The 114,228-nt window shown below is 70.8% G+C and carries 103 protein-coding genes and 3 rRNA genes (2 of these 106 running past the window's edge); 70 read left to right on the plus strand and 36 right to left on the minus strand.

The genetic code is table 11. From position 1 onward, the window contains the following. The 3 genes from B0675_RS10755 to B0675_RS10765 form a co-directional block, all read left to right on the plus strand. A protein-coding gene (locus B0675_RS10755; protein ID WP_081221716.1) for a metalloregulator ArsR/SmtB family transcription factor crosses the window boundary here: on the plus strand, positions 1-222 show its 3' portion. Its footprint begins 96 nt before the window's first position; only the last 222 of its 318 coding nucleotides appear in the window; its start codon lies beyond the left edge, outside the window; the stop codon is at positions 220-222. Continuing rightward, positions 219-737 (plus strand): SRPBCC domain-containing protein, encoded by a 519-nt coding sequence (locus tag B0675_RS10760; RefSeq protein WP_081218589.1) that lies wholly within the window; start codon positions 219-221, stop codon positions 735-737. The genes B0675_RS10755 and B0675_RS10760 overlap by 4 nt, the downstream gene beginning before the upstream one ends. Positions 738-928: 191 nt before the next feature. Beyond that, positions 929-1,171 (plus strand): DUF397 domain-containing protein, encoded by a 243-nt coding sequence (locus B0675_RS10765; RefSeq protein WP_179165394.1) that lies wholly within the window; start codon positions 929-931, stop codon positions 1,169-1,171. Between the two features lie 126 nt (positions 1,172-1,297). On the opposite strand, the gene B0675_RS10770 is transcribed toward B0675_RS10765, so the two are convergent. Further along, positions 1,298-1,816 (minus strand): ATP-binding protein, encoded by a 519-nt coding sequence (locus B0675_RS10770; protein ID WP_081221717.1) that lies wholly within the window; start codon positions 1,814-1,816, stop codon positions 1,298-1,300. A gap of 337 nt (positions 1,817-2,153) precedes the next feature. On the opposite strand from B0675_RS10770, the gene B0675_RS10775 reads away from it, so the two are divergent. The 4 genes from B0675_RS10775 to B0675_RS10790 all read left to right on the plus strand — a co-directional run bounded on the left by B0675_RS10775 (position 2,154) and on the right by B0675_RS10790 (position 5,979). Continuing rightward, complete coding sequence (locus B0675_RS10775; protein ID WP_081218591.1) at positions 2,154-2,978, plus strand: helix-turn-helix transcriptional regulator; 825 nt, start codon at positions 2,154-2,156, stop codon at positions 2,976-2,978. Between the two features lie 135 nt (positions 2,979-3,113). Continuing rightward, a complete protein-coding gene (locus B0675_RS10780) occupies positions 3,114-4,574 on the plus strand; it encodes an aldehyde dehydrogenase family protein (RefSeq protein WP_081218592.1) in 1,461 nt (486 codons plus the stop codon). A 192-nt stretch (positions 4,575-4,766) separates the two neighbouring features. Beyond that, positions 4,767-5,315: a DinB family protein gene (locus tag B0675_RS10785; RefSeq protein ID WP_081218593.1), complete on the plus strand. Its 549-nt coding sequence runs from the start codon at positions 4,767-4,769 to the stop codon at positions 5,313-5,315. Positions 5,316-5,337: 22 nt separating this feature from the next. Then, a complete protein-coding gene (locus tag B0675_RS10790; RefSeq protein WP_081218594.1) occupies positions 5,338-5,979 on the plus strand; it encodes a PadR family transcriptional regulator in 642 nt (213 codons plus the stop codon). 52 nt (positions 5,980-6,031) lie between these two features. On the opposite strand, the gene B0675_RS10795 is transcribed toward B0675_RS10790, so the two are convergent. Then, positions 6,032-7,438, minus strand: coding sequence for a glutamate decarboxylase (locus B0675_RS10795; RefSeq protein WP_081218595.1), 1,407 nt, complete (start codon positions 7,436-7,438; stop codon positions 6,032-6,034). Between the two features lie 81 nt (positions 7,439-7,519). Next, positions 7,520-8,761, minus strand: a complete 1,242-nt coding sequence (locus B0675_RS10800) for an ion channel protein (RefSeq protein WP_081218596.1) — start codon at positions 8,759-8,761, stop codon at positions 7,520-7,522. A 212-nt stretch (positions 8,762-8,973) separates the two neighbouring features. Here B0675_RS10800 and B0675_RS10805 point away from each other — a divergent pair, with 212 nt between their 5' ends. Next, positions 8,974-9,744: a MerR family transcriptional regulator gene (locus tag B0675_RS10805; RefSeq protein WP_081218597.1), complete on the plus strand. Its 771-nt coding sequence runs from the start codon at positions 8,974-8,976 to the stop codon at positions 9,742-9,744. A 108-nt stretch (positions 9,745-9,852) separates the two neighbouring features. Here B0675_RS10805 and B0675_RS10810 read toward each other — a convergent pair whose 3' ends face one another. After that, positions 9,853-10,218, minus strand: a complete 366-nt coding sequence (locus B0675_RS10810; RefSeq protein WP_081218598.1) for a YbjQ family protein — start codon at positions 10,216-10,218, stop codon at positions 9,853-9,855. Between the two features lie 140 nt (positions 10,219-10,358). On the opposite strand from B0675_RS10810, the gene B0675_RS10815 reads away from it, so the two are divergent. Then, positions 10,359-11,531, plus strand: a complete 1,173-nt coding sequence (locus tag B0675_RS10815; protein WP_081218599.1) for a VTT domain-containing protein — start codon at positions 10,359-10,361, stop codon at positions 11,529-11,531. 34 nt (positions 11,532-11,565) lie between these two features. Here the strand turns inward: B0675_RS10815 and B0675_RS10820 are convergent, their stop codons facing one another. Both B0675_RS10820 and B0675_RS10825 read right to left on the minus strand, forming a co-directional pair. Further along, on the minus strand, positions 11,566-13,293 hold the full coding sequence (locus B0675_RS10820) for a threonine/serine exporter family protein (RefSeq protein ID WP_081218600.1): 1,728 nt from the start codon (positions 13,291-13,293) through the stop codon (positions 11,566-11,568). A 152-nt stretch (positions 13,294-13,445) separates the two neighbouring features. Continuing rightward, positions 13,446-13,937, minus strand: a complete 492-nt coding sequence (locus tag B0675_RS10825; RefSeq protein WP_081218601.1) for an inorganic diphosphatase — start codon at positions 13,935-13,937, stop codon at positions 13,446-13,448. A gap of 79 nt (positions 13,938-14,016) precedes the next feature. Here B0675_RS10825 and dacB point away from each other — a divergent pair, with 79 nt between their 5' ends. The 6 genes from dacB (at position 14,017) to folE (ending at position 21,940) form a co-directional block, all read left to right on the plus strand. Beyond that, a complete protein-coding gene (dacB, locus tag B0675_RS10830; RefSeq protein WP_081218602.1) occupies positions 14,017-15,573 on the plus strand; it encodes a D-alanyl-D-alanine carboxypeptidase/D-alanyl-D-alanine-endopeptidase in 1,557 nt (518 codons plus the stop codon). Positions 15,574-15,777: 204 nt separating this feature from the next. Beyond that, entirely contained in the window at positions 15,778-16,926 is a 1,149-nt protein-coding gene (locus B0675_RS10835; RefSeq protein WP_081218603.1) for a zinc-dependent metalloprotease, read from the plus strand. A 192-nt stretch (positions 16,927-17,118) separates the two neighbouring features. Next, positions 17,119-18,285, plus strand: a complete 1,167-nt coding sequence (tilS, locus tag B0675_RS10840) for a tRNA lysidine(34) synthetase TilS (RefSeq protein ID WP_081218604.1) — start codon at positions 17,119-17,121, stop codon at positions 18,283-18,285. Between the two features lie 115 nt (positions 18,286-18,400). Then, positions 18,401-18,961 carry a hypoxanthine phosphoribosyltransferase gene (hpt, locus tag B0675_RS10845; protein WP_081218605.1) on the plus strand — a complete coding sequence of 187 codons (561 nt, stop codon included), beginning with the start codon at positions 18,401-18,403 and terminating at the stop codon, positions 18,959-18,961. A gap of 199 nt (positions 18,962-19,160) precedes the next feature. Next, positions 19,161-21,188 (plus strand): ATP-dependent zinc metalloprotease FtsH, encoded by a 2,028-nt coding sequence (gene ftsH / locus B0675_RS10850; RefSeq protein ID WP_081218606.1) that lies wholly within the window; start codon positions 19,161-19,163, stop codon positions 21,186-21,188. 146 nt (positions 21,189-21,334) lie between these two features. After that, on the plus strand, positions 21,335-21,940 hold the full coding sequence (gene folE, locus B0675_RS10855; protein WP_081218607.1) for a GTP cyclohydrolase I FolE: 606 nt from the start codon (positions 21,335-21,337) through the stop codon (positions 21,938-21,940). 167 nt (positions 21,941-22,107) lie between these two features. Here the strand turns inward: folE and B0675_RS10860 are convergent, their stop codons facing one another. From B0675_RS10860 to B0675_RS10885, 6 genes are all read right to left on the minus strand, one after another. Then, positions 22,108-22,596, minus strand: a complete 489-nt coding sequence (locus tag B0675_RS10860) for a DUF3180 domain-containing protein (RefSeq protein WP_081218608.1) — start codon at positions 22,594-22,596, stop codon at positions 22,108-22,110. A 71-nt stretch (positions 22,597-22,667) separates the two neighbouring features. Then, positions 22,668-23,282 (minus strand): 2-amino-4-hydroxy-6-hydroxymethyldihydropteridine diphosphokinase, encoded by a 615-nt coding sequence (gene folK, locus B0675_RS10865; RefSeq protein ID WP_081218609.1) that lies wholly within the window; start codon positions 23,280-23,282, stop codon positions 22,668-22,670. Then, on the minus strand, positions 23,279-23,638 hold the full coding sequence (gene folB, locus B0675_RS10870; RefSeq protein ID WP_081218610.1) for a dihydroneopterin aldolase: 360 nt from the start codon (positions 23,636-23,638) through the stop codon (positions 23,279-23,281). Before folB ends, folK begins: the two co-directional genes overlap by 4 nt. Before the next feature lie 247 nt (positions 23,639-23,885). Continuing rightward, positions 23,886-24,380 carry a nuclear transport factor 2 family protein gene (locus tag B0675_RS10875; protein WP_081218611.1) on the minus strand — a complete coding sequence of 165 codons (495 nt, stop codon included), beginning with the start codon at positions 24,378-24,380 and terminating at the stop codon, positions 23,886-23,888. Continuing rightward, on the minus strand, positions 24,377-25,288 hold the full coding sequence (gene folP, locus B0675_RS10880) for a dihydropteroate synthase (RefSeq protein ID WP_081218612.1): 912 nt from the start codon (positions 25,286-25,288) through the stop codon (positions 24,377-24,379). Before folP ends, B0675_RS10875 begins: the two co-directional genes overlap by 4 nt. 99 nt (positions 25,289-25,387) lie before the next feature. Then, positions 25,388-27,160 carry a phosphatidylglycerol lysyltransferase domain-containing protein gene (locus B0675_RS10885; protein WP_241539752.1) on the minus strand — a complete coding sequence of 591 codons (1,773 nt, stop codon included), beginning with the start codon at positions 27,158-27,160 and terminating at the stop codon, positions 25,388-25,390. A 256-nt stretch (positions 27,161-27,416) separates the two neighbouring features. Between B0675_RS10885 and B0675_RS10890 the strand changes: the two genes are divergently transcribed. Next, positions 27,417-28,544: an alpha/beta hydrolase-fold protein gene (locus tag B0675_RS10890; protein ID WP_081218614.1), complete on the plus strand. Its 1,128-nt coding sequence runs from the start codon at positions 27,417-27,419 to the stop codon at positions 28,542-28,544. Positions 28,545-28,904: 360 nt separating this feature from the next. After that, entirely contained in the window at positions 28,905-30,755 is a 1,851-nt protein-coding gene (locus tag B0675_RS41345; RefSeq protein WP_179165279.1) for a hypothetical protein, read from the plus strand. Positions 30,756-30,968: 213 nt separating this feature from the next. On the opposite strand, the gene B0675_RS10900 is transcribed toward B0675_RS41345, so the two are convergent. After that, positions 30,969-32,288, minus strand: coding sequence for a PH domain-containing protein (locus B0675_RS10900; RefSeq protein ID WP_241539924.1), 1,320 nt, complete (start codon positions 32,286-32,288; stop codon positions 30,969-30,971). A 68-nt stretch (positions 32,289-32,356) separates the two neighbouring features. Next, positions 32,357-32,860, minus strand: a complete 504-nt coding sequence (locus tag B0675_RS10905) for a PH domain-containing protein (protein ID WP_081218615.1) — start codon at positions 32,858-32,860, stop codon at positions 32,357-32,359. Between the two features lie 31 nt (positions 32,861-32,891). On the opposite strand from B0675_RS10905, the gene B0675_RS10910 reads away from it, so the two are divergent. Continuing rightward, positions 32,892-34,043 carry an NADH-quinone oxidoreductase subunit D gene (locus tag B0675_RS10910; protein WP_081218616.1) on the plus strand — a complete coding sequence of 384 codons (1,152 nt, stop codon included), beginning with the start codon at positions 32,892-32,894 and terminating at the stop codon, positions 34,041-34,043. Here the strand turns inward: B0675_RS10910 and B0675_RS10915 are convergent. Further along, entirely contained in the window at positions 34,008-35,084 is a 1,077-nt protein-coding gene (locus B0675_RS10915) for an SAM-dependent methyltransferase (protein ID WP_081218617.1), read from the minus strand. The genes B0675_RS10910 and B0675_RS10915 overlap by 36 nt on opposite strands. Before the next feature lie 118 nt (positions 35,085-35,202). Here B0675_RS10915 and B0675_RS10920 point away from each other — a divergent pair, with 118 nt between their 5' ends. The 3 genes from B0675_RS10920 to B0675_RS10930 all read left to right on the plus strand — a co-directional run bounded on the left by B0675_RS10920 (position 35,203) and on the right by B0675_RS10930 (position 37,844). Beyond that, entirely contained in the window at positions 35,203-36,408 is a 1,206-nt protein-coding gene (locus B0675_RS10920; RefSeq protein ID WP_081218618.1) for a sensor histidine kinase, read from the plus strand. Positions 36,409-36,475: 67 nt separating this feature from the next. After that, positions 36,476-37,147 carry a response regulator transcription factor gene (locus B0675_RS10925; RefSeq protein WP_081218619.1) on the plus strand — a complete coding sequence of 224 codons (672 nt, stop codon included), beginning with the start codon at positions 36,476-36,478 and terminating at the stop codon, positions 37,145-37,147. Positions 37,148-37,211: 64 nt separating this feature from the next. Then, entirely contained in the window at positions 37,212-37,844 is a 633-nt protein-coding gene (locus tag B0675_RS10930; RefSeq protein WP_081218620.1) for an AAA family ATPase, read from the plus strand. A 52-nt stretch (positions 37,845-37,896) separates the two neighbouring features. On the opposite strand, the gene B0675_RS10935 is transcribed toward B0675_RS10930, so the two are convergent. Next, on the minus strand, positions 37,897-39,003 hold the full coding sequence (locus tag B0675_RS10935; RefSeq protein WP_081218621.1) for a DUF5937 family protein: 1,107 nt from the start codon (positions 39,001-39,003) through the stop codon (positions 37,897-37,899). Between the two features lie 157 nt (positions 39,004-39,160). Here B0675_RS10935 and B0675_RS10940 point away from each other — a divergent pair, with 157 nt between their 5' ends. After that, positions 39,161-39,379 carry a hypothetical protein gene (locus tag B0675_RS10940; RefSeq protein WP_081218622.1) on the plus strand — a complete coding sequence of 73 codons (219 nt, stop codon included), beginning with the start codon at positions 39,161-39,163 and terminating at the stop codon, positions 39,377-39,379. 94 nt (positions 39,380-39,473) lie between these two features. On the opposite strand, the gene B0675_RS10945 is transcribed toward B0675_RS10940, so the two are convergent. Then, on the minus strand, positions 39,474-40,679 hold the full coding sequence (locus B0675_RS10945) for a beta-eliminating lyase-related protein (RefSeq protein WP_107482605.1): 1,206 nt from the start codon (positions 40,677-40,679) through the stop codon (positions 39,474-39,476). A gap of 221 nt (positions 40,680-40,900) precedes the next feature. Between B0675_RS10945 and B0675_RS10950 the strand changes: the two genes are divergently transcribed. The 10 genes from B0675_RS10950 to B0675_RS10995 all read left to right on the plus strand — a co-directional run bounded on the left by B0675_RS10950 (position 40,901) and on the right by B0675_RS10995 (position 49,373). Then, positions 40,901-41,839 (plus strand): DUF2520 domain-containing protein, encoded by a 939-nt coding sequence (locus B0675_RS10950; protein WP_081218624.1) that lies wholly within the window; start codon positions 40,901-40,903, stop codon positions 41,837-41,839. Beyond that, positions 41,836-42,828: a pantoate--beta-alanine ligase gene (panC, locus tag B0675_RS10955; RefSeq protein ID WP_081218625.1), complete on the plus strand. Its 993-nt coding sequence runs from the start codon at positions 41,836-41,838 to the stop codon at positions 42,826-42,828. The genes B0675_RS10950 and panC overlap by 4 nt, the downstream gene beginning before the upstream one ends. Beyond that, the gene (locus tag B0675_RS10960; RefSeq protein WP_081218626.1) at positions 42,825-44,594 is read left to right on the plus strand and encodes an L-aspartate oxidase; all 1,770 of its coding nucleotides are present in this window, start codon (positions 42,825-42,827) and stop codon (positions 44,592-44,594) included. Before panC ends, B0675_RS10960 begins: the two co-directional genes overlap by 4 nt. Before the next feature lie 5 nt (positions 44,595-44,599). Next, positions 44,600-45,577: a carboxylating nicotinate-nucleotide diphosphorylase gene (gene nadC / locus B0675_RS10965; protein WP_081221719.1), complete on the plus strand. Its 978-nt coding sequence runs from the start codon at positions 44,600-44,602 to the stop codon at positions 45,575-45,577. 8 nt (positions 45,578-45,585) lie between these two features. Beyond that, positions 45,586-46,383, plus strand: a complete 798-nt coding sequence (locus tag B0675_RS10970; RefSeq protein ID WP_081218627.1) for a type III pantothenate kinase — start codon at positions 45,586-45,588, stop codon at positions 46,381-46,383. A gap of 336 nt (positions 46,384-46,719) precedes the next feature. Next, entirely contained in the window at positions 46,720-47,355 is a 636-nt protein-coding gene (locus tag B0675_RS10975) for a hypothetical protein (protein WP_241539753.1), read from the plus strand. Positions 47,356-47,410: 55 nt separating this feature from the next. Further along, complete coding sequence (locus B0675_RS10980; RefSeq protein ID WP_081218629.1) at positions 47,411-47,596, plus strand: hypothetical protein; 186 nt, start codon at positions 47,411-47,413, stop codon at positions 47,594-47,596. Positions 47,597-47,780: 184 nt separating this feature from the next. Then, on the plus strand, positions 47,781-48,230 hold the full coding sequence (locus tag B0675_RS10985; RefSeq protein WP_347109727.1) for a BlaI/MecI/CopY family transcriptional regulator: 450 nt from the start codon (positions 47,781-47,783) through the stop codon (positions 48,228-48,230). Positions 48,231-48,239: 9 nt separating this feature from the next. Beyond that, a complete protein-coding gene (locus tag B0675_RS10990) occupies positions 48,240-48,809 on the plus strand; it encodes an amino-acid N-acetyltransferase (protein ID WP_081218631.1) in 570 nt (189 codons plus the stop codon). Between the two features lie 228 nt (positions 48,810-49,037). Further along, a complete protein-coding gene (locus tag B0675_RS10995; protein ID WP_081218632.1) occupies positions 49,038-49,373 on the plus strand; it encodes an Lsr2 family protein in 336 nt (111 codons plus the stop codon). Here B0675_RS10995 and B0675_RS11000 read toward each other — a convergent pair. Continuing rightward, a complete protein-coding gene (locus tag B0675_RS11000; RefSeq protein WP_081218633.1) occupies positions 49,304-49,963 on the minus strand; it encodes an SCO3374 family protein in 660 nt (219 codons plus the stop codon). The two genes, B0675_RS10995 and B0675_RS11000, sit on opposite strands and share 70 nt — an antisense overlap. Positions 49,964-50,393: 430 nt before the next feature. Here B0675_RS11000 and B0675_RS11010 point away from each other — a divergent pair, with 430 nt between their 5' ends. Both B0675_RS11010 and B0675_RS11015 read left to right on the plus strand, forming a co-directional pair. After that, the gene (locus B0675_RS11010) at positions 50,394-52,919 is read left to right on the plus strand and encodes an ATP-dependent Clp protease ATP-binding subunit (protein ID WP_081218635.1); all 2,526 of its coding nucleotides are present in this window, start codon (positions 50,394-50,396) and stop codon (positions 52,917-52,919) included. Between the two features lie 1,567 nt (positions 52,920-54,486). Then, positions 54,487-55,194, plus strand: a complete 708-nt coding sequence (locus B0675_RS11015; RefSeq protein WP_081218636.1) for a M23 family metallopeptidase — start codon at positions 54,487-54,489, stop codon at positions 55,192-55,194. Positions 55,195-55,397: 203 nt separating this feature from the next. On the opposite strand, the gene B0675_RS11020 is transcribed toward B0675_RS11015, so the two are convergent. Then, positions 55,398-55,991, minus strand: a complete 594-nt coding sequence (locus B0675_RS11020; protein ID WP_081218637.1) for a TetR/AcrR family transcriptional regulator — start codon at positions 55,989-55,991, stop codon at positions 55,398-55,400. A gap of 171 nt (positions 55,992-56,162) precedes the next feature. On the opposite strand from B0675_RS11020, the gene B0675_RS11025 reads away from it, so the two are divergent. The 3 genes from B0675_RS11025 (at position 56,163) to B0675_RS11035 (ending at position 58,869) form a co-directional block, all read left to right on the plus strand. Beyond that, entirely contained in the window at positions 56,163-57,773 is a 1,611-nt protein-coding gene (locus B0675_RS11025) for an MDR family MFS transporter (RefSeq protein ID WP_081218638.1), read from the plus strand. A gap of 120 nt (positions 57,774-57,893) precedes the next feature. Further along, the gene (locus tag B0675_RS11030) at positions 57,894-58,346 is read left to right on the plus strand and encodes a helix-turn-helix transcriptional regulator (protein WP_081218639.1); all 453 of its coding nucleotides are present in this window, start codon (positions 57,894-57,896) and stop codon (positions 58,344-58,346) included. A 79-nt stretch (positions 58,347-58,425) separates the two neighbouring features. Further along, positions 58,426-58,869 (plus strand): VOC family protein, encoded by a 444-nt coding sequence (locus tag B0675_RS11035; RefSeq protein ID WP_081218640.1) that lies wholly within the window; start codon positions 58,426-58,428, stop codon positions 58,867-58,869. A gap of 28 nt (positions 58,870-58,897) precedes the next feature. Here B0675_RS11035 and cseC read toward each other — a convergent pair whose 3' ends face one another. From cseC to B0675_RS11060, 5 genes are all read right to left on the minus strand, one after another. Further along, positions 58,898-60,406 (minus strand): two-component system sensor histidine kinase CseC, encoded by a 1,509-nt coding sequence (gene cseC / locus B0675_RS11040; protein WP_081218641.1) that lies wholly within the window; start codon positions 60,404-60,406, stop codon positions 58,898-58,900. 8 nt (positions 60,407-60,414) lie between these two features. After that, positions 60,415-61,122, minus strand: coding sequence for a two-component system response regulator CseB (gene cseB, locus B0675_RS11045; RefSeq protein ID WP_081218642.1), 708 nt, complete (start codon positions 61,120-61,122; stop codon positions 60,415-60,417). Between the two features lie 19 nt (positions 61,123-61,141). Next, positions 61,142-61,738 (minus strand): hypothetical protein, encoded by a 597-nt coding sequence (locus tag B0675_RS11050; protein WP_081218643.1) that lies wholly within the window; start codon positions 61,736-61,738, stop codon positions 61,142-61,144. A 41-nt stretch (positions 61,739-61,779) separates the two neighbouring features. Further along, a complete protein-coding gene (locus tag B0675_RS11055; RefSeq protein WP_081218644.1) occupies positions 61,780-62,331 on the minus strand; it encodes a SigE family RNA polymerase sigma factor in 552 nt (183 codons plus the stop codon). A 261-nt stretch (positions 62,332-62,592) separates the two neighbouring features. Continuing rightward, on the minus strand, positions 62,593-63,510 hold the full coding sequence (locus B0675_RS11060; RefSeq protein WP_081218645.1) for an A/G-specific adenine glycosylase: 918 nt from the start codon (positions 63,508-63,510) through the stop codon (positions 62,593-62,595). Between the two features lie 191 nt (positions 63,511-63,701). On the opposite strand from B0675_RS11060, the gene B0675_RS11065 reads away from it, so the two are divergent. After that, positions 63,702-64,535, plus strand: a complete 834-nt coding sequence (locus B0675_RS11065; RefSeq protein WP_081218646.1) for a hypothetical protein — start codon at positions 63,702-63,704, stop codon at positions 64,533-64,535. Between the two features lie 99 nt (positions 64,536-64,634). Here B0675_RS11065 and disA read toward each other — a convergent pair whose 3' ends face one another. Then, positions 64,635-65,759 carry a DNA integrity scanning diadenylate cyclase DisA gene (gene disA, locus B0675_RS11070; protein ID WP_081218647.1) on the minus strand — a complete coding sequence of 375 codons (1,125 nt, stop codon included), beginning with the start codon at positions 65,757-65,759 and terminating at the stop codon, positions 64,635-64,637. Positions 65,760-65,827: 68 nt separating this feature from the next. Continuing rightward, positions 65,828-67,237: a DNA repair protein RadA gene (gene radA / locus B0675_RS11075; RefSeq protein WP_081218648.1), complete on the minus strand. Its 1,410-nt coding sequence runs from the start codon at positions 67,235-67,237 to the stop codon at positions 65,828-65,830. 311 nt (positions 67,238-67,548) lie between these two features. On the opposite strand from radA, the gene B0675_RS11080 reads away from it, so the two are divergent. Further along, a complete protein-coding gene (locus B0675_RS11080; RefSeq protein ID WP_081221720.1) occupies positions 67,549-69,396 on the plus strand; it encodes a hypothetical protein in 1,848 nt (615 codons plus the stop codon). A 53-nt stretch (positions 69,397-69,449) separates the two neighbouring features. On the opposite strand, the gene B0675_RS11085 is transcribed toward B0675_RS11080, so the two are convergent. Further along, positions 69,450-70,205, minus strand: coding sequence for a hypothetical protein (locus B0675_RS11085; protein ID WP_241539925.1), 756 nt, complete (start codon positions 70,203-70,205; stop codon positions 69,450-69,452). A 209-nt stretch (positions 70,206-70,414) separates the two neighbouring features. Between B0675_RS11085 and B0675_RS11090 the strand changes: the two genes are divergently transcribed. The 4 genes from B0675_RS11090 (at position 70,415) to ilvD (ending at position 75,306) form a co-directional block, all read left to right on the plus strand. Beyond that, complete coding sequence (locus B0675_RS11090; RefSeq protein ID WP_081218650.1) at positions 70,415-71,347, plus strand: Ppx/GppA phosphatase family protein; 933 nt, start codon at positions 70,415-70,417, stop codon at positions 71,345-71,347. A 456-nt stretch (positions 71,348-71,803) separates the two neighbouring features. Beyond that, positions 71,804-72,628, plus strand: a complete 825-nt coding sequence (locus B0675_RS11095; protein ID WP_081218651.1) for a sugar phosphate isomerase/epimerase — start codon at positions 71,804-71,806, stop codon at positions 72,626-72,628. Between the two features lie 13 nt (positions 72,629-72,641). Further along, on the plus strand, positions 72,642-73,259 hold the full coding sequence (locus tag B0675_RS11100) for a TetR family transcriptional regulator (protein WP_081218652.1): 618 nt from the start codon (positions 72,642-72,644) through the stop codon (positions 73,257-73,259). 193 nt (positions 73,260-73,452) lie between these two features. Further along, entirely contained in the window at positions 73,453-75,306 is a 1,854-nt protein-coding gene (ilvD, locus tag B0675_RS11105; RefSeq protein WP_081218653.1) for a dihydroxy-acid dehydratase, read from the plus strand. A 70-nt stretch (positions 75,307-75,376) separates the two neighbouring features. Here ilvD and B0675_RS11110 read toward each other — a convergent pair whose 3' ends face one another. Continuing rightward, positions 75,377-77,539 (minus strand): serine/threonine-protein kinase, encoded by a 2,163-nt coding sequence (locus B0675_RS11110; protein WP_081218654.1) that lies wholly within the window; start codon positions 77,537-77,539, stop codon positions 75,377-75,379. Between the two features lie 134 nt (positions 77,540-77,673). On the opposite strand from B0675_RS11110, the gene B0675_RS11115 reads away from it, so the two are divergent. From B0675_RS11115 to proC, 7 genes are all read left to right on the plus strand, one after another. Further along, positions 77,674-77,994 (plus strand): peptidase, encoded by a 321-nt coding sequence (locus tag B0675_RS11115; RefSeq protein ID WP_081218655.1) that lies wholly within the window; start codon positions 77,674-77,676, stop codon positions 77,992-77,994. Positions 77,995-78,091: 97 nt separating this feature from the next. After that, positions 78,092-78,361, plus strand: a complete 270-nt coding sequence (locus B0675_RS11120) for an SH3 domain-containing protein (RefSeq protein WP_241539926.1) — start codon at positions 78,092-78,094, stop codon at positions 78,359-78,361. A gap of 81 nt (positions 78,362-78,442) precedes the next feature. Then, positions 78,443-78,955 (plus strand): hypothetical protein, encoded by a 513-nt coding sequence (locus B0675_RS11125; RefSeq protein ID WP_081218656.1) that lies wholly within the window; start codon positions 78,443-78,445, stop codon positions 78,953-78,955. 67 nt (positions 78,956-79,022) lie between these two features. Then, positions 79,023-79,835, plus strand: coding sequence for a class I SAM-dependent methyltransferase (locus B0675_RS11130; protein WP_081218657.1), 813 nt, complete (start codon positions 79,023-79,025; stop codon positions 79,833-79,835). A gap of 421 nt (positions 79,836-80,256) precedes the next feature. Further along, positions 80,257-81,030, plus strand: coding sequence for an ABC transporter ATP-binding protein (locus B0675_RS11135; RefSeq protein WP_241539754.1), 774 nt, complete (start codon positions 80,257-80,259; stop codon positions 81,028-81,030). Next, positions 81,027-81,866: an ABC transporter permease gene (locus tag B0675_RS11140; RefSeq protein ID WP_081218658.1), complete on the plus strand. Its 840-nt coding sequence runs from the start codon at positions 81,027-81,029 to the stop codon at positions 81,864-81,866. Before B0675_RS11135 ends, B0675_RS11140 begins: the two co-directional genes overlap by 4 nt. Positions 81,867-81,987: 121 nt before the next feature. Further along, positions 81,988-82,797, plus strand: coding sequence for a pyrroline-5-carboxylate reductase (gene proC / locus B0675_RS11145; protein ID WP_081218659.1), 810 nt, complete (start codon positions 81,988-81,990; stop codon positions 82,795-82,797). A 59-nt stretch (positions 82,798-82,856) separates the two neighbouring features. On the opposite strand, the gene trpS is transcribed toward proC, so the two are convergent. Then, on the minus strand, positions 82,857-83,858 hold the full coding sequence (gene trpS, locus B0675_RS11150) for a tryptophan--tRNA ligase (RefSeq protein ID WP_081218660.1): 1,002 nt from the start codon (positions 83,856-83,858) through the stop codon (positions 82,857-82,859). An 837-nt stretch (positions 83,859-84,695) separates the two neighbouring features. On the opposite strand from trpS, the gene B0675_RS11160 reads away from it, so the two are divergent. The 12 genes from B0675_RS11160 to B0675_RS11215 all read left to right on the plus strand — a co-directional run bounded on the left by B0675_RS11160 (position 84,696) and on the right by B0675_RS11215 (position 97,920). Then, positions 84,696-86,221, plus strand: a 16S ribosomal RNA gene (locus tag B0675_RS11160). Between the two features lie 315 nt (positions 86,222-86,536). Then, positions 86,537-89,660, plus strand: a 23S ribosomal RNA gene (locus B0675_RS11165). A gap of 86 nt (positions 89,661-89,746) precedes the next feature. Next, a 5S ribosomal RNA gene (gene rrf / locus B0675_RS11170) occupies positions 89,747-89,863 on the plus strand. The 16S, 23S and 5S rRNA genes sit together here, the layout of an rRNA operon. Before the next feature lie 62 nt (positions 89,864-89,925). After that, a complete protein-coding gene (locus tag B0675_RS11175; protein ID WP_081218661.1) occupies positions 89,926-90,570 on the plus strand; it encodes an HAD family hydrolase in 645 nt (214 codons plus the stop codon). A gap of 146 nt (positions 90,571-90,716) precedes the next feature. Continuing rightward, a complete protein-coding gene (locus tag B0675_RS11180; protein WP_241539755.1) occupies positions 90,717-91,460 on the plus strand; it encodes a VC0807 family protein in 744 nt (247 codons plus the stop codon). 95 nt (positions 91,461-91,555) lie between these two features. Then, positions 91,556-92,785, plus strand: a complete 1,230-nt coding sequence (locus tag B0675_RS11185) for an MFS transporter (protein WP_081218662.1) — start codon at positions 91,556-91,558, stop codon at positions 92,783-92,785. Then, positions 92,736-93,908 carry an acetoin utilization protein AcuC gene (locus B0675_RS11190; protein WP_081218663.1) on the plus strand — a complete coding sequence of 391 codons (1,173 nt, stop codon included), beginning with the start codon at positions 92,736-92,738 and terminating at the stop codon, positions 93,906-93,908. Before B0675_RS11185 ends, B0675_RS11190 begins: the two co-directional genes overlap by 50 nt. A gap of 112 nt (positions 93,909-94,020) precedes the next feature. Continuing rightward, the gene (locus B0675_RS11195; RefSeq protein WP_081218664.1) at positions 94,021-94,836 is read left to right on the plus strand and encodes a phosphatase; all 816 of its coding nucleotides are present in this window, start codon (positions 94,021-94,023) and stop codon (positions 94,834-94,836) included. 129 nt (positions 94,837-94,965) lie between these two features. Beyond that, positions 94,966-95,175, plus strand: coding sequence for a helix-turn-helix domain-containing protein (locus tag B0675_RS11200; RefSeq protein ID WP_093781815.1), 210 nt, complete (start codon positions 94,966-94,968; stop codon positions 95,173-95,175). Positions 95,176-95,317: 142 nt separating this feature from the next. Next, positions 95,318-95,416, plus strand: a complete 99-nt coding sequence (locus B0675_RS11205; protein ID WP_003948845.1) for an AURKAIP1/COX24 domain-containing protein — start codon at positions 95,318-95,320, stop codon at positions 95,414-95,416. A 378-nt stretch (positions 95,417-95,794) separates the two neighbouring features. Then, positions 95,795-96,853, plus strand: a complete 1,059-nt coding sequence (locus tag B0675_RS11210; protein WP_081218666.1) for an NAD-dependent epimerase/dehydratase family protein — start codon at positions 95,795-95,797, stop codon at positions 96,851-96,853. A 14-nt stretch (positions 96,854-96,867) separates the two neighbouring features. Next, positions 96,868-97,920 (plus strand): lysophospholipid acyltransferase family protein, encoded by a 1,053-nt coding sequence (locus B0675_RS11215; protein WP_081218667.1) that lies wholly within the window; start codon positions 96,868-96,870, stop codon positions 97,918-97,920. A 117-nt stretch (positions 97,921-98,037) separates the two neighbouring features. On the opposite strand, the gene B0675_RS11220 is transcribed toward B0675_RS11215, so the two are convergent. From B0675_RS11220 to B0675_RS11230, 3 genes are all read right to left on the minus strand, one after another. After that, positions 98,038-99,276: a DUF5667 domain-containing protein gene (locus tag B0675_RS11220; protein ID WP_081218668.1), complete on the minus strand. Its 1,239-nt coding sequence runs from the start codon at positions 99,274-99,276 to the stop codon at positions 98,038-98,040. 254 nt (positions 99,277-99,530) lie between these two features. Beyond that, positions 99,531-100,301, minus strand: a complete 771-nt coding sequence (locus B0675_RS11225) for an ECF subfamily RNA polymerase sigma factor, BldN family (protein WP_081218669.1) — start codon at positions 100,299-100,301, stop codon at positions 99,531-99,533. Positions 100,302-100,757: 456 nt separating this feature from the next. Next, positions 100,758-101,690, minus strand: coding sequence for an HAD-IB family hydrolase (locus B0675_RS11230; RefSeq protein ID WP_081218670.1), 933 nt, complete (start codon positions 101,688-101,690; stop codon positions 100,758-100,760). A gap of 185 nt (positions 101,691-101,875) precedes the next feature. On the opposite strand from B0675_RS11230, the gene B0675_RS11235 reads away from it, so the two are divergent. From B0675_RS11235 to hemB, 6 genes are all read left to right on the plus strand, one after another. Beyond that, the gene (locus B0675_RS11235) at positions 101,876-102,175 is read left to right on the plus strand and encodes a glutaredoxin family protein (protein ID WP_081218671.1); all 300 of its coding nucleotides are present in this window, start codon (positions 101,876-101,878) and stop codon (positions 102,173-102,175) included. A 342-nt stretch (positions 102,176-102,517) separates the two neighbouring features. Continuing rightward, the gene (locus B0675_RS11240; protein ID WP_081218672.1) at positions 102,518-103,276 is read left to right on the plus strand and encodes a redox-sensing transcriptional repressor Rex; all 759 of its coding nucleotides are present in this window, start codon (positions 102,518-102,520) and stop codon (positions 103,274-103,276) included. Next, entirely contained in the window at positions 103,273-104,976 is a 1,704-nt protein-coding gene (locus tag B0675_RS11245) for a glutamyl-tRNA reductase (RefSeq protein ID WP_081218673.1), read from the plus strand. The genes B0675_RS11240 and B0675_RS11245 overlap by 4 nt, the downstream gene beginning before the upstream one ends. After that, a complete protein-coding gene (gene hemC, locus B0675_RS11250; protein WP_081218674.1) occupies positions 104,973-105,932 on the plus strand; it encodes a hydroxymethylbilane synthase in 960 nt (319 codons plus the stop codon). The genes B0675_RS11245 and hemC overlap by 4 nt, the downstream gene beginning before the upstream one ends. Then, positions 105,929-107,632 (plus strand): bifunctional uroporphyrinogen-III C-methyltransferase/uroporphyrinogen-III synthase, encoded by a 1,704-nt coding sequence (locus B0675_RS11255; RefSeq protein ID WP_081218675.1) that lies wholly within the window; start codon positions 105,929-105,931, stop codon positions 107,630-107,632. Before hemC ends, B0675_RS11255 begins: the two co-directional genes overlap by 4 nt. 174 nt (positions 107,633-107,806) lie before the next feature. After that, positions 107,807-108,799, plus strand: a complete 993-nt coding sequence (gene hemB / locus B0675_RS11260; RefSeq protein ID WP_081218676.1) for a porphobilinogen synthase — start codon at positions 107,807-107,809, stop codon at positions 108,797-108,799. Positions 108,800-108,822: 23 nt separating this feature from the next. Here hemB and B0675_RS11265 read toward each other — a convergent pair whose 3' ends face one another. The 4 genes from B0675_RS11265 to B0675_RS11280 all read right to left on the minus strand — a co-directional run bounded on the left by B0675_RS11265 (position 108,823) and on the right by B0675_RS11280 (position 111,811). Next, a complete protein-coding gene (locus B0675_RS11265) occupies positions 108,823-109,215 on the minus strand; it encodes a hypothetical protein (RefSeq protein WP_081218677.1) in 393 nt (130 codons plus the stop codon). Next, positions 109,208-110,050: a heavy metal-binding domain-containing protein gene (locus B0675_RS11270; protein ID WP_206602718.1), complete on the minus strand. Its 843-nt coding sequence runs from the start codon at positions 110,048-110,050 to the stop codon at positions 109,208-109,210. Before B0675_RS11270 ends, B0675_RS11265 begins: the two co-directional genes overlap by 8 nt. 1 nt (position 110,051) lies before the next feature. Beyond that, positions 110,052-110,939 carry a hypothetical protein gene (locus tag B0675_RS11275; RefSeq protein WP_081218678.1) on the minus strand — a complete coding sequence of 296 codons (888 nt, stop codon included), beginning with the start codon at positions 110,937-110,939 and terminating at the stop codon, positions 110,052-110,054. A 155-nt stretch (positions 110,940-111,094) separates the two neighbouring features. Next, positions 111,095-111,811, minus strand: a complete 717-nt coding sequence (locus tag B0675_RS11280; protein ID WP_081218679.1) for a DUF4232 domain-containing protein — start codon at positions 111,809-111,811, stop codon at positions 111,095-111,097. Positions 111,812-111,973: 162 nt separating this feature from the next. Here B0675_RS11280 and B0675_RS11285 point away from each other — a divergent pair, with 162 nt between their 5' ends. Both B0675_RS11285 and B0675_RS11290 read left to right on the plus strand, forming a co-directional pair. Beyond that, on the plus strand, positions 111,974-113,377 hold the full coding sequence (locus B0675_RS11285; protein ID WP_081218680.1) for a helix-turn-helix transcriptional regulator: 1,404 nt from the start codon (positions 111,974-111,976) through the stop codon (positions 113,375-113,377). Positions 113,378-113,450: 73 nt separating this feature from the next. Then, positions 113,451-114,228, plus strand: the 5' portion of a protein-coding gene (locus B0675_RS11290; RefSeq protein ID WP_081218681.1) for an SAM-dependent methyltransferase. It continues 125 nt past the right edge of the window; only the first 778 of its 903 coding nucleotides appear in the window; the start codon lies at positions 113,451-113,453; its stop codon lies beyond the right edge, outside the window.

Raw genomic sequence — 114,228 nt, forward strand, 5'->3', positions numbered from 1 at the left:
TTCGCCATGCGGCGCCCGAGCCTCTCGGAGCACCTCCGGGTACTCCGGGAGGCCGGCCTCGTCTCCGAGGAGCGCGCGGGCCGGCAGCGCATCTACCGCCTGGAGGCCGCCCCGCTGGCCGACGTCCAGGACTGGCTCCATCCGTACGAGCGGTTCTGGCGCGACAGGCTCAAGGGCCTCGGCGATCTCCTGGACCGCATGAGCGACGATGCCGGGACATGAACCCCGTTCCGGATGATGACCTCACGACGATCCGCGTCGACCAGTTCCTGCCGCATCCGCCGGCCAAGGTCTGGCGCGCCCTCACCGAGCCCGAACTGCTGGCGGGTTGGCAGATGCCGGGCTCCGAGGACTTCCGGCTCGAAGTCGGCCACCGGTACACGCTGACGTCCGTCCCGCGCCCCAACACGGACTTCTCCGGCAGCGTCGACGTGCGTGTTCTCGCCTTCGAGCCGGAGCGGATGCTGAGCGTCCGGTGGGCCGACGCGGACGGCTCCGGCTCTGTCCACTGGACCATCACATGGACACTGGAACAGGAAGGGCGCGGCACGCGTCTCTTCCTAGTACACGAGGGATTCGATCCGGACGATCCCGCACAGATGATGGCGCGCAAGATCATGGACGGGGGCTGGAGGTCGCACGTGATGCGGGCTCTGGGGAACGCGCTGGACCGCATGGAGCGCGGGTCGGCGCACGGGCGCACTGCAGGGCGTAGCACCGGGAACAACGGTCGGTAGTCAAAAACCGGTTGAAGCTGTAACCGCAGGAACACCCCCCGTGCACGTGCATCTGCCCATGCATCTGCACATGAACAGAGCTATGATCCGAGTCAGTTGACCACTGCATCTATGGCCACCTCAGCCACTGCACGACCGGGGAGCGACCTGTGGACCACGACGTGTTCGACCTGGATGACGTGTACAAGGGCATGGCTGACGACGTGTACAACGGCATGGCCGCGACCGAACTCGACGGCGTGGCCTGGCAGAAGAGCCGGCACAGCAACTCGCAGGGTTCCTGCGTGGAGTTCGCGCGGCTGCCCGGCGGCGAGGTCGCGGTGCGGAACTCGCGGTTCCCCGAGGGGCCCGCACTCGTCTACACCCGTGCCGAGATAGAGGCGATGCTCCTGGGCATCAAGGACGGCGAGTTCGACCATCTGATCGCCGGATGACGGATGTGATCGCGGGACGTACGGCAGGGGCCGGCCGCGGGAGGGTCGGCATCGACTGAGGGTAGTCGTCACTCAGCGTTCCGTGACGCGCGTAGAAACCGCGGCGCCGAAGGGCGCCGCGGTTCTTCATGCGCAGGGGGGAGCGGTCGGCGCCGGTTGCGGCGGCAGCCGGAACAGCGCCCACACCACCTTGCCGCTGAGTGTTCCGGCGAGCGGGTGCCAGCCCCAGCCGTCGGCGAAGGAGTCGACGAGGAAGAGGCCGCGGCCGGACTCGGCGGAGAAGTCGTCCGAGTCGCCGGCGGCCGGACTCTCGTGGCTCGGGTCCCGCACCGCGCACACCAGTCGTGAGGTCCAGCGCATCAAGTGCAGCCGCACGGGCGGCCCTTGGTCGTCCCGCGGGGTGTCCGAGGGCAGCGCGTGCCGCAGTGCGTTGGTGACGAGTTCGGAGACGACCAGGCAGACGTCGTCGAACCGCTCGCCGATGTCCCACTGGTCCAGTGTCCTGCGGGTGAACTGCCGCGCCTCACGGACCGCCTCGAAACGGGCGGGCAGGGCGCACGAGGCGGCGCTGCACACGGCCGCGGGATCGAGAGGCGGAAGTCCCTGCCGTAAGGGTTCGAGCATGGTCGATCCATTCGTCCCCATGCGAGGCACTCCCGGGTGTTCGCGGTCGTTGCGATGCAGCGGTGGCGCGGGGACCATGGTTCCGAATGCGTACAGCAGATGCAAGGGCAGATGCACGTGCACGCGACCGGATTGGACCTTCCTCTCCTGATTCCTACGCATTTATTCTGGCGAGATATTCCCGTTGTTGACGGTCTGTTGATCTGTTACTGCGCGCCTCCTTTGGCTCCTTTCCGTTTCCGTAACCGAACGAGTACTGCTTGAAGTGTTTTAGTGGCAGACTGCGGCGTCTGGAAGACGGTTGGGGAGGCGGACGAACGTGAGCGCTGGTGAGTCGAGCGGCTCGGTGGTGCGGCGCATGCTGCTGGGGTCACATCTGCGGCGCCTGCGTGAGGCGCGTGGCATCACCCGCGAAGCGGCCGGCTACTCGATCCGCGCCTCCGAATCGAAGATCAGCCGCATGGAGTTGGGACGGGTGAGCTTCAAGACGCGCGACGTCGAGGATCTGCTGACGCTCTACGGCATCACCGACGAGGCGGAGCGCACCTCCCTGGTCTCGCTCGCCAAGGAGGCCAACGTCGCGGGCTGGTGGCACAGTTACTCCGACGTCCTGCCGAGCTGGTTCCCCACCTATGTGGGCCTCGAAGGCGCCGCCCACCTGATCCGTGTCTACGAAGTCCAGTTCGTGCACGGCCTGTTGCAGACCGAGGCGTACGCCCACGCGGTGGTCCGGCGGGGCATGAAGGGCGCCTCCGCCGCCGACGTCGACCGTCGTGTCGCGCTGCGTCTGGAGCGGCAGAAGTACCTCCTCGCCGCGAACGCCCCGGAGTTCCACATCGTCCTCGACGAGGCCGCGCTGCGCCGTCCGTACGGTGACCGCGAGGTGATGCGCGGACAGCTCCAGCACCTGATCGACGTGTCGGAACAGCCCAACGTCCGGCTCCAGGTGATGCCGTTCAGCTTCGGCGGGCACTCCGGCGAGAGCGGCTCCTTCACCCTCCTCAGCTTCCCGGAGTCCGACCTCTCGGACGTGGTCTATCTGGAGCAGCTGACCAGCGCGCTCTACCTGGACAAGCGCGAGGACGTCACGCAGTACGAGAGCGCGCTCAAGGAGCTCCAGCAGGACAGCCCCGGGCCGTCCGAGAGCCGTGACCTGCTCCGGGGTCTCCTCCAGCTCTCCTGATCGCTGCCCGGACTTGCCAGGTCACCTTCAACTCCCTTGAAACACAAGTACGATGACGTGTGATCAGACCGTGATCGGATGTCCGCTGCCCCGGGCCAGGAGCCTGCCTCGGCAGCACAGGGATTGAGGGAGCGCATGTCGTCCTACTTCACCGACCTGGCCCAGCAGTACATCGACGGCGAGTGGCGCCCGGGCACCGGCTCCTGGGACATCATCGACTTCAACCCGTACGACGGCGAGAAGCTGGCCTCGATCACCATCGCCACGGTGGAGGAGGTGGACGACGCCTACCGTGCCGCCGAACGCGCCCAGAAGGAATGGGGCGCCACCAACCCGTACGCGCGCCGTGCCGTCTTCGAGAAGGCCCTCGCCCTCATCGACGAGCGTGAGGCCGAGATCACCGAGGTGATCATCGCGGAACTGGGCGGCACCCGTCTCAAGGCCGCGTTCGAGCTGCACCTCGTCCGGGAGTTCCTGCGCGAGTCGGTCCAGTTGGCGCTGCGTCCCGAGGGGAAGATCATCCCCTCGCCGGTCGACGGCAAGGAGAACCGCCTCTACCGTGTCCCGGTCGGCGTCGTGGGTGTCATCAGCCCCTTCAACTTCCCCTTCCTGCTGTCGGTCAAGTCCGTCGCCCCCGCCCTCGCGCTCGGCAACGGCGTGGTCCTCAAGCCGCACCAGAACACGCCGATCGTCGGCGGCTCCCTGGTCGCGAAGATCTTCGAGGACGCGGGGCTGCCGGGAGGTCTGCTGAACGTCGTCATCACCGACATAGCCGAGATAGGCGACGCCTTCATCGAGCACCCGGTGCCGAAGGTCATCTCCTTCACGGGCTCCGACAAGGTCGGCCGGCACGTCGCCACGGTCTGCGCCGCGCACTTCAAGCGCTCGGTCCTCGAACTGGGCGGCAACAGCGCCCTGGTGGTGCTGGACGACGCGGACGTCGACTACGCGGTCGACGCCGCCGTCTTCAGCCGTTACGTCCACCAGGGCCAGGTGTGCATGGCCGCGAACCGTGTCCTCGTGGACCGCTCCGTCGAGGCGGAGTTCACCGAGAAGTTCGTCGCCAAGGTACGGACGCTGAAGGCCGGTGACCCCGGCGACCCGCAGACGGTGATCGGCCCCGTCATCAACTCCTCGCAGGCGGACTCCCTTTCGGCCACCGTCGAGCAGGCGATCGCCGAGGGCGCCACCGCCCTGGTGCACGGCACGACCACCGACAACCTGGTCGAGCCCTCCGTCCTGACCGGCCTGCCCGCCGACTCCGCCCTGCTCCGCCAGGAGGTCTTCGGGCCGGTCGTCTTCCTCGTTCCCTTCGACGGCGAGGAGGAGGCCGTCCGCCTCGTCAACGACACCCCCTACGGACTGTCCGGCGCCGTGCACACCGCCGACGTCGAGCGCGGCGTGAACTTCGCCAAGCAGATCGACACCGGCATGTTCCACGTGAACGACGGCACCGTCCACGACGAGCCCCTCGTCCCGTTCGGCGGCGAGAAGCACTCCGGCATCGGCCGCCTGAACGGCGAGACGACGGTCGACGCGTTCACCACCACGAAGTGGATCTCCGTGCAGCACGGTCGCAGCCGCTTCCCCTTCTGACGGCTCCTGACGCCTTCCGGCGGCTTCCGACGGCCTTCGGCAGCCGGACCGGAACGTCCCCTCGCGACCGCCGAGACGGTCCCCGCCCCCTTCTCGCGCACCCGGGCCCTTGCGGACAGAACCTGACCGCAAGGGCCCGTAGCGTCCATCGGTGTCAGGCAGAAGGACCCGACGGGACGAGAGGGGCCGTTCATGGTCACGCACGTGGGAGCCGAGGAACGGGGCGACGAGCGCGGTGCGCTGCTCGCCTTCATCGAGGAGCAGCGGGGCGGTGTCCGCCGGGCGCTGCTCGGACTCACCGAGGAGCAGGCCGCGAGCCGGCCGAGCGCGAGCGAACTGTCCCTGTCCGGGCTGCTCAAGCACGTCGCCGAGGTCGAGCAGGGGTGGATCGCCCGTGCCCGGGGCGAGGCGCCCGCCGTGCGGCGGGACGAGTCGAACTGGCACGAGTGCTTCGTGCTGGTCGAGGGCGAGACCGTGGCCTCCCAGCTCGCGTACTGGGAGAAGGTCGCCGCCGAGACCGACGCGTTCCTGCGCTCGGTGCCGAGCCTCGACGAGACCTTCGCCCTCCCGGCCGACCCCTGGTTCCCGCCCGAGGGGCGGGTGTCGATGCGCTGGGTGGCCCTCCACCTGATCCGCGAGACGGCCCGGCACGCGGGCCACGCCGACATCATCCGCGAGTCGCTGGACGGGAAGACGGCCTTCGAACTGGTCGCACAGGAACGGGGCACCTCCTGGGGCTGACACCGCGCCTAGGCTGGGCGGCATGTCAGCGATCCGTCTCCTCGTGCTCGGCGCGGTACGCCAGCACGGGCGGGCACACGGCTATCAGGTGCGCAACGACCTGGAGTACTGGGGCGCGCACGAGTGGTCCAACGCCAAGCCCGGCTCGATCTACCACGCGCTCAAGCAGATGGCCAAGCAGGGCTTGCTGCACGCCCACGAGATCGCGCCGTCCACGGCCGGCGGCCCGCCCCGCACCGAGTACGAGATCACGGACAGCGGCACCGCGGAGTTCCTGGCGCTGCTGCGGGCGTCCCTGACGGCGTACGACCAGAAGATGGACGTGCGGTCGGCGGGAATCGGCTTCATGGTCGACCTCCCGCGCGAGGAGGCCCTGTCCCTCCTGAAGGAGCGGATCGGCAAGATCGAGGAGTGGCGGGCGGCGGTGACCGGGCACTACGTGCCCGAGGACGGCCCGGAACAGCTCGGCCACATCGGCGAGATCATGAACCTGTGGGTCCACTCCGCCGATGCCGACGCGGCGTGGACCCGCGGCCTGATCTCCCGCGTCGAGGCCGGCGCGTACACCTTCGCCGGGGAGGGCGCGCCGTTCGTCGGGGTCCTCGCGGAGGGCGAGGAGAACCCGTACGCGACGGGCGAGCGGCACCCGGAGGACACCCGCTGACCCGTCACGACCGCGCCACCGGGTGAGCGCGGTCGGCGCGGACGTGTCCGCTCTAGTGGTGGAAGCTGGTCGCCGCGCTCTTGTCCCGGGTCAACGGGGCGGACTGGGCGCGCAGTTCGGGCAGCAGCCGCTTCAGGTCGTCGATGAACAGCTCGGCCAGGTCGGAGGTGAAGCCGTTGCGGCACACCACCCGCAGCACCGACAGGTCCTGCCGGTTCTCGGGGAACGTGTACGCCGGGATCAGCCAGCCGCTCTCGCGCATCCGCCGGGACACGTCGAACACGTCGTACGAGGTGATGTCCGGCGTCGTCGTGAAGGCGAACACCGGCAGTTCGTCGCCCCGGGTGATGAGCCGGAAGTCGCCCAGGCAGTCGACCCGTTCGGCCAGACCTCGTGCCACGTCACGGGTCGTCTGCTGCACCGTCCGGAACCCCTCGCGGCCCAGCCGCAGGAACGTGTAGTACTGCGCGGCGACCTGCGCTCCGGGGCGCGAGAAGTTGAGCGCGAAGGTCGGCATGTCGCCACCCAGGTAGTTCACCCGGAACACCAGCTCCTCGGGCAGGTCCTCGGGGGTCCGCCAGAGCGCCCAGCCGACGCCCGGGTACACCAGGCCGTACTTGTGGCCCGAGGTGTTGATCGACGCCACCCGCGGCAGCCGGAAGTCCCATACGAGGTCCTCGTCGATGAAGGGCGCCACCATCGCGCCGGACGCGCCGTCGACATGGACGGGGATGTCGAGGCCCGTGCGCTCCTGGAGGGCGTCCAGCGCCTCGCACAGCTCCTGGATCGGCTCGTACGACCCGTCGAAGGTGGAGCCGAGGATGCCGACGACCCCGATGGTGTTCTCGTCGCACAGCTCGGCCGCCGCCTGGGGGTCGAGATGGAACCGGTCGCCCTCCATGGGGACCTGCCGGGCCTCGACCTCCCAGAAGTTGCAGAACTTGTCCCAGCAGACCTGGACGTTCACCCCCATCACCAGGTTGGGCCGCGCGCCGGGGTAGCGGTCGGCGTTGCGCTGCGTCCAGCGCCGCTTCAGCGCCATGCCGGCGAGCATGCACGCCTCGCTCGACCCGGTCGTCGAACAGCCGACCGTCGCCGAGGGGTCCGGCGCGTGCCACAGCTCGGCGAGCATCGCCACACAACGCCGCTCCAGCTCGGCCGTGCGCGGGTACTCGTCCTTGTCGATCATGTTCTTGTCGCGGCACTCCGCCATCAGCATCCCCGCCTGCGGTTCCATCCAGGTGGTGACGAAGGTGGCGAGGTTCAGCCGGGAGTTCCCGTCCAGCATCAGCTCGTCGTGCACGATCTGGAGTGCCGTGGTGGGCGGCAGCGGGCCGTCCGGGAGGCGGTGCTTCGGCGGCGCCTCGACCATGCCGCTGACCGGGTTGGTCTCCCCGTAGAACGGGTTGACGGACATCGGGCTCTCTTCGTGTGCCTGGTGGCCCTTGTGGAGCGCCATGGGTCTTCTCCCATCGGTCTGCGGGACGGAGTGTCCCCTTCGTTCATCGGATGCGGGCACTCCCGCGGTTCACGGATCGGGTCATCGGATCGCGGTCCCGTCCTCGCGCAGCTGCATCTGGGGCCGGCCCGTCACCAGCAGCCAGGCCGGCAGGGAGGCGATGCACAGGAGGGCGATGATCGAGGGAGAGGACACCAGGACGGCGGCGGTGAACAGGCTCACCCAGCCCTGCCGGGTGATCGCGAGGAGCGTGCCCAGGACTCCGGCGGCCAGTCCCAGTGAGGCCGGGACCGATGGCACGAGTGCGTGGGCGCACAGACCGAACGCGGCGCCGGCGAAGACGGCCGGGAAGATGCGGCCGCCGCGGAAGCCGCAGGACGCCGCGATCACCAGCGCGGCCAGCTTCACCACGGTCATCAGCGCGAGCCGGCCCGCCGAGTAGCCGTCGGGGTTCCTGGCCAGCTCGGCGACCTGGTCCAGGCCCTTGAACAGCGTCAGGGAGCCGCCCAGACAGCCGAGCAGGCCGAGGACGAGCCCGCCGACGGGAAGCGCCACCATGGGGTGACGCAGACGCGAGAAGACCTTGTGGACGTAGGGGAAGACGTAGACCGCGGCCATGCCCAGCACGGCCGCCGCGGAGGCGATCACCAGCGCGGACAGGACGTCGGCCCAGCCCGGATCGCCGAGCGGGGGCAGATCGAGGTCGAAGCTCGAATGGCCGAGCAGCGCCGTGGTCATCGACCCCACCGAAGCCGCCGTCAGCGGGGCGAAGAGGTTGTCCCACAGCCTGCCCCTCACCTGGCGCCCGGCGAGCGCCTCGGAGATGACCAGCGCCGCCGCCACCGGCGTACCGAACAGGGCGCCGATGGTCGCGGCCTCGGCCAGGGTCACCCACACCTCGCCGGGGGCGGCGGGCGCGAACCTGCGGCCCGCCCAGAACGCCAGTGCCACGTTGACCGCGATGATCGGGTTCTCGGGGCCGAGGCTCGGACCGCCGGCCAGCATCAGCGCGGTCGCCACGAGGAGCCCCGGGAGGATCACGAGGGCCATCGGCGAGGCCTGGAGCCCCAGGGTGGCCGGGTCGGGGCCCGCGTGTCCCGGCGCCTTCCACACCACCAGACCGACCAGGACACCGGTGGCGGTGAGCATGACGACCATCCACAGGGAGGAGTAGCCGCCGATGCCGAGCGCGTCCGGGAGAGTGGTCCACAGCACGTCCTTGAGCTGTTCGGCCAGCTCGCTCACGCCGATGAAGAGGAGGCTGGCGACCGCGCCGACGACCACGGCAGGAAGAAACAGCGGCAGCAGGGTCCGTGCGCGCATCGCCCCGGAGGGGGCCGGCCCCGGCGGAGCCGCTTCGTCGGTCACGGGCTCACCCTAAGTGTGCGAAACGGACATAACATCCCGAGCGGCCGCCGGAGTCCGGCGGGGGAGAGGCCGCGCGGGGACGTCCCGGGCCGGACGGCGGGCCGGGACTTGCACCTCACGTGGCGTGAGGACCCATCGTGAAGCGCGTACCGAGGAAGGAGCGGACGTTGAGCTACTCAGTGGGTCAGGTCGCCGGTTTCGCCGGGATCACGGTGCGCACGCTGCACCACTACGACGAGATCGGCCTGCTCGCACCCGGCGGGCGCAGCCACGCGGGGCACCGGCGCTACGACGACGCCGACCTCGACCGGCTGCAGCAGATCCTGTTCTACCGCGAGCTCGGCTTCCCGCTCGACGAGGTCGCCGCCCTGCTCGACGACCAGGCGACCGGGAAGGCCGACCCGCGCACACACCTGCGCCGTCAGCACGACCTGCTCACCGCCCGGATCGAGAAACTGCAGAAGATGGCGGCGGCCGTGGAGCACGCCATGGAGGCACGCACGATGGGCATCAACCTCACGCCCGAGGAGAAGTTCGAGGTCTTCGGGGACAAGGACCCCGAGGCACACGCGGAGGAGGCCGAACGCCGCTGGGGAGGGACGGACACCTACGCCGAGTCGCAGCGCCGTGCGGCCCGCTACACCAAGGACGACTGGAAGCGGATGCAGGCGGAGGCGGCGTCGTGGGGCGAGCGGTACGCCGCCCTCATGGAGGCCGGTGACCCGCCGGACGGCGAGCGGGCCATGGACCTGGCCGAGGAGCACCGGCAGCACATCACCCGGTGGTTCTACGACTGCACCCACGCGATCCACCGAGGACTCGGCGACATGTACGTCGCCGACGAGCGGTTCAAGGAGTTCTACGACTCCATGCGGCCGGGACTGGCCGAACACCTGAGGGACGCGATCGCGGCGAACGCGGCCCGGGCCGGCGCGTGAGGACCGGCCGCCCACCCACGGGCGCTCACCGGCCGTAGACAGAGGAGTAAGGGGCGTCCGCCCATGGCGGCCGCCCCTTACCGTGCCGGCCCGCACGGGCCGTTCGCGCTACTCCTTCACGAGGACCACGGCCGTCCCGTACGCGCACACCTCCGTGCCGACGTCCGCCGCCTCGCTCACGTCGAAGCGGAACATCAGGACGCCGTTGCCGCCACGCGTGCGTGCCTGCTCGACGAGCCGTTCCATGGCCTGGTTCCTCGTCTCGACCAGCGTCTTGGTGAGCCCCTTGAGCTCACCGCCGATCATCGACTTCAGACCCGCGCCGATCTGGCTGCCCAGATGACGCGAGCGCACGGTGAGGCCGAACACCTCACCGATGACCCGCTCGACGCGGTATCCGGGTACGTCGTTCGTCGTCACGACCAGAACGTCCGACTGCGGACCCTGGCCGCCTCCGTATTCTTCGATGCCCATGGCTCACAGCTTTGTCCCAGTCGGCCCACAGTGCATCCTGGAGCCACGGGTGGAACCTGGGGTGGACCCATTGCGTTGATAGCTTTGGTCGGCCGAACAGGACCGCCGCACCTCCCTTCACCCCTCAGGAGCCCGGAACCGTGACGACGCTTGCCCTCGGTCCAAGCTGGCTGGATCCGAACACGCTCCTGGACAACTTCGGCATCTGGGGCCTGCTGCTCATCGTCTTCGCCGAGTCCGGTCTGCTCATCGGCTTCTTCCTGCCGGGCGACTCGCTGCTGTTCACCTGCGGTCTGCTGATCACGGCGGGCACCCTGGACTTCCCGCTGTGGGCGGCGATCCTGCTGATCTGCGTCGCGGCGATCCTCGGCGACCAGGCGGGCTACCTGTTCGGCAAGAAGGTCGGCCCCTCCCTGTTCACCCGCCCGGACTCCCGCCTGTTCAAGCAGGAGAACGTGGTGAAGGCCCACGAGTTCTTCGAGAAGTACGGGCCCAAGTCCCTGGTGCTGGCCCGTTTCGTGCCCATCGTGCGCACGTTCACGCCGATCATCGCCGGCGTCAGCGGCATGAGGTACCGCTCCTTCATCACGTTCAACATCATCGGCGGCGTCCTGTGGGGAGCGGGCGTCACCCTGCTCGGTTCCTGGCTCGGCAACATCGAGTTCGTGCACAAGAACATCGAGGCGATCCTGATCCTGATCGTCCTCGTGTCGGTCGTCCCGATCGCCATCGAGTTCCTGCGCGCCCGGTCCAAGGCCAAGAAGAACCCGCAGCCGCCGGCCCAGGACCTGCCCCCGGCCGCCCACACCCGCCCCGCCGCGCCCGTCATGGACGACGCGACCCGTCCGCTGCGCGTGCCGCCGGTCCAGGAGGGCCAGGACCCGTACGGCTACCAGGGCCACGGCCAGGCGTACGGGAACAGCGGCCACGACGGTTCGTACGGCCACCAGGGTCAGCACCAGAACCAGGGCCACGACCCGTACGGCCACCAGGGCGGCCAGGACCCGTACGCGGGCCGGAACCAGGGCTACGGTCAGCAGCAGCAGCAGCAGCAGCAGCAGCCGCAGTACCAGGACCCGTACCAGCAGCAGTACGGCCAGGGTCAGGGCGGCTACGACCAGCAGCAGTACGACCAGGGCTACCAGCAGGGCTACGACCAGGGAAGCCAGCAGCCCCAGCAGCCCCAGTCCCAGCAGGGCTACGACCCGCGTCAGGGCCGTCGGCCGTACCCGCAGGACCCCTCGCAGCAGCAGTACGGCTCGGAGCGTTACCCCTACGGCCAGGGGAACGGCCAGGGGAGCGGCCGGAGCTGATGGCGCGCGGCCGCCCTCTCGGCGGCCGCGGACCTCAGAATCCGCGCGTCCGCTTGGCGGCCCGACGGCCGCCGGCGGAGCCGCCCGGCAGCCGCAGGAAGAGCCGCGAGATCTCCGAACCGAGGTTCACGCCGATCGCGATGGCCATGGCCAGGGCCGCCGCCTTCGTGAGCGAGACCAGGCCCTTGTCGACCTCGTTCTGCGCGATCGACAGCAGCCCGAAGTAGGTGGCCGAACCGGGCAGCAGCGGCCCGATCGCAGCGGTCGTGTACGGCAGCGCCGACGCGAAGCGGTAGCGCGAGAGCAACTGCCCGAAGAGCCCGACCAGGCCCGCGGCGACGGCCGTGGAGGCCACCGGGGAGATGCCCCCCGCGTAGTGCATCGCGCCGTACACCGACCAGGCCACTCCTCCGTTGAGGGTCACGGCCAGCACGGTGGAGCGTTCCTGCTGGAGCAGCACCGCGAAGGTCAGCGACAGCAGCATGGACGCGGCGATCTGCAGCAGCGGCCGTTCGGAGATGTTCAGCGCCGCGTCCGGGTTCAGCTCGGCGCCCAGCTTCACGCCGAAATACAGCACGACGAGGACTCCGGCGACGATGCCGACGAAGAAGTACATGACTTCGAGCAGGCGCGCGGACGCGGTGATGTAGAAGCCGGTCAGACCGTCCTGCACGCCCGCGACGAGCGCCCGCCCCGGCAGCAGGGCGAAGAGTCCACCGGTGATCACCGCGGACGCCTTCACGTCGACGTGCGCGACCGTGAGGGCCACCCCTATCGCGGCGGGCGGCATGGCGGCGACGGTGAACTGGTAGAACTCGGGCAGTCCGCGTCCGGCGCACAGCCACGCGAGCCGGTCGCCGAGCATCGCGCCGAGCGCCGCCGCGACGAACACGATCGCGTCACCGCCGACGAGCACGGAGGCCGCACCGGCCAGCAGCCCGCCGGACGCCGTGAGCACCCATCCGGGGTACGGGTGCCGGTTGCGGCGCATCTCCGCGAGGCGCCCGTAGGCCTCCTCCAGGGAGATCGCGGTCTCCGGGTCGCTGAGATCGTCCACGAGCCGGTACACGGCCGCCAGACGGGTGTAGTCGGTGCCGCGGCGGCGGACCGTCCGTGACGCCGTCACCGGGTCGTCCACCAGGGACGGCTGGTGCGAGATCGACAGGAGCGTGAAGGTGACGGTCGGCTCGCAGCGGTCGAGCCCGTACGAGCGGCAGACGGCGAACATCGCCGTCTCCACGTCCTCGGCGCCCTCACCGCCCGCGAGGAGCAGCTCGCCGATCCTCAGCGTCAGGTCGAGCACGCGGGGGACGGCCGGCCCCGAATCGTCCTCCTTGTGGACGGGCTCGGGCGCCGGTCGTTCGGTCACCGGCATGCGCAGCATCGTGCGCATCCGGTCCTGCCACGGGGCGTCCTTCGTCAGGCTGACGGCGGGGATGCCGTTCGGCGGGGTGAAGGCCGGCGGGGCCTGCCGCGCGCTGTACGTGGCGGGGAGGCTGAACGCCGAGCCCTCCTGCTCGACCGGCGGCGCCTGCGTGACATCGAGACCACGGGGGACCGAGAACTCGGACGTGGTCGACGAATCGGCCGACTGCTGCTGCTGCGCGCCGGCGAGCCCCTTGGGAAGGGCGAACTCCGACGTGATCGACGAGTCCTCGTCGACGGCCGCCGACCCTGGCGCCGCGAGACCGGCAGACGGACCGAAGGCCTTCCTCGCCTCGTCCGACTGCGGCTTGCGGTCTTCCGCTTCCGGGTCCGCCACCAACTCCCGCCTCGCCTTTCACCTGCCTGTGGATCTTCTTCTAACCTCCGTATGCCTCAGTATGCGTACGGATACGCGAACGGGCCGCGCGGCCCCCGGAGGGATCGCACGGCCCGTTCGGAATCGGGGCGGCCGGAGCCGCCCGCGGCAGGTCAGTGACCGCCCGACTCCTTGAAGCGCTTGTAGGAACGCTCGATCTCGGCCTCGGCGTCCGTGCGGCCGACCCAGTCGGCGCCCTCGACGGACTTGCCGGGCTCGAGGTCCTTGTAGACCTCGAAGAAGTGCTGGATCTCCAGGCGGTCGAACTCCGACACGTGGTGGATGTCGCGCAGGTGCTCCACCCGCGGGTCGTGCGCCGGGACGCACAGCAGCTTGTCGTCGCCGCCGGCCTCGTCCGTCATCCGGAACATGCCGATCGTGCGGCACTGGATGAGGCAGCCGGGGAACGTCGGCTCGTCCAGGATGACCAGGGCGTCCAGCGGGTCGCCGTCCTCGCCGAGGGTGTTCTCGACGAAGCCGTAGTCGGCCGGGTAGCTGGTCGAGGTGAAGAGTCGACGGTCCAGACGGATCCGACCGGTCTCGTGGTCCACCTCGTACTTGTTCCGTGAACCCTTCGGAATCTCGATCGTGACGTCGAACTCCACCGGTGGCTCCTCCATGATCAGCACATAGTTCTGGTGGTTAAGTGTCCCTCACGCAGGTGGGTGATCGCGAAAGGGGCTGGTGGTCGTGCCAGAGCTGAGGGCTTGGCGGACCGCGAGACCGCATCTGGTGCGGGTCGCGCGGACGGTGAAACCGCATGTGGCGCGGGTCACCCGAGCCGTGCGGCCCCGTGCCGTGCGGTTCACGACACCGCAGCTCACAGCGGTCGCCGCCATCGTGGGGCTGGCGCTCGCGGCCGGTGCGGCGACCGTGGCCGGTCCCTGGGACTCCACCGGCCAGCGTACGGCGGAGCGCGACTGGGCCGCATCGCGGGCGCCCGAGGGTGGCGCAGATCACGCGGGCGCGGCCGGTGCCGCGGCGACGACGCCCCGGCCCGCGCCCAGCGCCGCGACCGTCCTGGCCGGGCTGAGCCGCTCCACGGGCACCGTGCCCGCCCCCGCCGAGAAGGCCCTCAAGAGTGTCCTCGACCCCCTGCTCGACGACTCCGTCCTCGGCGCGCGGCGCACCGCCGTCGTCGTCGACGTGGCGACCGGCAAGCGGCTCTACGGCAAGGGCGCCGACGAGGTCCAGACCCCGGCCTCCACCACGAAGATCGCCACCGCGGTCGCCGCCCTCACGTCACCCGGCCCCGACCACCGCATCACGACGCGTACGGTCCTGGAGCCCGACACCAAGGAGGTCGTGCTGGTCGGCGGCGGCGACCCGACCCTGACCGCGCGCAAGGTCACCGACGGCTGGGCGAGCCTGCGCACCCTCGCCGACCGGACGGCCGCCGCGCTGAAGTCCCGTCACATGGACCACGTGACGCTCTCGTACGACACCTCGCTCTACAAGGGGCCCGTACTTCACCCCATCGGGGTCAACGAGAACATCGCCGAGGTGACCCCGCTGATGGTCGACGAGGGCCGCGGGGACGACTCCACGAGCGGTACGGCCGTGCGCGCCGGGGACCCGGCGGCCGACGCGGCGCGGAAGTTCGCCGATCTGCTGCACGCCCGCGGCATCGACGCGACCTCACCGGGCCCCTCGAAGGCGACGGGCCGCTCCAAGGCCCTCGCGGCCGTCTCCTCGCCACCGCTGTCCGCGCTCGTCGAGCGCATGCTGACCAACAGCGACAACGACATCGCCGAGGCCCTGGCGCGTCAGGTCGCCCTCGCCACCGGCGCGGAGCCCAGCTTCGACGGCGACGCGAAGGCGATCCACGCCGTCCTGAAGAAGCTCGGACTCCCGCTCACCGGCGCGCATTTCGCGGACGGCAGCGGTCTGAACCGCGCCGACAAGCTCTCCGCGGACCTCCTCACCGCCCTGCTGGCCGCCGCCGGTGACCCGGACCACCCGGAACTCCGTACGGTCCTCACGGGGCTGCCCATCGCCGGCTTCACCGGCACGCTCAGCACCCGGTACGCCGACGCCCCCACGGCCACCGGCGTCGTCCGCGCCAAGACCGGCACCCTGACGGGCGTGAACACCCTCGCCGGAACGGTCGTCGACGCGGACGGCCGACTTCTCGCCTTCGCCTTCATGACGTCGGACGAGGCGAACCCGCCCGACCCGTTCGCCGCGCGGTCCGCCCTCGACCACACGGCGACGGCACTGGCGTCCTGCGGCTGCCGGTAGCCGCGGGACGGCGGCACGGACGGGGCCCGTCACGGCGGAGGGACGGGCCCGTCACGGCGACAGGACGCGTGAACGGTGAGCCGCCCGCGGGGCGACGGGCCCGTTCCGTCCCACCGGCATCACCGGCACCACCGGCCCCCCGCCCGGCCGCATCCGGCTCCGTACCCCTCACCGCAGGCGGACCCGCTCACGTACGGTTGACGCATGACGAGCATCGGTGGTGCTGCATCTACTGGGATGGTCGACTGGAACCTCGCGGTGGCGACCGCGACCCGGCTCGTGCGGCCGGGCCCCGAAGTGAGCCGTGACGAGGCCAGGGCCATCGTCGCGGAACTGCGCAGGCACGCGAAGTCCTCGGAGGAGCACGTCCGGGCCTTCACCCGCATGGGTGACGACGTCCTGCACGACACCCCCGTCCTCGTCGTCGACCGCCCCGGATGGGTGCGGGCGAACGTCGCGGGATTCCGGGAGATCCTCAAGCCCCTCCTGGGGAAGATGCAGGAGCGGCGCGGCAACAGTCCCGGCGGAGCCGTCCTCGGCGCGGTCGGCGGCAAGGTCACCGGTGTCGAGGTGGGCATGCTGCTGTCGTTCCTGTCCTCGCGGGTCCTCGGGCAGTACGAGACGTTCGCGCCCGCGACCCGTGACCTGCCCGCCGGCGGCCCCGCGGGACCCGGCAACGGCGGTGGCAGGCTGCTGCTCGTCGCCCCGAACATCGTGCACGTGGAGCGTGAACTCGACGTCCAGCCGCACGACTTCCGCCTCTGGGTGTGCCTCCACGAGGAGACGCACCGCACCCAGTTCTCGGCCGTGCCCTGGCTGCGCGACCACCTGGAGGGCGAAATCCAGTCGTTCTTGGGGGAGACCGAGGTCGACCCCATGACCGTCCTGGAGCGCGTCCGCGAGGCCGCGCAGTCCCTCGCCGGCTCGCGCCCGGACACCGAGGAGGACGACGGCGGGCGTTCCCTTGTGGAAATCGTGCAGACGCCCGCCCAGCGGGAGATCCTCGGGCGGCTCACCGCCGTGATGTCGCTCCTGGAGGGACACGCCGACTTCGTGATGGACGGCGTCGGACCCGAGGTGGTCCCCTCCGTCGCGGAGATCCGCGAGAAGTTCCAGCAGCGGCGCGCGAAGGGTGCCTCCCGCCTGGACCTGGCCCTGCGCAAGCTGCTCGGCCTCGACGCGAAGCTCCGGCAGTACCGCGACGGCGAGCGTTTCGTCCGCGCGGTCGTCAACGAGGTCGGCATGGACGGGTTCAACCGCGTGTGGACCTCGCCGAACACCCTCCCGACCAAGGCGGAGATCGCCAAACCGGCGGACTGGGTCACACGGGTGCACCGCAAGGCGGAGTCGTGAACCTTACGGGACGGTCGTGAACCGGATCCGGCCGACGGCAGGCAAACGCCCCTCCAATCACCCGTCCGAGGGACCGTGGAGCATGGGTAGGCGTGCAATGCTCGGGGAACGCCCCGGTTCTGTCACCATCTACACACTCTGAGTGACCGATCCCGGGCTAACCCCCCGAAAACTTCATGAAGGGAACCGGACATGGGTCCCCATCCTGCGGTCGCGGCGATACGCCTGGCGGTCCGCCGCGTACTCCACGACATCCTCACCGAGCACCCGCCCACCCCCGACACCCGGCGTACGCCCGCGCGCGGTGCCGCGCGCTCCTGCGTGCCCGACGCCGAGCGCGTCCCCGCCCCCGGAACACGCCGCAGCATGACCGTGCCGGCGGGCGCTCCCCTCGAACAGCCCCCCGCGACCTCTCCCCGGCCACGCCAGGGCGGCGACGCGCCCCCGGCGCCCCTCGTCCTCGTAGCGTGCTCCGGCGGCGCCGATTCCATGGCGCTCGCCTCCGCCCTCGCCTTCGAGGCCCCCAAACTCGGCATCCGAGCCGGTGGCATCACCGTCGACCACGGTCTGCAGCCCGGTTCCGACCTGCGCGCCGACGAGGTCGTCCTGCGCCTCACCGAACTCGGCCTGGGCCCCGCCGAGTCGATCGCCGTCACCGTCGGCCGCGACGGAGGCCCCGAGGCCGCCGCCCGCGACGCCCGGTACGCCGCTCTGGACTCCGCCGCCGAGCGCCACGGCGCCACCGCGATCCTCCTCGGCCACACCCGCGACGACCAGGCCGAGACCGTCCTGCTCGGCCTCGCCCGCGGCTCCGGCATCCGCTCCCTGTCCGGCATGGCCGCGGTCTCGGGGGCCGACGGCCGGTACCGGCGTCCCTTCCTGCACCTGGACCGGCAGACCGCCCGCAAGGCCTGCATGGTCCAGTCGCTGCCCGTCTGGGACGACCCGCACAACACCGATCCGGCGTACACCCGTTCCCGGCTCCGCCACGAAGGGCTGCCCGCCCTGGAGAAGGCCCTCGGCAAAGGCGTCGTGGAGGCGCTCGCCCGGACGGCCCAGCTGTCCCGGGACGACGCCGACGCCCTCGACACCTGGGCCAGCCAGGCCGAGGCCTCCGTACGCGACGCGGCCGGCCTCCTGGAGTGCGCCAAGCTCTACGCCCTGCCGCCCGCCGTACGGCGCCGCATCCTGCGCCGCGCGGCCATCGAGGCGGGCGCCCCGGCGGGTTCCCTGTTCGCCCGTCACATCGAGGAGATCGACCGGCTGATCACCGGCTGGCGTGGCCAGGGAGCGATCAATCTCCCGGGCAAAGTCGTCGCTCAGCGGCAGGGTGGCAGACTGGTGATTCGGCAAGGCTGAAAACCGGACCCTCCGCCGGGGCCGCTCACGCGGTTCCACGGGACCCCAGTACCGGGTCCCGGGCGGTCCGACCGGCCGCGCGAGCCCAAAAAAGTGGGACGGACGACCGAAAGTGATGCGGGTGGACGCGAAAGACATGGGCACCGACCTCAAGTCGGTGCTCATCACCAAGGAAGAGATCGACGCGAAGCTGGCGGAGCTGGCCGCGAAGATCGACGCGGAGTACGCGGGCAAGGACCTGCTGATCGTCGGAGTGCTCAAGGGCGCCGTGATGGTCATGGCGGACCTCGCGCGTGCGCTGTCCACCCCCGTCACCATGGACTGGATGGCCGTGTCGTCGTACGGCGCGGGCACCCAGTCCTCCGGCGTGGTGCGGATCCTCAAGGATCTCGACACCGACATCAAGGGCAAGCACGTCCTGATCGTCGAGGACATCATCGACTCGGGACTGACCCTGTCCTGGCTGCTGTCCAACCTCGGCTCGCGCGAGCCCGCCTCGCTGAAGGTGTGCACGCTGCTGCGCAAGCCGGACGCGGCGAAGGTCGCGATCGACGTGGAATGGGTCGGCTTCGACATCCCGAACGAGTTCGTCATCGGGTACGGCCTGGACTACGCCGAGAAGTACCGCAACCTCCCGTTCGTCGGTACGCTCGCGCCCCACGTCTACGGCGGCTGAGCACCCTCCCGACGAGGGCGGCTGAGTCCTCGTAAGGCGTTCGGGAACCCCAGCGGGTTTCGCGCCGTTGGAGCATGCGTGGGCGGGATTGCCAGCAGTCCCCTGCGGCTTCGGGTGACAATGCTGGGGTACCGTCCGAAGAACAGTCTTTATCAAACTCACTATGGCAGGAGGGACGGGGCGGCACCGCTCCGTATGGATGGACGTGAAGCGATACTTCCGTGGGCCGGTCATGTGGATCGTGCTGGCCGTCCTTGCCGTGGTCGTGTTGATGCAGGTCGTCGGTTCGTCCGGCGGCTACAAGACAGTGGACACCGGCCAGGTCGTCCAGGCGATCAACCAGAACAAGGTCGAGTCGGCAAAGATCACCACCGGCGACGAGCAGGTCATCAAGGTCTCGCTGAAGGACGGCGAGAAGGTTGACGGCAGCTCGAAGATCCAGTCGAGTTACATCGGCGACCAGGGCGTGACCCTGGCCAACACACTCCAGAACAAGTACGAGAACAAGCAGATCCCGGACGGCTACACCGTTTCGCCGTCCAAGCAGAACCCGTTCCTGGGGATCCTGCTGTCTCTGCTGCCCTTCGTCCTCATCGTCGTCGTCTTCCTGTTCCTGATGAATCAGATGCAGGGTGGCGGCTCCCGGGTCATGAACTTCGGGAAGTCCAAGGCGAAGCTCATCACCAAGGACACCCCGAAGACGACGTTCGCGGACGTCGCCGGTTCGGACGAGGCCGTCGAGGAGCTCCACGAGATCAAGGAGTTCCTCCAGGAGCCGGCCAAGTTCCAGGCCGTCGGCGCCAAGATCCCCAAGGGCGTCCTGCTCTACGGGCCTCCCGGTACCGGCAAGACCCTGCTCGCGCGTGCTGTCGCGGGCGAGGCGGGCGTTCCCTTCTACTCGATCTCGGGTTCCGACTTCGTCGAGATGTTCGTCGGTGTCGGTGCCTCCCGAGTCCGTGACCTCTTCGAGCAGGCCAAGGCGAACGCCCCGGCGATCGTCTTCGTCGACGAGATCGACGCGGTCGGCCGCCATCGCGGCGCCGGCCTCGGCGGCGGTCACGACGAGCGCGAGCAGACGCTGAACCAGCTGCTCGTCGAGATGGACGGCTTCGACGTGAAGGGCGGCGTCATCCTGATCGCCGCCACGAACCGGCCCGACATCCTCGACCCGGCCCTCCTGCGCCCCGGCCGGTTCGACCGCCAGATCGCGGTCGACCGCCCGGACATGCAGGGCCGTCTGGAGATCCTCAAGGTCCACCAGAAGGGCAAGCCGGTCGCCCCGGGCGTCGACCTGTCCGCGGTGGCCCGCCGGACCCCCGGCTTCACCGGTGCCGACCTGTCGAACGTGCTGAACGAAGCTGCGCTGCTCACCGCGCGCAGCAACAAGAAGCTCATCGACAACGACATGCTGGACGAGGCGATCGACCGTGTGGTCGCGGGCCCGCAGAAGCGGACCCGGATCATGTCGGACAAGGAGAAGAAGATCACCGCGTACCACGAGGGCGGACACGCTCTGGTCGCGGCGGCTTCTCCGAACTCCGACCCGGTGCACAAGATCACGATCCTGTCGCGCGGCCGTGCCCTCGGCTACACGATGGTCCTGCCGGACGAGGACAAGTACTCCACGACGCGCAACGAGATGCTGGACCAGCTCGCGTACATGCTGGGCGGCCGCGCGGCCGAGGAGCTCGTCTTCCACGACCCGACCACCGGTGCGGCGAACGACATCGAGAAGGCCACGGCCACCGCTCGCGCGATGGTCACGCAGTACGGCATGACCGAGCGTCTGGGCGCGATCAAGTTCGGCGGCGACAACACCGAGCCCTTCCTGGGCCGGGAGATGTCGCACCCGCGTGACTACTCGGAAGAGGTCGCCGCGCTCGTCGACGAAGAGGTCAAGAAGCTCATCGAGAACGCGCACAACGAGGCCTGGGAGATCCTGGTCGAGAACCGCGACGTTCTGGACGCGCTGGTGCTCCAGCTGCTGGAGAAGGAGACGCTGAGCAAGGAGCAGATCGCCGAGGTCTTCGCTCCCATCGTGAAGCGCCCGGCCCGCCCCGCGTGGACCGGCTCCTCCCGCCGTACTCCGTCCACCCGCCCGCCGGTGCTCTCCCCCAAGGAGCTGTCACTGACGAACGGCGCGAACGGCTCGACGGCTTCCATCGCCACGGCGACGGAGTCCGTCCCGGCTCCGGAGACCAGCCCGGAGGACCGCACCGAGAGCTGACATCGTTCGGCTCCCGGCGCTCTCACCAGGGCCGGAATGCATGCCGCGCCTCCCAGGTTCTAGCCTGGGGGGCGCGGCTTTTTCGTACGCCCGCACCTTTTGGACGCGTCGACGGCACGCGCAGGATCCCCAGGAACGAGGACCAGATGACCGACCCCGTGACGCTGGACGGCGAGGCCACGATCGGCGAGTTCGACGAGAAGCGCGCCGAGAACGCCGTACGCGAGCTGCTGATAGCCGTCGGCGAGGACCCGGACCGCGAAGGGCTCAGAGAGACGCCGGGGCGGGTTGCGCGGGCGTACAAGGAGATCTTCGCGGGACTGCGGCAGCAGCCGGAGGACGTGCTGACGACGACGTTCGACCTGGGCCACGACGAGATGGTCCTGGTGAAGGACATCGAGGTCTTCAGTACCTGTGAGCACCACCTGGTCCCGTTCCGGGGCGTCGCCCACGTCGGCTACATCCCGGCGGCCAGCGGAAAGATCACCGGCCTGTCGAAGCTGGCGCGCCTCGTCGACGTCTTCGCCCGGCGCCCGCAGGTGCAGGAGCGGCTGACGACCCAGATCGCCGACTCGCTGATGGAGATCCTGGAGCCGCGCGGTGTGATCGTGGTCGTCGAGTGCGAGCACATGTGCATGTCGATGCGCGGTATCCGCAAGCCCGGCGCGAAGACCATCACGTCGGCGGTCCGCGGACAGCTGCGGGACGCGGCGACGCGCAACGAGGCGATGAGCCTCATCATGGCCCGCTAGGCCCTGTCGTCCGGATCATGCGGCGGGCCGGGGACGGACCTCGCTGAGCGTCGGTTCCGTCCCGGGGCGGTCTGCGCCGGCCCGGCCGGCCGCGGGGCGGCTTCGCAGAGCCACGGGCCCCGGCCCGCCTTCACAGGCGGGCCGGGGCCCGTGGCGTTCGTTCCTCGTCAGGCGACCGGGGCCGCGCCGCCGTGGTGTTCGTCGTCGTCCTCCGGGAGCTTGCAGACGCGCTCCAGGAAGAAACCGGCCGCTATGACGGCGATACCGGCGACGACGGAGAACCCGGCGTAGATCGCCTGGTCGCGGCGGGCGGGAACCTCCAGTGACTCCAGGAGGAAGACGCCGGTCCCGCCGTACAGTCCCGCCACCAGGGCGGCGACCAGGGCGCTCGCCTGGCCGAAGACGACCGCGCGGGCGGCCATCAGCGGGTCGACGCCCTTGGCGCCCGGACGGCGCTCGCGCTGCGCCTTGAGGCGGGCGCGCAGGGACAGGGCCGTCGCGAGGAGGACGATCGCGATCAGGGCGAGCACGATGGGCGCGGCCAGCGGGACCCGGGGAAGCGTGCCCACCGCGGCCCACAGGCGGGCGCCCGCCCAGGACAGCACTCCGGCCACGACGAACACCGCGGCCAGTGTTCTGATGCGCAGCTCTTTCACGATGCCCCTTCTGTAGCCCGTGGAGGCCGGCCCTGTGCCGGGCCGGCCCGTGGTCGTCCTGACCTTAACGACTACTCGGGCAGCCGGAGTTCCAGGTCCGCGCGGGGAGCGACGCCGTCCCGCGTGACCGTGGTGAGGAGCTGGGCGACGGCCCCGCGGCCGGGAAGCTGCGCCTCGGGGTCGAGGTCGTGCCAGGGGGCGAGGACGAAGGCCCGCTCGTGGGCGCGCGGGTGAGGGAGCGTCAGCAGCGGGTCGTCCGAGACGAGGTCGGCGTACGCGACGATGTCCACGTCGATGGTGCGGGGGCCCCAGTGCTCGTCCCGTACGCGGTGGAAGGCCTCCTCGACCGCGTGCGCCCGCTCCAGGAGCGAGGACGGCGGCAGGGTGGTCCGGAGCACCACGACCGCGTTGAAGTACGAGGGCTGACTGTCCGGTTCGACGCCCCACGGCTCCGTCTCGTAGACCGGGGAGACCGCTTTGACGCGGACGCCGGGGGTGTCCTCCAGGGCGTCGATGGCGCCCTGGAGGGTCTCCAGGCGGTTGCCCAGGTTCGAGCCGAGGGAGATCACGGCGCGCCGGGGGTTCTGCAGGGTCGAGTCGGCGGCGTCCACGCGCTCGACGACCGAGGCGGGCACCGGCTGGACGGTCGGGTCGCTCTGACCCTCGGTGAAGGACGCGGCGGTCATACTCGGCTCCGGGTGATCGTGACGGTCACGTCGTCGAAGGGGACCGTGATCGGCGCGTCCGGTTTGTGGACGCAGACCTCGACCTCCAGGACCCCGTCGTGCTTGAGGCACGTCTGGGCGATGCGCTCGGCGAGCGTCTCGATGAGGTCGACGGGCTCGCCCTGGACGACGGCGACGACCTCCTCCGCCACGATGCCGTAGTGCACGGTCTTCGCCAGGTCGTCGTCGGCCGCGGCCGGTCGGATGTCCAGGCCAAGCGTCAGGTCCACGATGAAGGTCTGGCCCTCCTCGCGCTCCCTCTGGAAGACGCCGTGGTGCCCGCGGGCCTTGAGGCCGCGCAGCGCGACACGATCCACGCGAATCACTCCTGCAATCGTCGGTGACGGCCGCTGTGCACCGAGTGCGGTCGGTACAGCGGCCTCAGGCGAATCTACCTGCGGGCACTGACAGCGTTCGCCCGCGGGGGAGGGCGTCCGGGCGAAGGCGACGAGGCTTCACCGGGCGTTTCCCCTGGGGAACGCGGCGGCTCACGGGTTGGTAGCCGCCCCTACCCCGAGGTGGTGATTCCAACCACTTCTTGGTCCCTGTGGGGCCCATACCCACTCAACCGGCGGTGTCCTCGTCGTCCTCCTCACCGGATTCGGCGAGGACGGGTGAGGCGTGGTGCGACCAGAGCTTCCAGCCCTCGGGGGTGCGGCGGAACACGTTCGTGGCGACGACGAGCTGACCGACGAGCGGGCCGAGCTCCTCGCCGTCGTCGGGTGCCGGGCCCCCGCTCAGGATGTTCTCCGTGCAGGTGACGAGCGCGGTGTCGCCGGAGACGGAGACATGCACGTCGGTGAGGAAGAACTGGATGTACTCGGTGTTCGCCATGATCAGCGCGTACGAGCGGAGGACCTCGCCCCGGCCGTTGAGGACGGGCCAGCCCGGGTGGACGCAGGACACGACCGCGCCCTCGCCCTCGAAGTCGTCGTCGGACGTGTCCAGGGGGGCCAGCCACAGGCCGGAGAGGGCCTCGAAGTCGCCCCGCTCCAGTGCCTCGTAGAACGCCGTGTTGGCGCCTTCGACCTGCTCGACGTCGGTCTGCGGTGTGCTCACCGGGCTCCCTCTGCGGCAGGACGGCCGACGGAGCCGGACGGCCCGCCGGTGCGGGCACCCTCGACGGCGCGGGCGACCCGTACGGCGTCGGCGGTGGCCCTGACCTCGTGCACGCGGACCGCCCAGGCGCCGTGCTGGGCGGCTATCGCGGAGACGGCGGCGGTGGCCGCGTCGCGCTCGCGCGCGGGCGGCGGCGCGCCCTTCGGGTCGGCCAGGACATGGCCGAGGAAACGCTTGCGGGAGGCGGCGACCAGCAGGGGGTGGCCGAGGGCGCGGAGGCGGTCGAGGTGGGCGAGGAGCGCGAGGTCGTGCCCGGGGTCCTTGGAGAAGCCGAGCCCGGGGTCGACGACGATCCGGTCGGCGGCCACTCCGGCCTCGATGACGGCAGCCACGCGTGCGTGCAGCTCGTCGACGACTTCGGAGACCACGTCCTCGTACACGCCCCGCACGTTCCCGCCCGCGAGGAAGCCGCGCCAGTGCATGACGACGAAGGGGGCACCGGCCGCGGCGACGGCCGGGAGCATCGCGGGGTCGGCGAGGCCGCCGCTGACGTCGTTGACGAGGGCCGCTCCGGCGGCGAGGGACTGCTCGGCGACGGAGGCGCGCATGGTGTCCACGGAGACGGTGACGCCCTCGGCGGCGAGGCCGCGGACCACGGGGATGACGCGCTTGAGCTCTTCCGCCTCGTCGACGCGGGTGGCTCCGGGGCGGGTGGACTCGCCGCCCACGTCCACCAGGTCGGCGCCCTCGGCGACCAGGTCGAGGCCGTGTTTGACGGCCGCCGTCGTGTTGAACCAGTGGCCGCCGTCGGAGAAGGAGTCGGGGGTGACGTTCACGACCCCCATGACCGCGCAGCGGTCCCACGTCGGCAGTCCCGCGACTCGGCCGCGCCCGCGCTCGATGCTCATACGCCCAGCCTAGGCCTCCTCCCGGACCGGACCGCCCTGGTGGCCCGCCCACCGCCCCCGCCCGTGGGCGGGCGGGGGCGGCGACGGCCCGCGGCGGGGCTAAGCCGCTCTGACGTCGCGTTCCGCCGGTGCGTGCGCGCAGGGGCGGGGAGCCCGGGGGCGTCGGCGCAGGAGGCGGGGGAGGGCGAGGTTCACGAAGCCCTCGGCCTGCATGGCGGCGAGGCCGATGCGGGGGAGGTCGCGGGAGGCGGCGTAGACGACGAAGCGCGGCTCCCAGCGGGGGCGGAACTTCGCGTTGAACTTGTACAGCGACTCGATCTGGAACCAGCGGGAGAGGAATACGAGCAGTCCGCGCCAGGCGCGCAGCACGGGCCCGGCGCCGATCTTCTCGCCGCGGGCGAGCGCCGAGCGGAACATGGCGAAGTTGAGGGAGACCCGTTCCACGCCGAGGCGGGGGGCCGCCTGGAGCGCCGCCACGATGAGCAGTTCGTTCATGCCGGGGTCGGCGGCGCGGTCGCGCCGCATGAGGTCCAGGGAGACCCCGTCGGTGCCCCAGGGCACGAAGTGCAGGACGGCCTTCAGATCGCCGTACGGTCCGGGCCGGTCGTCTGCCCTGTGGGCGGTGGCGATCAGACAGTCCCCGTCGGAGGGGTCACCGATCCGGCCGAGCGCCATGGAGAAACCGCGTTCGGTGTCGGTGCCGCGCCAGTCCTCGGCGGCGCGCCGTATCCGGTCCAGTTCGCCTTCGCCGAGGTCACGGATGCGCCGTACCCGTGTCTCGTAGCCAGCCCGCTCGATGCGCTTCACCATCTGGCGCACGTTCCTCATCGCGCGCCCGGCCAGGGAGAAATTCGCGACATCCACCACCGCCTCGTCCCCCAGTTCGAGGGCGTCGAGGCCGGTCTCGCGGGTCCACACCTCGCCCCCCGTCTCGGAGCAGCCCATGACGGCGGGGGTCCAGGAGTGCGCCCGCGCCTCGTCCATGAAGCGCTCGATGGCGCCGGGCCAGGCCTCCACGTCGCCGATGGGGTCGCCGCTGGCGAGCATCACTCCGGAGACCACCCGGTAGGTCACCGCCGCCTTGCCGCTGGGCGAGAAGACGACCGCTTTGTCGCGGCGGAGCGCGAAGTGGCCGAGGGAGTCGCGGCTGCCGTGCCGGGCGAGCAGGGCGCGGAGCCTGACCTCGTCGTCCTCGGTGAGGCGGGCGGCGGGGTGCTCGGGGCGGAAGGCGAGGTAGACGGTGGTGACGGCGGTGAGCCAGCCGAGCGCGCCGAGGGAGAAGGCGACCGTCCAGGACGTGGGTCCCGCGTAGTCGACGGGACCCTCGAAGCCGACCAGGCCGTACAGGACGTGGGTGATCCGGTCGGCCAGGCTCGGGTCGCCGATCATGCGGTTCTCGTGGACGCTGACGATGAGGAGACCGAGGACGAGGGAACCGGCGCCCATGAGGACGAAGTTGGCGAGCGCGCGCCACCGGCTGCGCGGATCGGGCAGGGCCGCGAACTCGTCGCGGTGGCGCAGCAGCGGTGCGAGCAGCGCCGCCGAGATGACGACGCCGATCAGCGAGTGCCGGTACGCGAACTGCGCCACGGCGCCCAGCGGGAGCAGGACCACCGCGGCGCGCCAGGCCCGGCGCTTGCGGCGGCGCAGCCCGTGGGCGAGCAGCAGCAGGAGCACGCCGGCGCTGAGCGACAGGGCCGCGGCGAACGGGCCGAACGAGCCGGGCAGCACCTCCGCGAGGGCGTGCATACGGCTGTGACGGAAGCGCGGGAAGACGCCCGCGGCGATGTCCAGGAGACCGACGAGCGTGCAGGCCCTGGCGATCAGGGCGGGGACGGCGTCCGGGCTCGGACCGCGGAGTATGCGCCGCATCCGGCCTGTTCCCCTCGGAACCCCGCCCGACAATTCCCCATCTATCCTGACAGACATCGCATCCCGTAGTTCTGCGAGAGACCTTGAATCCGGTGCCATTCCGGCATCCGGCGACATTGCGCCCTCTAGGACGGTGTCTTGGGGACACAGGTTCACTCGTCTCCGGAAAGCCGGTTCAAAAGGCAAGGAAAGTCCAGGGCAAGGCCTCGCGAAGGAGCGGGACGGCCCGGGGCGGAAAGCGCGGGCGGAGCAGCTCATGGGTCTCACGAGCAACAAGGTGCTGGTACTGGCGGTCCTGCTCGCCGTCCTGCTGTTCGCGGGCACGGTGTGGTGGTGGCCGCGGCTGGCGCGGCGCACCTGGCGGGCCGTCAGCGGGCGCGTGGGCCTGCTGCTGGCCACCCAGTTGGCGCTCTTCGTCTGCGTCGGACTCGGCACCAACCAGGCGTTCGGGTTCTACGCCAGTTGGGCCGACCTGCTCGGCCAGGAGCGTGGCGAGGGCGTGGTCGTGAACCACAACGGCGCGCGGGGTGCGGGCGGCGGCCCCGTCCAAGTGGTCGACACCCAGCGGGTGAACGTCTCGGGTGGCGCCCGGCCCTGGATCGGCGGCCAGATCCAGAAGATCGACGTCGTCGGCCGCACGACGCGGATCGCCACACCGGCGTACGTCTATCTGCCGCCCGAGTACTTCCAGCCGCGCTACCGGACCCGGACGTTCCCCGCCGTCACCGTGCTGACCGGCTATCCGGGAACCGCGGGTGCGCTCGTCAAGGGGCTGCACTACCCGCAGACCGTGAGCCGGCTGGCCAAGAACGGCAGGATCCAGCCGATGATCCTGGTGATGCTGCGGCCGACCGTGGCGCCTCCGAGGGACACCGAGTGCGTGGACGTCCCGGGCGGACCGCAGGCCGAGTCCTTCTTCTCCAGGGACCTGCCCGAGGCCGTGTCGGCCCACTACCGGGTCGGCACGAAGCCCGGGAGCTGGGGCGTCATCGGCGACTCGACGGGCGGCTACTGCGCGTTGAAGCTGGCCGTCCACCACCCCGGGGTGTACGCCGCGGGCGCGGGCCTGTCGCCGTACTACAAGGCACCCATCGACCGGACGACGGGCGACCTCTTCCACGGCGACAAGGCGCTGCGCGACAGGGCGGACCTGCGCTGGTACCTGAGGAACCGTCCCGCGCCCGACACCTCACTGCTCGTCAGCAGCAGCAGGATGGGCGAGTCCAACTACCAGGACACGCTGGGCTTCATAGACCTCGTGAAGGCGACCCGGCGGACCCGGATCTCGTCGATCATCCTCGACAGCGGCGGCCACAACTTCAACACGTGGCGGCGGGAGATCCCGGCGGCGCTCCAGTGGATGAGCGGACGGCTGGGCGGCTGAGGCGTGTCGTGCCGCGCGCCGCACCGGTGTTCCGTCCGGGGTCGTGAGCCTGTCGTCGGTGGGTTGTGGCGGGCGCGTGCCCGGCCGGGGCGAATTCGGTGACCGGTGCCGAATGGCCGTTCCGGAGAATTGCCGCCGCCCGCCGATTCCGATGAGGTGACGTCCCGGATTCCGATGAGGTGAGGGTCCCGGATCGGGCCGAACCGATCAACGGGCGGAGGAGGCCGCTGGTTTGCGACGGCCCTTGCGGGACAAGGGACACGTCCTGTCGGCGGCCGGTACGCGACAAAGCCTCCGGGGTGGCTGTGTTTTTACCGTGCGGGGCACCACGATTCGCCTACGCGCGGTAAGTTTCTGGCCATGCCACGTGGACGCCACCGCCATTCCCCGCCCTTGCACAGGCTGCTGCCTCCTTCGGCGATCGCCGGCGTGTCGCTCGTCTGCGCCGTGGGGCCCTGGTTGTTCACGGAGCCGGCCGTGCTCCGTGTGCTGGCCGCGGGTGCCGCGGTGACGGCGGTCGCCGGTGCGGTCGTGATGCGCCGCTGGGACTCCGCGGCGGGCAAACGCGTCGCCGACCTCACGCGCGCGCGGGCGAGCGACGAGTGGCGTCACGACGAGCGGGTCGCCGAACTGGAGACCGACCTCGACGAGTCGCGCGAGCTGCGCGTGAAGCTGGAGCACAAGCTGCGTGCCAAGCGCACCGAGCTGGCCGGCCTGCGCAACGAACACGCGGCGCTGCTGCGGCGGTACGCGACCGCGGAGACGGAGCGGGCGACCGCCCTGGAGGGCCGCCGGCAGCTCGCCATAGAGGCGGTCCCGACGCGTGCCCTCCCGGCCGCGCGGACCGCTCCGGACGAGACGGCCGTCCCGGAACCCGTCGACCCGGCGGGATTCTTCGGCGTCGCCGAGGCTCCGGACGCGGAGCACGAGCGCGAGCGGCCCGCCGAGACGGGGGCGGCCACGGAGGCCGACGGCGCCGACCCGGCGACGGACCCGCGGGACGACGCGAAGGACGCGAAGGACTCCACGACGCCGGAGGACGCCGAGGACGGCGGCACGGCGGCGGAGCACGACGCGCCGTCAGAGGGCACCGACACGGCGGGCTCCTCAGTCGACACCGACACCGACACCGAGGCCGAGGCCGATGCCGAGGCCGGAACGACCGCCGGTGCCGACACGACGAGTGAGGTCTTCTCGCCGGCCGGTTCGGGGCTGTTCCTGCGGGCGGGCGCCGCGCTGAACCGGATATCGAGCGGTGATCCGCAGAAGGAGAGCGCGAAGGAGAGCGCCGAGACGGCGGCTCCCGGAGCGGTCGCCGTGGCGGAGTCCGACAGCGACACCGACGGCGACACCGACGGCGACACCGACACCGATCCCGACGCCGACCCGGACCCCGATGCCGCGCCCGACACGGACGCGGATGCCGAAGGCGGCGCGGACCCGGCGCAGGCCGCCCCGAAGGCCACTTCGCAGGGCGCCGAGCCCGGCGAGTCGGCGCTCGACGCGGCCGTGAAGGACGCGGCGGCCCGCAAGAGCGCGGCGGCCCGGCAGCGCACGACCGGCCCGGAGGCCGGGACCACGAACACCGAGCCCCCGAAGGGCGCTTCACGCGGCGGGGCGGCAGCACCGTCCGAGGCCGGCCCTTCCGCCGGGCCCGGCCCCTCCGCCGGACCGGACCCGTCCTCGGGCGCAGGCGCGGAGGACGGTGGGGCGCAGGGGAAGCCCGAGGCGGTCGGCGGGCATCAGCGCGCGGCCGCCGAGGCCAAGCCTTCGCCGTCCCGCCCGGCCCCCCGGGCCACCCCGGCCGACTCCGCCGCTCCGGCGGTACCGGACGCCGTGCCGGCCGCCAGGGCGCACCACCCCGTCAAGGCCACCGAGCCCGCGAAGCGGTCCGGGCACTTCACCGTTCCGACCGCCGTGGCCGTCGTCCCGCCCACCGCGCCGGTGCGACGCCCCTCGGTCGAGGGCGGGTTCGACTTCTTCGGTACGCAGAAGGAGGCCTCCGACGCCGCCGCGATGGAGGCCGTGCAGAACGAGGACCTGGCCGACGTCGTCGGCCAGGAGGCCCTCGCCCTGCACAAGGCGGAGGCGGAGTCCGGGTTCAGGACCGCGCGCGAGGGTTCGCTCGGGGCCGGCCAGGTCATCGACCTGACCGCGCACGACGAGACCGAGCAGATCGACGTGGCGGGACTGCGGAGCGCGGCTTCCTGAGCGGCTCGCCCGTCCGGGACGGCTGACAGCGGTGAGGGCAGTGGCACGACGCCACTGCCCTCACCGCTGTCACCGCCCGGTGTCACCGCCCGGACGCCACGGGCACGCACGCGTGGCGCTCGCTTCCGGGCCACGCGCGCGGGCGTACCCGTGCCGGAGCCGGTCGCACCCGCACTGCATCCCGCCCGCACGCCGTTCGGTTGCCGCGCCCCGTCAGGCCATCCACCGGTCCGGCCGGGCCTCCCGCCGTCCCGTGCGGGAACGGTCCGCCTGCGCCTGGAGCAGTGCCCTCGCCTCGGCGGTGTCCCGCAGCCGTGCCGTCACGGTCTTGCCCGCGCCCGTGTCGACGTGCACGTCGGCGAGTCCCTTGAACCGCTCCCAGGGCCCCTGCGTCAGCCGGACGCTCTGCACCTTCGCGTGCGGGACCAGCGAGAGGCTGCGCCGGAGCAGGCCGTGCCGCGCCGCGAAGACCGTGTCGGTGACGGCGAGTCCATAGCCCCGCCACCAGAGCGGCAGGCACCAGCGGGCCCGCCGCGGCGGCCGGTCCAGGGCCGCCGGGACGGTCACCCCGGGCAGCACCGCGGCGATCACGGCCTCGGCCACCTCGCGCGGGGCGACCGGCACGAGGACCGAGTTCGACGACCCCGCCACGTCCAGTTCGACGCGGACCCAGCCGCGCCGCCGCCAGAGCAGCGGCTCGACGATCCGAACGGTCTGCACCCGGCCGGGCGGCACCGTCTCGTGCGCGCGGTCCAGGAGCCCGTGGTCGATGCGCAGCCCGTCGGGGGACTCGCCCACCGTCCAGTCGTACTCGCCGACGAACCGCCCCACGCTGCTCGCGCCCGCCGCGCCGAGCAGCGGGACGCCGGTCGCGAGGACCGTCCACACGCTGTGCGTCGCGAACCACAGCAGCGGCGGTACGACGAGTGCGGCGGCCAGGGAGCCCCAGGTGGCGCCGGTCAGCACCAGGGAGACGGCGAGGACTCCGGGCGGCACGTGCAGCAGTCGCCGCACCGGTGCCTCGCCGACCTCGCGGGCGGCCTCGGGGGTGAACCCGGCGGCGCGGGCGAGGAGCACGGCACGGAGCGTGCGGGCCTCGCCCTCGCCCAGGTAGGCCAGTTCGTCCTTCTTGTCCGCGCCGACCACGTCGAGCTTCAGCTTGGCGACGCCCGCGACGCGGGCCAGCAGCGGTTGGGTGACGTCGACGGCCTGGAGCCGGTCGAGCCGGATGTGCGCGGTGCGGCGGAACAACAGCCCGGTACGGATGCGCAGTTCCGTGTCCGTCACCGCGAAGTGGGTGAACCACCAGCTCAGGAAGCCGTACAGCGCCGCGCCCGGCACGATCACGGCGAGCCCGACGAGCAGCGCCGTCGTGGTGAGCCGGGTGAGCTGTTCCTGCGCCTGGTTGGGGTCGTGGACGGCCCAGCCGGCGATCACGGCGACCGGTGCCCAGGCCCGCCGGAACGGCGTCACGGGGTGCAGCCGGCGCTCGGACGACGGCTCCTGCCCGGTCACGGCGCCCTCGTCCGGCAGCGCGGTGGTGGCGGCCGGACTCCCGGGCACGGCGGGCGGCGGACCGGAGGGCCCTGAGGAGGCCGTGCTCACAGGCCCGCCGATCGGGCCTCGCCGAGCTCGGTCAGCCGGTCGCGCAGCCGTTCCGCCTCGGCCGGGTCGAGCCCGGGGATGCAGGCGTCGGTGGCGGCGGCCGCCGTGTGCAGCTGCACGCTGGCCAGCCCGAAGTGCCGCTCCACCGGCCCGGAGGTCACCTCGACCAGTTGCATGCGCCCGTACGGCACCACGGTCTCCTCACGCCACAGCACGCCCCGGCTGATCAGCAGGTCGTCGGCGCGCTCGGCGTACCGCCAGGAGCGCCAGTTGCGGCCCAGCATGCGCCAGCCCCATCCGGCCGCGGCGAGCGGGAGCAGCGCGAACAGGGCCCAGCCGGGGCCCGCGAACACGCCGAGAAGCACCCCGACGGCGACCGTCAGCAGCCCGAGCCACACCACCAGCAGCAGTCGGCGCATCCGCAGCAGCCCCGGAGGCAGCCCCGTCCAGACCGGCTCGGGCGTCGCGTTCTCGGCCGTCTGCGTGCTCCCCATCTCCATGGGGCAAGCGTACGTACGACAGACTGTGTCCATGACTCCTACGACGGAGACCATGGTCGGTATCGGCGGCGCCGCGGAGAGCACCGACATGGTGCTCAACATCGGCCCCCAGCACCCGTCCACGCACGGTGTGCTGCGACTGAAGCTCGTGCTCGACGGCGAGCGGATCCAGCACGCGGAGCCGGTCGTCGGCTACATGCACCGCGGCGCGGAGAAGCTCTTCGAGGCGCGCGACTACCGCCAGATCATCATGCTGGCCAACCGCCACGACTGGCTGTCCGCCTTCTCGAACGAGCTGGGCGTCGTCCTCGCCGTGGAGCGGATGCTCGGTATGGAGGTGCCCGCGCGCGCGGTGTGGACCCGCACGCTCCTCGCCGAGCTGAACCGCGTCCTCAACCACCTGATGTTCCTGGGGTCCTATCCCCTGGAGCTGGGCGGGATCACCCCGATCTTCCACGCCTTCACGGAGCGCGAGGAACTGCAGCACGTCATGGAGGAGATCTCCGGCGGGCGCATGCACTACATGTTCAACCGGGTCGGCGGCCTCAAGGAGGACCTCCCGGCCGGATGGGCCACCCGCGCGCGTGCCTCCGTCGCCGCGCTGCGCTCGCGGATGGGCGTCTACGACGACCTGGTGCTCGGCAACGAGATCTTCCGGGGACGTACCCGCGGTGTGGGCGTCCTCTCGGCGGAGGCCGTGCACGCCTACGGAGTGAGCGGTCCCGTCGCGCGTGCCTCCGGTGTGGACTTCGACCTGCGCCGTGACGAGCCCTATCTCGCGTACGGCGAGCTGCGGGACACCCTGCGCGTCGTCACCCGGCAGGAGGGCGACTGCCTGGCCCGCTTCGAGTGCCTCCTGGAGCAGACGCACGTCTCGCTGGACCTCGCGGACGCCTGCCTGGACCGGCTCGCCGAGCTGCCGCCCGGGCCGATCAACCAGCGGCTGCCCAAGGTCCTCAAGGCGCCCGAGGGACACACGTACGCGTGGACCGAGAACCCGCTCGGCATCAACGGCTACTACCTCGTCAGCAAGGGCGAGAAGACGCCGTACCGGCTGAAGCTGCGCTCCGCGTCGTACAACAACATCCAGGCGCTCACCGAGCTGCTGCCCGGCACGCTGGTCGCCGACATGGTGGCGATCCTCGGGTCACTGTTCTTCGTCGTCGGGGACATCGACAAGTAGCGCGGCGAAGGGGTCGCCCTCCGCGGCGACGGATTCGGCGCTGTCCCGGAGGCCGACGGGACGGATCAGCCAGCCGAAGTCGCCGAGGCCGCCCGGCGCGGTGAGCTCCGCCGCCGCCCCGGCGCCCGCGAGGGCACGGACGTAACCGGCGGGGTCCGTCGACGCGAGCGGGAGCGGGGGGCGCGCGCCGCTCACGCCCAGCGCCCGAAGCGCCGCGCGCTGCGTCGTCAGGTGTCCTCCGGACCGTGCGCACGCGTCCAGCGCCACATGGGCGGTGATGTCGCACGAACCGTCCGGCACCGGTGCCGTCTCCCGCCCGTCGCGGAACCCGGTGAGGGTCCCGAAGGGCGGCCGCCGTCCGGCGAAGTGGGCGTAGTCGACGGCGACCGCGAGCCCCCGGTCGAGCGAGGCCACCGCGTCGGCCCAGGCCAGGTCCCGGGGCAGCCCGATCTCGGCACGGGAGCCTTCGGAAGGGACGGAGGACGGCGGCCACCACCAGGTGCGCAGCCACTCCTCGTCCGCGCCGCCGACCGGCTCCCCGAGGCGTTCGGAGCCGTCGTCTCCCACGAGGACCAGGCGCGGCACCCCCTCCGCGTCCACCTCGGCGACGTCGACCGGCACGTTGTCCAGCCACTCGTTGGCGAAGAGCAGCCCGGTGATCCCGCGCGGCGGCTCGGCGCGCCAGGCGATCCGGGCGTCCAGACCGGCCGGACGGCCGGCGCGCTCGACCGCGTACGCGCGCACGCGGGCGGCCACCTCGGCGGGGAGGACGGCGAGCACTCCGGCCGCCAGCTCACCGCGGCCGGCAGCCATGTCGACGAACGCCAGCTCCCCGGGCCGGCCGAGCGCGGTGTCCAGACGGCACAGCAGCCGCGCCACGGCTTCCGCGAAGAGCGGGGACGCGTGCACCGAGGTCCGGAAGTGCCCCGCGGGCCCCTCGGGCCTGCGGTAGAAACCGGCGGGCCCGTACAACGCCTCGTGCGTCGCCTCGCGCCACCCGCGCCACCGGCCGTTCGCCCTGAGGCCTGTCGTCGCTGTCACCGGCCCACATTAAGCGCCGGGAACGGGAGGGCCTCCACCTTGGGGAGTACGAGGGGCGGTCCCGGATCGGTCCTCCGGTTGACCCCTGCACACTGCACGCTTCCCTACTCTGGGTTACGTGCAGCGCCTCTATGACTTTCTCCGCAGGCACCCGACATGGGTCGACAGCTTCTGGGCCGTCGCCCTGCTCGGGATCACCGGCGTGAACATCGTCAGTGTCGACGGGGCCGCGGACCACCACGGGTCGATCGCCGAGTCGCTGCCCATCGCCTTCTTCCTGTGCGTGGCGGTCGCGCTGCGCCGCCGGATGCCGGAGAAGATGCTCGTCCTGGCCGCGGCCATGGGCTTCGTGCAGCTCGTCGTCGACGTCGAGGTGATGACCGCCGACTTCGCGATGCTGGTGATCATCTACACGGTCGCCGCGGACGGCGCGCGCTGGGCCTCGCGGTTCGCGCTGGTCGGCGGCCTGTGCGCGGGCACGCTCGCGCAGCTGCGCTGGCCGGCGAACGAGTCGGGCGCCCTGGGCAGCGTCCTCATAGCGATCTTCCAGACCGTCCCGTTCGCGCTCGCCTGGGTGCTCGGCGACTCGATCCGCACCCGCCGGGCCTACCTCGCCCAGCTGGAGGAGCGCGCGGCCCGGCTGGAGAAGGAGCGTGAGGCGCAGGCCAAGGTGGCCGTCGCCGCCGAGCGCGCCCGGATCGCCCGCGAGCTGCACGACGTCGTCGCGCACAACGTCTCGGTGATGGTGGTCCAGGCCGACGGCGCCGCCTACGTCATGGACACCGCCCCGGACCAGGCCAAAAAGGCACTGGAGACCATCTCCGGGACCGGCCGCCAGGCCCTCGCCGAGATGCGCCGCCTGCTCGGAGTCCTGCGCACCGGCGAGCACCAGGAGGTCGGCGAGTACGTGCCGCAACCCGACGTCGAGCAGCTCGACGATCTCATCGAGCAGTGCCGTGCGTCCGGTCTCCCCGTCGACTTCAAGGTCGAGGGCACCCCGCGTCCGCTGCCCAGCGGCGTCGAGCTGACGGCGTACCGCATCGTGCAGGAGGCACTCACCAACACCCGCAAGCACGGGGGGCCGAACGCGGGGGCGAGTGTCCGCCTGGTCTACTTCGACGACGGCCTCGGCCTGCTCGTCGAGGACGACGGCAAGGGCGCACCCCACGAGCTGTACGAGGAGGGGGGCGCCGACGGGCAGGGCCACGGCCTGATCGGCATGCGGGAGCGCATCGGCATGGTCGGCGGCACCCTGGACGCGGGGCCGCGCCCGGGTGGAGGCTTCCGCATCAGCGCGCTGCTGCCGCTCAAACCGGCCCACTGACACCTGTACACACGCTCGAACCGTAGGTTGATCCGTACGGTGATCCGCACGAAGTGAAAGGACCCCGATGGCGATCCGCGTGATGCTCGTCGACGACCAGGTGCTGCTGCGCACCGGCTTCCGGATGGTGCTCGCCGCCCAGCCGGACATGGAGGTCGTGGCCGAGGCGGGCGACGGCGTCGAGGCCCTCCAGGTGCTGAGCGCCACCGCGGTCGACGTGGTGCTGATGGACGTCCGCATGCCGAAGCTGGACGGTGTGGAGACGACCCGCCGCATCTGCTCGGACCCGAACCCGCCGAAGGTGCTGATCCTCACCACCTTCGATCTCGACGAGTACGCGTTCTCCGGGCTGAAGGCGGGCGCCTCCGGCTTCATGCTCAAGGACGTGCCGCCCGGTGAGCTGCTGGCCGCCATCCGGTCCGTGCACAGCGGTGACGCGGTGGTCGCGCCGTCCACCACGAGGCGGCTGCTCGACCGGTTCGCGCCGATGCTGCCCAACACCGGCAAGGAGCCCCAGCACAAGGGCCTGGAGCGGCTCACCGAGCGGGAGCGCGAGGTGATGATCCTTGTCGCGCAGGGCCTGTCGAACGGCGAGATCGCGGCGCGGCTCGTCCTCTCCGAGGCCACCGTGAAGACCCATGTGGGGCGCATCCTGACGAAGCTGGGGCTGCGCGACCGGGTCCAGGTCGTCGTCCTGGCGTACGAGACGGGCCTGGTCCGGGCCGGCGGGCTCGGCTGACCCGCACGGCGCCCGGGGCCGAAGACGTGACCGGGGTGTGACCGGCGCCCACTAGGGTCTGCGCATGCTCCTGTGGATCAACGGCCCCTTCGGGGGCGGCAAGACACAGACCGCACACGAGATCCGGCGCCGGCTGCCCGGCAGTGTCATCTGCGACCCGGAACATCCCGGCTTCGGTCTGCGCCGGATGCTGCCTCCCGAACTGCGCGGCGACTTCCAGGACTTGGCGTCCTGGCGGCAGGGCGTCGTCGAGGTGCTCGACCTCACGCTCGGTCGGCACGACGGTGTGGTCATCGCGCCCATGACGGTGACCGATCCGCGCTATTTCGCGGAGACGGTCGGCCGCCTGCGTGAACTCGGCCACGACGTACGGCACTTCACGCTGCTGGCCGAGCGGGAGACCGTCCTGGGGCGGCTGCGGGAGCGCGGCTTCGGGCGACTGCTGCGGTACGTCGCCGGGAAGGACGCCCCGCTGCGGCGCGAGAGTTGGGCCGTGGCGCAGCTCGACCACTGCCTGGAGCGGCTGCGCGAACCGGAGTTCGCCGAGCATCTGTGGACCGACCGGACGTCGGTCGCGCGGACCGCCGAACGGATCGCGGTCCTCGCGGGCCTGACGCTCACGCCGAACCGCGACGGGCTCGTCCGCGGGCGGCTGCGGCGCGCGTGGACGAGCGCGCGCCACATCCGCTTCGACTGACCTCCGGCGCCCGTCCGCGCGATCCCTTCCGCACGGCCACCGGCGGTCGGTCCTACCGCAGCAGGCCTTCCAGGAAGTCGCTGCCCAGCCGGGCGACCACGCCGACGTCCAACTGGTGCAGCACGTACCGGCCGCGCCGCCGGGTGGTGATCAGGCCCGCCTTCTTGAGCACGCCCAGGTGCCGGGATATCTCCGGCGCGGTCATGCCGTGCACGTGCGCCAGCTCGCCGGTGGTGTACGCGCTGCGCGCCAGGTGACGGCAGATGCGCATCCGCACCGGATGGGACAGGGCGGTCATGCGCAGGGTGAGCTGCTCCACGGAGGGCGGTACGGCGAGGTCGGGGGAGCTGACGGGGTAGTGCAGCACGGGCTGCCAGCGGTACCGGTGCAGGACCATCAGGTGCGGGCGGCCGAGGCTGGTGGGGACGAGGAGCAGACCGCCGTCGGCCGTGACCGTGTGCCCCTCGGTCAGCTTGTCGACGACGATGCGCCCGGCCGTCTCGTCCAGCGACAGCGCGGAGGAGACGGAGGACAGCGTCTCGGCGAGGCCCCTGCGGCGGAGCAGCTCGGTCCGGTGCCGGGCCTCGGCGGCCAGCGGGTGCCGCAGCCGGGACCAGGTCTCGGCGAAGAAGGCCTCGTCGCAGTCCTCCAGGAACTGTCGCAGCCAGGCCCGGACGCCCGGCGGGTCCGTCAGCAGCCGCTCGGTGAACCGCGTCTGCTGCGGGCCGCGCGAGGCGGCCAGGTCGACGGCCCTGCGCCGCACCTCGGGATCGGTGAGGGCGTGCGGTCCCGCGGAGCTGTACGCCAGCGCGGAGGTGAACTCCAGGGCCGCGTCCACGAACTGCTCGTCGGTGAGCTTGTCGAGCAGGTCCAGGTCCTCGGCGAGCGTCCCGCCGGGCAGGGTGGCCCCGCCGGGGACGCCCGCGCAGGGCAGGAACAGGTCCGAGAACGTCGTACGCCACAGGAAGTCCGCCTCGCACATGCGGTCCGCGAGGTGCGGGTCGAGCCCGGCGGTCACGCCGGTCGCCCAGCCCTGGAGGCCGGGGTGGTGGCCGGGCTCCGCGAGGGCGTGCAGCGCCATGCCCAGCTCGGCCAGCGGGGACGGCACGAAACGGATCCGCTCCGGCCGCAGCCCGCCGACGTCGATACGCACGCTCATGCCCCCATGGTGCACCCCGCCACCGACAGCGGCCGCCGTCGATCCACCGCGGCCCTCGGCCGACGGGACACCCGTCGTGATCAGGCGCAACCTGGGATGAGCAGGGCCTTGCGCGCGGGCCTTCGGATCCCGTCACCGTCCCGAGAGGCGATCCGTCATGAGCATCACCCAGCAGTACCTCCTAGACACGTACCGGGCCGCGCAGCACGGGGAGCCCGCCCCTCCGGCGCCGGGCACCCACGACGCCGAGACCGTGCGCGAAGTGCGGGAGTACCGGCGCTTCCGGGCGGTCGTGGCCGGGCGTCCGGCGCGGGGGCGGATCCGGGGCGCGCTGGGCCGGTGGCTCCACGGAGGGCGCCACCACCCGGCCTGCTGACCCCGGACCCGCGAGGCCGGCCGGCCGGCGCCCGCCCCGGACAGCCGCGTACGCATGCGCGGGCAGTCGCCTCACGATCGCGCGGGCAGCCGCTTCACGGACGCGCGGGCAGCCGCTTCACGAACTCTCGGACTGCCGCCTTCACGTCGTCGGCCGTCCACTCCAGGCCCGGCCCGGCCACGGTGACCTCGGTGAGCGAGAGGCCCGGGCCGCCGGGCGCCCAGCCCTGGCCGAACAGGCCCGTCCCGGTCTCCTCGGTCTGGAGCAGCGCCGCGTCGCCGAGAACGTCCGGGTCGTACGGCAGCCAGACCTGGAACTGGTGGGTGTGCGGCACCTCCGGGTGGACGCGCGCCCACGGCAGCCCGGCCTCGGCGAGCCCCTCGCGCAGGGCGGTGGCCACCACGCGCGCGTGGGCGACGTACTCGGGTAGCTGGGGCAGTTCCCGCTCCAGGCCGATGAGGGCGGACAGGACGGTCGGGAACTGCTGGATGATCATGCCGCCGTACCGGTGCCGCCAGGTCTTCGCCTCGTCGACGAGCGTCCTGGGGCCCGCGATCGCGGCGCCGCCGAAGCCGTCGAGGGACTTGTAGAACGAGACGTACACGCTGTCCGCGAGGCCCGCGATCTCGTCGAGCGGGCGGCCGAAGTGCGGGGTGCACTCCCAGAGGCGGGCCCCGTCGAAGTGGACCACCGCGTCGCGTTCGCGCGCCGCCTCCACGACCTCGGTCAGCTCCTCCCAGGTGGGCAGGACGAAACCGGCGTCCCTGAGCGGCAGTTCCAGCATCAGCGCGCCGAACGGCTCGGGGAAGTCCCGTACCTCCTCGGCGGTCGGCATCCGGGGCTCGTCCGTCAGACGCGCTGGGCGCAGGCCGCTGACCTGGCTGAACGCGTGCCGCTCATGGACTTCCGGATGGTTGAGGGCGTGCAGGGCCACCGTCGGGTTCCCGGTGCGGCCCGCCCAGCAGCGCAGCGCGACCTGCTGGGCCATGGTGCCGGTCGGGAAGAACGCCGCGGCCTCCTTGCCCAGCAGCCCGGCGACGCGTTCCTCCAGGGCCTCGACGATGCCGTCGCCGTACATGTCGACCCGCCCGTCGAGGTCGTACGTCTCCTCGGCGGCCTCGCCGAGCCATGCCAGGCGCTCACGGAGCGTCTGCTGGTAGCTGGGCCGCCACAGCACCCGCTCCGCCTTCTTCCAGGCGACCGCGCGCCGCTCGAACCGCTCCTTGGGAGACAGCCGCGCCGCCTCTTCCCCGGCCTGCTCCGCAGGCTCCGTACCGGTCTCTGCCGCCCTGTCGTTCATCCCTGGATGATGTCCTGAGCCTGCCCGGCCGGTCATCTCGAATTTTCCGCACGCCCGTGACCTGCGCGGATCGTGTCCGCGCGGTCGAGGCACCGGATGCCGGGCCCGTCCGCGGGCACCCACAGCCTGTGGACGACCGAACGCCCCCCGAGGCAATCGCGTTAACATGACGAGAAATCGTCCGGTACCCGGAGCGGACTGGAACGGAAGGCCGCCGTCGAGTGAGTACATTCCCGCAGTCAGAGCCCAAGGACCGCCCCGCGCGGCTCGCCGTCGGCGTCGTCGGCGCCGGTCGTGTCGGCCCCGCGCTCGCCGCGGCGCTCCAGCTCGCCGGCCACCGCCCGGTGGCCGTCTCGGGCGTCTCGGACGCCTCCCGGCGCCGCGCGGCGCAGCTGCTGCCCGACGTGCCGCTGCTCCCTCCGGCGCAGGTCCTGGAGCGCTCCGAACTGGTGCTGCTGACCGTCCCGGACGACGCCCTGCCCGGTCTCGTCGAGGGACTCGCCGAGACCGGCGCCGTCCGCCCCGGCCAGCTCGTCGCGCACACCTCCGGCCGGTACGGCGCGCGCGTCCTCGACCCGGTCCTCAGGGCGGGCGCGCTGCCCCTCGCCCTGCATCCCGCGATGACCTTCACCGGTACCGCGGTGGACGTCCAGCGGCTCGCCGGCTGCTCTTTCGGGGTCACCGCGCCCGACGAACTGCGGCTGGCCGCCGAGGCCCTGGTGATCGAGATGGGCGGCGAGCCCGAGTGGATCGCCGAGGAGTCCCGGCCGCTCTACCACGCGGCCCTCGCCCTCGGTGCCAACCACCTGGTGACCCTGGTCGCCGAATCCATGGAGCTGCTGCGCGCCGCCGGTGTCGAGGCCCCGGACCGGATGCTCGGCCCCCTGCTGGGCGCCGCGCTGGACAACGCCCTGCGATCGGGCGACGCGGCCCTCACCGGACCCGTCGCGCGCGGTGACGCCGGCACGGTCGCCGCGCACGTCGCCGAACTGCGCGAGCACGCGCCGCAGACCGTCGCCGGCTATCTCGCGATGGCCCGCGCGACGGCCGACCGCGCGCTCGCCCACGGACTGCTCAAGCCGGAACTCGCCGAGGACCTCCTCGGAGTACTCGCCGACGGAGCGGACGGCACCCAGGGGACCGAGGGAGACACCCGATGACCACCGCGCTGCTGCGCACCGCCGCCGAGCTGCACGCGCGCGCCCGCAGGGGCCGCCGCGCCGTCGTCATGACGATGGGCGCCCTCCACGAGGGGCACGCCACCCTGGTCCGCACCGCCCGGGAGATCGCGGGCGACGACGGCGAGGTCGTCGTGACCGTCTTCGTGAACCCCCTCCAGTTCGGGCAGGGCGAGGATCTCGACCGCTACCCGCGCACCCTCGACGCCGACCTGAAGATCGCCGGCGCGGCCGGTGCGGACGTCGTGTTCGCGCCCTCCGTCGACGAGGTCTACCCCGGCGGCGAACCGCAGGTCCGGATCTCCGCCGGACCGATGGGCGAGCGGCTGGAGGGCTCCGCGCGGCCGGGGCACTTCGACGGCATGCTCACCGTCGTCGCCAAGCTCCTGCACCTCACCCGCCCGGACACCGCCCTGTTCGGGCAGAAGGACGCCCAGCAGCTGGCGCTGATCCGGCGCATGGTCCGCGACCTGGACTTCGGCGTGGACATCGTCGGCGTGCCCACGGTGCGCGAGGAGGACGGCCTCGCCCTCTCCAGCCGCAACCGCTACCTGGCGGCGGCGGAGCGGCGCACCGCCCTCGCCCTCTCGCAGGCCCTGTTCGCGGGCCGCGACCGGCACGCCGCGCAGGAGGCGCTGCGCGCCCGGGCCCGCGAGGTGCCCGCCACCCGCGCGCGTGCCGAGGCCCTCAGCGCCCTGGGCGAGTCCCGGGCCGCGGCCGACGCGCACGCCGTCGCGAAGGCCGCCCCCGGCGGACCCGTCGGCGTCCGCTCGGCCGCCCGGCTCGTCCTCGACGAGGCGGCCCGCATGAACCCGCCGCTGACCCTGGACTACCTCGCCCTCGTCGACCCGTCCGACTTCAGCGACATCCAGGACGACTTCACCGGCGAGGCGGTCCTCGCCGTCGCCGCCCGGGTCGGGACCACCCGGCTGATCGACAACATCCCCCTCACCTTCGGAGCCGCCTCGTGACCGGCAAAGGCACAGGTTCAGACACCGCCGCAGGCACCGGCATACGCCTGCACGCGCCCGCTCCCGGCTGGGCCCTCACCGCGGACGTCGTGGTCGTGGGCTCCGGCGTCGCCGGGCTGACCGCGGCCCTGCGCTGCGAGGCCGCTGGCCTGCGCACCGTCGTCGTCACCAAGGCCCGCCTCGACGACGGCTCGACCCGCTGGGCGCAGGGCGGCATCGCCGCCGCCCTCGGCGACGGCGACACCCCCGAGCAGCACCTCGACGACACCCTCGTGGCGGGCGCCGGGCTGTGCGACGAGGAAGCGGTGCGCATCCTCGTCACCGAGGGCCCCGACGCCGTCCGCCGGCTCATCGAGACCGGCGCCCACTTCGACGAGTCCTCGGAGGGCGGCCTCGAACTCACCCGGGAGGGCGGTCACCACCGCCGGCGCATCGCGCACGCGGGCGGCGACGCCACGGGCGCCGAGATCTCCCGGGCCCTCGTGGAGGCGGTCCGCGCGCGCGGCCTGACCACGGTGGAGAACGCGCTCGTCCTCGACCTCCTCACCGACGCCGAGGGCCGCACCGCCGGCGTCACCCTGCACGTCATGGGAGAGGGCCAGCACGACGGCGTGGGCGCCGTGCACGCGCCCGCCGTGGTCCTCGCCACCGGCGGCATGGGCCAGGTCTACTCCGCGACCACCAACCCGTCCGTCTCCACGGGCGACGGCGTGGCCCTCGCCCTGCGCGCGGGCGCCGAGGTCTCCGACCTCGAATTCGTCCAGTTCCACCCGACGGTGCTGTTCCTCGGAGCCGACGCGGAGGGTCAGCAGCCGCTGGTCTCCGAGGCGGTCCGCGGCGAGGGCGCCCACCTGGTCGACGCGGACGGCGTGCGCTTCATGGTCGGCCAGCACGAGCTGGCCGAGCTGGCGCCCCGCGACATCGTCGCCAAGGGCATCATGCGCCGCATGCAGGAGCAGGACGCCGAGCACATGTTCCTCGACGCCCGGCACTTCGGCGCCGACATGTGGGAGCACCGCTTCCCGACCATCCTCGCCGCCTGCCGCGCCCACGGCATCGACCCGGTCACCGAGCCCGTGCCGGTCGCCCCGGCCGCGCACTACGCCTCCGGCGGCGTCCGCACCGACGCCCGGGGCCACACCACCGTCCCCGGCCTGTACGCGTGCGGCGAGGTGGCCTGCACCGGCGTCCACGGCGCCAACCGGCTCGCCTCCAACTCGCTGCTGGAAGGCCTGGTCTACGCCGAGCGCATCGCCGCCGACATCGCGGCGAGCCACGCCGCCGACGGCCTCCACGCACGCGTGCCCGAGCCGGTCCCGCACCCCGAGAAGCCCGCGCACCCGCTGCTCGCCCCCGAGGCCCGGTTCGCGATCCAGCGGATCATGACCGGCGGCGCCGGTGTGCTGCGCTCCGCGGCGTCCCTCGCGACCGCGGCCGACCAGCTCCAGCGGCTGCACAGCGAGGCACGGGACGCCCTCGACGAGAACGGCAAGACCTCCGAGCCGGGCGTCGACACCTGGGAGGCGACCAACCTGCTGTGCGTGGCCCGCGTCCTGGTCGCCGCCGCCCTCCTGCGCGAGGAGACCCGCGGCTGCCACTGGCGCGAGGACCACGCCGACCGGGACGACACGGACTGGCGCCGCCACATCGTCGTACGGCTGAATCCCGACCGGACACTCGCGGTCCGGACCACCGATACCGCAGACTTCCCCCCGACGACCCGGCAGCCTCGTCAGGCGCCCCCGTCCCGTCCCCAGGAGCAGTGACCGAAGTGAGCACCCCCGACCTTCCCCTCGTCCAGAGCGGCGGCTGCGGCGACGGCTGCGGCTGCGGCGCCGAAACGGACGAGGAGTACCTGGAGTGCGGCCTCGACCCCGCGCTCGCCCAGCTCCTCGCCGACGCCGGACTCGACCCCCTGGAGGTCGAGGACATCGCCAACGTGGCGATCCAGGAGGACCTCGACCACGGGGTGGACGTGACGAGCGTCGCGACCGTGTCCGAGGACGCCGTGTCCACCGGCGACTTCACCGCCCGGGACGCGGGCGTCGTCGCCGGCCTGCGGGTCGCCGAGGCGGTGCTCTCGGTGGTCTGCACGGACGAGTTCGAGGTCGAGCGGCACGTCGAGGACGGCGACCGTGTCGAGGCGGGCCAGACCCTGCTCAGCGTCACCACCCGTACCCGCGACCTGCTGACCGCCGAGCGCAGCGCGCTCAACATCCTGTGCCGCCTGTCCGGCATCGCGACCGCCACGCGCGCGTGGGCGGACGCCCTGGAGGGCACGAAGGCCCGCGTCCGGGACACCCGCAAGACCACGCCGGGCCTGCGCGCCCTGGAGAAGTTCGCCGTGCGCTGCGGCGGCGGCGTCAACCACCGCATGTCCCTCTCGGACGCCGCGCTGGTCAAGGACAACCACGTGGTCGCCGCGGGCGGCGTCGCCCAGGCCTTCAAGGCCGTACGGGAGGCCTTCCCGGACGTCCCGATCGAGGTCGAGGTCGACACCCTGGACCAGCTCCGCGAGGTCGTTGACGCGGGCGCTGACCTGATCCTTCTGGACAACTTCACGCCCGCCGAGTGCGAGAAGGCGGTGGGCGTCGTCGAGGGCAAGGCCCTCCTGGAGGCGTCGGGCCGGCTCACCCTGGAGAACGCCGGGGCGTACGCGAGGACGGGCGTCGACTTCCTGGCCGTGGGCGCGCTCACGCACTCCTCGCCGATCCTGGACATCGGTCTCGACCTGCGAGCGGCGGAGTAACCCCGGCCATGCTGCTGACCATCGACGTAGGCAACACCCACACGGTCCTCGGTCTCTTCGACGGGGAGGAGATCGTCGAGCACTGGCGCATCTCCACCGACTCGCGCCGCACCGCCGACGAGCTCGCCGTGCTGCTCCAGGGCCTCATGGGCATGCACCCGCTGCTCGGCGAGGAGCTCGGCGACGGCATCGACGGCATCGCGATCTGCGCCACCGTCCCGTCCGTGCTGCACGAGTTGCGCGAGGTGACGCGGCGCTACTACGGCGATGTCCCCGCCGTCCTCGTCGAGCCCGGCGTCAAGACCGGCGTGCCGATCCTCACGGACAACCCGAAGGAGGTCGGCGCCGACCGGATCATCAACTCCGTCGCGGCCGTCGAGCTCTACGGGGGACCGGCGATCGTCGTCGACTTCGGCACGGCGACCACGTTCGACGCCGTCAGCGCGCGGGGCGAGTACATCGGCGGTGTCATCGCGCCCGGCATCGAGATCTCCGTCGAGGCGCTCGGCGTGCGCGGCGCGCAGCTCCGCAAGATCGAGGTGGCCCGGCCGCGCGCGGTGATCGGCAAGAACACCGTCGAGGCCATGCAGTCCGGGATCATCTACGGGTTCGCCGGCCAGGTCGACGGCGTCGTGAACCGGATGGCGCGCGAGCTCGCCGACGACCCCGAGGACGTCACCGTCATCGCCACGGGCGGCCTCGCCCCCATGGTGCTCGGCGAGTCCTCGGTGATCGACGAACACGAACCGTGGCTGACCCTGATCGGCCTGCGCCTGGTCTACGAGCGCAACGTCTCCCGCCTGTGAGCCCCCGGGGTCCGGCCACCGGCCGGACCCCGGAGCATCGCCCCGAACTTCCTTCGGAATTTGACGCGCCGCTGCCGCGCCTTCCCGAAAAGCGACTTCTTCGGCATCGGCTTCTTCGGCTCCTTCGGGAACGGGTTCTTCGGCATCCGCGACGTTGTGCGCGACCTGTTCCCGGAATCTCCGCCATGTCGTTGCCCGCGGACTTACCCCGCGGACTTACCCGGAGAGTTCCCGTGGACCCCCGCCCCGGTGTTCTCCGATGACCGCTCCCGAACGGGGCGCGCCATATTTCTTTCGCTATGCGGCTTTTGTCTGATTAGCGCGTATCGTCGCCGCATGCCCACGCCCTACGGATCCCACGGCGGCATGGCGTTCGGTGCGGAGGAGCTGCGTGTGCTCCGTCGCGCTCTCGCCCTTGCCCTGCACCCCAGTCCCGTCTCGGCCGAGGACGTCCAGGACTGCCTCCGCCTCGCCGAGTCCGTCGACGAGGCGCTCCACGAGGGGGCCAGACTGCGGGCCTTCCTGCTGGCGGACCTCGCCCGCTACCGCGCCGCGCTGCCGGGCACCGCCGGCGGCTACCTCGTGCTCCTGGAGGAGGTCCTCGCGGCCGGCTACCGGCCGAACCCCGACGACCTCGCGGCCCTGCGCGCGCTGCGCGGCAACCCCGCCGCGGCGGCCCTGCTGGACCGCTGCCGGGTCCTCGCCGAGCAGGACGTACGCACCCGGCTCGCGGCCCGCTCGGTCGCGGCGGTCCCGTCGGTGCCGGCGTCCCGCACCCGGCTGCTCGCGCTGCCCGGAGGCCGGTCCGCCGACCGGCCGGAGAAGACGGCCGAGCCGAAACCCCCGGCGCGGCCCCCGGCCAGGACCCCGCGCACGGACCGCCCCATTCCCACCCCGGGTGAGGTCTTCCCGCCGCGCCGCAAGTCGGGACCGCCCCCGGCGAACCCTCCGCAGCAGCTCGCGGCGGGCTGACCCCGGTCGCCGACCCCGGCACATCGGCAGGGCGCCCCCTGGCTACTCTGGAGGCATGGACTACGTCTCCGCGCTCGTGCCCCCCGTCGTGATGGCCGTCTTCTTCATCGGGCTCATCGTGACGATCGTGAAGACCCAGGGCGGCGCCAACAAGGCCAAGGAGGACGCGGCCGTCGACGCCGTCCTCGCGCGCGCGGAGAGCGCCCAGCAGGCCTCGGGACCCAAGGACGCCGGGGCCTGACCCCTCCAGGGCGTCGCCCCCGTGCGGCGCCCGCCCGGGGCTCCGTGGCGCACGGCCGCCCCGACACGCACCGCGCCCCGCCCGGCGTACGACTCGGACGTTTCATGTGTTTCATACGTTCTTCGAGTCGTACGCCCTTTTTGTTGACTCTCTCCCACTATTGTTCTGGACTGTGCCTCGCCCATTGGGAGAACTCGAAGACTCGGTCATGACGCGGGTGTGGAAGTGGAACCGCCCGGTGACCGTTCGGGAAGTCCTGGAAGACCTTCAACAGGAACGGTCCATCGCGTACACCACGGTGATGACCGTTTTGGACAATCTCCATCAGAAGGGCTGGGTCCGCCGGGAGGCGGAAGGCCGGGCCTATCGATATGAAGCGGTCTCCACGCGAGCCGCCTACTCCGCCGCCCTCATGAACGACGCCTGGTCGCAGAGCGACAACCCGGCGGCCGCTCTGGTCGCCTTCTTCGGGATGATGAGCGAGGAACAACGGGTCGCTCTCAGGGATGCCGTACGCATGGTGCAAGGGCCCGAACTCCCCGAACCGCCCGGTTCCGAAACCGCCGAAAGGCCGGCGGCGGCCGAGCCGTCCGAGGAGAACCCCGCCGCCCACGAGGACGGCTCCGGGCGATAGCGTCCGCTCATGCCAGCAGAGCATCCCGCAGAGGTTCCAGCAGATCTTCCGGCACAGCATCCCGAAGTCGCCGCAAAAGCCCTCACCGTCCGACGGGCCAGGACCAGCGATGTCGCGGCCGTACGCCGGCTCCTTGACGCGAACGTGCGCCGCCGCATCCTCCTCGACAAACCCACGGTCACTCTTTACGAGGACATCCAGGAGTTCTGGGTCGCGGAACGCGACGACAACGCCGAGGTCGTCGGCTGCGGTGCGCTGCACGTGATGTGGGAAGACCTCGCGGAAGTCCGCACTCTCGCCGTGAACCCGACGGTCAAGGGCCTCGGGGTGGGTCACCAACTGCTGGAGAAGTTGCTGCAGACCGCCCGGTGGCTCGGCGTTCGGCGGGTTTTCTGTCTCACCTTCGAAGTCGGCTTCTTCGCCAAGCACGGCTTCGTGGAGATCGGTGAGACTCCTGTCGACACCGAGGTGTACGCCGAGCTCCTGCGTTCCTATGACGAGGGTGTGGCGGAGTTCCTCGGTCTCGAACGGGTGAAACCGAACACCTTGGGCAACAGCCGGATGCTTCTGCATCTGTGATCGCTGTCGGCTATTCCGGCCGAGCGCCATGCCCAGGTGCCCTATGTCCGAAACGCGCATCTTTCCCGGCGGCCGCTGTCCACTGAGTCTCTGCCAGGGGTTTGTGTTTTTGCAGCAAAAGCGGTTTGCTTTCCGACGTACTGCAGTACTGCATATAACAAGGGACGGCGAAACGGCGGCCGCCGCAGACCCTCCTTGCCCTTGAAGTTATCGATGAAAGGAAATCCGGTGGCACAGAAGGTTCAGGTACTTCTTGTCGACGACCTCGACGGTGGCGAGGCGGACGAGACCGTGACGTTCGCGCTGGACGGCAAGACGTACGAAATCGATCTCACGACCGCCAATGCGGACAAGCTCCGTGGCCTTCTCGAGCCCTACGTGAAGGGTGGCCGTCGTACCGGAGGCCGTGCTTCGGGCGGACGCGGAAAGGCGCGCGCCACTTCCGGCGGCAGCCAGGACACCGCGCAGATCCGCGCCTGGGCCAAGGAGAACGGCTACGAGGTCAATGACCGCGGCCGTGTTCCCGCGTCGATTCGCGAGAAGTACGAAGAGGTCAACGGCTGAGCGCTCACGCGCCCCAGCCGCACCCGGTGACATTGCGTCGCCATCGTCTGCACGACTCGTACGAGATCGGGGGCGCCCCCAACGCCCCCGCCGACGGCCCCGCCGCCCAGTGCCGACAGCGTCGGCAGTGCCGGTCGCACCGCACAGCCGGGCTCGGGGGGCCGCAACCAGCGGGCGGCCCCTCGCGGGCCCTCCCGCGTCTCCCCTCCGGCCGGCGCGGCAGCCGGACCCGGCGGCGGGGGAGCCTCGACGCTGCCGCCCTCGCCGACCGCCGTGAGGTCCAGCGCCAGGCCGCCCCACTCCAGCCAGTCGAGCAGCCCTGGCAGTTCCTCCGCGCTCCCCGCGGCCACCCACAGCCCCATCCGGTCCCCGTGCAGAACCACCGGGGACCCGGGCCCGAGGTGGCGCAGCGCCGCGAATCCCGCCTCGACCGGTCCCTCCAGGACGTCGAAGAGCACCCCCGTCACGAGTCGCGCCGGCGGACCGGGCACGGTCGCCCAGCCCAGTTCGTTCTCGTACCACTGCTGCACCGGATCGACCGGATCACCCGGGTCGAGCGGCCGACGGGGAAGGGGAACGGTGGGAACCATGCAAGGAGCAACCGCCGGAACACCCCCGGAGTTACGCTGGGTGTCCCCGCAGGCGCACAGAGTTCCGGACAAACGGGCGTGCGGAAGCGTTCGGCGGGACATGGGTGTTCGCCCGTAGCGGAGGGAACCGGTGCGCGCGGCATGGACTGTCCGTGCGTGCGGGTAAGACATCCCTAGTGGGAGGGGCGACACGCAGGAAACCGGCATCTCACGTTCGCCATCGGCGTACAGGTGGTGAGGGTATCTGCCTGGCCTGCGGGAACATCGTCTCGCACCATCAGGTTGAGGCAGATGTCGGCGTTCGGGGTCAGGAGGCCAAGGACGGTGTCGGCAGTTGGAATGAGCGGTCCCCGCTTGCGGGACTAAGCTGCGGAAGGACAGGGAGGGGAGCGTCCCCTTACTGCCTGACCGCTCTGAGGAGCGATTAACGATGTTCGAGAGGTTCACCGACCGCGCGCGGCGGGTTGTCGTCCTGGCTCAGGAAGAAGCCCGGATGCTCAACCACAACTACATCGGCACCGAGCACATCCTCCTGGGCCTGATCCACGAGGGTGAGGGTGTCGCCGCTAAGGCCCTGGAGAGCCTCGGGATTTCGCTCGAGGCGGTCCGCCAGCAGGTGGAGGAGATCATCGGGCAGGGCCAGCAGGCCCCCTCCGGTCACATCCCCTTCACCCCCCGTGCCAAGAAGGTCCTGGAGCTGTCGCTCCGCGAGGCCCTTCAGCTGGGCCACAACTACATCGGCACGGAGCACATCCTGCTCGGCCTGATCCGTGAGGGCGAGGGCGTCGCCGCCCAGGTCCTGGTCAAGCTGGGCGCAGACCTCAACCGGGTGCGGCAGCAGGTGATCCAGCTGCTCTCCGGCTACCAGGGCAAGGAGACCGCCACCGCAGGCGGTCCTGCCGAGGGCACCCCCTCCACGTCCCTGGTCCTCGACCAGTTCGGCCGGAACCTCACCCAGGCCGCTCGTGAGTCCAAGCTCGACCCGGTCATCGGGCGCGAGAAGGAGATCGAGCGGGTCATGCAGGTGCTGTCCCGCCGCACGAAGAACAACCCGGTCCTGATCGGTGAGCCCGGCGTCGGCAAGACCGCTGTCGTCGAGGGCCTCGCCCAGGCCATCGTCAAGGGCGAGGTGCCCGAGACCCTCAAGGACAAGCACCTCTACACCCTCGACCTCGGCGCGCTGGTCGCCGGCTCCCGCTACCGCGGTGACTTCGAGGAGCGCCTGAAGAAGGTGCTCAAGGAGATCCGCACCCGCGGCGACATCATCCTGTTCATCGACGAGCTGCACACGCTCGTGGGTGCGGGTGCCGCCGAGGGCGCCATCGACGCGGCTTCGATCCTGAAGCCGATGCTGGCCCGCGGTGAGCTGCAGACCATCGGTGCCACCACGCTGGACGAGTACCGCAAGCACCTCGAGAAGGACGCGGCCCTCGAGCGCCGCTTCCAGCCGATCCAGGTGGCGGAGCCTTCCCTCCCCCACACGATCGAGATCCTCAAGGGCCTGCGCGACCGGTACGAGGCACACCACCGCGTCTCCATCACCGACGAGGCCCTGGTGCAGGCGGCGACGCTCGCCGACCGGTACATCTCGGACCGCTTCCTGCCCGACAAGGCGATCGACCTGATCGACGAGGCGGGTTCCCGGATGCGCATCCGCCGGATGACCGCGCCGCCGGACCTCCGTGAGTTCGACGAGAAGATCGCGGGCGTGCGCCGCGACAAGGAGTCGGCCATCGACTCCCAGGACTTCGAGAAGGCGGCGTCTCTCCGCGACAAGGAGAAGCAGCTGCTGGCAGCGAAGGCCAAGCGCGAGAAGGAGTGGAAGGCCGGCGACATGGACGTCGTCGCCGAGGTCGACGGCGAGCTCATCGCCGAGGTCCTCGCCACGGCCACCGGCATCCCGGTCTTCAAGCTGACCGAGGAGGAGTCCTCGCGTCTGCTGCGCATGGAGGACGAGCTCCACAAGCGGGTCATCGGCCAGAAGGACGCCATCAAGGCGCTCTCCCAGGCGATCCGTCGTACGCGAGCGGGTCTGAAGGACCCGAAGCGTCCCGGTGGTTCCTTCATCTTCGCCGGCCCCTCGGGTGTCGGTAAGACGGAGCTGTCGAAGACCCTCGCGGAGTTCCTCTTCGGTGACGAGGACGCGCTGATCTCCCTCGACATGTCGGAGTTCAGCGAGAAGCACACGGTCTCGCGCCTCTTCGGTTCGCCCCCCGGCTACGTGGGCTACGAAGAGGGCGGTCAGCTGACCGAGAAGGTCCGCCGCAAGCCGTTCTCCGTCGTCCTCTTCGACGAGGTCGAGAAGGCCCACCCGGACATCTTCAACTCGCTGCTGCAGATCCTGGAGGACGGTCGCCTGACCGACTCCCAGGGCCGGGTCGTGGACTTCAAGAACACGGTCATCATCATGACGACCAACCTCGGCACGCGGGACATCTCCAAGGGCTTCAACCTCGGCTTCGCGGCCGTGGGCGACGTCAAGAGCAACTACGACCGGATGAAGGCCAAGGTCAACGAGGAGCTGAAGCAGCACTTCCGCCCCGAGTTCCTGAACCGTGTCGACGACACGGTGGTCTTCCACCAGCTGACCGAGGAAGACATCATCCAGATCGTCGACCTCATGGTCGCGAAGGTGGACGAGCGTCTGAAGGACCGGGACATGGGCATCGAGCTCAGCCCCAGTGCCAAGTCGCTCCTCGCGAAGAAGGGCTACGACCCCGTGCTGGGCGCCCGGCCGCTGCGCCGGACCATCCAGCGCGAGATCGAGGACGTCCTCTCCGAGAAGATCCTCTTCGGCGAGCTCCGTCCCGGCCACATCGTGGTCGTCGACTCGGAGGGCGAGGGCGACGCGAAGACCTTCACCTTCCGGGGCGAGGAGAAGTCGGCACTGCCCGACGTCCCGCCGATCGAGCAGGCGGCCGGCGGCGCCGGTCCCAACCTGAGCAAGGAGGCGTAACCTCCGGGTTCGCCTGAAAGGGGCTGCCCCAGGACCACGGTCCTGGGGCAGCCCCTTTCGCATGCGCGGACGCGAGGCGCGCGCCTCCGCGCGCACGGCGCCTGGGGTGAGCCACCGGGCGGGCCCGCGCCTCTCGCCTGCGGTCCAGCGGGCGGCGCGGCGCGTCACGCCTGCGATCCCGGCGGCTGGGGCGAGGTGGAGGGACCCGGGCTGCCCAGCGAACCTGCGGGCCCGCTCGCCCAGCGGTCCAGCGCGCACCCCGGCCCGGGTCCGCGCAAGCCGCTGGGCGGGGGTCCGGGGGTGCCGCGTCCAAGTCCGCGTGCAAGCCGTTCGGCGAGGGCCCTGGGCGCAACCCCGACCCGGGTCCGCGTTCAAGCCGCTCAGCGAGGGCCCGGGCGCACCCGGCCCAAGTCCGCGCGCAAGCCGCTCAGCGAGGGCGCGGACGCACCCGGCCCGGGTCCGCGCAAGCCGCTGGGCGGGGGTCCGGGGGTGCCGCGTCCAAGTCCGCGCGCAAGCCGCTCAGCGAGGGCCCAGGGCGCACCCCGGCCCGGGTCCGCGCGCAAGCCGCCCTACGTGCCGGGGGCAGGTGACCCAGCGGGTCTGCCTGGGCGCAAGCCGCCCGGCGCCTCAGCGCATCAGCAGGCCGCCCGGCGCCTCAGCGGGCCGGCGGGCGGGAGGCGCAGGCTGCCCAGCGCCTCAGCCGCTCGGCGCCTGCGCCATTCAGCGGGCGGGGCGGGGCCGGCTGCCCAGCGTCGCAGCGCCTGGGCGGCCCATCGCTTCAGTACCTCGGCCGCCCGGGGCTCGGGCGGCCCAGCGGGCAGGGTGGCGCAGGCTGCTCTGCCCGCTGAGTGGTCCGGCGGAGCGGCTCTGCATCGCCGCCCCGGTACGGCGGTCCGGTGCCGCGGAAGGTGCCGGAGCAACAGCAACAGCAACAGCAACAGCGGCAGCGGCAGCGGCAGCGGCGACGGCCTCTTTCCGGGCTCCGCTTCGCCCTCCCGGGGCTGCCGAAGAGGGCCCCGCGTCCCCGCACGCCCTCCCTCGGTCGCGGTCCATGTCCGGGCCGTCGCCCTGGGTCAGCGCGGAGGGGGGGAGGGAGTGGCCTGGCGCACATGCCCAAGTCCCTTGTGAGCAGGGGCGGGAGGGTAGCCCCGGTCACATTCAGGGGGGTCCGGAACCGGCTGCCCGGTGACATGGCGCACAGGCGATTTGTCCGGTACTAGGGCGAATAGTGGATACGCAAGAACGGACATAAAGGACCTTTGACCCGGAGTCCTCGGGACGGTCCTCCCGCCCTGCGGGTCGAGGGGCCGGAGGCCTGTCCGGCCAGGGATGCCACAGCTCGAAGTGCGCCTAAACCTCGTTTCCCGGGTCGAATCGGGAAGATCGCGTCCCGGATGTCCGACCTGTCAAGGTTCATTCAGTTTCGAGATGAACTACTAGTTTGCGTCGTAGCGATGGGGTTTGGGCATCCCTGGGTGCGCGGGTTACCAAGGTATGGCCCCACCGGGTCGCAGGTCATCGCACCGGGTGGTCGCACAGTCCTTGTCCCCGTCATCACGAGGTATTCATGTCGAAGCGCGTCACGTCCCGCAAGTCCCTCTCGTCCCTGGTCCGCAATCGGGCGGCCGTCGTGGCCGTCGGCTTGAGCGCCACGGTCGCACTGGGTGCGGGGGTCGCGAGCGCCGCCGAAGCCGGGCTCAGCAGCAGCGGCACCGTCACCGCGGCCCACGCCGTGCAGACGCAGGCCGCCGCGCAGGCCAAGGCCGCCGCGGTGAAGAAGGCCGCAGCCGCCAACAAGGCCGCCACGGCGAAGAAGGCCGCCGTGTCCGCCAAGAAGACCGCCGCCAAGACGGCCGCTTCCTGGATCGACCCGGTCAAGAAGTACACGCTGTCCGCCACCTTCAACCAGGCCGGCGGCATGTGGTCCCACAAGCACTCCGGCCAGGACTACGCGGTGCCGCTGGGCACCGACGTCATGGCCGCTCACGGCGGCACCGTCGTCAAGGCCGGCGGCAACGGCGCCGGTGACGGCCCCGCGTACGGCAACGCCATCGTCATCAAGCACGGCAACGGCACGTACTCGCAGTACGCCCACCTGTCGCGCATCGACGTGAAGATAGGCCAGGTCGTCAAGACCGGTCAGCACATCGCCAAGTCCGGCAACACCGGAAACTCGAGCGGTCCGCACCTTCACTTCGAGATCCGTACGACCCCGAACTACGGCTCGGCCATCGACCCCGTCGCCTTCCTGCACGGCAAGGGCGTCAAGGTCTGATCGACCCCGCGCCGGTGATCCGGCGCGGCATGCCCGGACGGGGCGGACAAAGGCGGAGTCTCACGGCGTCAGCAACTGGCGCCGAGAGGCTCCGCCTCCGCGTTCGTTGCTCCGCCTCCGCGTTCGCGCCTCCGCCTTCGCGGTGTCCGCTCAGCCTCCGCCGGGGTCGCTCCACCCCCGCGGGCGTCGCTCCGCGTTCGCGTCTACGCGGCCGGGCCGCCGTGGGCCTGTGTCACCAGATCGATCGCGACCTCCAGGACGGCCTTGCGCTTGTCCTCGGGGTCGCCTTCCACGTCCTTGAGGACGAACATCCCGGCGTGCATCGTGAAGAGCGCGCTGATGCACCGGACCTGGTCGGTCAACGGGGACTCCGGCTCCTTGATGATCTCCAGCATGCTCATCATCCGGTGCTTGAAGGTCTCGCCGATGCTCAGCTCGCGGACCGTCGCCTGGTTCTCCTGCATGAAGCGGAAGAGCGGGGCCGCGCCCCCCAGGGCGTCGCTGTAGCGGCGCAGGACCTCCTGCTTGGTCTCCAGGCTGTGCGGCTGCTGCTTGCCCCACTCGATCAGTTCGTCGAGCGGCCTCGTCAGATCCTCGAAGAGGCTGATGAGGATCTCTTCCTTGGTCTTGAAGTGGTAGTAGAGCGCCGCCTTCGTGACGTCGAGGTGCTCGGCGATCTCCCGCAGCGAGGTCTTCTCGTACCCGTGCTCGGAGAACAGTTCTAGGGCGACGTCCTGGATGCGCTGCCGGGTGTCGCCCCGGCGCTGCCGCTTGGTGCCGTCCATCGTGCCGCCCATCCTCGTACTCCTCGTGCTCCCTGAAAACGTACCTGTGACCCCGCTGGCAAAACTACTTAAACTTACTTGACGCCCGGCTAGTTACGGGTCTACTTTCCTCAGTGTAGTCAGCTTGCCGGTCGGCAAGTAAGTGCCGAACGGCAAGCAGTCGCAGCTAGGGGAGTGGAATCGATGGCGGACAAGACACAGGCGGCCGTGCCGGCCGGGGGAGAGGCCGCGGGCCGGCCGGCGGCGGGGGACAAGAAGCCACGCAGCGTGCGCGTCGTGCTGCTGGCCCTCATGATCGCGATGCTGCTCGCGATGCTGGACAACATGATCGTGGGCACCGCGATGCCGACGATCGTCGGTGAGCTCGGCGGTCTGGAACACCTGTCCTGGGTGGTCACCGCGTACACGCTCGCCACCGCCGCCTCCACCCCGATCTGGGGCAAGCTCGGCGACATGTACGGGCGCAAGGGCGCCTTCATGACCTCGATCGTGATCTTCCTGATCGGCTCCGCGCTCAGCGGTATGGCCCAGGACATGGGGCAGCTCATCGGGTTCCGCGCCATCCAGGGCCTCGGCGCCGGTGGTCTGATGGTCGGCGTCATGGCGATCATCGGCGACCTGATTCCGCCGCGGGAGCGCGGCAAGTACCAGGGCATGATGGCCGGTGTCATGGCCTTCGCGATGATCCTCGGCCCGCTGGTCGGCGGCACCATCACCGACCACTGGGGCTGGCGCTGGTCCTTCTACATCAACCTGCCGCTCGGCATCGTCGCCCTCCTCGCGGTCAGCGCGGTGCTGCACCTGCCGAAGAAGCGCGTCGAGGCGAAGATCGACTACCTCGGTGCGGGGCTGCTGGCCCTCGGCATCTCGTCCATCGTGCTCGTCACCACCTGGGGCGGCACCGAGTACGCCTGGGGCTCCGCCCGCATCATGGAGCTGATCGGCATCGGCGTCGCCGCCCTCGTCGGCTTCGTCTACTGGCAGACCAAGGCCGCGGCCCCGGTCATCCCGCTGCACATCTTCCGCAGCCGCAACTTCACGCTGATGTCCCTCATCGGGTTCATCACCGGCTTCGTGATGTTCGGCGCCGTGCTCTTCCTGCCGCTGTACCAGCAGTCCGTGCAGGGCGCGTCCGCCACCAACTCCGGTCTGCTGCTCCTTCCGCTGCTCGGCGCGATGCTCGCCGTGTCGATGATCGCCGGACGCGTCACCACCAACAGTGGCCGCTACAAGATCTTCCCGCTCGTCGGCAGCGTGCTGATGATCATCGGCCTGTTCCTGCTCTCGCAGATGGACACCGAGACCACTCGCCTCACCTCCGGCCTCTACATGGCGGTGCTCGGCGCGGGCATGGGCTGCCTGATGCAGATCACGATGCTCGTCGCGCAGAACAGTGTCGAGATGAAGGACATGGGCGTCGCGTCCTCGTCCACCACCCTCTTCCGTACGCTCGGCTCGTCGTTCGGTGTCGCCATCATGGGCGCGCTGTTCAACCACCGGGTGCAGGACGTCATGACGGAGAAGGCCGGGGCGCTCGGCTCCAAGCTGACCGAGAAGTCCGCGCAGCTCGACGCGGCGAGCCTGGCGAAGCTGCCGGCGGCAGCCCGTGAGGCCTACCAGCACGCGGTGTCGTCCGGTACGCACTCCGCGTTCCTGCTCGGATCCGTGGTCGCGGTGGCCGCCCTGATCGCGGCGGTCTTCGTGAAGGAGGTCCCGCTGAAGGGGGCGGGCGCGCCCAAGCCCGGCGAGGACGAGGCCCGCGACGCGGTGCCGGTCCCGCTGGCCGAGGTCTGATCCCGCCCGCCTCTCCCCGACCGTTCCGACCCGAAGGCCCCCGGCGTTGTCCGCCCCGGGGGCCTTCGCCCGTGCAGGGCCACTGTCAGTGCCGCGTGCCACCATCGGGACGTGGACCGAATGCGGCAGCTGCGGCTCGCCAAGGACGTCATGGACCGGGACTGGGCCGAGCCCGGCGTCGATCTGGACGCGCTGACCGCGCGGGCCGGGTATTCGCGGTACCACTTCGTCCGCGCGTTCAAGGCGGCGTACGGCGAGACCCCGGGCCAGTACCTGACACACCGGCGCATCGACCGCGCCGAGGACCTGCTGCGCACCGCGAACCTCTCGGTGACGGAGATCTGCCATCTGGTCGGCTTCAGCAGCCTCGGCACGTTCTCGGCCCGCTTCAAGGCGTGGACCGGACTGACCCCGAGCGCGTACCGGGCGCGGCACGTCGGCCGGGGCGCGGCGCTCATCCCCGGCTGCTACGCGATGCTCTGGGCCGGCGGCTTCCGGACGGGTCCGGGCACGGCCGCCGGGCCCCGGCCCGCCCCCGGCGCGGAGGACCGCAATTCCGGAGAAGCGCCCTGACCCGGCGGCTGCCTACGGTGACAGTGCACGCACGACGCGCCCGTCCGTACCGCGCGACCCCGCACACCTGGAGCACACCATGATCAAAGGGCTGGCCATCTCGACCGTCTGGGTTCTCGACCAGGACCGGGCCCGGGAGTTCTACTCCGAGAAGCTCGGTCTCGAGGTCCGTACGGACATGACGATGGGGGAGGGCGGCATGCGCTGGCTCACCGTCGGCGCGCCGGACCAGCCCGAGGTCGAGCTGACCCTCATGGTGCCGGGCCCGCCCGCCATGGACCCCGAGTCCGCCGAGATGATGAAGAAGCTGGTCGCCAAGGGCGCGCTCGGCGCGGGTGTGCTGCGGACCGACGACATCCACGGCGACTACCGCAAGCTCAAGGACCGGGGCGTGGAGTTCCTCCAGGAGCCGCAGGAGCGCCCGTACGGCACGGAGGCCCTGTTCCGCGACGACTCCGGGAACTGGTTCTCCTTCACCCAGCGCCGCGAGGGCGACCTCGACCTGGAGCGGGACTGGAGCTGACGGACCTGCCCCGCTCCCCGGCCGCCCGCTACTTCGCGGCGGGCGGCAGCATCGGGTAGCTGCCCGTGCTCGTCGGCGCGTGTTCCGGCAGCCACAGGACGGCGACCGCGCCCTCGGCGGGCACGTCGTCGGGGGCGCCCGCGGGCCGTACGTTGCGGAAGGTCAGCCGCGCGCCGAGCACCCGGGCCTGGCCCGCGGCGATGGTGAGCCCGAGGCCGTGGCCGTGGCCCGCGCGGTCCGTGCTGCCGGTGCGGAAGCGGCTCGGACCCTCGGCGAGGAGCTTCTCCGGGAAGCCCGGACCGTGGTCGCGCACCCGGATGACGCGGCCCTCCACGGTGACCTCGATGGGCGGCTTACCGTGCCGGGCGGCGTTCGCGAGGAGGTTGAACAGGACGCGCTCCAGACGGCGCGGGTCCGTGGTGACCTCGGACTCGTGCACCACACGCACCTCGACGTCCGCCCCGCGCGCGGCCACGCGGCGGCTGACGAAGTCGCCGAGCATGATGTCCTGCAGTTCGGCCCGCTCGGAGGCGCCGTCGAGGCGGGCGACCTCCAGGACGTCCTCGACGAGGGTGCGCATGGCCTGCGCCCGGTCCCGCACCAGCTCGGTGGGGCGGCCGGGCGGCAGCAGCTCGGCGGCGGTGAGCAGGCCCGTCACCGGGGTGCGCAGTTCGTGCGCGATGTCGGCGGTCACCCGGCGTTCGGCCTCGATGCGCTGCTGGAGCGCGTCCGCCATGGCGTCCACGGCCCGCGCGAGGTCGTCGGTCTCGTCGAGCACGACACCGCCGATCGCGTCCCGGACGCGGACGTCGGTCTCGCCCTTGGCGACCCGGTTCGCGGCGGCCGCCGCCTTGCGCAGCCGGCGCGACAGCTGGCCGCCGATGAGGACACCGAGCGCGCTGCCGCCGAGGACGACCGCGATGGAGCCGATGACCAGGGCCTGGTCGAGGTCCTTCATCACGTCCGCGTTGCGGTCGGTGAACCGCTCGTGCCAGGACAGCACCTGTCCGTTCCTGAGCGGAACGGCGGCCCAGATGTCCGGCACCCCGGCCGCGTTGTCCGAGACGTAGGTCGCCCGCCGGCCCTCGCCGACCTTCGCCTGCAGGTCCGCGGGGATCGAGGGGTCGTCGATCTTGGCGCCGAACGGCGGCGGCCGGCCCGGCCCGTACATGCGCTCGGCGAGCTGGATGCGCTCGTCCGCCAGGTCGCGCGAGTTGTCGAGCATCGAGACGCGGGCCGCGTTGTGCACGACGAGGCTGAGCGCGATCGCGACGAGCGCGCCGACCAGGGCGATGGCCGTGCTGAGCTTCCAGCGGATGCCCGTACGGATGCTCGTGCCCGAGTCCGTGCCCCGGTCGATGCCGATGCCCAGACCGCGGATCCGGCCCGTGTCCCGGACCGCGCCGTCGCCGGTCCCCGGCCCGCCGACCGGGCGCGTGACCCGGCCCACCACCGTGTCCGCGTGTCCGTCCGGTCCCTGCCCCGGCACCCGGCGCTTGCCCGGAGCCGCCGCCGACCGCTGAAATATCCCCCGCATACCCCTGCTCAGGCTTTCAACTTGTAGCCGAAGCCGCGGACCGTCTCGATACGGTCCTGGCCGATCTTCGTACGCAGCCGCTGCACATGGACGTCGACGACGCGGGTGTCCCCGCCCCACCCGTAGTCCCACACCCGTTCGAGCAGCTTGTCGCGGCTCAGCACCGTACCGGGCGCGGAGGAGAACTCCAGGAGCAGCCGCATCTCGGTGGGCGTCAGCGCCACCGGCGTGCCGTTCCGGCGCACCTCCATGCCCTCGGTGTCGATCTCCAGGTCGCCGAAGGCGAGCACACCGCCGTCCACCGACGCGGCCCCCTCGCCGGACGCGCCCTGCCCGCCGTTCGCGTGCCCGAAGCGGCGCAGCACCGCGCGGATCCGGGCCACCAGGACCGCGCCGTCGAACGGCTTGGTCACGTAGTCGTCGGCGCCGGCCTCCAGGCCGAGGACGACGTCGATGGAGTCGGCGCGCGCGGACAGCATGATGACGGGGACGGTCGACTCGTCACGGATGCGGCGGCACAGCGAGACGCCGTCGAGGCCGGGGACCATCACGTCCAGCAGGGCGATGTCGGGGCGGTCGGCGCGGAACGCCTCCAGGCCCGAGAGCCCGTCGGGCATGGCCGTGACCGCGAAACCGTCGCGCTCCAGGGCGAGTTGCGTGGCCTCGCGGATGACGTCGTCGTCCTCGACGAACAGGACGTGGGTCTGCTCTGCCATCCGGCTGCTCCGTCTGCTCTCAGTTCGCCGCGGGGGCGGGCGAACTCGCGCCGCCCACCGCGTTGCTGTAGTCGTTGTGGATCCGCGACCGCTCGACGAAGCGGGCCGTGGACCAGCCGTAGGTGATCACTTCCTCGCTGGAGGGGTACGACACGGGGTCGCCCTTCTCGTACAGCTGCTGGGTCACCACCAGGTCGCCCCGGTCGATCTCCGCGTAGACCGGCGGCTCCTCGGCCTTGAAGACGTTCTCGTACCGGCCGTTCTTCTCGCGGTACACGTACGAGCCGATGCCGACCGCGTCGGCACAGGTCATCACGTTGATCACGATGTCGTTCGAGCCGCCGCCGGTGAGGTCCCCGTAGGACACGTCGACGGGGTACTCGTCGGCGACGCACGGCTTCAGGTCGCGCTTGACCGCCGCGCTGACCGCGGGATCGTCGCGGACGATCTTCACCGCGTCCACCCGCCGGGGCGCCCTGGTCGGCGAGGCGGAGGCGACCGGTGCCGTACTGCCCTTGGCGACGGCGTCCGTGCCCGCCGGGCCCTCGTCACGGGCGCCGGTGCCGCCCGTCGCGCAGGCGGTCGTGAAAAGGCCGAGGGCGGCGAGCGCGGCCACGGCCGAACTCCCCGCCTTCAGGACCTGTCTGGCCCGAACTCCTAGGCCGCGCAACGCTCCCGCTCCCTACTCGCTTCGAGCGCGCGGGCGGCGCCCTCTTCCAGGTCCCGGCTCTCCAGCTCCTCGCGGAGCCGGGCCAGCGCCCGGTGCAGCGTGCTCTTGACCGTTCCGGCCGACATGCCGAGTGCGGCGGCCGTCTCCTCCGTGGACATCTGCTCCCAGTGTCGCAGCACCACGACACTGCGCTGCTTGGGTGCCAGCACCTTCATGATGTCCATCAGGAGCGCGCGGTCCGCGTGCTGCTCGGTGGCGTCCTCGACGCTCGCGTCCGGCAACTGCTCGGTGGGCACCTCTTCGAGCTTGCGGGCCCGCCACCACTCGGTGCGGGTGTTGATCATGACGCGGCGCAGGTAGGCGTCGGCCAGCCGCTTGTCGGCGATCCCGTCCCAGCGGCCGTACGTCCGTACGAGCGCGGTCTGGAGGAGGTCCTGGGCGTCGACCGGGTCGGGGACCAGACGGCGGGCACTGCGCAGCAGCGCGTCCTGTCGAGTGTGGACGTACTCCTCGAATTCGAGCACCTCGCCGTGCGCCATGATCAACCGCCTCCATCCCCGTTTCCGACCTGCCTGCTGCCGGTTCTCCGTTGCCTGCGACCGAGGGCTCCCCGGCCGCTTGTCGCGGCCGCCCTGCGGTACGGCAATGAAGCTACGGAGGCGTTGTCACGGGGTTGTCCGAGACAGCCTGCGGCCAGCACTCGGCTGTCCGTCGGTTGTGTAACGGATGTAGGAGCTGGGTAAGACGAAGGGGCTTTCTGTCCTGGTTGGTCCCTGTTCGGTCCCTGTCCGGGCTCTCGGCTATGTCAGCGGCAGCCGATACAGACCGCCCGGGAGCGGCTCGACCAGTCCGTCGGAGACGAGTCCGTCGAGCGCCCGGGCCCGCTGGACCGGTTCGTCCCACACACGGTCCAGCGCGGTCTGCGGAACCGGCACATGGGCCTCACGCAGAACGGCCAGCAGCTTGCCCCGCACCTGACGGTCGGTACCCGCGTACGTCTGCCCCTTGCGCGGCGGCCCGTCGTGCTCGGGCTTGCCGGCCAGCCGCCAGGCGCACTGCGCGGCGATCGGGCAGCGGTGGCACGATTCGTTCTTCGCCGTGCAGACCAGCGCCCCGAGCTCCATCGAGGCGGCGGCCCAGCGTGAGGCCGTCCGTTCCCCCTCGGGCAGCAGCGTGCGGGCGAGACGGCGCTCGGCCGCGGTGGTGGCGTTCGGCGGGTACTGCACGCCGGTGACGGCGCGCGCGAAGACCCGGCGGACGTTGGTGTCCAGCACGGGGTGCCGCTGGCCGTACGCGAACGAGGCCACCGCCGCCGCCGTGTACTCCCCGATGCCGGGCAGCGCCAGCAACTGCGCGTGCTCCGTCGGTACGTCGCCGTCGTGTCGTTCCGTTATGGCCACCGCCGCGCCGTGCAGCCGCAGGGCGCGGCGCGGATAGCCGAGCCTGCCCCAGGCCCGGACGGCCTCGCCGGGGGCGTCCTTCGCCAGGTCGGCGGGGCGCGGCCAGCGGGCCAGCCACTGCTCGTACACCGGCAGCACGCGGTTGACGGGGGTCTGCTGGAGCATGAACTCGCTGACCATCACCGCCCAGGGGCCGGCGTCGGGGTGCCGCCAGGGCAGGTCGCGCGCGTGCTCGTCGAACCAGTCGATGACGGGCGCGTGGAGGTCCTCGCCGGGAGCGTTCCGGGCGGTTTCGGTGGGCTTGGTGGGTGCAGTCATGGCGGTATCGATCCTGCCATGCGGGGGCGGGGACGTGGGGGCGACGCCGGGGGCGGGCGGTGGTGAAACACCGCACCCGGCGCTCTACGTGTCCCCGGAACGGTGCCGACCGGGATGATGATCCGGAAAAGTTGATGCCGGGGCGGCGGGTGGGGCCGGAGACGCGGCGGATCTCTCGTACAGTTTGCGCCGTGGGATCACTGCGCAATCCGGTCGGGCCGCTTCCCTCCACGATCTATTGGCGTCGGAGGGCCGTTCTGCTGTCCGTGGTAGCCCTGTTGGCGCTGCTCACGGTCTGGGTGGTCGGCCCGGGCGGCGGGGGTGGTGACAACAACTCCGGCGGATCGAACGGGAAGAACCCCGCGCCGTCGATCACACCGGGCCCCTCGGGCTCGGGTCCCGCGATCAGTCAACACCCGGGCGGTCGCGACGAGTCGAGCGGTGGCGGCGGCAGCGGCAGTGGTGGCAGCGGTGGCGGAGGCGGCAGCGGCGACGGCGGGAGCGGCGACGGATCCGGCGACGGTTCCGGGTCCGCGGGCTCCGGCGGAAGCGCCGGCGGCGGTTCCGGAGACTCGGCGGGCGGCGGCGGGGCGGGCGGTCAGCTCCCCGCCGGTTCCAGCCTCCCCAACTGCACGCCGAACTACGTCAAGTTGACGCTCAAGAGCGTGCACAACTCGTACGCCCCCGACGAGCGGCCCACCATCCAGCTCATCGCCAAGAACACCTCGGGCAGCGACTGCAAGGTCGACCTCGGCCCGAAGAACACGGTTCTGACGATCACTCAGGCAGGCAGCGACGACGACATCTGGGCGTCCGACGACTGCCCGAAGGGTGCCGCGGGCGCGCTGTACCGGGTCCCGGCGCACAGCCAGGTCACCTACACGGTGAAGTGGGACCGCAAGCCCGGCGCCCCCAAGTGCGCCACGCCCCCAGCCGGTTCGGCCCCCGCCGGTACCTACCTGGTCGAGGCGAAGGCTCCGGGCCTGTCCAAGGCGCAGACGTCGTTCGTGCTCTCGAAGGACTGAGCAGCCGACGTGAAGGACGGAGCCTGAGGGCTCGGGGGACTGCCCGCCGAACAGTGAAGCGCCGGACGAGACCACTCGTCCGGCGCTCGGTCGTCCGTCTCAGACGTAGCGCTCCAGGATCGAGGACTCCGCCAGCCGGGACAGGCCCTCGCGGACGCTGCGGGCCCGGGCCTCGCCGACGCCGTCCACCGTCTGGAGGTCGTCGACGCTCGCGGCGAGCAGCTTCTGCAGCCCGCCGAAGTGCTCGACGAGCCGGTCGATGATCGCGCCGGGCAGCCGCGGAACCTTGGCGAGCAGACGGAATCCGCGCGGGGACACCGCCGAGTCGAGCGCCTCCGGGGAACCGGTGTAACCCAACGCCCTTGCCACCGTGGACAGTTCGAGAAGCTCCGCGTGGCTGAGCGCGTCCAGCTCGAAGAGCGCCTCGTCGACGGTGCGGGACCGCTTCGCGGTCGGTTCCGGCACATAGTCCCGGACGACCAGCTCGCGGTCGGGCTCGACGCCGGCGATCAGCTCGTCGAGCTGGAGCGTCAGAAGACGTCCGTCGGTGCCCAGCTCCACGACGTACTCGGCGATCTCGGTCGCGATGCGGCGCACCATCTCCAGCCGCTGCGCGACCGCCGAGACGTCCCGGACGGTGACCAGGTCCTCGATCTCCAGCGCGGACAGCGTGCCCGCGACCTCGTCCAGCCGGAGCTTGTAGCGCTCCAGGGTCGCGAGCGCCTGGTTGGCACGGGACAGGATCGCGGCCGAGTCCTCCAGGACACGGCGCTGGCCGTCGACGTACAGGGCGATCAGGCGCATCGACTGGGAGACCGACACGATGGGGTAGCCGACCTGCTTGCTCACCCGGTCCGCGGTGCGGTGCCGCGTACCCGTCTCCTCCGTCGGGATCGTGGGGTCGGGCACCAGCTGCACACCCGCCCGCAGGATCTTGGTGATGTCCTTGTCGAGCACGATGCCGCCGTCGAGCTTGCACAGCTCGCGCAGACGCGTCGCGGTGAACTCGACGTCCAGGATGAATCCGCCCGTGCACATCGCTTCGACGGTCTTGTCGGAGCCGAGCACGATGAGTCCGCCCGTGTTGCCGCGGAGGATCCGTTCGAGTCCGTCACGCAGTGCCGTACCGGGTGCCACGGCGCTGAGGGCGGCGCGCATCTGGCCATCGGCACCGGAGCTCCCACCGGACTTTCCGGGAGCTGCTGCCCGGTCGTTGGCTGCCACTGCACTCCTCCGGTCGCGGGTTTCCGGTCGCGCTCGGTTCGTACGGACGGGCGAGACCAGGGCAAAGTCTACCGGCGCCGCTCCTCTTCCCGTGGGGCCTCTCTGCGACGCGAGCGCGGAAGGACGCTCAGCGCCTCTCCGATGTCCGCCACTTCCTGGACCTTCATACCGGCCGGGACCTTGCCGGGGTCGGCCGGGACGAGGGCGTGCGTGAAGCCCAGCCGGTGCGCCTCGGCCAGCCTGCGCTGCACGCCCGTGACGCGTCTCACCTCGCCCGCGAGTCCCACCTCACCGATCGCCACGAGGTTCTTGGGCAGCGGGGTGTCACTCGCCGCGGACGCCAGGCCCAGCGCGATGGCGAGGTCCGCGGCGGGCTCGGAGAGCTTCACGCCGCCGACCGTCGCGGAGTAGATGTCCCGCTTCCCGAGCGCGCTGATCCGGCCGCGCTGCTCCAGGACGGCGAGCATCATCGAGACACGAGAGGTCTCCAGACCGGACGTCGTGCGCCGCGGGGAGGGGATCTGCGAGTCCACGGTGAGCGCCTGCACCTCGACGACCAGGGGACGGCGGCCTTCCAGGGTGACGGTCAGACAGGTGCCGGGCACGGCCTCGGCGCGGCGCGTCAGGAAGAGCCCCGAGGGATCGGTCAGCCCGGTGATGCCCTCGTCGTGCAGCTCGAAGCAGCCGACCTCGTCCGTCGTCCCGTACCGGTTCTTGACGCCGCGCACGAGGCGCAGGCGCGCGTGCCGGTCGCCCTCGAAGGACAGGACGACGTCCACCAGGTGTTCCAGCAGGCGCGGGCCCGCGATCGCGCCGTCCTTGGTGACGTGGCCCACGAGCAGGGTGGACATGCCCCGCTCCTTGGACGCGCGGATCAGCGCGCCCGCGACCTCGCGGACCTGCGCCATGCCGCCGGGCGCGCCGTCGATCTCCGGGGAGGCGATGGTCTGCACGGAGTCCAGGATCAGCAGGGACGGCTTCACGGCGTCCAAGTGGCCGAGCACGGCGGCCAGATCGGTCTCGGCGGCGAGATACAGGTGGTCGTCGATCGCCTTGATGCGGTCGGCGCGCAGCCGCACCTGGCTCGCCGACTCCTCGCCCGTCACGTACAGGGTGCGGTGCTCGTCGCTCGCCGACTTGGCCGCCACGTCCAGCAGGAGCGTGGACTTGCCGACGCCGGGCTCGCCGGCGACGAGGACGACCGCGCCGGGCACGAGTCCGCCGCCGAGGACGCGGTCCAGCTCGGGCACGCCGGTGCTGCGGGCGGTGGCCTGACGGCCGTCGACCTGTCCGATCGGGACCGCGGAGGTGGTCACCCGGCCCGGTGCCGTCGTCCGGACGGCGGGCGTGCCGTACTCCTCGACCGTCCCCCACGCCTGGCACTCGGGGCAACGGCCGAGCCACTTGGCCGTCTGCCAGCCGCACTCGGTGCAGCGGTAGGACGGCCGGTCCTTCGCGGTCTTCGTACGGGCAGCCATGACCGAACCGTAGCCGTACCCACTGACAACCCGGCCCGCGGCGGCGGCGGAACCGGTGCGACCCGGCCGCCCGGCTCCCTCGGAAGCCGTCGCCCCGAGCCCCCCGTGCCCCGGTTCCACCCCCGCGTGACGGAACCTCCGGCGCCCTCGCGCCGGGTCATCTGCCATCGACTGCCATCGCCGCCCGTGACGGCCCAGGCCAGGGATCGGGGGCCACTGTCCCCTATTGAGGGATCGTTTCACCCGTACGGATTAAATGTGCTCAAGGTGGAGGAAGCGGCCACCGTCGGGCACCTACGGTCGCACGGGTGATGAGCAGCAGTCCGGAGACCTCCACGCACACCACCGGCGCACACCGGGCGCACGGAGCCGCGCGCAAGCGGGCGGCCGTGCCCCGTGGCGCGACCCCCCACACCCTGGCCGAGCGTCCCCCCGCGCGGTACGAGCCGTACCTGGACGGCCTGTTCACCTACTGCCTGTCCGTACTGTGCGACCACGACGCGGCCACCGCCGCCCTCGGGGACACCCTCGCCCTCGCCGAGCGCCGCAGCCCGCGCGGCCCGGAGTCCGGGGCCGACCGCAGGGCCTGGCTCTACGCGCTGGCCCGCTGGTCCTGCCTGCGCAAGCTCACCGAGGCGCGGCGCAGGCGTCAGGCGGCGCACGCCTCCGGGCGGCACACTCCGCGCAAGCCGTCGAAGCGGCTGAGGAGCGACTCCCCGGGTTTCGGACCGGCCGCGGGCGCCGAAGGGACCGCCGAGACGAAGGCCTCCCACAAGGGAGCGCACAAGGCCACCGCCGACCGGCGCGCGGCCGAGGCGCTGAGCGCCGTCCCCCTCTCCGAGGAGACCCAGGCGCGCCGGAGCCACGAACTCGCCCTGCTGGCCTGGCCGGAGGCCGCCGGTACGACCCCGGAGCAGCGCGAGGCGCTCGAACTCGCCGTCCGCCACCAGCTCGCCGCCCACGAGGTCGCCGCCGTCCTCGGCATGGACCTGGCCGGCACGCGCGAGCTGCTCGCCTCGGCCGCCTGCGAGGTGGAGCGCACCCGCGCTGCCCTCGCCGTCGTGGAGACGGGCACCTGCCCGAGCGTCGCGCGGCTCACCGGTGACAGCCGGCTCGTCCTGAGCGCCACCCTGCGCGGCGAGCTGGTCCGGCACGTCGACGACTGCCCCCGCTGCCGCCGCACCGCCGAGCGCGCGGTCCCCGGGACCTGGCCCGGCACCAGTGTCACGCCCGCCGCGCTCCCCGTCCTCGAAGCCCCGCAGGCGGACCTGCGCGTGGCGATGACGCACGCACCCCGCGCGCGGGGCAGTGCCCCGCGCTTCGACCGGCGCGGCTTCCCGATGGACCCCAAGGACCACGCGGCCCGGCGGGACCGGCTGCGCGCGCGTGCCGTCACGACCGCGATCGTCGCCACCGTCGTCGCGGCGCCCGTCGTCGCCCTGTGGGCGGCGTACCGGGGGGCGCCGCTGACGGGGGAGGGCGTCGACGGCCGTCCGGCCACCGCGAGCGAGGCCCAGGACCCCGACGGCCTGGACGCGGGCCGGGCGGGCGGCTACGAGAACGCGGGCAACGCCAGCTCCCGGCCCGACTCCCGTTTCACCAAGGGCAGCCGCTCACCGGACGTCTCCGTGGAGGTCGTCAGCGCCCCGGGGCACAGCCGGGGGCACCTCTCCGTGACGGCCCGCACGGACGGCGACACCACGCTCGTCACCCTGACCGCGTCCGGCAGCTCGCCGGTCCACTGGTCCGCCCGCACCGGCGCGGCCTGGCTCTACCTGAGCAAGGCGTCCGGAACGCTCGACCCCGGCGCGTCACTGACGATCAAGGTGTACGTCGATCATCTCCACGAGCCGCTGGGCCACTGGAGAGCACGGGTGTCGATGGCCCCGGCGGGCGCGGTCGTCACCATCGACGGGTACGGCAACGCGCGCCCGTCCCACCCCGGTGAGCACGGTCACGGGCACGGCCACGGGCCCGGTCCGACCCCGAGTGCCACCGGTTCGTCGGGGCCGGGCTCGACACCTCCGGCGAGCCCGGAGCCGTCCGACAGCCCGGCCGACCCGTCGCCCACCCCGACGCCCACCGACTCGTCCCCCTCGGACCCGGGCGGCTCGACACCCCCGCCGAGCGACAGCGGCACGGCGAGCCCCACGTCGTAGGGACGGCCCCCGGGCGGCACGCGGACCGTGGTCACGCCCTCGGGCGGGTCGGGTCAGGCCACCGGGTCCGCGGGATGCGGTGCCAGCAGCGGCAGTTGCGAGGCGAGGCGCTCCTCGCACAGCTCCGCCAGCCGGTCGTACCCCTCCTTGCCCATCAGCTCGACCAGCTCCGGCCGGTACGAGACGTACACCGGGTCGCCGGCGCCGTGCGCCGAGGTCGCCGACGTGCACCACCAGTGCAGGTCGTGGCCGCCCGGGCCCCAGCCCCTGCGGTCGTACTCGCCGATGGAGACCTGGAGGATCCGGGTGTCGTCGGGCCGGTCGATCCACTCGTACGTGCGGCGCACGGGCAGCTGCCAGCAGACGTCCGGCTTGGTCTCCAGGGGCTCGCGCCCCTCCTTCACCGCCAGGATGTGCAGCGAGCAGCCCGCGCCGCCGGCGAAGCCGGGACGGTTCTGGAAGATGCAGGACCCCTTGTACGGGCGGGTCTGGCGCTCGCCGTCGTCGTCCTCAGAGACCCAGCCGGTCTCCGTGCCCACGTCATGGTGCTGCCAGATCTCCGGCGTGAGCCGGGCCACGTGGCCCGCGACCCGCTGCTCGTCCTCCTCGTCGGAGAAGTGGGCTCCCAGCGTGCAGCAGCCGTCGTCGGCGCGGCCTGCCTGGATGCCCTGGCAGCCGCTCCCGAAGATGCAGTTCCAGCGCGAGGTCAGCCAGGTCAGATCGCACCGGAAGATCTGCTCGTCGTCGGCCGGATCGGGAAACTCCACCCACGCGCGAGCGAAGTCGAGGCCCTTCTCGTCGCTCTTCATCGCTGCCTTCTTCGACTTCGTGGCCTTCGCCTGCGAAGAACCGGTGGCTGATTTGTCGGACTTCGCCTTTTTCGTCTTTGGCACGGGTCCAGGGTAAGTCGCTTCCGCCCGCTCCGGGGACGCCCCGTCCGTCACCCGCAGATCACCCTTTGACAAGGGCTTTCGCCCCGGCCCACGAGAAGCGCCGCGCGGGCAGTAGCGTTCCGTGCATGAGACTCGGTGTCCTCGACGTGGGTTCGAACACGGTGCATCTGCTGGTGGTGGACGCCCACCCCGGCGCCCGCCCGCTGCCCGCGCATTCGCACAAGGCCGATCTGCGGCTCGCCCAACTGCTCGACGAGAGCGGGGCGATCGGCCCCGAGGGCGTCGACAAACTGATCGAAACGGTCCAGGGCGCCCTGGAGGCCGCCGAGGACAAGGGCGTCGAGGCCCTGCTCCCGTTCGCCACGTCGGCCGTGCGCGAGGCGAGCAACGCCGACGAGGTCCTCGCGCGCGTGCAGACCGAGACCGGGGTCGAGCTGCAGGTGCTCACCGGTGCCGAGGAGGCCCGGCTCACCTTTCTCGCCGCCCGCCGCTGGTTCGGCTGGTCCGCGGGCAAGCTCCTCGTCCTGGACATCGGCGGGGGCTCCCTGGAGATCGCGTACGGCATCGACGAGGAGCCCGACGCGGCGGTGTCGCTGCCGCTCGGCGCGGGCCGGCTGACGGCGGGCTGGCTGCCCACCGACCCGGCGGACCCGGCGGACGTCCGGGCCCTGCGCCGTCACGTGCGCGCCCAGATCGCCCGGACCGTCGGCGAGTTCAGCCGCTTCGGGGCTCCCGACCACGTGGTCGCCACGTCCAAGACGTTCAAGCAGCTCGCCCGCCTCACCGGCGCGGCACGCTCCGCCGACGGCCTGTACGTCCAGCGCGAACTGAAGCGCCGCTCCCTGGAGGACTGGGTCCCCCGCCTCACCGCCATGACCGCCGAGGAACGGGCCGAACTCCCCGGCGTCTCCCCGGGCCGCGCCGGCCAACTCCTCGCCGGCGCCCTGGTCGCCGAGGGTGCCATGGACCTCTTCGGCGTGGAAACAGTGGAAATCTGCCCCTGGGCCCTACGCGAGGGAGTGATCCTCCGCCGCCTGGACCAGATGGAGTCCGAGTAGCCCTCCGGGGCCGGGTGCCGGAAGACGGGACTGGGCGGGGACGGACTTCAAGGGGCGCGGGGAACGGCGCGATGAGCCACAGGCGACGGGCACCGGGGTACGGGGGCCGGTGGCCACGGCGGGTGGCTCGGTGACGCCGGGTGCTGGGAAACGGGGTGGGGCGGAGTCGGGGCCCAAGGGGCGCGGGGAACTGCGCGACCGGCCACAAGCGACCCGCACCCGGAGACACGCACCTGCACCCCCCACCGCGTGGCCTCCCCCACAATTCCCCGGAGACGAGCCTCACAGCCCCCCGGACCGACGGGACGTCGCACCCGGACCCGGGGGAGACGAGAACCCCCAGGCAGGAGCCCAACCACCCGCGCCCCGGGGACCGATCACCCCGCCCCGGAGAGCGCCCGGGCGCCCCCGCCGACCCCCACCCACACCCCGTAGGCACCCCGTACGCTGTCCCTCGTGGCAGAACCAGTCGTGCGGATCCCGGATGCGAAGGTCGCGCTGTCCACGGCGTCCGTGTACCCGGAGTCGACGGCGACGGCCTTCGAGATCGCCGCGCGCCTCGGCTACGACGGTGTCGAGGTCATGGTGTGGACCGACCCGGTCAGCCAGGACATCGACGCCCTGCGCCGGCTCAGCGACCACCACCGGATGCCGATCCTCGCCGTCCACGCCCCGTGCCTCCTGATCACGCAGCGCGTGTGGTCCACCGACCCGTGGACCAAGCTCCAGCGCGCGAAGGCCGCCGCCGAGAAGCTCGGCGCGAGCACCGTCGTGGTGCACCCCCCGTTCCGCTGGCAGCGCCAGTACGCCCGCGACTTCGTCACCGGAATCTGGCGGATGGCCGACGAGACGGACGTCCGGTTCGCCGTCGAGAACATGTACCCGTGGCGGTACCGCGACCGCGAGATGCTCGCGTACGCCCCCGACTGGGACGTGACGAAGGACGACTACCGGCACTTCACGATCGACCTCAGCCACACCGCGACCGCCCGCACGGACGCCCTCGACATGATCGGCCGCATGGGCGACCGCCTCGGTCACGTGCACCTCGCGGACGGCAACGGCTCCGGCAAGGACGAGCACCTGGTCCCCGGCCGCGGCACCCAGCCCTGCGCCGAGCTGCTCGACCAGCTCGCCCAGTCCGCCTTCGACGGCCACGTCGTCATCGAGGTCAACACCCGTCGCGCCATGTCCAGCGCCGAGCGCGAGGCCGACCTGGCGGAGGCGCTGGCCTTCACCCGGCTCCACCTCGCGTCCGCCGTGCAGGTGCCCCGCAGGTGAAGGCCCCCCGCAGGTGACGGACGCAGCCCCCCGCCGCGGCCGGGGACGCCCCAGCCGTACGCAGACGGAGGCGGGCCCGGCCGCCCGCGACCGCATCCTCGACGCGGCCCGCGAGGAGTTCTCCGAGCGCGGGTACGAGAAGACGTCGGTCCGCGGCATCGCCAAGACCGCCGGTGTGGACTCAGCACTCGTCCACCACTACTTCGGCACCAAGGAACAGGTCTTCGAGGCGGCCGTCGAGGGAGCCATGGCCCCCGCGCTCGGCGCCCCCGACATGATCGTGGAGGGCCCGCTCGACGACGTGGGCGAACGCCTGACCCGCTTCTTCTTCGGCGTCTGGGAGAACCCCACGAGCCGCACGCCGCTGCTCGCGATCGTCCGCTCCGCGGTGAACAACGACACCGCGGCCGCCGTCTTCCGCCGGCTGGTCGCCGCACAGCTGCTGCGCCGGATCGCGGCCCGGCTCGACACCCCCGACGCGGAACTGCGCGCCGAGCTGGCGGCGGCCCAGCTGGTCGGGGTCGCGATGCTCCGCTACGTGATCAAGGTCGAGCCCCTGGCGTCCGCGGACGTCGAGCGCATCGTGGCGGGCGTGGCTCCCGTGGTCCAGGGACACCTGACGAACCCATGAGCGAGCGGCCCGGCGTACGGTGCGGAGCCGGGCTCTCGCACCCGCGCTGACCTGGGCGTACACCCCGTGGCGGTGGCCGCTGGGCGAGACGGATGTTCCGGGATGCGGACACCCTGTCCGGATCCTGGAGCACCGGCGTAGGCTCGACGTCAGTCATAACTCTCCTCATGCCTCCCCGAAGGAGCGAGCGACGATGCCCGATCTGAGGTCCCGCACAGTCACCCACGGCCGCAACATGGCGGGCGCACGTGCCCTGATGCGCGCCTCCGGTGTACCGGGCGCGGACATCGGACGGAAGCCGATCATCGCGGTCGCCAACTCCTTCACGGAGTTCGTGCCGGGCCACACCCACCTCCAGCCCGTCGGCCGGATCGTCAGCGAGGCCATCACGGCGGCCGGCGGCATCGCCCGCGAGTTCAACACCATCGCCGTCGACGACGGCATCGCGATGGGCCACGGCGGGATGCTGTACTCGCTGCCCTCCCGCGACCTGATCGCGGACTCGGTGGAGTACATGGTCGAGGCGCACTGCGCCGACGCCCTGATCTGCATCTCGAACTGCGACAAGATCACCCCCGGCATGCTGATGGCGGCCCTGCGCCTGAACATCCCGACGGTCTTCGTCTCCGGCGGCCCCATGGAGTCCGGCCGCGCCACCCTGGTCGACGGCACGGTCCGCACGCTCGACCTGGTCGACGCGATCTCCGACGCCGTGAACGACAAGATCTCGGACGAGGACATCCTCCGTATCGAGGAGAACGCCTGTCCGACCTGCGGTTCCTGTTCGGGCATGTTCACCGCCAACTCCATGAACTGCCTGACCGAGGCCATCGGCCTGAGCCTGCCGGGCAACGGTTCGGTCCTCGCCACGCACACCGCCCGCAAGGGTCTGTACGAGGACGCGGCCCGCACGGTCGTCGACATCACGCGCCGCTACTACGACCAGGACGACGAGTCGGTCCTGCCGCGCAATGTCGCCACCCACGCCGCCTTCGAGAACGCCATGGCGCTCGACATCGCGATGGGCGGCTCCACCAACACGATCCTGCACCTGCTGGCCGCCGCCCAGGAGGCCGGCGTCCCGTTCGGTCTGGACGAGATCAACGAGGTCTCGCGCCGGGTGCCGTGCCTCGCCAAGGTCGCCCCGAACGTCGCGAAGGACCGCACGTACTACATGGAGGACGTGCACCGCGCCGGCGGCATCCCCGCCCTCCTCGGCGAGCTGCACCGCGCGGGCCTGCTGAACGAGGACGTGCACTCGGTGCACAGCTCGTCGCTCTCCGACTGGCTGAAGACCTGGGACGTGCGCGCCGGCTCCCCGTCCCCCGAGGCGATCGAGCTGTGGCACGCGGCCCCCGGCTGCGTCCGCTCCTCCGAGGCCTTCTCCCAGTCCGAGCGCTGGGAGGCGCTCGACCAGGACGCCGAGAACGGCTGCATCCGCTCCGCCGAGCACGCCTACTCCCAGGACGGCGGCCTCGCGGTCCTCAAGGGCAACCTGGCGGTCGACGGCTGCGTCGTGAAGACGGCCGGTGTCGACGAGTCCATCTGGACGTTCGAGGGTCCGGCCGTCGTCTGCGAGTCGCAGGAGGAGGCCGTCGACAAGATCCTCAAGAAGGAGATCACGCACGGCGACGTCGTGGTCATCCGCTACGAGGGTCCCAAGGGCGGCCCGGGTATGCAGGAGATGCTGTACCCGACCTCGTTCCTCAAGGGCCGCGGCCTCGGCAAGACCTGCGCCCTGATCACCGACGGCCGCTTCTCCGGCGGCACTTCGGGCCTGTCCATCGGGCACGCCTCCCCGGAGGCCGCGTCCGGCGGCACGATCGCCGTCGTCCGTGACGGCGACCGCATCCGCATCGACATCCCGAACCGCTCGATCGAACTCCTCGTCTCCGAAGAGGAGTTGGCCGCCCGCCACGAGGCCCTGAACGGCGCCTACGCCCCCGTGAACCGCGAGCGCAAGGTGTCCGCCGCACTGCGTGCCTACGCCGCGATGGCGACGAGCGCGGACAAGGGCGCGGTCCGGGACGTCTCGAAGCTGGGCTGAACACCGGCCCGAACACCGGCCTGAAGACAGCGAAGGGGGCCGCTCCTGCCGGAGCGGCCCCCTTCGGCCGTCACCACCCCGAGGGATCCCGCGCGTCGACGGCGAAGAGGAAGCCGTCGGGCGAGGTGGCGTAGATCTTGTCGCGGGCGGGGAGGGGGGCGGGGAGCAGCCCGACGCGTGAGCCCCGCTGGTCACCCAGACGGGCCCGGGTCTGTCCGAGCAGGACGCCCCGATCGGTGTCGACCGCGATGAGACGCCCGTCCACCGCGCTGAGGTAGAGGCGATGGCCCGACACGACCGGCGCCGACGCCTTGCTGACGGACGTCTCCACCCGCCACAGCTGCTTCGAGGTCCGGGTGTCCACGGCGACCAGCGAACCGTCGCTCCCCAACAGGTAGGCCACGTCTCCCCGGAGCACCGTCTGGGCCTGCGCCTGTGGGATGCGCAGTACGGTGCGGCGGAGCGCCCGCGCCGCCACGTCGTAGCGCAGGACGGCGTTCGTGTACTGATCGACGGTGGCCGAGGTGAACCAGACGGCCCCGTCCCGGGCGGCCACCAGGTCCAGCGCCCCCTCCACCCGGCGCTGCCACTTCACGTCTCCGGTCTCCGGGTCCACCGCGGTCACCTGGGTCTCCGACCCGGAGGACGGTGCCACCGCGTAGGCGGTCCCGTCCCCGTACGTGTGGAACTGCGGCACGGCCAGCCCCGGGATCGCGTGGCGCCACTTCTCCTCGCCGGTGGCGGCGTCCAGGGCGGTGACCCGGGAGTCGGAGCCGCTGAGCAGGACGACGCCGCCCACGTGGGCCACACCGCCGGAGTAGCGCGAGACATCGCGACTCCAGCGCGTCGAACCGGTCGCGGGATCCAGCGCGGTCAGGCGCTGCCCGTTGCCGCTGCCGACCAGCAGGAGTCCGCCGGAGAGAACCGGAGCCGAAGTGGCGTAGGCACTCGCCTCCCCCGGGTCGCTGCGGGACCACAGGACCTTGCCGTCGTCCGGATCGATCCTGGCGGCCAGGACACCGGGCCGGACGCAGAACAGCGCCTTCGGCGCGTCCGTGCACTGCGGCTGCCCCTTGGCTTTCGCGCCGGCGGCGCCGAGATCGAGCTCCCACGGCCGGAAGACGTTCCGCGGTGTCGCCGCCGTCTCCTCCTTCGCGGCAGGGTCGTGCGGGTGTCCATGAAGGCCGAGGACGCCCAGCCCGCCGACAGTCAGGGCCGCGACGGCGACCGCCACGGTCGCGGGCAGACGCCACCGCCTGCCGGACCCCTTCCGCCCGGCCGTGTGGGTCGGGTCCTCGGAACCCTCAGGACGCTCCGGCACCGCACTCCGGACCGCGAACGCAGGCCTCTCCGACTCCCCGTTCCCGGTGCGTTGTTCGGGTATGAACGCCCGGGTGTCGTACGACGCGGAGACCGAGCGCAGCGCCGTCATCAGCTCGTCCGGCGTGGGCCGGTCCTCCGGCTCCTTGGCGAGGCAGCGCGCGACCAGACCGACCAGATCGTCCGGGACGCCTGTCAAGTCCGGCTCGTCGTGCACGACCTGATACGCGACCAGATAAGGACTGTCCGAATCGAAGGGCCCGCTCCCGGTGGCGGCGTGCACGATCAGCGAACCGAGGGCGAACACGTCGGCGGCCGGCCCCACATGCCGTGGCTTGCGGAACTGCTCCGGCGCCATGAACGGCGGCGTGCCGATCAACTTGCCGGTCTCGGTGCGAAGTTCACTGTCCGCCGGGCGGGAGATGCCGAAATCGATGACTTTCGGGCCGTCGTCGGCCAGTAGGACGTTGCTCGGCTTGAGGTCGCGGTGGACGACTCCGGCACGATGGATGTCCCGCAACGCCTCGGCGAGCCCTGCCATCAGATGGCGCAGCCGTGCCGACGACAGTGCGCCGTTCCGCTTCACGTGCTCGGCAAGGGTCGGCCCCGGGATGAACAGGGTTGCCATCCACGGGTTCTCGGCCTCGGGATCGGCGTCGACCACGGGCGCGGTGAAGGCACCGCTGACCCGGCGGGCGGCCGTGACCTCCTGACGGAACCGCCCCCGGAACTCGGGGTCCTGGGCGAGCGCGGCGTGGACGACCTTGACGGCGAGCCTCAACCCGGAGGCGGAGCGCGCCAGATGCACGATGCCCATGCCACCGGAGCCGAGTTCCGCCTCCAGCAGGTACTGCCCGGCATAGCGCGGTTGTTCCGCTTCCGGGTCCGTACCGGTGCTGCGCTGTGGCGGCATCACTCACCCCCGTGGGTTCGACCGCATGCGCGACGCGCAGAGCCTAGTCGATCCCGCGTACGAAACATCGGCGGCTTGCTAGCCTCGGCGCGCAGCCTGATTTTGGCGTGAACCAATCAACGGGGGAGATCGATATGGCCACGGAAGACCTTGCTCTCACAGACTCGACCGAAGCGGCGGAAGCCGAGCCGCTGACCGCCCAGGCGCTCCGCACCTACCCCCTCGCACCGGGTCACACCGTCAACGTCAGAAGCGGCCCGGGCACCCACTTCAGCATCGTCCGCACCCTGTCGGCGGGTTCGCGTATCCCGATCTACTGCCAGTGCCCGGGGGAGTCCGTCACCGGCCCCTACGGCGTGAGCAAGATCTGGGACAACATCTCCAACGGCCAGTTCGTGTCGGACGCGTACGTACAGACGGGCAGCGACGGCTATGTCGCCCCGAAGTGCTCCTGACGTCTTACGAAGGGAACCGACTGTGAAGATCGTGTCCGGCAGACAGGGGATGCTGGTGGGCGGGCTCGCCGCCACGCTCCTGGCCGTGGCGGGAACCATGTCCCAGGCGGCGGCGGTCACCAGGACGTATCCGCTCGCGCCCGGTGCCAGCGTCAATGTCCGCAGCGGGCCCGGCACGCACTACCCGGTCGTCCGCACGATCCCGGCGGGCCAGAGCGTCCCGATCCGCTGCCAGTGCCAGGGGGAGTCCGTCAGCGGCTACTACGGCACGTCGACCATCTGGGACAACATCGCCAACGCCCAGTTCGTCTCGGACGCCTACGTGCACACCGGCAGCGACGGCTACGTCGCCCCGAAGTGCTCCTGACCCGCACGACCGCACGACCGCACGACCGCACCAGGGCCCCGCGGCACCCACCGCGCACGGAGCCGGGGCGATAATCGTCGGGTGAGCGACAAGACGACGACCCCCGGAACCGCGACCGGCACCCCCGCGGGGCCCCTGCCCGAGCCCCTGCGTTTCTTCGGGACGACATGGGTGGAGCACGATGGCGGCTACGCCGGCCGGCGCGCCGGTGTGGCCGTCGGCTCGCTCGCCGCGGCCGTGGCCGCCTGTTTCGTGCTCCGCTTCGCCTACCAGGGCCTGGCCATCGCCGACGTCGGCACGCCCGTGACGGTGATGGTCGTCGTGATGTTCGCGGTGTGCAGCGCCCTCGCGTTCCGTCACACCTGGGACTCGTTCGCCAAGCGCCCCGACCCCGACCGCCAGGCCTCCCTCCGGGGGCTCCTCGCCATCGGCTTCGTCGGCTCCCTGCTCGCGTACTGCTTCCGCGCCCTCACCGAGGCCCCCGGCGAGCGGCTGAACCGTGAGGAGTACGAGACGGCGAAGGAGCAGTACGCCCGCCGTACCACCCGCCGCACCGGCAACCCGTCGAAGGCGAAGAAGAGCCGCAAGGCCTGACCGGTCCCGCTCTCCCTCCTGCGAAACCCCCTACTCAACCCTCCGCCCCGCCAGCGATCATGACCCCATGACGGCTTCCTCCTCTCCTTCCGCCTCCGGCCCCGAGCCCGCCCCGCACGCCACCCGAGCGCACTCCTTCAACGCGGCGGCGGCCCAGTACGCGGCGAACCGTCCCTCGTACCCGCCCGCCCTCTTCGACGCCGTCGAGGAACTCGCGGGCAGGACCCTGGCCGGCGCCAAGGTCGCCGACGTCGGTGCGGGGACCGGTATCTCGACCGTCCTGCTGCACGACCGCGGTGCCGACGTCCTCGCCGTGGAACCGGGCCCGGGCATGGCCGCCGAGTTCCGCCGCGTCCACCCCCGCCTTCCGATCGTGCGGGGCAGCGGCGACGCCCTCCCCCTCGCGGACGCGTCCGTGGACTTCCTGACGTACGCCCAGTCCTGGCACTGGACCGACCCGGACCGTTCCGTCCCGGAGGCGCTGCGGGTGCTGCGGCCCGGCGGTGCCCTGGCCCTGTGGTGGAACACCGAGGCGCTCGACGTGCCATGGATCGAGGCGGCCGCCCGGCGCATCGAGCGCTTCCTCGGTATCGACCCGGTGGTCGAGAAGAACGGCAGCGGCGCCCGTGCCGCCCACTCCCTCAGCGCCGACCCCGGTGGCCGCCTGTCCTTCGACCGGAGGCGGGTCCGCTGGAGCCGCCGCGTCCCGCTCGACACGCACCTCGCCAACATCGGCAGCCACTCGGCGTTTCTCGTCCTGGGCGAGGAGGCCACCGCGGCGTTCTTCGCGGAGGAGCGCGAGCACCTCCTCCTGACATTCCCCGACGAGATCGTCGAGGAGACCTACGTCGTGGAACTCCTGGTCGCGACCCACTCGTAGACCCCGGTGCGGCGGCCCACCCCCAAGGCCGCCGCACCGACCACGGCCTCCGTGAGCACACCAGCGCCCGGCCTCCGCCTGCCCTCCCCGTGAGCACGCCAGTGCCCGGCCTCCGCCTGCCTCCGTGGGCACGCCGGTGCCCGGGGTCCTCGCCCTCACTCCCCGCGGCCGGGACCGGCACCCCCTGGCGGCGACAGCCCCGGGGCGTCGTGCAGTCGCGCCTCCCGGGACGCCCTCCTCGCACGGGCCGCGCCGCGCGGCACCGGACCGTCGGCCCGAAGCGGCCCTGCGCTCCCGGCTCTTGACCGGTCTGCCGCACAGGAGCAATATTCATCGAGTGATGATTATTTAGGTGCCGGACACCTGGCACGCCATCTCTGCATGCAGACTCCGCATCCGACCCCGACCCCCGGGAACGCCCGTGTCCTCACCCCAGCCCGCCGTCCGCGCCGAAGGTCTCACCGTTCTGCGCGGCCCCCGTACCGTCCTGCGCGGCCTCGACTTCACGGTTCCGCGCGGCCGGATCACCGGGCTGCTCGGCCCCTCCGGCTGTGGCAAGTCGACGCTGATGCGCGCGACCGTCGGCACCCAGGCCAAGGTCACCGGGACGCTCGAAGTGCTCGGCAGCCCCGCCGGCGACCCCACGCTCCGCTCCCGCATCGGCTACGTCACCCAGGCCCCGTCCGTCTACGACGACCTGACCGTCCGCCAGAACCTCGACTACTTCGCCGCGATCCTCGACCCCGGCCGGGCCGCCGCCGAACGCCGGCGCACCGACGTCACCCGCGCCATCACCGACGTGGACCTCACCTCGCACGCCGATGCACTGGCCGGCAACCTCTCCGGTGGCCAGCGCAACCGCGTCTCCCTCGCCGTCGCCCTGCTCGGCGCCCCCGAACTCCTCGTGCTCGACGAACCCACCGTCGGACTCGACCCGGTCCTGCGCCGCGAGCTGTGGAACCTCTTCCACGGCATCGCCGAAGAGCGCGACGCCACCCTCCTCATCTCCTCCCACGTGATGGACGAGGCCGAGCGCTGCCACCGGCTCCTGCTCATGCGCGAGGGCGAGATCCTCGCCGACGACACCCCGGACGCGCTGCGCGAGAGGACCGGGTCCGACACCGTCGAGGCCGCCTTCCTCACCCTCGTGGACGAGGCCGCCGCCACCGACCCCCGCGAGGAGACCGCCCGATGAGCCCCGCCCAGCCCACCGCGGCCACGACCGCCGAGACCCCCGACGCCTCCCCGCACGAGCCCGCACCCGGCCCGCGCGCCGCCGCCCGCCCGAGCGCGCTCACCGTCACCCGCACCACCGCCACCGCGAGCCGCGTCCTGCGCCAGCTCCGGCACGACCCGCGCACCATCGCGCTGATGATCCTGGTCCCCTGCGTGATGCTGTTCCTGCTCCGCTACGTGTTCGACGGCAGCCCGCGGACCTTCGACTCCATCGGCGCGTCCCTGCTCGGCATCTTCCCGCTGATCACGATGTTCCTGGTGACCTCCATCGCGACCCTGCGCGAACGCACCTCCGGCACGCTCGAACGCCTCCTCGCGCTGCCCCTCGGCAAGGGCGACCTGATCGCGGGTTACGCCCTCGCCTTCGGTACGGTCGCCGTCGTCCAGTCCGCCCTGGCCACCGGCCTCGCCGTCTGGGTCCTCGGCCTCGACGTCACCGGCTCGCCCTGGCTGCTCCTGCTCGTCGCCCTGCTCGACGCGCTCCTCGGAACCGCCCTCGGCCTCTTCGTCTCGGCGTTCGCCGCATCCGAGTTCCAGGCCGTCCAGTTCATGCCGGCCGTGATCTTCCCCCAGCTCCTCCTCTGCGGCCTGTTCACCCCGCGCTCCGCCATGCACCCCGCCCTGGAGGCCGTCTCCGACGTGCTCCCGATGTCGTACGCGGTCGACGGCATGAACGAGGTCCTCAAGCACACCGACACGACCGCGACCTTCGTACGCGACATCCTGATCGTCGCCGGCAGCGCCCTGCTGGTCCTGTTCCTCGGCGCGGCCACCCTCCGCCGCCGTACGTCCTAGCCGCCCGCGCCCCGTCCGAGCCCCTCCGCGCCCGTCCGCCCACCGGACAACCCGCCCGCGCCCATGACCCCGGTGGGAGGATGAACACGGACGACCCAACCCTCGGAGGGCACCCGCAACCATGGTCCAGAAAGTCGCAGTCCTCGGCACCGGCAAGATCGGCGAAGCCCTGCTCAGCGGAATGATCCGAGCGGGCTGGGCCCCCACCGACCTCCTGGTCACCACCCGCCGCCCGGAGCGGGCGAAGGAACTCCAGGAGCGCCACGGCGTCACCCCGGTCACCAACGCGGAAGCGGCCAAGACCGCCGACACCCTGATCCTGACCGTCAAGCCGCAGGACATGGGCACCCTTCTGGACGAGCTCGCGCCGCACATCCCCGCCGACCGCCTGATCATCAGCGGCGCGGCCGGCATCCCCACCTCGTTCTTCGAGGAGCGCCTGGCCGCCGGGACGCCCGTCGTCCGGGTCATGACGAACACCCCCGCCCTCGTCGACGAGGCCATGTCCGTCATCTCCGCCGGCAGCCACGCCACGCCCGAGCACGTGGCCTACGCCGAGGAGATCTTCGGAGCCGTCGGCAAGACGCTCCTCGTCCCCGAGTCGCAGCAGGACGCCTGCACGGCCTTGTCCGGCTCCGGACCGGCGTACTTCTTCTACCTCGTCGAGGCCATGACGGACGCGGGCATCCTGCTCGGCCTGCCCCGCGACAAGGCCCACGAACTGATCGTCCAGTCCGCGATCGGCGCCGCCGTGATGCTCCGCGACAGCGGGGAGCACCCGGTCAAGCTCCGGGAGAACGTCACGTCCCCCGCGGGCACCACGATCAACGCGATCCGCGAACTCGAGAACCACGGCGTCCGCGCCGCCCTCATCGCCGCCCTCGAAGCGGCCCGCGACCGCAGCCGCGAACTGGCCTCCGGCAACAGCTGACCGAGCCGGCCGCCTTCGGTACCCGCGACCGGGTGCCGAAGGCGCGCTCCCGGCACTCCTCAGTCCGCCGCCGGCAGCAACCCGATCGCCCGGTACGCCGCGTCGACCGTCGGCCGCGCCTTCTCCCTGGCCCGCGCCGCGCCGTCCCGCAGCACCCGTTCGACCTCGGCGGGATCGGCACACAGCTCCTTGTGCCGTTCCTGCACCGGCCTGAGCAGCTCGACCACGGCGTCGGCGGTGTCCTTCTTCAGAGCGCCGTACGACGTGTACCGACCGCTCAGCTCCTCGGGATCCCCGCCCTCACAGGCGGCGAGGATCTCCAGCAGGTTCGAGACCCCCGGCCGCTCCTCCCGGTCGTACGCGACCTCGGTGCCGCTGTCGGTCACGGCCCGCGCGACCTTCCTCCGTACGGCGTCGGGCTCGTCCAGCAGATAGACGACCCCCGGTCCCACGTCGTCGCTCTTGCCCATCTTCGACGTCGGCTCCTGAAGGTTCATGACCCGCGCCGCCACCTCCGGCCGGGTGGCCCGGGGCACCACGAACGTGTGCCCGTACCGCTGGTTGAACCGCACCGCCAGATCCCGGGTCAGCTCCACGTGCTGCGTCTGGTCGTCCCCGACCGGCACCTCGTCGGCCCCGTACGCCAGGATGTCCGCCGCCATCAGCACGGGATACGTCAGCAACGACAGCCGAACGCTCCCACCCCGCGCCCGCTCCCGCGCGGCCTTCTCCTTGTACTGGATCATCCGCCGCATCTCCCCGTCCGTCGCGACGCACTCCAGCAGATACGACAGCCGCGCGTGTTCGTCGACATGACTCTGGACGAACACGGTGCACACCTCGGGATCCAGCCCCGACGCCAGCAACAACGTCGCCGCCTGCCTGCTGAGTCTGAGCACCCGCGCCGGATCGTGGTCCACGGTCAGCGCGTGCAGGTCGACGATGCAGAACAGCGCGTCGGCCCGGTGCTGGTCCACCTCGGCCCACCGCCGCACGGCTCCCAGGTAGTTCCCCAGCGTCAGATGCCCGGTCGGCTTGACCCCACTGAAGATCCGCGTCATCTCTCCACCTCCTGATCGAGGCCGCCGCACCCACCGGCCGGCTCCCAGGAGGGAGACACAAAAACGGCCGCCGAGAGCGGCGGCCGTTGAGTACCTACGTGCGTACGGCCGCCGTCAGGCGGCCCACCACAGCTGGGTGCACGTACGCGTAGTCATGGGTGCCACAGTACGCCCCGGGAGGCCCCTCCGGACCGGAGTTGACACGCCCCCACCCCGTACGTAGTGTTCTCCGAGTTGTCCGACGTGAGCGCCGACCCCGGTCGGTCCCCGGACAGCCATTCCGCACCACCATCCAACGATCGACGACTCGTCGTCCGCTCGTTTTCATGCGTGTTTGCGAAATGAGGATTCCGCGTTCGAAAGGGCGCCACCCCGATTAGCTCGGGAGCCAGGAATCCGCTAATGTCTCACTCGTCGGAACGGCCCAACAGCCGCGAGGACAAGCCCCGCTGACTGGGGGTCAGGCCCGAAAGGATCTGATAGAGTCGGACTCGCCGGAAAGGGAAACGCGAAAGCGAAAACCTGGAAAGCGCCGAGGAAATCGGATACGGAAACGGTCTGATAGAGTCGGAAACGCAAGACCGAAGGGAAGCGCCCGGAGGAAAGCCCGAGAGGGTGAGTACAAAGGAAGCGTCCGTTCCTTGAGAACTCAACAGCGTGCCAAAAATCAACGCCAGATATGTTGATACCCCGTCTCCGGCCGTTCGGCCGGGACGAGGTTCCTTTGAAAAAGTCCTGCCCCTCGGGGTAGGCGCACAGCGAGGACGCTGTGAACGACCGGTCCTATTCCGACCGGTTGTTCCGCTCTCGTGGTGTCGTCCCGATTACGGGAAAACATTCACGGAGAGTTTGATCCTGGCTCAGGACGAACGCTGGCGGCGTGCTTAACACATGCAAGTCGAACGATGAAGCCCTTCGGGGTGGATTAGTGGCGAACGGGTGAGTAACACGTGGGCAATCTGCCCTTCACTCTGGGACAAGCCCTGGAAACGGGGTCTAATACCGGATAACACTCCTGCCTGCATGGGTGGGGGTTAAAAGCTCCGGCGGTGAAGGATGAGCCCGCGGCCTATCAGCTTGTTGGTGAGGTAGTGGCTCACCAAGGCGACGACGGGTAGCCGGCCTGAGAGGGCGACCGGCCACACTGGGACTGAGACACGGCCCAGACTCCTACGGGAGGCAGCAGTGGGGAATATTGCACAATGGGCGAAAGCCTGATGCAGCGACGCCGCGTGAGGGATGACGGCCTTCGGGTTGTAAACCTCTTTCAGCAGGGAAGAAGCGAAAGTGACGGTACCTGCAGAAGAAGCGCCGGCTAACTACGTGCCAGCAGCCGCGGTAATACGTAGGGCGCAAGCGTTGTCCGGAATTATTGGGCGTAAAGAGCTCGTAGGCGGCTTGTCACGTCGGTTGTGAAAGCCCGGGGCTTAACCCCGGGTCTGCAGTCGATACGGGCAGGCTAGAGTGTGGTAGGGGAGATCGGAATTCCTGGTGTAGCGGTGAAATGCGCAGATATCAGGAGGAACACCGGTGGCGAAGGCGGATCTCTGGGCCATTACTGACGCTGAGGAGCGAAAGCGTGGGGAGCGAACAGGATTAGATACCCTGGTAGTCCACGCCGTAAACGGTGGGAACTAGGTGTTGGCGACATTCCACGTCGTCGGTGCCGCAGCTAACGCATTAAGTTCCCCGCCTGGGGAGTACGGCCGCAAGGCTAAAACTCAAAGGAATTGACGGGGGCCCGCACAAGCAGCGGAGCATGTGGCTTAATTCGACGCAACGCGAAGAACCTTACCAAGGCTTGACATACACCGGAAAGCATTAGAGATAGTGCCCCCCTTGTGGTCGGTGTACAGGTGGTGCATGGCTGTCGTCAGCTCGTGTCGTGAGATGTTGGGTTAAGTCCCGCAACGAGCGCAACCCTTGTTCTGTGTTGCCAGCATGCCCTTCGGGGTGATGGGGACTCACAGGAGACTGCCGGGGTCAACTCGGAGGAAGGTGGGGACGACGTCAAGTCATCATGCCCCTTATGTCTTGGGCTGCACACGTGCTACAATGGCAGGTACAAAGAGCTGCGAAGCCGTGAGGCGGAGCGAATCTCAAAAAGCCTGTCTCAGTTCGGATTGGGGTCTGCAACTCGACCCCATGAAGTCGGAGTTGCTAGTAATCGCAGATCAGCATTGCTGCGGTGAATACGTTCCCGGGCCTTGTACACACCGCCCGTCACGTCACGAAAGTCGGTAACACCCGAAGCCGGTGGCCCAACCCCTTGTGGGAGGGAGCTGTCGAAGGTGGGACTGGCGATTGGGACGAAGTCGTAACAAGGTAGCCGTACCGGAAGGTGCGGCTGGATCACCTCCTTTCTAAGGAGCATCTAGGCCGCCAAGCTTGCTTGGTGGTCCAGGGCCATTACGTCGGCACACGTTCGACGGTGGTTGCTCATGGGTGGAACGTTGATTATTCGGCACTCTTGACTGTCTTCTCCTTCGAGTACTGTCCTTCGGGGCGTGGAAAGAATGAGGGAAGCAGGAAGAGGGTCGGGCACGCTGTTGGGTGTCTGAAGGTACGGCCGATGGTTGGCTGCCTTCAGTGCCGGCCCCAGTGAACTCCGGTGGTAACCGGGGGTGATGGGTGGTTGGTCGTTGTTTGAGAACTGCACAGTGGACGCGAGCATCTGTGGCCAAGTTTTTAAGGGCGCACGGTGGATGCCTTGGCACCAGGAACCGATGAAGGACGTGGGAGGCCACGATAGTCCCCGGGGAGCCGTCAACCAGGCTTTGATCCGGGGGTTTCCGAATGGGGAAACCCGGCAGTCGTCATGGGCTGTCACCCACTGCTGAACACATAGGCAGTGTGGAGGGAACGCGGGGAAGTGAAACATCTCAGTACCCGCAGGAAGAGAAAACAACCGTGATTCCGGGAGTAGTGGCGAGCGAAACCGGATGAGGCCAAACCTTGTATGTGTGAGACCCGGCAGGGGTTGCATGCAGGGGGTTGTGGGATCTCTCTTTCACAGTCTGCCGGCTGTGAGGCGAGTCAGAAACCGTTGATGTAGGCGAAGGACATGCGAAAGGTCCGGCGTAGAGGGTAAGACCCCCGTAGTCGAAACATCAACGGCTCGTTTGAGAGACACCCAAGTAGCACGGGGCCCGAGAAATCCCGTGTGAATCTGGCGGGACCACCCGCTAAGCCTAAATATTCCCTGGTGACCGATAGCGGATAGTACCGTGAGGGAATGGTGAAAAGTACCGCGGGAGCGGAGTGAAATAGTACCTGAAACCGTGTGCCTACAAGCCGTGGGAGCGTCGCGCATCGAGTTTACTCGGTGCGTCGTGACTGCGTGCCTTTTGAAGAATGAGCCTGCGAGTTTGCGGTGCGTTGCGAGGTTAACCCGTGTGGGGAAGCCGTAGCGAAAGCGAGTCCGAATAGGGCGATTCAGTAGCGCGCTCAAGACCCGAAGCGGAGTGATCTAGCCATGGGCAGGTTGAAGCGGCTGTAAGAGGTCGTGGAGGACCGAACCCACCAGGGTTGAAAACCTGGGGGATGACCTGTGGTTAGGGGTGAAAGGCCAATCAAACTCCGTGATAGCTGGTTCTCCCCGAAATGCATTTAGGTGCAGCGTCGTGTGTTTCTTGCCGGAGGTAGAGCACTGGATAGGCGATGGGCCCTACCGGGTTACTGACCTTAGCCAAACTCCGAATGCCGGTAAGTGAGAGCGCGGCAGTGAGACTGTGGGGGATAAGCTCCATGGTCGAGAGGGAAACAGCCCAGAGCATCGACTAAGGCCCCTAAGCGTACGCTAAGTGGGAAAGGATGTGGAGTCGCACAGACAACCAGGAGGTTGGCTTAGAAGCAGCCACCCTTGAAAGAGTGCGTAATAGCTCACTGGTCTAGTGATTCCGCGCCGACAATGTAGCGGGGCTCAAGCGTACCGCCGAAGTCGTGTCATTGCAGCAATAGGGCCAACGCCCGCTGTGATGGGTAGGGGAGCGTCGTGTGCCGGGTGAAGCCGCGCCGGAAGGCAGTGGTGGACGGTTCACGAGTGAGAATGCAGGCATGAGTAGCGATACACACGTGAGAAACGTGTGCGCCGATTGACTAAGGGTTCCTGGGTCAAGCTGATCTGCCCAGGGTAAGTCGGGACCTAAGGCGAGGCCGACAGGCGTAGTCGATGGATAACCGGTTGATATTCCGGTACCCGCTGTGAAGCGTCAAACATCGAGCCCATTAATGCTAAGGCCGTGAAGCCGCCCTGATCTCTTCGGAGTTGAGGGGAGTGGTGGAGCCGCCGGCCCAAGGTGGTAGTAGGTGAGTGATGGGGTGACGCAGGAAGGTAGTCCATCCCGGGCGGTGGTTGTCCCGGGGTAAGGGTGTAGGACGTTGTCTAGGTAAATCCGGACAGCACATAGTCTGAGACCTGATGCCGAGCCGATTGTGGTGAAGTGGATGATCCTATGCTGTCGAGAAAAGCCTCTAGCGAGTTTCATGGCGGCCCGTACCCTAAACCGACTCAGGTGGTCAGGTAGAGAATACCGAGGCGTTCGGGTGAACTATGGTTAAGGAACTCGGCAAAATGCCCCCGTAACTTCGGGAGAAGGGGGGCCATCACTGGTGATCCGATTTACTCGGTGAGCTGGGGGTGGCCGCAGAGACCAGCGAGAAGCGACTGTTTACTAAAAACACAGGTCCGTGCGAAGCCGTAAGGCGATGTATACGGACTGACGCCTGCCCGGTGCTGGAACGTTAAGGGGACCGGTTAGTCACTCTTCGGGGTGGCGAAGCTGAGAACTTAAGCGCCAGTAAACGGCGGTGGTAACTATAACCATCCTAAGGTAGCGAAATTCCTTGTCGGGTAAGTTCCGACCTGCACGAATGGCGTAACGACTTCTCGACTGTCTCAACCATAGGCCCGGTGAAATTGCACTACGAGTAAAGATGCTCGTTTCGCGCAGCAGGACGGAAAGACCCCGGGACCTTTACTACAGTTTGATATTGGTGTTCGGTTCGGCTTGTGTAGGATAGCTGGGAGACTTTGAAGTCATGGCGCCAGCCATGGTGGAGTCGTCGTTGAAATACCAGTCTGGTCGTGCTGGATGTCTAACCTGGGTCCGTGATCCGGATCAGGGACAGTGTCTGATGGGTAGTTTAACTGGGGCGGTTGCCTCCTAAAGAGTAACGGAGGCGCCCAAAGGTTCCCTCAGCCTGGTTGGTAATCAGGTGTTGAGTGTAAGTGCACAAGGGAGCTTGACTGTGAGACCGACGGGTCGAGCAGGGACGAAAGTCGGGACTAGTGATCCGGCGGTGGCTTGTGGAAGCGCCGTCGCTCAACGGATAAAAGGTACCCCGGGGATAACAGGCTGATCTTCCCCAAGAGTCCATATCGACGGGATGGTTTGGCACCTCGATGTCGGCTCGTCGCATCCTGGGGCTGGAGTCGGTCCCAAGGGTTGGGCTGTTCGCCCATTAAAGCGGTACGCGAGCTGGGTTTAGAACGTCGTGAGACAGTTCGGTCCCTATCCGCTGTGCGCGTAGGAATATTGAGAAGGGCTGTCCCTAGTACGAGAGGACCGGGACGGACGAACCTCTGGTGTGCCAGTTGTCCTGCCAAGGGCATGGCTGGTTGGCTACGTTCGGGAGGGATAACCGCTGAAAGCATCTAAGCGGGAAGCCTGCTTCGAGATGAGTATTCCCACCCCCTTGAGGGGTTAAGGCTCCCAGTAGACGACTGGGTTGATAGGCCAGATCTGGAAGGCGGGTAACCGCTGGAGGTGACTGGTACTAATAGGCCGAGGGCTTGTCCTCAGTTGCTCGCGTCCACTGTGTTGGTTCTGAAACCACGAACAACCGTCGTAGCTATGCCACGGCTCCGGTTGACAGTTTCATAATGTTTCGGTGGTCATAGCGTGAGGGAAACGCCCGGTTACATTCCGAACCCGGAAGCTAAGCCTCACAGCGCCGATGGTACTGCAGGGGGGACCCTGTGGGAGAGTAGGACGCCGCCGAACTATTGTTGAGAAAACCCCCTTGCCATTCGGCAAGGGGGTTTTCTGCGTTTAGGGTCTTTTCCATGCGCTACGACCTGGTCATTTTCGACAACGACGGCGTCCTCGTGGACAGTGAGCCGATCTCCAACACCCTGCTGGCCGCCTATCTCACCGAACTCGGGCACCCCACCTCGTACGAGGAGTCCCTGCGCGACTACATGGGTGCCGCCATGCACCGCGTCCACGACATCGTCCTGGAGCGGACCGGGGAGCGTCTGCCGGACGACTTCGACGACGTGTTCCACGCGCGGGTCTTCGCGGCGTTCGAGCGTGAGCTGAAGCCCGTTCCCGGCGCTCCGCAGGTCGTGGAGAAGCTGGCGGCCGACGGGGTGCCGTACTGCGTGGCCTCCTCCGGGAGTCATGAGCGGATCCGGGTCGGACACCGGACGACCGGACTCGACCGGTGGTTCGACGACGGGCGGATCTTCAGCTCCCAGGACGTGGGCCGGGGCAAGCCGGCGCCGGACCTGTTCCTCCACGCGGCCGAGCGTATGGGCGTGCGCCCGGAGAAATGCGTGGTCGTCGAGGACAGCGCGCTCGGGGTGCGGGCGGCCAACGCGGCCGGGATGGACGTGTACGGGTTCACCGCCATGACCCCCGCCGACCGGCTGGCCGGGGCCACCGAACTCTTCGGCGACATGCGGGACTTGGCTGACCTGCTGGTATGACGGACCGTATGACGGCAACCGGGGAGCGGCGCTGACATTTGTCATGCGGAGCTCCGGACGATCGTTTCTGTCGGGGGACGGGGTCCGACCGCGAAGCTGAGTACATCGGAACGGGACGTACACAGTGACGACGGAGGGACCCGATCATGAGCATCACCGCCAGCGAGATCAGCGCCGGATCGACCGACTACGCCGCTCCGGCGGTCATCGCCCCGGCCGAATCCGTCACCGCGGAGACCGCGGGTCCCCGGCCGAGCTTCCTGCCGCTGATCGTGGACGTCGTGGTGCCCGTCGGGTCGTACTACCTGCTCAAGAACGGGTTCGGGATGGGGACCGTCGCCGCGCTCGGCTGGAGCAGCGTGGTGCCGGCCGCGCGGACCGTGTGGGGTGTGGTGAAGGAGCGCAGGCTCAACGCGCTCGCCGGGCTGATCCTGTTCGTCAACGTGGTCGGGCTGACGCTCAGCCTCGTCGCCGGTGATCCTCGGCTCATGCTGGCGAAGGACAGCGGGGTCAGCAGTGCGGTCGGTATCGGCATCCTGCTGTCGGTCAGGTTCGGGCGGCCGATGATGACGCAGGGCATGAAGCCCTTCCTGGTGAAGGGGGACGCGGCGCGGGCCGCGGCCTGGGACAGGCTGGCGGTCGGGTCGGAGGCGTTCCGGAAGGCCGAGCGGACGTTCTCGCTCGTGTGGGGTGTGGTGCTGCTCGCCGAGTGTGTCGCGCGGGTGGTCGGGGCGTACACGCTGCCGATCGACACGATGGTCTGGCTCGGCACGGTCGTCATGGCCGTCTCGATGACCCTCGCCTTCCTGGTCAGCGGGCGCTTCGCGGTCGTCCCGATGGAGAAGATGCTGGAGCGGGAGCTGGCCGCCGGGGCCGGGTCGGACCGCTGAAGGACCTCTGCCGGCAGGGCCGGCCACAGACCTGAGCAGAATTCATCTTCGGCTTGATCTACCCACGGGTAGGCCGGGGCCCTACGCTCGCCGCCATGACAGATGTGCTGCGGCGCGGTAGGGCCTCTTTGGCGTTCAGCTTCTTCGCGCAGGGGGCCGCCTTCGCGCTGCTCGTGACGCGCATCCCCGCCATCCAGGACCGCTACGGCATCTCCGACGGGCTGCTGCCGGTCTTCCTGGCCGCCGTCCCGGTGCTGGCGGGGGTCGGCAGCGTCACCACCGAGCAGTTGGTGAAGCGGATACCCCCCAGCCGCGTCCTGCGGTGGTCGCAGCCGGTCGTGCTGCTGGCCCTGCTCGGCGTCGGCGCCGGTGACCGACTGGCCGAGGTGGCCGTGTCCCTCGGCGTCTTCGGGCTCGCGGTGGGGGCACTGGACGCCTCGATGAACATGCTCGGGGTGAGTCTCCAGCGGTCGTACGGGCGCAGCATCATGCTGGGGTTCCACGCCACGTACAGCCTGGGCGGGATCGTGGGTGCCTCGCTGGCGTGGGCGGGGGCGCACTGGCACCAGTCGCTGTTCGGGTCGTATCTGCCGGTCGTGCTGGTGCTGTTGCCGCTGACGCTGGTCGGGAGCCGGTGGTACGTCGACGGCGGTGCGGTCGACGTCGACGGGAAGGACCGGGCGGCCGAGGGCGGGTCCGGCGCCGGGCCGCTGGTCTTCCGGCTGCTGCTGCCGCTCTGCCTGGTGATGACGTTCGCGTACATCGGGGACTCGACGGTCTCCAACTGGAGCGCTAAGTACCTCCAGGACGTGCTGGGCAGTTCCGAGCAGCTGTCGACCGTTCCGTACAACGTCTACATGGTGATGACGCTGGTCGGGCGGGCTGTCGGGGACTTCGGGGTGCGGCGGTTCGGGGCCGTGGCGGTGGTGCGGCTGGGCGCCGTGGTCGCGGCGGTCGGGTTCGGGGTGGTGGCGGTGGCGCCGGGGCCGTGGGTGGGCATGCTCGGGTTCACGCTGTTGGGGCTCGGGTTGTGCGTGATCGTGCCGCAGACCTTCGCGGCCGCGGGGCGGCTGTTCCCGGGGGCGTCGGACGCGGCGATCGCGCGGCTGAACATCTTCAACTACGTGGGGTTCCTGATCGGGTCGCCGTTGGTGGGGGCGCTGGGTGACGCCTGGAACTACCGTGGCGCCATGCTCGTACCGATGGTCCTGGTGCTCGCGACCTTGGGGTACGCCCGGTCGTTCGCTTCCGAACCGGACCGATACGGTGACGTGCATGAGCGGCCGCGCACAGCTGATGTGGGACGAGGCAGTAACGGCGTATGACTTCGGGCCGGACCATCCGATGGATCCGGTCCGGCTCGCCCTGACCCGGAGTCTCGTCGACGCCTTCGGGATCGACCGGGAGGTCGCCGTCGTCGCGGCGAAGCCCGCGGGGCCGTCGACGCTGCGGCTGGTGCACCGCGAGGACTACGTGGACGCGGTCAGGGCCGCTTCCGCCGATCCGGAGGCGGCCGACTCGGCGTACGGGCTGGGGACGACCGACGATCCCGCGTTCGCCGGGATGCACGAGGTGTCCGCGCTGATCGCGGGGCAGTCGGTGGGGGCCGCCGAGGCGGTGTGGCGCGGTGAGGCGCTGCACGCGGTGAACTTCGCCGGCGGGCTGCACCACGCGATGCCCGGTGCCGCGTCCGGTTTCTGCATCTACAACGACGCGGCGCTCGCTGTCGCCCGGCTGCTGGAGCTGGGCGCCGAGCGGGTCGCGTACGTGGACGTCGACGTGCACCACGGTGACGGTGTCCAGGCGGCGTTCTGGGAGGACCCGCGTGTTCTGACGATCTCGCTGCACGAGCATCCGCGGACGCTGTTCCCGCAGACGGGGTGGCCGGAGGAGACCGGTGCGGACGAGGCCGAGGGTTCGGCCGTGAACGTCGCGCTGCCGGCGGGGACGGGCGACGCGGGCTGGCTGCGGGCGTTCCACGCCGTGGTGCCCGAACTGCTCGCGGACTTCCGGCCGCAGGTGCTGGTGACGCAGCACGGCGCGGACACCCACTTCGAGGACCCGCTGGCGCACCTCGCCGTCTCGCTCGACGCGCAGCGTGCGGTGCAGGTGGCCTGTCACGACCTGGCGCACCGGTACGCGGACGGGCGCTGGGTGGCCCTGGGAGGTGGAGGGTACGCCGTGGTGGACGTCGTCCCCAGGTCGTGGACGCATCTCGTGGCGATCGCGGCGGGGCGGCCGGTCGAGCCGGAGACGGTGATCCCGGAGGGCTGGCGTCAGGAAGTCTTCGCCCGGACGCGGCAGTTGGCGCCGATGCGGATGACGGACGGCGGGGGGCCGGTGTCCTGGAAGGACTGGGAGTCGGGGTACGACCCGGCGGACCGTCTCGACCAGGCGATCGTGGCGACGCGGCGGGCCTCGTTCCCGCTGCGGGGTCTGCTGCCGTAGATCCGGCGCCGGACGGGGTCCTGGGAGCGACACGGAGGGCCATTAGGCCAACTGTGGGGCATTTCCCGTGTTTTGGGCGTTCGATCTTCGGTGATGCGCCAGCATCGCTGGCGTGTTGAGCACCGGAGCTTTGCGTGCACACCTGCTGGCCGCCCGGCTGGCCGGGCCCGTGGCCACCTCGCGTGAGGAGAGCCTGCGCAGTTATCGGCTCTTCGCCGCCCGCGATCCCCGTGTGCTGCTCGGGCTCGATCCCGAGTGGACCTGGGGTCAGCGGGAGCTGATCGAACTGATGGCGGACAAGTGCGGGGTTTCGGCCGACCCCTCGCACGTTTCAGGGCATGATGTGATCGACCCGGAACGGACTCTGGCGGCTCTCGACGCTTTCGCGGAGCGGCTTGCCCGGGCAGCCCGGCATCGTCACCCTGTGCTCCTGGGTACGGGCCATCCGCACCGGCTGATCGCCTTCTACGCCGCGATCGCGGACGCCTTGTCGTCAGCAGGATGTACCGTCCTCACCCCGGCGCAGGGTAGCTCTGTCGACATAACGACCCGGTTCGGTCTACGCACCTACAACCTCGACTACGTACAAGGCGTCGCGCTGGTACGCGAAGCCGGGGTGCCAGCCGCCGGTCGCACGACCGGCGCACACAGCCATTCACCGCTCCCGGTTCGGACGGTCCTGGCGGCCGCGGCGGCGTCCGGAGGGCCCCTCCCGGAGCTTGTCATCGGGGACCACGGATGGGTCTGCGGGGCAGGTCAGCTGGGGTTCGAGGCCATCGGGCTGGCCGACACGGACGATCCCGCGCTCTTCGTCGGGGAGGCGGAGGGGCGGGTGGCCGTCGCCGTTCCGCTTGATGACGCTGTGCGGTCCGATTACTACCGACCGCTTACTCGCTATGTACTCAATCGAGCGTGTCTGTCACAGTAGGCGGCCGATCGCATCCCCTCTTCCCCACTCGCATCACACGCCCCTACATTGGGGAGTGAGCACGCAACGACGAAGAGTCACCGGAAGGGGAAGCCGGTGACCGTCGAGTGCGGAAGGTTCGGGTGTGTCATGGCTGCAGGCGAGAGGCCTCTGAACGAGGTTCAGTTCCTTACCGTGGCGGAAGTCGCCTCGGTGATGCGAGTGTCGAAGATGACCGTGTACCGCTTGGTGCACAGCGGTCATCTGCCGGCGATCCGGGTGGGGAGGTCCTTCCGGGTTCCGGAGCAAGCGGTTCACGAGTACCTCCGCGAGAGCTATGTGGGGGTGGAGACCGCCTGACGAACGTTCCGGGAGATCCTCCGTGATCTCCCGGAACACCTCGATTACGACCTCAGCGTTCGGACGGGTAGGCTGGCCCCTCATAGGTCGTGTGGGCCCATGCAGCCCAGCACCGAGTAAAGAGAAGTGAGCGAGGGTAGTCGTGGGCTCTGTTATCAAGAAGCGGCGCAAGCGGATGGCGAAGAAGAAGCACCGCAAGCTGCTCAAGCGCACTCGCGTTCAGCGTCGCAACAAGAAGTAGGCGACGCCGCGGAGACGCGCGCGTACTGTGGCCCCCCACCAGCAGGTGGGGGGCCACAGGCATGTCCGGCCCGGGAAGTCACCCGCGGGGGCGGCCCCCGGGATTCGGCCGCGGCATCCGGGAGTTCGCGACGGCATCCGCGCACGCCGTCCGACGGGAACCTCCCGAAAGGCGACTCGGACGTCGAACGGGCTCCCGCGCGTCCCGCGTACGCCTGTGGGCCGAATGGCTTGGTCTGGTCGTACGTCTGCAGCTGTCGTCACGTGATGCATCGGGCGGTCATCACAGCGCAACATCGACCCGCTAGGTTGGCGGCACACGGGGAACGCGGCAGGTACGAGCGAAGCTACGTCCAGAGCTGGAAGGAAGGCGCTGATCTTGGGGAAGGTCGTGCTCGTGACCGGAGTGGCCCGCCAGTTGGGGGGCCGGTTCGTACGACGGATCCAGCGTGATCCCCGGGTGGACCGGGTGATCGCCGTCGACGCCGTGCCGCCCGAGCACCACATCGGCGGCGCCGACTTCGTGCAGGCGGACATCAGACAGCCCGCGATCGCCCGGGTGCTCGCGGAGCACTCCGTCGACACGGTCGTGCACATGGACGTGACGGGCACGCCGCTGGGCTCCGGCAGCCGGACCTCGGTCAAGGAGACCAACGTCATCGGCACCATGCAGCTCCTCGGCGCCTGCCAGAAGTCCCCGACGGTCAAGCGGCTCGTCGTGAAGTCCAGTACGAACGTCTACGGTTCGGCGCCCCGCGACCCCGCCGTCTTCACCGAGACCACCTCGCCCAAGTCCCTGCCCAGCGGCGGCTTCGCGAAGGACACGGTCGAGGTCGAGGGGTACGTCCGCGGCTTCGCCCGCCGCAGGCCCGACGTCGCCGTGTGCGTGCTGCGCTTCGCCAACATCCTCGGCCCGAGCGCGGACTCGCCGCTCGCCTCGTACTTCTCGCTGCCCGTGCTGCCGACCGTGTTCGGCTACGACCCGCGGCTCCAGTTCGTGCACGAGAGCGATGTCATCGAGTTGCTGCTGCTCGCCTCGGACGAGCCGCGCCGGGGCACGCTCAACAGCGGCACGTTCAACATCGCCGGCGACGGCGTCCTGCTGCTCTCGCAGTGCGCGCGACGCCTCGGCCGCCCGACGGTCCCGCTGCTGCTGCCCGCGCTCAGCTGGGCCGGCACGGCCGTGCGTACCCTGGGCGTGACGGACTTCTCGCCGGAGCAGCTGCGGCTGCTGACGCACGGCAGGGTGGTCGCGACGCACCAGATGCGCGAAACCCTGGGCTATCACCCGAAGTACACGACGGCGGAGACCTTCGCGGACTTCGCCCACAGCCGGGGGCCCGGACTCCTGCCCCCGGAGGCCCTCGCGGGGGCCGTGGACCGGATCGCCGCACTGCCCCTCCTGAGCGGTGGCCACCCGACGCAGAGCGCCAACTGAGGAGCGCATCAACGATGGCGGACGCCAAGGTCATTCCGTTCGACGACGACCGGTCGCGCGGGGCTGCCGCGCAACGCCCGCCGCGGCGCCGGGCCCATGGGACCCGGCGCAAGGGCGAGCCGAGCGCGGTCCGGGAGGTCCAGCCCCTGCCGGGACGGACCGTCCCGCAGGATGATGTTCCCGTGACGCACGAAGAACAGCCGCCCCAGCAGCCCCAGCAGGGCGGTGCCGGCCTGGAGCAGCGCATCGCGGGCGGCCTCGCCTTCCTGCGCCGCCGGCTCACGGGCGACTACGAGATCGACGACTTCGGGTTCGACGAGGAACTGACCGACCAGGTCCTGATGTCGCTGATCCGGCCGCTGTACGAGAAGTACTTCCGGGTCGACGTGAAGGGCATCGAGAACATCCCGTCCGAGGGCGGCGCCCTGATCGTCGCCAACCACTCGGGCACGCTGCCGCTGGACGGCCTGATGATGCAGGTCGCCGTCCACGACAACCACCCCGCCGACCGGCACCTGCGGCTCCTCGCCGCCGATCTCGTCTTCATGCTCCCGGTCGTCAACGAGCTGGCCCGCAAGGCCGGTCACACGCTCGCCTGCGCGGAGGACGCCGAACGGCTCCTGGAGCGCGGTGAACTGGTCGGTGTGATGCCGGAGGGCTTCAAGGGCATCGGCAAGCCGTTCAGCGAGCGCTACAAGCTCCAGCGGTTCGGCCGGGGCGGCTTCGTCTCGACGGCGCTGCGTCAGGGCACCCCGATCATCCCGTGCTCGATCGTCGGCGCGGAGGAGATCTACCCGATGATCGGCAACGCGAAGACCCTCGCGCGGCTGCTCGGGTTCCCGTACTTCCCGATCACGCCGACGTTCCCGTGGCTGGGTCCGCTCGGCGCGGTCCCCCTGCCGACGAAGTGGACGATCCAGTTCGGCGAACCGATCCTGACGGACGGCTATCCGCCAGAGGCGGCCGAGGACCCGATGCTGATGTTCAACCTGACCGACCAGGTCAGGGAGCAGATCCAGCACACCCTGTACAAGCTGCTGGTGCAGCGCAGGTCCGTCTTCTTCTGATCATGCAGTTACGGTTTTGCTGATGATGACCTGATAAGCCCGCGGGCTTACGGCGGTACGGCGATGGGGCGCCCTTCTCAGGAAGGGCGCCCCATCGCCGTACGCGGAGTGCCTGGGTCAGCCGCTGTCCTCGGTGTCGATGCCGAGACCCGGCAGCAGACCGGGGAGCAGGGGAGGCAGGGTGACGTCCGGCTTGGTCGTCGCGCTGCTGCCGCTGCTGCTGGACGGCGAGGAACTGGTGTCGTCCTGCGGCGGGTCGAGCAGGCCGCCGGTGTTGCCGCCGAGGAGGCCGTCGTCGCTCTCGCTGCCCGAGCTGGAGGGCTTCGGTCTGCCGCTGGTGCCGCTGCTGTGGCCGCCCTTCGCGGAACCGCCGGTGGCGCTGGGCTCCGGTGTGTCCGTGCCGGGGGAGCCGGTGGACTCCTCGCTCCTGCCACGGTGACGCCCGGTGCCCTCGGGGGCGGGGGTCGTGGGCAGCAGCGAGCGGAGCGGGCCGACCTCTTCGTCTATGGCGTCGAACACCGACGACACCTGGTCGCTGACGTCGCCGAGCTGCACGGGCAGCCGGTCGCGCAGCGCGCCCCAGGCCTCGCGGTGCGACTGGGAGAAGGCGGACAGGGCCTGGATGGGGCCGAGTGAGCCGTCCCGTTCGTACGCCTCGTGCAGCAGACGGTGGCCTTCGGAGGCGTCGTGCTGCATGCCGGACAGGGCGCGGCGGACCTCGCCCAGGGACTCGTGGTCGAGCTGTCCGGAGCGGCCGCGCTCCATCAGCCGGCGTGCCTCGCTCAGGCGGCTGGAGGCCTGGTCGAGATAGAGCTCGCCCCGGTCGCTGTCGCCATGGGCCAGGCCCAGCTTGATGTCCTCCATGCCTCGCTTGAGGCCGTAGAGGGAGTCACCGGGCAGGGCGTCGGAGCTCGCGGCGGCCACACCGCCGAGGGCTCCGGCGGCCACGCCGATGCTGAGCCCGCCCGCGGCGAGCCCCTTGGTCAGTCGCGACCTGGGGCGCAGTTTCCCCAGTCCGGTCGCCCGGTGCGCGCCCTTGGCCCGACGGGACCGCTGCTCGGGCACGGCACGGTCCAAACCCTCGCCTCCGGCGGCGGTGCCTTCCAGCAGCATGGCCTCCATCGCGGCGACGAGCTGGGCTCGCTGCACGACCTTGACCTCGGGATCCAGCTCCGGTTTGGGCAGCTCGCCGAGACCCGTGGCGAGAGCCGTCAGCAGCTCTCGCTCGGTTCGTTCCGCAGCAGCCCGGGACGGTGCAGGCCCATCGGGCTGCTCGGCCGCCGTGCCCTGGTCGGACTCCTCCAGGGCCTGGGCGAAGGCGTCCGCCCGCCGGTGTGCCGATACGTTCGCGATCACTGGCGGCACCTCCTCTCGTCATGACGGTCGACTCCCCAGGGGGTCCTGAGGGTTGCACCCCTTGGCCATATCCACACGATCGGGTGATCGGCGATGGCCAAGGCGTGACCACAGGGAGCCTGTATCCCGCACAACGAGCGTCGCGGCACTTGGGTTACGGACGACGGATGATCGGACCGCGAAGTCAACGGACTTTTACGGACGGTGAGTTGATCGTCGCTGAACGTGTTGGATCACTGTGGTTCGAAGCAGGTTCAGCGGACGTCGTCCGGCAGGAGGCGGGCCAGCGTACGGACGGCCCGGTACTGGAGGGTCTTGATGGCACCCTCGTTCTTCCCCATCACCCGGGCGGTCTCGGCGACCGAGAGCCCCTGGAGGAAGCGCAGCGTGACGCACTCCTGCTGCTGCGGGTTGAGCCGGCGCACGGCGTCCAGCAATGCCGCGTTCGACAGGGACTCCAGGACGGAGTCCTCGGGGGAGCGCTCGACCTCGTTGGCGTCGAGCATCTCGCCGGTGGTGACCTCCAGCCGGAAACGGCTGGACTTGAAGTGGTCGGCGACGAGGTTGCGGGCGATCGTCACCAGCCAGGCGCCGAAGTCCCGGCCCTGCCAGGTGAAGGTGCCGATCCGGCGCAACGCCCGCAGAAAGGTCTCACTGGTGAGGTCCTCGGCAGTCGCCTTACCTCCCACCCGGTAGTAGATGTAGCGGTACACGGTGTCGCTGTACTGGTCGTAGAGCCGCCCGAAGGCGTCGGCCTCGCCGGCCTGGGCGCGCTCCACGAGATCCATCATCCGGGCGCTGTCGCTGTCGGCGGCCGGACGGCGTGCGGTGGTGGCCGAGCCTGATCGGCCCCGTCTGCCGACCGCGGCGTTGCCGTCGGCCAGGGCATAGCAAGGACCGACAGGCGCGGCGACGGCGAAGGCGGGGACGGCGTACGCGGTGGGGACGAAGCCGCGCAGACGGTCGAGGACCGTTGCGCGCAGCGTAGCCAGGCCAGAGGCGTCAACCCCGACGTGTGAGTACACGGGACTCCCAGAGGCAGAGCTTCCATCACGTGCAGTGCGGGACCTTTCACCCTTCGTAGCGAAGGTGGGGTACCGGTTTGCGTCTGAGGAGAATAACGCTTCGTACAGGCAGCGCTACACCGAGTTGCTCAAATCATCGATTACGACACTTCTGAGGCGTATCGGTGCCCGTTCAAGTACCGCTCAGTGATCGATTGTTGATCGAATCAGTTCGCGTTCCGTCTGAGTGCAGGGCGTGTTGTGCCCGCCTGTGATGGGCGCGACTGGGGGACCCACGGCGTGGGTAGGACTTGATGATTGGCTGCCGTGCGAGGGGCCCCGCCCAGGTCCGGACAGGTTTTCGCCTCCGCCGGCCCCGCCGCCCCTGCCCGTCCGCCGTCCGGGGCTCCGCACCGGAGCCCGCTCCTCGACGCGGGAGGGGCTGAATGCTCCGCCCGCGACCTCGGCGCAGCGCGTCTAGCGGCGGCGGCGGTGGAGGGCGATGGCTGCCGCTGTGCCGCCGGCCACCGCGCCGACGCCCGCCGCGGCCGGGATGCCGACCTTCGCGGCCTTGCGCGCCGTGCGGTAGTCGCGCAGGCGCCAGTCGAAGTCCCGCGCGTGCCTGCGCAGTTTCGCGTCGGGATTGATCGCGTAGGGGTGTCCGACGAGCGAGAGCATCGGGATGTCGTTGTGCGAGTCGCTGTAGGCCGCGCAGCGTGAGAGGTCCAGGCCCTCGGCGGAGGCGAGCGCGCGGACGGCCTCGGCCTTCGCCGGTCCGTGCAGCGGTTCGCCCACCAGCTTGCCGGTGTAGATGCCGCCCACCGACTCGGCGACCGTGCCGAGCGCCCCGGTCAGGCCGAGGCGCCGTGCGATCACCGTCGCGATCTCCACGGGCGCGGCCGTGACGAGCCACACCTTCTGGCCCGCGTCCAGGTGGGCCTGGGCGAGGGCGCGGGTGCCGGGCCAGATCCGCTCGGCCATGTACTCGTCGTAGATCTCCTCGCCGATCGACATCAGCTCGGCGACCCGGTGGCCCTTGACGATCGACAGCGCGGAGTCGCGGGCTTCCTGCATGTGCTCGGGGTCCTCGACGCCGGCCAGCCGGAACCACGCCTGCTGCCAGGCGAACCGGGCGAGGTCGCGGGTCTCGAAGAACTTCCGCTTGTACAGGCCCCGCCCGAAGTGGAAGAGGGCGGCGCCCTGCATCACGGTGTTGTCGAGGTCGAAGAACGCGGCGGCCCTGTCGTCGCCGAGTACCGGGAACTCCGGTTCCTCGGCGGCCTCCGGCGGCGCCAGTTCTTCCAGTTCCTGCGAGGACTTGCGGGCTGCCTCCGCAGAGGCCTCGCCTGCCAACACGCTCCGCGCGGTGGCGGAGCGCCTACGGGGAGTGAGCCATCCGAGAGCGGCCATGTCGTGAGCATAGCCAGTCTGTTCGGCGGTTCCGGAGTCGAGAGGATTCGACGCTGTGAACTCTCCGCGACCGAGCCGTTAAAGAACGGAACCGGTCCGGGGGCATCCCGGCGCGTCGCCCCAGTGCGCGCACGGGTTGTCACGTACGGCGCGGACCTGGCCCGCGGGTGTGCCGGGGCGGGAGAATGGCGCGTATGAGCCCCATGTTCCGGCGCAGTGATCGCCGTACGGAGAGGAAGGCGCCCCAGGACCGCCTGGTCACGTTGATCAGGAAGCCCGGGTGTCACCTGTGTGATGACGCACAGGAAGTGATCGAGAAGGTCTGTGCCGACCTCGGGGTCCCGTGGGAAAGGAAGGACATCACCGAGGACGAGGAGTTGCACCGCCAGTACTGGGAGCAGATCCCGGTCGTGCTGGTGGACGGCGCCCAGCACACGTTCTGGCGCGTGAACGAGGAGCGCCTGCGCAAGGCCCTCGCGCCGTGAGTTCCGAGCGGGGGGCCCGTCCCGTGCGCGTCGTACGCCGACTTGTGACCTGACCGAGTAGTCCAAGTGGCCGGGAAAGTCGCCTAGGATCGACGGCGGATTGGTCTCGGGGGCGGGATGCGTTGAGGAGTGTGTGCGGTTTTGCCCCCTTCAGGAGCGGAACGAAGCTGTCCACGCGCCGGTTCCATAGCCGCGCGCCGGACATGCGTGACCCCGGTCACGTTGGCCGGGCAAATCGGACACCATCTTTGTGCACGCGTTCACAAAGACATAGCCTGCATTCGACGGGGCGGTCTAGGTACGTGTGACCGCCTGCAGCCCCGCTCTACCCGCAGGAGCACCGTGGCAACTGGCCGAACTCACCGACCGGCGACCCGCAGCCGAGGGATTCCCGAGGCCACCGTCGCCCGGCTTCCGCTGTACCTCCGAGCCCTCACCGCACTGTCGGAACGCTCGGTACCCACGGTCTCCTCGGAGGAGCTCGCGGCCGCGGCGGGGGTCAACTCCGCGAAGCTGCGCAAGGACTTCTCCTACCTCGGCTCCTACGGGACGCGTGGTGTGGGCTACGACGTCGAGTATCTCGTGTACCAGATCTCCCGCGAACTGGGCCTGACCCAGGACTGGCCGGTTGTGATCGTCGGCATCGGCAACCTCGGTGCGGCACTGGCCAATTACGGAGGGTTCGCCTCCCGCGGATTCCGTGTCGCGGCGCTCATAGACGCGGACCCCGCGATGGCCGGAAAGCCCGTCGCCGGCATCCCGGTCCAGCACACGGACGAGCTGGAAAAGATCATCGACGAGAACGGTGTCTCGATCGGTGTCATCGCCACCCCGGCCGGAGCCGCCCAGCAGGTCTGCGACCGCCTGGTGGCCGCCGGAGTCACCTCCATCCTGAACTTCGCGCCGACCGTCCTGACCGTCCCGGACGGCGTCGACGTGCGCAAGGTCGACCTCTCCATCGAGCTGCAGATCCTCGCCTTCCACGAGCAGCGCAAGGCCGGCGAGGAGGCCGAGGCGCAGGCCGGAGCCGCCGACCGTGCCGCGCGCGAGAACGACGGCAAGGGACCCGACGGAGACCTTCCCGCGGTGATGCCGGCATGAGTCTCCTCGTCGTCGGGCTGAGCCACCGCAGCGCCCCGGTCAGCGTCCTGGAGCGCGCCGCGCTGTCGGCGGACGCCCAGGTCAAGCTGCTCCAGGACACCCTCGCCGCCGAGCCGGCCACCGAGGGCGCCGTCCTCGCCACCTGCAACCGCATCGAGCTGTACGCCGACGTGGACAAGTTCCATGCGGGCGTCGCCGAGCTGTCCACCCTGCTCGCCCAGCACAGCGGCGTCGGGCTGGAGGAGCTCACCCCCCACTTGTACGTGCACTACGAGGACCGGGCCGTCCACCACCTCTTCTCGGTGGCCTGCGGTCTGGACTCGATGGTCGTCGGCGAGGGCCAGATCCTCGGCCAGATCAAGGACGCGCTCGCCACCGCGCAGGAACTGCACACGGCGGGCCGTCTCCTGAACGACCTGTTCCAGCAGGCGCTGCGGGTCGGCAAGCGCGCCCACTCCGAGACCGGCATCGACCGGGCCGGACAGTCGCTGGTCACCTTCGGGCTGGAGCAGCTGTCCGCGGGCCGGGCCGTCGAGGCCTGGGCCAAGGGCAAGAAGGCCCTCGTGATCGGCGCCGGCTCGATGTCCTCGCTGGCCGCGGCGACGCTCGCGCGCGCCGGAGTCGGCGAGATCGTGATCGCCAACCGCACCCCCGACCGGGCCGAGCGCCTCGCCGAGATCCTCTCCGGCGGCGACGACACGGACGTGGCGGCCCGCGCGGTACCGATGGACGCGGTGCTGGCCGAGCTGACACGTGCCGACATCGCCGTCTCCTGCACGGGCGCGACCGGGCTCGTGCTGAGCGCCGACTCCGTCGCCGCCGCCGTCGAGGGACGGACCGGCAGCCCCGTCGCCGTCCGCGACGAGACGCCCGCGACGGACGGGCAGCCCGCCCCGGCCGGTATCGGCACCGACGACGGCTGCCCCCTGGACCTGTCCGCCGTCCAGGGCGCGACCGGCTTCTCCGTCATGGGCGAGGCCGCCGTCGCCGGAATGGACGCGGCCACCCTGGAGCAGCACGCGGCCTGGGTCGACAAGGGCACCGGCACCGACGAGCGCCGCGACACCCGCGGTACGCCCGACGCCGACGCCGAGCTGATCACCGCGCTGGCCGCCACGGCCGCGACGGTCGGCCGTATCCCCGAGCGCCGCAGGCCCGAGCCCGTCTCCCGGGTGCCGCGCCCCACGCCGGTGCTCGCACTGCTCGACCTCGCGATGCCCCGCGACATCGACGCCGCCGTGCACCGGCTGCTCGGTGTGCGCCTCGTCGACATCGAGTCGCTGGCCGAGGCCTCCGCGGACGCGCCGATGGCCGCCGACGTGGACCAGGTCCGCCGGATCGTCTCCGACGAGGTCGCCGCGTTCGGCGCCGCCCAGCGGGCCGCGCACATCACCCCCACCGTCGTGGCGCTGCGCGCCATGGCAGCCGACGTCGTCGCGAACGAGATCGCGCGGCTGGACGGACGGCTGCCGGACCTCGACGACAAGCAGCGTGGCGAGATCGGTCAGACCGTGCGCCGCGTCGTCGACAAGCTGCTGCACGCTCCGACCGTACGGGTCAAGCAACTGGCCGCCGAGCCCGGCGGCGCCGGGTACGCGGACGCGCTGCGGACCCTGTTCGACCTGGACCCGGAGACGGTCGCCGCCGTCTCGCGGGCCGAGAACAACACCGAGAACGCCAAGAACCGAGGGCGAGCATGAGTGAGCAGGCTTTGAGGCTCGGGACCAGGCGCAGCAAACTCGCCATGGCCCAGTCCGGGCAGGTGGCGGAAGCCGTGAGCCAGGTGACCGGACGGCCCGTCGAGCTCGTCGAGATCACGACGTACGGCGACGTTTCCCGCGAGCACCTGGCCCAGATCGGCGGTACGGGCGTCTTCGTGACCGCCCTGCGCGAGGCACTGGTGCGCGGGGAGGTCGACTTCGCCGTGCACTCCCTCAAGGACCTGCCGACCGCGCAGCCCGAGGACCTCGCGCTGGCCGCGGTGCCGGTGCGTGAGGACGTGCGGGACGTGCTCGTCGCCCGTGACGGGCTGACCTTCGCGGAGCTGCCGGACGGCGCCCGCGTGGGCACCGGTTCGCCGCGCCGCATGGCCCAGCTGAACGCGTACGCGCGCAGCCACGGCCTGACGATCGAGACGGTCGCCATCCGCGGGAACATCGACACCCGCGTCGGGTTCGTCCGCGACGGGGAGCTCGACGCCGTCGTGCTCGCCGCCGCCGGACTGAACCGGATCGGCCGCATCGACGAGGTCACCGACTTCCTGTCGGTCGACACCGTTCTGCCCGCCCCCGGCCAGGGGGCACTGGCAATCGAGTGTGCCGCGGACAACGCGGATCTCGTTGCCGCGCTCGGAGAGCTCGACGACCCGCTCACGCGGGCCGCCGTGACCGCCGAGCGATCTCTGCTCGCCGCCCTGGAGGCCGGCTGCAGCGCACCCGTGGGCGCGTTCGCCGACCTCCTCGCCGACGGGCAGATTGTCAAGGAGATGCGCCTGCGCGGCGTCGTCGGCACGACCGACGGCTCGACGCTGGTGCAGCTGTCCACCACCGGTCCCGTGCCCGAGACACATGACCAAGCAATGGCGCTCGGCCGTGAACTCGCCGCCGAGATGCTTGCCAAGGGCGCGGCCGGTCTGATGGGGGAGCGAGCACTTTGAGCCCCACCAACCTTCCCGCCGGTCCGGACCACGGGCACGTCACCTTCCTGGGTGCCGGACCCGGAGATCCAGGGCTGTTGACACTGCGCGCCGTCGAGGCGCTGGCGAACGCGGACGTCCTCGTCGCCGAGCACGACGTGCTCGACGTGGTGCGTGTGCACGCCAGACAAGGCGTCGCTGTTCTGAACACGGATCCGGACACTTCGCCGGATACGTACCAGAGCACAGGCACGCCTCAGCTGACGGTTGTTGACGGCACGTCAACAACCGTTGGTGACCCCGCGTCGAGGGATGCCGCCAATCTTGTCATGACGGCCGCACGGGGCGGCAAGCGGGTCGTCCGGGCGGTGTCCGGGGACCCGGGACTTGATACGTACGCGGCCGAGGAAATGCTCGCCTGCGCCGCCGCGGGTGTTCCGTTCGAGGTCGTGCCCGGCATCGCCGCCGCCGTCTGGGTGCCCGCCTACGCGGGTGTTCCGCTGCGGGACGCGCAGGGTGCGGACGTCCGGTTCGTCGACGCGCGGACCGCCTCCGATCGCTGCTGGACCGAGGTCGGCGCCTCCGACGGCACCGTCGTCGTGTCGGCGACGCTCGACTCGGTGGCCGCTGCCGCGGGGGAGCTGGTGGCCTCCGGCCGCAAGCCCGACACCCCGATGTCGGTGACGATCGCCGGTACGACGACCCGTCAGCGCACCTGGTCGGCCACTCTCGGCACGATCGCGCAGACGCTGAAGCAGGCGAAGGTGCTGCCGTCCCCGGACGGCGGCCGCCCGGTGATAGCCGTGGTCGGTGAGCGTTCCTCCGCCGCCCAGCGCGACCAGCTGTCGTGGTTCGAGTCCAAGCCGCTGTTCGGCTGGAAGGTCCTCGTGCCGCGGACGAAGGAGCAGGCGGCGTCGCTCTCCGACCAGCTGCGGTCGTACGGGGCCGTGCCGCACGAGGTTCCGACGATCGCCGTCGAACCCCCGCGCACCCCCCAGCAGATGGAGCGCGCGGTCAAGGGCCTGGTCACGGGCCGGTACGAGTGGATCGCCTTCACCTCGGTGAACGCGGTCAAGGCCGTGCGCGAGAAGTTCGAGGAGTACGGGCTCGACGCCCGTGCGTTCGCGGGCATCAAGGTCGCCGCGGTCGGCGAGCAGACCGCGACGGCGCTCATCGCCTTCGGCGTGAAGCCGGACCTGGTGCCGAGCGGTGAGCAGTCCGCCGCCGGTCTCCTGGAGGACTGGCCGCCCTACGACCCGGTCTTCGACCCGATCGACCGGGTGTTCCTGCCGCGTGCCGACATCGCCACCGAGACCCTGGTGGCCGGGCTCATCGAGCTGGGCTGGGAGGTCGACGACGTCACGGCGTACCGCACCGTGCGGGCGTCGCCGCCGCCGTCCGACACCCGTGAGGCGATCAAGGGCGGCGGGTTCGACGCGGTGCTCTTCACCTCGTCGTCGACCGTGCGGAACCTGGTCGGTATCGCGGGCAAGCCGCACAACGTGACGGTGATCGCCTGTATCGGTCCGGCCACGGCCAAGACGGCCGAGGAGCACGGGCTGCGGGTCGACGTGATGGCTCCTGAGCCGTCCGTGCACAAGTTGGCCGAGGCCCTGGCCGACTTCGGGTTGCGGCGGCGGGCCGCCGCGCTCGACGCGGGGGACCCGGTTACGCGGCCCAGTGAGCGCCGGCCGGGCTCTCGCCGCCGACGCACCACCTGACGCAGGTGGGGGCGGGGGTGGGTGTTCCCGCCCCCTCCGCCCCGTCCCTTACCGTCCCCGGGACTCCGCCCCAGACCCCGCTCCTCGAACGCCGGAGGGGCTGGATCATGTGGTCTGCCGGCTCCGACACGGCGTCGGTATAGGTGGTCTTGTGGCGGGCGTAGCGTAGATGTCATGACGAAGTACGGATCCTTTCCCGGTACGCGTCCCCGGCGGCTGCGTACGACGCCCGCCATGCGCCGGATGGTCGCCGAGACCCGGCTGCACCCCGCCGATCTGATCCTCCCCGCGTTCGTGCGCGAGGGTGTCGGCGAGCCGGTGCCGATCGCCGCGATGCCCGGGGTCGTGCAGCACACCCGGGACAGTCTGCGGAAGGCCGCGGTGGAGGCGCTGGAGGCCGGGGTCTCCGGGATCATGCTGTTCGGCGTCCCCGAGGACGCCAAGAAGGACGCCGTCGGCACGCCGGGCACCGACCCGGACGGCATCCTCCAGGTCGCCCTGCGCGACGTCCGCGCCGAGGTCGGCGACGACCTGCTCGTGATGTCCGACCTGTGCCTCGACGAGACGACCGACCACGGGCACTGCGGTGTACTGGACGAGCAGGGACGGGTCGACAACGACGCCACCCTGGAGCGGTACGCCGAGATGGCCCAGGTGCAGGCCGACGCCGGCGCCCACGTCGTGGGCCCCAGCGGCATGATGGACGGTCAGATCGGTGTCGTCCGGGACGCCCTCGACCAGATCGGCCGCGAGGACGTCGCGATCCTCGCCTACACCGTCAAGTACTCCTCCGCCTTCTACGGCCCCTTCCGGGAGGCCGTCGGTTCCTCGCTCAAGGGCGACCGCAAGACGTACCAGCAGGACCCCGCCAACGCGCGTGAGTCCCTGCGGGAGTTGGCGCTCGACCTGGAGGAGGGCGCCGACATGGTGATGGTGAAGCCGGCCGGCCCCTACCTCGACATCCTGGCCCGGGTCGCCGACGCGTCGGAGGTGCCGGTCGTCGCGTACCAGATCTCCGGCGAGTACTCGATGATCGAGGCCGCGGCGGAGAAGGGCTGGATCGACCGGGACAAGGCGATCATGGAGTCCCTCTCCGGCATCAAGCGGGCCGGCGCGCAGAACATCCTCACGTACTGGGCGACCGAGGTCGCGCAAAACCTGCGCTAGCGGTCACGGCAGGGCACGTCTCGTCAGGTCAGGAAGCGTTCCACGGCCTCGCGCGCCCGGGCGTTCGAGGCCGCGGCCTCGGCCAGCGCGCGGGCCAGCGCGTCGGTCCACTCCTCCAGGGTCACGGGGCGGCGCGAGAGCACGATGCCGCGCACCTCGTGCCGGATCTCCCCGGTCGCCGCGCCCGCGTGCGTCCGCAGGGAGAGCCGCTGCTCCCCGAGCGCGATGTCCACGGCGCCGACCGTGCCCTCACGTCCGGCCAGCCGGTCCGCGAGCGTCCGGGTGCGTTCCACCCGCACCGTGCCGGGCGGGAGCGAGTCGGTCAGGGTCTCCGCCAGGACGCGGGCGTAGAGCGTGAGGTCCGCGCTGTCCCGGCGCAGGGCGGCGGCGAGGAGTTCGATGTCCGGGTCAGGCATCGAGGCTCAGCACCATGGTCGGCCGTTCGATGACGTGGTCGTCGCGGAGCGGGCGCACGGCCGTCCCGATGGCGAAGAACTCCGTGGTGTGCGATCCCCAGGTGTGGGAGTGCTGCGTGAGCCGGACCGCGACGATCCCCTCGGCCTCCAGGGCCTGCCCCTCCGCCTGCATCCGGCTCATCGCCAGTTCGCGCGCGTCGTAGAGGGCCTGGGTGAACTGCTCGATCTCGACGTTGCGACCGGTGTTGCCGAGCACCTGTCCGAAGCGCTGGTGGGCCACGTGGTAGACGCAGGAGCCCATGACCAGGTCCAGTGGCGCGTAGCCGGCCCGGATCAGGGTCCAGAAGTCCTGCCCTGACAGGTCCGAGGTGAAGGGCTTGCCCTTGTTGTTGAGCCAGGTCCCGCCCGGCCCCGGGTCGGCGCCGTCGGCCTTCACCGCCGTGCCGACCGCGATGAACTCGGCGATGTCCGAGCCGAACTCCTTGAACTCGATGTCCAGCCGGACGCCCACGATCCCGTCCGCGCCCAGCGCGCTCGCCTCCGCCTCCATCCGGCTCATGGCCAGCTCGCGCGCGCTGTACATGGCCTGCGAGAGCTTCGTCAGTTCCTGGTTGCTCGACCAGCGGCCGAGTTGGATGCCGACGTGGTAGACCGAGGAGCCGAGGACCAGTCCGAGCGGACGGAAGCCGGCCTCGCGGACCAGCAGGAACTCGTTCACCGTCAGGTCGGAGGTGAAGAGCGAGCCCTTCTCTCCGGGGGCGAGCTGGGCGAGTCGCCGCATCGCGTCCTCGGGCACGCCTTCGGGGGGCGGTCGGTGTCCCGTTCGCTCGGTCATGTCAGTGCTCGCGCTCCAGTCTCATGATGGTCAGGGGCTGTGGCCCGTCCGGTCGCCGGGAGCGGTCGAAGCGGGCGACGGAGGTGCCGACGATGACCGCCTCGGCGTCGAGGTCGCGGGTGTTCCCGTACGTGGTGCACTCCCTCTCGCGGACGTCCAGTTCCATGCCGTTCACCACCACTCCGTCACCGCCCTGCTTCGCCGCTTCGAGGGCCAGCCGTGTGCGGGCCTCGTGACGGACGTGGCCGATCAGCCGCGTGTAGCCGTCGACCTCCTGGTTCCCCGCGGTCCAGACGGCCCGGCGGGAGGTACGCCAGTCGTCGTGCCGGGTGGCGAGCGCGATGCCGAAGACGAGTCCGGCGGGGATCCATCCGCCGTGGACGAGCCTGGCGAAGTCCTGGCCGCTCAGGTGGGAGGTGAACGGCCGGCGCGGGCGGATCCGCGACCGGGCCCGGACCGCGGTGCCCCGCACCGTGAACTCAAGCCCGCCGGCGGGGAATTCGGCGACCCGCAGTTCCACCGCGACGATCCCGTCACCGGCCAGGGCGCCGCACTCGGCCACGGCCCGGGACAGCGCCAGCCCGCGCGCCGCGTACATCGTCCGCACCAGCGGCGCGAACGACGACGACCACGGTGACGACGGAACGCTCGCGCCGTCCGTGGCCGACCACGAGCCCGGGCAGCCCCAGACACCGGTGTAGCCGATGGTGAAGACGGCCGTGCCGAGCACCTGCCCGACCGGATCGAAGCCGGCGCCCTTGACCGCGGCGAACTCCTCGGCCGACAGGCCCGAGTTCCACGTGCCGTCGGGGCGCGGCGGCCCGGAGCCGTCGCCGGGAGTGCCGGCCGGACCGGCGTTCCGTGCGGGTGACCTCGGCTCCTGCGTCATCGACCTCTCGGCTCACCGTGCGGATCATCGCTTCGCCGTCCGGCAGCGTATGCCATGGGATCGTGCGGCGAAACGGTGGTGCCGTGTGATCGCGAGCCTCAACGGCCGTGCCCGGCAAGGTTCCTGGACCTGCCGGGCACGGGCGTGCACCGCTTTCAGTACGAGAGCGCGGTGTCCAGGTCCTGCTGCCAGTACGTCACCGTGAGCTTCTCGTCGATGTAGACGCCCTTCGGGGGCAGGGCCGGGCGGGCGCTTCCGTTCCGGCCCTGGTCGCCGTAGTGGACCTCCAGCGTCTTGGCCGTGTAGCCGTGGACGCCGCTGCCGTCGGCCGCGGACAGGAGCACGCCCGCGTAGCCGGACTCGCCGGGAGCGAGGGTGACGACCGCCTGCGGGTGGGTCTCCTCCGCGACCGGCGGGACGGACTGGGCCTCGCTGAAGCGGACGATCGGGTAGCCCGTCAGGTCGCAGTTCTTCGAGCTCTTGTTGGTGACGGTGAGCAGCAGGTGGTTGAGCGGGCGGGAGACGACCGTCGCGGTCGTGCGGGTGGTGGCCGCGACGCACGCCGGGTTGCGGGTGCCGCCCTTGCCGCCCGCGGAGCCGCCCGTGGACCCGGTGCCGCCGGTGCCCTTCGAGCCCGTGGTGGTGCCGGAGTTCTTCGAACCGCTCGTCGAGCCCGTGGTGGTGCGGGTGCCCGCGGGCTTCGCCGTCGTGCCTCCGGCCGTCCCCTCGCTCGGCCGGGCCGAGGAGCGGGCCCCGGCGGACGGGCCCTCGTCGCGGACGCCGTCGCCGTTGCCGCACGCCGTGAGGGCGAACGCGGCGAGCGCGATGGTGGAGGCGGCGAGCAGACGGGTGCGGGTGGTGCGTGCGGACATGGGTGATCCCCCTGGGGTGTCTCTGGTGGAACGGCCGCTCGACCGGTCGTGGGGAGCGGCGTGCTTGGATGGCAGCAGCTTGTGCGGTGATCCGTCCCGGCCGCCACACCCGGCGGGCAACACGGGACGCTGGAACGCCGAAACAGGCTTTGAGCTGGGGAAATGGCAACTCCCTGGAACGTGGTCCGGGACACGGGGGATGGAGGAACGGTGGCGGGGGACGAGTTCGCGGGACTGCTCAGGGAGCTGAAGGAGCGGTCCGGTCTCAGCTACGGGGCACTCGCCAAACGGCTGCACGTCAGCACGTCCACACTGCACCGGTACGTCAACGGGGACGCGGTGCCGGCGGACTACGCGCCGGTCGAACGCCTCGCGCGGGTCTGCCGGGCCACGCCGGACGAGCTGGTGGAGCTGCACCGGCGGTGGGTCCTGGCGGACGCGCTGCGGGGGAAGAAGGGCCTGGGGCGAACGGGAGCCGGGGACCCGGCCGTTGGAGCTCCGGACGCGGAGGTCGTGGCGGGGGCCGAGACCGCGGACGCGAGCGGCGCGGTGTCCGGCGCGGGGGCGGACGACACGGCGGACGGTACGGCGGACGGGCGGCCGGCGAGCGAGGGCGCGGCGGCCGTGGGGCCCGTGCCGGTGCGGCCGAGCCGGCTGCGGAGCCGGCGTTCCGCGGTGCTCGCCGGGGTCGGTGCCGTCGTCGTGACGGCGGTCGTGTCCGGCGTGCTGGCCGTGCAGCTCGGGTCCGGCAGTCGCGACGACGGCGCCGGGGGAGGCGCCGTGGCCGTCGGAGTGCCACCCGCCGCGCGCCCGAGCCCGACCGGCACGACATCCGGCCCGCGCCATGGATCGGCCTCGCCGTCCGCCGTGCACCGGAGCCCCCGGCCGTCCGGATCGACGGTCGGCGGAGCCGTCGACGGGAACGGCGTCGCCGACGACCGTGCGGCCGGTGCCGGTGCCGGTGCCGGTGCACCGACCGTCGTGGTCGACCCGTACACATTCGACGACCCGTGCAGCCAGCACTACCTGGTGAACCGGCCCGCGCAGCAGGTGCCCCCGCCGCCGAACGAGTCGGACGCGCGGGGCTGGGTCACCGCGCTCGGCGGGGTCCCGAGCGGGGAGCAACTGCTCGCGCTCACCGTGCAGGGCACCGGGCAGGCGACCGTCGTCCTGGAGGCGCTGCATGTGCGCGTGCTGGACAAGAGCGCGCCGCTCGCCTGGAACGACTACGCGATGGGCGTGGGCTGCGGCGGCGGGGTGGAGACGAAGTCGTTCACCGTGGACCTCGACGCGGGACGTCCGGCGGTCGCGCTCAAGGGCGGGCAGCGCGCCTTCCCCTTCAAGGTGAGCGAGTCCGACCCCGAGGTCTTCTACGTGTTCGCGGACACGCAGGCGCACGACGTGAGCTGGTACCTGGAGCTCGACTGGTCCAGCGGCACGAAGAGCGGCACCGTGCGCGTCGACGACCACGGCAAGCCGTTCCGGACCAGCGGGAACGTGGGGCGGCCCGCGTACGACTACCCGCTGGGCGGCAGCGAGTGGGGGAAGGCCGCTCCTCCCGGCTGACCGGCGTCATCAAGTCGCCCCAGGCGCTAGGTTGTTGCCCGTTGTATGACGCGACTCTCCAGGGAGATGTTTCATGTCCGGTGATGCCCTCAGCCAGGATCCCGCGGAGCTGAGAAAGAGGATCGACACCACCAAGGCACACCCCGCCCGGGTCTACGACGTCTTCCTCGGAGGCAAGGACAACTACCCGGTCGACCGCAACGCGGCCGCCGCCGCGCTCGCCGCGAACCCGCGGGGCTACCTCGACGTCCGGCACAACCGGGACTTCCTCCGGCGCGCCGTGACATCGCTGACGGCGGAGAGCGGCGTGAAGCAGTTCCTCGACATCGGCACCGGGCTGCCGACCCAGGAGAACGTCCACCAGATCGCGCAGGGGATCACCCCGGACGCGCGGGTCGTGTACGTCGACAACGACCCGGTGGTCCTCGCCCACGCGCGCGCCCTGCTCACCAGCGGGCCCGAGGGGCGTACGGACTACATCGACGCCGACCTCAAGCAGCCCGGTCAGATCCTCGAACAGGCCGCCAAGACCCTGGACCTCGACGAGCCGGTCGTCCTGGTGCTGGTCGCGATCCTGCACTTCGTCGAGGACGAGGAGGCCTACCCGATCGTCCGCGACCTGGTCGACGCCCTGCCGTCCGGCAGCCGGATCGTCCTCAGCCACCTCACCGAGGACCTGAACCCCGAAGCCATCCGCGCGGTCCAACGCACCTACACCGAGCGGGGGTTCACCTTCGTGCTGCGGTCGCGGGCCGAGGTCGAGCGGTTCTTCACCGAGAACGGTCTGGTGCTGGACGAGCCCGGTGTCGTCCCGGCCCACCACTGGCGTCCCGACGGCGGCGCCCCCGCCC

Source organism: Streptomyces sp. M41(2017), assembly GCF_002078175.1.
Taxonomy (GTDB): Bacteria; Actinomycetota; Actinomycetes; order Streptomycetales; family Streptomycetaceae; genus Streptomyces.

Bases quoted from the DNA above. Each gene is read 5' to 3' on its own strand.
- B0675_RS11270 (WP_206602718.1), bottom strand. From the start codon at position 110,050: ATGACCGAGCGAACGGGACACCGACCGCCCCCCGAAGGCGTGCCCGAG.
- B0675_RS11175 (WP_081218661.1), top strand. From the start codon at position 89,926: ATGCGCTACGACCTGGTCATTTTCGACAACGACGGCGTCCTCGTGGAC.
- B0675_RS10990 (WP_081218631.1), top strand. From the start codon at position 48,240: ATGCCAGCAGAGCATCCCGCAGAGGTTCCAGCAGATCTTCCGGCACAG.
- cseB (WP_081218642.1), bottom strand. From the start codon at position 61,122: ATGGCAGAGCAGACCCACGTCCTGTTCGTCGAGGACGACGACGTCATC.
- ilvD (WP_081218653.1), top strand. From the start codon at position 73,453: ATGCCCGATCTGAGGTCCCGCACAGTCACCCACGGCCGCAACATGGCG.
- B0675_RS10770 (WP_081221717.1), bottom strand. From the start codon at position 1,816: ATGGGGACGAATGGATCGACCATGCTCGAACCCTTACGGCAGGGACTT.
- B0675_RS11215 (WP_081218667.1), top strand. From the start codon at position 96,868: ATGGCGGACGCCAAGGTCATTCCGTTCGACGACGACCGGTCGCGCGGG.
- B0675_RS10930 (WP_081218620.1), top strand. From the start codon at position 37,212: ATGCTCCTGTGGATCAACGGCCCCTTCGGGGGCGGCAAGACACAGACC.
- B0675_RS11280 (WP_081218679.1), bottom strand. From the start codon at position 111,811: ATGTCCGCACGCACCACCCGCACCCGTCTGCTCGCCGCCTCCACCATC.
- tilS (WP_081218604.1), top strand. From the start codon at position 17,119: ATGGGTCCCCATCCTGCGGTCGCGGCGATACGCCTGGCGGTCCGCCGC.
- radA (WP_081218648.1), bottom strand. From the start codon at position 67,237: ATGGCTGCCCGTACGAAGACCGCGAAGGACCGGCCGTCCTACCGCTGC.
- B0675_RS10890 (WP_081218614.1), top strand. From the start codon at position 27,417: ATGGGTCTCACGAGCAACAAGGTGCTGGTACTGGCGGTCCTGCTCGCC.
- B0675_RS10780 (WP_081218592.1), top strand. From the start codon at position 3,114: ATGTCGTCCTACTTCACCGACCTGGCCCAGCAGTACATCGACGGCGAG.
- B0675_RS10785 (WP_081218593.1), top strand. From the start codon at position 4,767: ATGGTCACGCACGTGGGAGCCGAGGAACGGGGCGACGAGCGCGGTGCG.
- B0675_RS11085 (WP_241539925.1), bottom strand. From the start codon at position 70,205: ATGAAGAGCGACGAGAAGGGCCTCGACTTCGCTCGCGCGTGGGTGGAG.
- proC (WP_081218659.1), top strand. From the start codon at position 81,988: ATGGTCCAGAAAGTCGCAGTCCTCGGCACCGGCAAGATCGGCGAAGCC.
- B0675_RS10795 (WP_081218595.1), bottom strand. From the start codon at position 7,438: ATGGCGCTCCACAAGGGCCACCAGGCACACGAAGAGAGCCCGATGTCC.
- B0675_RS10790 (WP_081218594.1), top strand. From the start codon at position 5,338: ATGTCAGCGATCCGTCTCCTCGTGCTCGGCGCGGTACGCCAGCACGGG.
- B0675_RS11030 (WP_081218639.1), top strand. From the start codon at position 57,894: ATGCGGCAGCTGCGGCTCGCCAAGGACGTCATGGACCGGGACTGGGCC.
- B0675_RS11020 (WP_081218637.1), bottom strand. From the start codon at position 55,991: ATGGGCGGCACGATGGACGGCACCAAGCGGCAGCGCCGGGGCGACACC.
- B0675_RS11035 (WP_081218640.1), top strand. From the start codon at position 58,426: ATGATCAAAGGGCTGGCCATCTCGACCGTCTGGGTTCTCGACCAGGAC.
- B0675_RS11190 (WP_081218663.1), top strand. From the start codon at position 92,736: ATGAGCGGCCGCGCACAGCTGATGTGGGACGAGGCAGTAACGGCGTAT.
- B0675_RS10885 (WP_241539752.1), bottom strand. From the start codon at position 27,160: ATGCGGCGCATACTCCGCGGTCCGAGCCCGGACGCCGTCCCCGCCCTG.
- B0675_RS11120 (WP_241539926.1), top strand. From the start codon at position 78,092: ATGTCCCAGGCGGCGGCGGTCACCAGGACGTATCCGCTCGCGCCCGGT.
- B0675_RS11115 (WP_081218655.1), top strand. From the start codon at position 77,674: ATGGCCACGGAAGACCTTGCTCTCACAGACTCGACCGAAGCGGCGGAA.
- B0675_RS11275 (WP_081218678.1), bottom strand. From the start codon at position 110,939: ATGACGCAGGAGCCGAGGTCACCCGCACGGAACGCCGGTCCGGCCGGC.
- B0675_RS11090 (WP_081218650.1), top strand. From the start codon at position 70,415: ATGAGACTCGGTGTCCTCGACGTGGGTTCGAACACGGTGCATCTGCTG.
- B0675_RS11230 (WP_081218670.1), bottom strand. From the start codon at position 101,690: ATGGCCGCTCTCGGATGGCTCACTCCCCGTAGGCGCTCCGCCACCGCG.
- ftsH (WP_081218606.1), top strand. From the start codon at position 19,161: ATGGACGTGAAGCGATACTTCCGTGGGCCGGTCATGTGGATCGTGCTG.
- folK (WP_081218609.1), bottom strand. From the start codon at position 23,282: ATGACCGCCGCGTCCTTCACCGAGGGTCAGAGCGACCCGACCGTCCAG.
- B0675_RS11000 (WP_081218633.1), bottom strand. From the start codon at position 49,963: ATGGTTCCCACCGTTCCCCTTCCCCGTCGGCCGCTCGACCCGGGTGAT.
- B0675_RS11025 (WP_081218638.1), top strand. From the start codon at position 56,163: ATGGCGGACAAGACACAGGCGGCCGTGCCGGCCGGGGGAGAGGCCGCG.
- B0675_RS11080 (WP_081221720.1), top strand. From the start codon at position 67,549: ATGAGCAGCAGTCCGGAGACCTCCACGCACACCACCGGCGCACACCGG.
- B0675_RS10800 (WP_081218596.1), bottom strand. From the start codon at position 8,761: ATGCGCGCACGGACCCTGCTGCCGCTGTTTCTTCCTGCCGTGGTCGTC.
- hemC (WP_081218674.1), top strand. From the start codon at position 104,973: ATGAGTGAGCAGGCTTTGAGGCTCGGGACCAGGCGCAGCAAACTCGCC.
- B0675_RS11245 (WP_081218673.1), top strand. From the start codon at position 103,273: ATGAGTCTCCTCGTCGTCGGGCTGAGCCACCGCAGCGCCCCGGTCAGC.
- B0675_RS10935 (WP_081218621.1), bottom strand. From the start codon at position 39,003: ATGAGCGTGCGTATCGACGTCGGCGGGCTGCGGCCGGAGCGGATCCGT.
- B0675_RS11055 (WP_081218644.1), bottom strand. From the start codon at position 62,331: ATGGCGCACGGCGAGGTGCTCGAATTCGAGGAGTACGTCCACACTCGA.
- panC (WP_081218625.1), top strand. From the start codon at position 41,836: ATGACCACCGCGCTGCTGCGCACCGCCGCCGAGCTGCACGCGCGCGCC.
- hemB (WP_081218676.1), top strand. From the start codon at position 107,807: ATGACGAAGTACGGATCCTTTCCCGGTACGCGTCCCCGGCGGCTGCGT.
- B0675_RS10760 (WP_081218589.1), top strand. From the start codon at position 219: ATGAACCCCGTTCCGGATGATGACCTCACGACGATCCGCGTCGACCAG.
- B0675_RS10975 (WP_241539753.1), top strand. From the start codon at position 46,720: ATGCCCACGCCCTACGGATCCCACGGCGGCATGGCGTTCGGTGCGGAG.
- B0675_RS11015 (WP_081218636.1), top strand. From the start codon at position 54,487: ATGTCGAAGCGCGTCACGTCCCGCAAGTCCCTCTCGTCCCTGGTCCGC.
- B0675_RS10910 (WP_081218616.1), top strand. From the start codon at position 32,892: ATGACTCCTACGACGGAGACCATGGTCGGTATCGGCGGCGCCGCGGAG.
- B0675_RS10810 (WP_081218598.1), bottom strand. From the start codon at position 10,218: ATGGGCATCGAAGAATACGGAGGCGGCCAGGGTCCGCAGTCGGACGTT.
- B0675_RS11265 (WP_081218677.1), bottom strand. From the start codon at position 109,215: ATGCCTGACCCGGACATCGAACTCCTCGCCGCCGCCCTGCGCCGGGAC.
- B0675_RS11185 (WP_081218662.1), top strand. From the start codon at position 91,556: ATGACAGATGTGCTGCGGCGCGGTAGGGCCTCTTTGGCGTTCAGCTTC.
- B0675_RS11110 (WP_081218654.1), bottom strand. From the start codon at position 77,539: ATGCCGCCACAGCGCAGCACCGGTACGGACCCGGAAGCGGAACAACCG.
- B0675_RS10980 (WP_081218629.1), top strand. From the start codon at position 47,411: ATGGACTACGTCTCCGCGCTCGTGCCCCCCGTCGTGATGGCCGTCTTC.
- B0675_RS11130 (WP_081218657.1), top strand. From the start codon at position 79,023: ATGACGGCTTCCTCCTCTCCTTCCGCCTCCGGCCCCGAGCCCGCCCCG.
- B0675_RS11010 (WP_081218635.1), top strand. From the start codon at position 50,394: ATGTTCGAGAGGTTCACCGACCGCGCGCGGCGGGTTGTCGTCCTGGCT.
- folE (WP_081218607.1), top strand. From the start codon at position 21,335: ATGACCGACCCCGTGACGCTGGACGGCGAGGCCACGATCGGCGAGTTC.
- B0675_RS11180 (WP_241539755.1), top strand. From the start codon at position 90,717: ATGAGCATCACCGCCAGCGAGATCAGCGCCGGATCGACCGACTACGCC.
- B0675_RS11235 (WP_081218671.1), top strand. From the start codon at position 101,876: ATGGCGCGTATGAGCCCCATGTTCCGGCGCAGTGATCGCCGTACGGAG.
- B0675_RS10905 (WP_081218615.1), bottom strand. From the start codon at position 32,860: ATGGAGATGGGGAGCACGCAGACGGCCGAGAACGCGACGCCCGAGCCG.
- B0675_RS11060 (WP_081218645.1), bottom strand. From the start codon at position 63,510: ATGACTGCACCCACCAAGCCCACCGAAACCGCCCGGAACGCTCCCGGC.
- B0675_RS11285 (WP_081218680.1), top strand. From the start codon at position 111,974: ATGGCAACTCCCTGGAACGTGGTCCGGGACACGGGGGATGGAGGAACG.
- hpt (WP_081218605.1), top strand. From the start codon at position 18,401: ATGCGGGTGGACGCGAAAGACATGGGCACCGACCTCAAGTCGGTGCTC.
- B0675_RS10925 (WP_081218619.1), top strand. From the start codon at position 36,476: ATGGCGATCCGCGTGATGCTCGTCGACGACCAGGTGCTGCTGCGCACC.
- B0675_RS10940 (WP_081218622.1), top strand. From the start codon at position 39,161: ATGAGCATCACCCAGCAGTACCTCCTAGACACGTACCGGGCCGCGCAG.
- B0675_RS10765 (WP_179165394.1), top strand. From the start codon at position 929: ATGGCTGACGACGTGTACAACGGCATGGCCGCGACCGAACTCGACGGC.
- B0675_RS10775 (WP_081218591.1), top strand. From the start codon at position 2,154: ATGCTGCTGGGGTCACATCTGCGGCGCCTGCGTGAGGCGCGTGGCATC.
- B0675_RS10945 (WP_107482605.1), bottom strand. From the start codon at position 40,679: ATGAACGACAGGGCGGCAGAGACCGGTACGGAGCCTGCGGAGCAGGCC.
- B0675_RS41345 (WP_179165279.1), top strand. From the start codon at position 28,905: ATGCCACGTGGACGCCACCGCCATTCCCCGCCCTTGCACAGGCTGCTG.
- B0675_RS11200 (WP_093781815.1), top strand. From the start codon at position 94,966: ATGGCTGCAGGCGAGAGGCCTCTGAACGAGGTTCAGTTCCTTACCGTG.
- cseC (WP_081218641.1), bottom strand. From the start codon at position 60,406: ATGCGGGGGATATTTCAGCGGTCGGCGGCGGCTCCGGGCAAGCGCCGG.
- B0675_RS10970 (WP_081218627.1), top strand. From the start codon at position 45,586: ATGCTGCTGACCATCGACGTAGGCAACACCCACACGGTCCTCGGTCTC.
- folP (WP_081218612.1), bottom strand. From the start codon at position 25,288: ATGAGCATCGAGCGCGGGCGCGGCCGAGTCGCGGGACTGCCGACGTGG.
- B0675_RS10835 (WP_081218603.1), top strand. From the start codon at position 15,778: ATGACGAGCATCGGTGGTGCTGCATCTACTGGGATGGTCGACTGGAAC.
- trpS (WP_081218660.1), bottom strand. From the start codon at position 83,858: ATGACGCGGATCTTCAGTGGGGTCAAGCCGACCGGGCATCTGACGCTG.
- B0675_RS11140 (WP_081218658.1), top strand. From the start codon at position 81,027: ATGAGCCCCGCCCAGCCCACCGCGGCCACGACCGCCGAGACCCCCGAC.